Origin of the sequence: Sulfitobacter sp. EhC04 (assembly GCF_001650875.1) — a bacterium.
In the GTDB taxonomy this organism is placed as follows: domain Bacteria; phylum Pseudomonadota; class Alphaproteobacteria; order Rhodobacterales; family Rhodobacteraceae; genus Sulfitobacter.
The window spans coordinates 55,940-167,455 of the sequence record NZ_LXYI01000001.1 but is presented as its reverse complement, the minus strand read 5'-3'; the positions used below and the strand labels follow the sequence as shown (position 1 = coordinate 167,455).

At 61.9% G+C, this 111,516-nt stretch carries 115 protein-coding genes (2 of these 115 only partly in view); 53 read left to right on the top strand and 62 right to left on the bottom strand.

Going from position 1 to position 111,516, the window contains the following annotated elements; genetic code table 11:
* The 3 genes in view from A8B82_RS00845 to A8B82_RS00835 are tightly spaced (at most 1 nt apart) and all read left to right on the top strand, a layout consistent with a single transcriptional unit that may run on beyond the window.
* Positions 1–1,124, top strand: the 3' portion of a protein-coding gene (locus A8B82_RS00845; RefSeq protein WP_067287305.1) for a di-heme oxidoreductase family protein. It extends 421 nt beyond the left edge of the window; 1,124 of the gene's 1,545 nt are visible here — the last part of the coding sequence; its start codon lies off the left edge, out of view; the stop codon is at positions 1,122–1,124.
* Positions 1,121–2,137, top strand: a complete 1,017-nt coding sequence (locus A8B82_RS00840; protein WP_067287070.1) for an imelysin family protein — start codon at positions 1,121–1,123, stop codon at positions 2,135–2,137. Before A8B82_RS00845 ends, A8B82_RS00840 begins: the two co-directional genes overlap by 4 nt.
* 1 nt (position 2,138) lies before the next feature.
* The gene (locus A8B82_RS00835) at positions 2,139–3,221 is read left to right on the top strand and encodes a DUF1513 domain-containing protein (RefSeq protein ID WP_067287067.1); all 1,083 of its coding nucleotides are present in this window, start codon (positions 2,139–2,141) and stop codon (positions 3,219–3,221) included.
* Positions 3,222–3,397: 176 nt separating this feature from the next.
* Here A8B82_RS00835 and A8B82_RS00830 read toward each other — a convergent pair whose 3' ends face one another.
* From A8B82_RS00830 to A8B82_RS00820, 3 genes are all read right to left on the bottom strand, one after another.
* A complete protein-coding gene (locus A8B82_RS00830) occupies positions 3,398–4,066 on the bottom strand; it encodes a Hint domain-containing protein (protein WP_161489404.1) in 669 nt (222 codons plus the stop codon).
* A gap of 210 nt (positions 4,067–4,276) precedes the next feature.
* Complete coding sequence (locus tag A8B82_RS00825) at positions 4,277–4,924, bottom strand: sulfotransferase family 2 domain-containing protein (protein WP_067287065.1); 648 nt, start codon at positions 4,922–4,924, stop codon at positions 4,277–4,279.
* Complete coding sequence (locus A8B82_RS00820; protein WP_201120706.1) at positions 4,921–5,862, bottom strand: DMT family transporter; 942 nt, start codon at positions 5,860–5,862, stop codon at positions 4,921–4,923. Before A8B82_RS00820 ends, A8B82_RS00825 begins: the two co-directional genes overlap by 4 nt.
* Before the next feature lie 88 nt (positions 5,863–5,950).
* On the opposite strand from A8B82_RS00820, the gene A8B82_RS00815 reads away from it, so the two are divergent.
* Both A8B82_RS00815 and A8B82_RS00810 read left to right on the top strand, forming a co-directional pair.
* Positions 5,951–7,579, top strand: a complete 1,629-nt coding sequence (locus tag A8B82_RS00815) for an AMP-binding protein (RefSeq protein WP_067287064.1) — start codon at positions 5,951–5,953, stop codon at positions 7,577–7,579.
* 137 nt (positions 7,580–7,716) lie between these two features.
* Positions 7,717–8,730 carry a hypothetical protein gene (locus tag A8B82_RS00810; RefSeq protein WP_067287061.1) on the top strand — a complete coding sequence of 338 codons (1,014 nt, stop codon included), beginning with the start codon at positions 7,717–7,719 and terminating at the stop codon, positions 8,728–8,730.
* 159 nt (positions 8,731–8,889) lie between these two features.
* On the opposite strand, the gene A8B82_RS00805 is transcribed toward A8B82_RS00810, so the two are convergent.
* The 5 genes from A8B82_RS00805 to A8B82_RS00785 form a co-directional block, all read right to left on the bottom strand.
* A complete protein-coding gene (locus A8B82_RS00805; RefSeq protein WP_082899070.1) occupies positions 8,890–10,239 on the bottom strand; it encodes an SPOR domain-containing protein in 1,350 nt (449 codons plus the stop codon).
* A gap of 123 nt (positions 10,240–10,362) precedes the next feature.
* Positions 10,363–10,998, bottom strand: coding sequence for a uracil phosphoribosyltransferase (gene upp, locus A8B82_RS00800; protein WP_067287293.1), 636 nt, complete (start codon positions 10,996–10,998; stop codon positions 10,363–10,365).
* Between the two features lie 86 nt (positions 10,999–11,084).
* Positions 11,085–12,326 carry a phosphopentomutase gene (locus A8B82_RS00795; RefSeq protein WP_067287058.1) on the bottom strand — a complete coding sequence of 414 codons (1,242 nt, stop codon included), beginning with the start codon at positions 12,324–12,326 and terminating at the stop codon, positions 11,085–11,087.
* A complete protein-coding gene (locus A8B82_RS00790; protein ID WP_067287055.1) occupies positions 12,326–13,630 on the bottom strand; it encodes a thymidine phosphorylase in 1,305 nt (434 codons plus the stop codon). The genes A8B82_RS00795 and A8B82_RS00790 overlap by 1 nt, the downstream gene beginning before the upstream one ends.
* Complete coding sequence (locus A8B82_RS00785; protein WP_067287052.1) at positions 13,627–14,028, bottom strand: cytidine deaminase; 402 nt, start codon at positions 14,026–14,028, stop codon at positions 13,627–13,629. Before A8B82_RS00785 ends, A8B82_RS00790 begins: the two co-directional genes overlap by 4 nt.
* 212 nt (positions 14,029–14,240) lie before the next feature.
* Here A8B82_RS00785 and A8B82_RS00780 point away from each other — a divergent pair, with 212 nt between their 5' ends.
* Positions 14,241–16,514, top strand: coding sequence for an NADP-dependent malic enzyme (locus A8B82_RS00780; RefSeq protein WP_067287049.1), 2,274 nt, complete (start codon positions 14,241–14,243; stop codon positions 16,512–16,514).
* 123 nt (positions 16,515–16,637) lie between these two features.
* On the opposite strand, the gene A8B82_RS23390 is transcribed toward A8B82_RS00780, so the two are convergent.
* Positions 16,638–16,748 carry a malic enzyme gene (locus A8B82_RS23390; protein WP_082899069.1) on the bottom strand — a complete coding sequence of 37 codons (111 nt, stop codon included), beginning with the start codon at positions 16,746–16,748 and terminating at the stop codon, positions 16,638–16,640.
* Between the two features lie 131 nt (positions 16,749–16,879).
* Positions 16,880–17,677 (bottom strand): MipA/OmpV family protein, encoded by a 798-nt coding sequence (locus tag A8B82_RS00770; protein WP_067287044.1) that lies wholly within the window; start codon positions 17,675–17,677, stop codon positions 16,880–16,882.
* Positions 17,678–17,867: 190 nt separating this feature from the next.
* On the opposite strand from A8B82_RS00770, the gene A8B82_RS00765 reads away from it, so the two are divergent.
* Both A8B82_RS00765 and A8B82_RS00760 read left to right on the top strand, forming a co-directional pair.
* The gene (locus A8B82_RS00765) at positions 17,868–19,760 is read left to right on the top strand and encodes a propionyl-CoA synthetase (protein ID WP_067287042.1); all 1,893 of its coding nucleotides are present in this window, start codon (positions 17,868–17,870) and stop codon (positions 19,758–19,760) included.
* A 20-nt stretch (positions 19,761–19,780) separates the two neighbouring features.
* Entirely contained in the window at positions 19,781–21,019 is a 1,239-nt protein-coding gene (locus A8B82_RS00760; RefSeq protein ID WP_067287039.1) for an adenylate/guanylate cyclase domain-containing protein, read from the top strand.
* Positions 21,020–21,155: 136 nt separating this feature from the next.
* On the opposite strand, the gene A8B82_RS00755 is transcribed toward A8B82_RS00760, so the two are convergent.
* Positions 21,156–21,353: a CsbD family protein gene (locus tag A8B82_RS00755; RefSeq protein ID WP_067287037.1), complete on the bottom strand. Its 198-nt coding sequence runs from the start codon at positions 21,351–21,353 to the stop codon at positions 21,156–21,158.
* Between the two features lie 190 nt (positions 21,354–21,543).
* A complete protein-coding gene (locus tag A8B82_RS00750; RefSeq protein ID WP_201120704.1) occupies positions 21,544–22,305 on the bottom strand; it encodes an NAD kinase in 762 nt (253 codons plus the stop codon).
* Between the two features lie 190 nt (positions 22,306–22,495).
* On the opposite strand from A8B82_RS00750, the gene glyA reads away from it, so the two are divergent.
* Both glyA and A8B82_RS00740 read left to right on the top strand, forming a co-directional pair.
* Positions 22,496–23,773 (top strand): serine hydroxymethyltransferase, encoded by a 1,278-nt coding sequence (glyA, locus tag A8B82_RS00745; protein WP_067287035.1) that lies wholly within the window; start codon positions 22,496–22,498, stop codon positions 23,771–23,773.
* A gap of 285 nt (positions 23,774–24,058) precedes the next feature.
* Positions 24,059–24,454 (top strand): (R)-mandelonitrile lyase, encoded by a 396-nt coding sequence (locus tag A8B82_RS00740; RefSeq protein ID WP_067287032.1) that lies wholly within the window; start codon positions 24,059–24,061, stop codon positions 24,452–24,454.
* Here A8B82_RS00740 and A8B82_RS00735 read toward each other — a convergent pair.
* A complete protein-coding gene (locus tag A8B82_RS00735) occupies positions 24,451–24,801 on the bottom strand; it encodes a VOC family protein (RefSeq protein WP_067287030.1) in 351 nt (116 codons plus the stop codon). The genes A8B82_RS00740 and A8B82_RS00735 overlap by 4 nt on opposite strands.
* Before the next feature lie 15 nt (positions 24,802–24,816).
* Positions 24,817–25,191 (bottom strand): hypothetical protein, encoded by a 375-nt coding sequence (locus A8B82_RS00730; protein WP_067287028.1) that lies wholly within the window; start codon positions 25,189–25,191, stop codon positions 24,817–24,819.
* A gap of 55 nt (positions 25,192–25,246) precedes the next feature.
* Here A8B82_RS00730 and A8B82_RS00725 point away from each other — a divergent pair, with 55 nt between their 5' ends.
* The 3 genes from A8B82_RS00725 to carB all read left to right on the top strand — a co-directional run bounded on the left by A8B82_RS00725 (position 25,247) and on the right by carB (position 30,968).
* On the top strand, positions 25,247–26,029 hold the full coding sequence (locus A8B82_RS00725; protein ID WP_067287025.1) for an alpha/beta fold hydrolase: 783 nt from the start codon (positions 25,247–25,249) through the stop codon (positions 26,027–26,029).
* 60 nt (positions 26,030–26,089) lie between these two features.
* On the top strand, positions 26,090–27,301 hold the full coding sequence (locus A8B82_RS00720) for an SAM-dependent methyltransferase (protein WP_067287023.1): 1,212 nt from the start codon (positions 26,090–26,092) through the stop codon (positions 27,299–27,301).
* 184 nt (positions 27,302–27,485) lie between these two features.
* Positions 27,486–30,968 (top strand): carbamoyl-phosphate synthase large subunit, encoded by a 3,483-nt coding sequence (gene carB, locus A8B82_RS00715; protein WP_067287021.1) that lies wholly within the window; start codon positions 27,486–27,488, stop codon positions 30,966–30,968.
* Between the two features lie 6 nt (positions 30,969–30,974).
* Here the strand turns inward: carB and A8B82_RS23800 are convergent, their stop codons facing one another.
* Positions 30,975–31,805: a hypothetical protein gene (locus A8B82_RS23800; protein WP_138069632.1), complete on the bottom strand. Its 831-nt coding sequence runs from the start codon at positions 31,803–31,805 to the stop codon at positions 30,975–30,977.
* Between the two features lie 125 nt (positions 31,806–31,930).
* On the opposite strand from A8B82_RS23800, the gene A8B82_RS00705 reads away from it, so the two are divergent.
* Both A8B82_RS00705 and A8B82_RS00700 read left to right on the top strand, forming a co-directional pair.
* The gene (locus A8B82_RS00705) at positions 31,931–32,212 is read left to right on the top strand and encodes a hypothetical protein (RefSeq protein ID WP_067287014.1); all 282 of its coding nucleotides are present in this window, start codon (positions 31,931–31,933) and stop codon (positions 32,210–32,212) included.
* Between the two features lie 84 nt (positions 32,213–32,296).
* A complete protein-coding gene (locus A8B82_RS00700) occupies positions 32,297–33,421 on the top strand; it encodes a beta-ketoacyl-ACP synthase III (protein ID WP_067287013.1) in 1,125 nt (374 codons plus the stop codon).
* A 19-nt stretch (positions 33,422–33,440) separates the two neighbouring features.
* Here the strand turns inward: A8B82_RS00700 and arsH are convergent, their stop codons facing one another.
* Positions 33,441–34,148 carry an arsenical resistance protein ArsH gene (gene arsH / locus A8B82_RS00695; RefSeq protein WP_443069325.1) on the bottom strand — a complete coding sequence of 236 codons (708 nt, stop codon included), beginning with the start codon at positions 34,146–34,148 and terminating at the stop codon, positions 33,441–33,443.
* A gap of 1 nt (position 34,149) precedes the next feature.
* Positions 34,150–34,608 carry a hypothetical protein gene (locus tag A8B82_RS00690; RefSeq protein WP_067287007.1) on the bottom strand — a complete coding sequence of 153 codons (459 nt, stop codon included), beginning with the start codon at positions 34,606–34,608 and terminating at the stop codon, positions 34,150–34,152.
* 258 nt (positions 34,609–34,866) lie between these two features.
* Between A8B82_RS00690 and A8B82_RS00685 the strand changes: the two genes are divergently transcribed.
* Positions 34,867–35,448 (top strand): thymidine kinase, encoded by a 582-nt coding sequence (locus A8B82_RS00685; RefSeq protein WP_067287004.1) that lies wholly within the window; start codon positions 34,867–34,869, stop codon positions 35,446–35,448.
* Between the two features lie 412 nt (positions 35,449–35,860).
* Here the strand turns inward: A8B82_RS00685 and A8B82_RS00680 are convergent, their stop codons facing one another.
* From A8B82_RS00680 to A8B82_RS00665, 4 genes are all read right to left on the bottom strand, one after another.
* A complete protein-coding gene (locus A8B82_RS00680) occupies positions 35,861–36,199 on the bottom strand; it encodes a tRNA-binding protein (protein WP_067287001.1) in 339 nt (112 codons plus the stop codon).
* Entirely contained in the window at positions 36,192–37,007 is an 816-nt protein-coding gene (gene proC, locus A8B82_RS00675; RefSeq protein WP_067286999.1) for a pyrroline-5-carboxylate reductase, read from the bottom strand. Before proC ends, A8B82_RS00680 begins: the two co-directional genes overlap by 8 nt.
* A gap of 33 nt (positions 37,008–37,040) precedes the next feature.
* Positions 37,041–37,541: a YbjN domain-containing protein gene (locus A8B82_RS00670; protein ID WP_067286996.1), complete on the bottom strand. Its 501-nt coding sequence runs from the start codon at positions 37,539–37,541 to the stop codon at positions 37,041–37,043.
* Positions 37,542–37,881: 340 nt separating this feature from the next.
* Positions 37,882–38,127, bottom strand: a complete 246-nt coding sequence (locus A8B82_RS00665; protein WP_067286993.1) for an accessory factor UbiK family protein — start codon at positions 38,125–38,127, stop codon at positions 37,882–37,884.
* Positions 38,128–38,220: 93 nt separating this feature from the next.
* Here A8B82_RS00665 and lgt point away from each other — a divergent pair, with 93 nt between their 5' ends.
* The 5 genes from lgt to A8B82_RS00645 all read left to right on the top strand — a co-directional run bounded on the left by lgt (position 38,221) and on the right by A8B82_RS00645 (position 42,444).
* Positions 38,221–39,108 carry a prolipoprotein diacylglyceryl transferase gene (gene lgt / locus A8B82_RS00660; RefSeq protein ID WP_067286991.1) on the top strand — a complete coding sequence of 296 codons (888 nt, stop codon included), beginning with the start codon at positions 38,221–38,223 and terminating at the stop codon, positions 39,106–39,108.
* On the top strand, positions 39,105–40,166 hold the full coding sequence (locus A8B82_RS00655) for a class I SAM-dependent methyltransferase (protein WP_067286988.1): 1,062 nt from the start codon (positions 39,105–39,107) through the stop codon (positions 40,164–40,166). The genes lgt and A8B82_RS00655 overlap by 4 nt, the downstream gene beginning before the upstream one ends.
* A complete protein-coding gene (gene pgeF / locus A8B82_RS00650) occupies positions 40,163–40,918 on the top strand; it encodes a peptidoglycan editing factor PgeF (protein WP_067286985.1) in 756 nt (251 codons plus the stop codon). Before A8B82_RS00655 ends, pgeF begins: the two co-directional genes overlap by 4 nt.
* A gap of 146 nt (positions 40,919–41,064) precedes the next feature.
* Positions 41,065–41,349, top strand: coding sequence for a hypothetical protein (locus A8B82_RS23795; RefSeq protein ID WP_138069631.1), 285 nt, complete (start codon positions 41,065–41,067; stop codon positions 41,347–41,349).
* Between the two features lie 306 nt (positions 41,350–41,655).
* The gene (locus tag A8B82_RS00645; protein ID WP_235604588.1) at positions 41,656–42,444 is read left to right on the top strand and encodes a Hint domain-containing protein; all 789 of its coding nucleotides are present in this window, start codon (positions 41,656–41,658) and stop codon (positions 42,442–42,444) included.
* 38 nt (positions 42,445–42,482) lie between these two features.
* Here the strand turns inward: A8B82_RS00645 and A8B82_RS00640 are convergent, their stop codons facing one another.
* Entirely contained in the window at positions 42,483–42,983 is a 501-nt protein-coding gene (locus A8B82_RS00640; protein WP_067286983.1) for an Lrp/AsnC family transcriptional regulator, read from the bottom strand.
* 219 nt (positions 42,984–43,202) lie between these two features.
* On the opposite strand from A8B82_RS00640, the gene trxB reads away from it, so the two are divergent.
* The 3 genes from trxB to A8B82_RS00625 all read left to right on the top strand — a co-directional run bounded on the left by trxB (position 43,203) and on the right by A8B82_RS00625 (position 47,831).
* On the top strand, positions 43,203–44,213 hold the full coding sequence (gene trxB / locus A8B82_RS00635) for a thioredoxin-disulfide reductase (RefSeq protein ID WP_067286981.1): 1,011 nt from the start codon (positions 43,203–43,205) through the stop codon (positions 44,211–44,213).
* A gap of 68 nt (positions 44,214–44,281) precedes the next feature.
* Positions 44,282–45,973, top strand: coding sequence for an adenylate/guanylate cyclase domain-containing protein (locus tag A8B82_RS00630; RefSeq protein WP_067286979.1), 1,692 nt, complete (start codon positions 44,282–44,284; stop codon positions 45,971–45,973).
* Between the two features lie 142 nt (positions 45,974–46,115).
* The gene (locus tag A8B82_RS00625; protein ID WP_067286976.1) at positions 46,116–47,831 is read left to right on the top strand and encodes a bifunctional sulfate adenylyltransferase/adenylylsulfate kinase; all 1,716 of its coding nucleotides are present in this window, start codon (positions 46,116–46,118) and stop codon (positions 47,829–47,831) included.
* 56 nt (positions 47,832–47,887) lie between these two features.
* Here A8B82_RS00625 and A8B82_RS00620 read toward each other — a convergent pair whose 3' ends face one another.
* From A8B82_RS00620 to A8B82_RS00605, 4 genes are all read right to left on the bottom strand, one after another.
* Positions 47,888–48,748 (bottom strand): glycosyltransferase family 10 domain-containing protein, encoded by an 861-nt coding sequence (locus tag A8B82_RS00620; protein WP_067286972.1) that lies wholly within the window; start codon positions 48,746–48,748, stop codon positions 47,888–47,890.
* Entirely contained in the window at positions 48,745–49,635 is an 891-nt protein-coding gene (locus A8B82_RS00615) for a PhzF family phenazine biosynthesis protein (RefSeq protein ID WP_067286966.1), read from the bottom strand. Before A8B82_RS00615 ends, A8B82_RS00620 begins: the two co-directional genes overlap by 4 nt.
* Positions 49,636–49,741: 106 nt before the next feature.
* Positions 49,742–49,960, bottom strand: coding sequence for a DUF1150 family protein (locus A8B82_RS00610; RefSeq protein WP_067286964.1), 219 nt, complete (start codon positions 49,958–49,960; stop codon positions 49,742–49,744).
* Positions 49,961–49,963: 3 nt separating this feature from the next.
* Complete coding sequence (locus A8B82_RS00605; RefSeq protein WP_067286957.1) at positions 49,964–50,377, bottom strand: Hsp20 family protein; 414 nt, start codon at positions 50,375–50,377, stop codon at positions 49,964–49,966.
* A 160-nt stretch (positions 50,378–50,537) separates the two neighbouring features.
* Here A8B82_RS00605 and A8B82_RS00600 point away from each other — a divergent pair, with 160 nt between their 5' ends.
* From A8B82_RS00600 to A8B82_RS00590, 3 genes are all read left to right on the top strand, one after another.
* Positions 50,538–50,762 (top strand): YdcH family protein, encoded by a 225-nt coding sequence (locus tag A8B82_RS00600; protein WP_067286954.1) that lies wholly within the window; start codon positions 50,538–50,540, stop codon positions 50,760–50,762.
* A 79-nt stretch (positions 50,763–50,841) separates the two neighbouring features.
* A complete protein-coding gene (gene purE / locus A8B82_RS00595; protein WP_067286951.1) occupies positions 50,842–51,330 on the top strand; it encodes a 5-(carboxyamino)imidazole ribonucleotide mutase in 489 nt (162 codons plus the stop codon).
* Entirely contained in the window at positions 51,323–52,390 is a 1,068-nt protein-coding gene (locus A8B82_RS00590; protein ID WP_067286949.1) for a 5-(carboxyamino)imidazole ribonucleotide synthase, read from the top strand. The genes purE and A8B82_RS00590 overlap by 8 nt, the downstream gene beginning before the upstream one ends.
* On the opposite strand, the gene A8B82_RS00585 is transcribed toward A8B82_RS00590, so the two are convergent.
* Both A8B82_RS00585 and A8B82_RS00580 read right to left on the bottom strand, forming a co-directional pair.
* Positions 52,380–53,522, bottom strand: a complete 1,143-nt coding sequence (locus tag A8B82_RS00585) for an alpha-D-ribose 1-methylphosphonate 5-triphosphate diphosphatase (protein ID WP_067286946.1) — start codon at positions 53,520–53,522, stop codon at positions 52,380–52,382. The genes A8B82_RS00590 and A8B82_RS00585 overlap by 11 nt on opposite strands.
* A complete protein-coding gene (locus A8B82_RS00580; RefSeq protein WP_067286943.1) occupies positions 53,509–54,285 on the bottom strand; it encodes an alpha/beta fold hydrolase in 777 nt (258 codons plus the stop codon). The genes A8B82_RS00585 and A8B82_RS00580 overlap by 14 nt, the downstream gene beginning before the upstream one ends.
* Before the next feature lie 79 nt (positions 54,286–54,364).
* Between A8B82_RS00580 and A8B82_RS00575 the strand changes: the two genes are divergently transcribed.
* Positions 54,365–54,820 carry an NUDIX domain-containing protein gene (locus A8B82_RS00575; protein ID WP_067286941.1) on the top strand — a complete coding sequence of 152 codons (456 nt, stop codon included), beginning with the start codon at positions 54,365–54,367 and terminating at the stop codon, positions 54,818–54,820.
* Here A8B82_RS00575 and A8B82_RS00570 read toward each other — a convergent pair.
* The 3 genes from A8B82_RS00570 to groES form a co-directional block, all read right to left on the bottom strand.
* A complete protein-coding gene (locus tag A8B82_RS00570) occupies positions 54,786–55,634 on the bottom strand; it encodes a DMT family transporter (RefSeq protein WP_067287286.1) in 849 nt (282 codons plus the stop codon). The genes A8B82_RS00575 and A8B82_RS00570 overlap by 35 nt on opposite strands.
* Before the next feature lie 197 nt (positions 55,635–55,831).
* Entirely contained in the window at positions 55,832–57,481 is a 1,650-nt protein-coding gene (groL, locus tag A8B82_RS00565; protein WP_067286938.1) for a chaperonin GroEL, read from the bottom strand.
* Positions 57,482–57,551: 70 nt separating this feature from the next.
* Positions 57,552–57,839 (bottom strand): co-chaperone GroES, encoded by a 288-nt coding sequence (gene groES, locus A8B82_RS00560; RefSeq protein WP_067286936.1) that lies wholly within the window; start codon positions 57,837–57,839, stop codon positions 57,552–57,554.
* A 239-nt stretch (positions 57,840–58,078) separates the two neighbouring features.
* Between groES and A8B82_RS00555 the strand changes: the two genes are divergently transcribed.
* Positions 58,079–59,068 (top strand): TraB/GumN family protein, encoded by a 990-nt coding sequence (locus tag A8B82_RS00555; protein ID WP_067286934.1) that lies wholly within the window; start codon positions 58,079–58,081, stop codon positions 59,066–59,068.
* Between the two features lie 92 nt (positions 59,069–59,160).
* Here A8B82_RS00555 and A8B82_RS00550 read toward each other — a convergent pair whose 3' ends face one another.
* Complete coding sequence (locus tag A8B82_RS00550) at positions 59,161–59,838, bottom strand: DUF2161 domain-containing phosphodiesterase (protein ID WP_067286933.1); 678 nt, start codon at positions 59,836–59,838, stop codon at positions 59,161–59,163.
* 52 nt (positions 59,839–59,890) lie between these two features.
* On the opposite strand from A8B82_RS00550, the gene A8B82_RS00545 reads away from it, so the two are divergent.
* From A8B82_RS00545 to A8B82_RS00515, 7 genes are all read left to right on the top strand, one after another.
* Positions 59,891–60,244, top strand: coding sequence for an MmcQ/YjbR family DNA-binding protein (locus A8B82_RS00545; RefSeq protein ID WP_067287283.1), 354 nt, complete (start codon positions 59,891–59,893; stop codon positions 60,242–60,244).
* Between the two features lie 89 nt (positions 60,245–60,333).
* Positions 60,334–61,254 (top strand): manganese-dependent inorganic pyrophosphatase, encoded by a 921-nt coding sequence (locus tag A8B82_RS00540; RefSeq protein WP_067286931.1) that lies wholly within the window; start codon positions 60,334–60,336, stop codon positions 61,252–61,254.
* Between the two features lie 95 nt (positions 61,255–61,349).
* Positions 61,350–62,222: a TIGR01459 family HAD-type hydrolase gene (locus A8B82_RS00535; protein WP_067286929.1), complete on the top strand. Its 873-nt coding sequence runs from the start codon at positions 61,350–61,352 to the stop codon at positions 62,220–62,222.
* An 86-nt stretch (positions 62,223–62,308) separates the two neighbouring features.
* Positions 62,309–62,752 (top strand): MaoC family dehydratase, encoded by a 444-nt coding sequence (locus A8B82_RS00530; RefSeq protein WP_067286928.1) that lies wholly within the window; start codon positions 62,309–62,311, stop codon positions 62,750–62,752.
* A gap of 117 nt (positions 62,753–62,869) precedes the next feature.
* Positions 62,870–63,802 carry a bifunctional riboflavin kinase/FAD synthetase gene (locus tag A8B82_RS00525; RefSeq protein WP_067286927.1) on the top strand — a complete coding sequence of 311 codons (933 nt, stop codon included), beginning with the start codon at positions 62,870–62,872 and terminating at the stop codon, positions 63,800–63,802.
* Complete coding sequence (locus A8B82_RS00520) at positions 63,799–64,263, top strand: YcgN family cysteine cluster protein (RefSeq protein ID WP_067286924.1); 465 nt, start codon at positions 63,799–63,801, stop codon at positions 64,261–64,263. The genes A8B82_RS00525 and A8B82_RS00520 overlap by 4 nt, the downstream gene beginning before the upstream one ends.
* A gap of 4 nt (positions 64,264–64,267) precedes the next feature.
* Positions 64,268–65,302: a threonine aldolase family protein gene (locus A8B82_RS00515; protein WP_067286921.1), complete on the top strand. Its 1,035-nt coding sequence runs from the start codon at positions 64,268–64,270 to the stop codon at positions 65,300–65,302.
* Positions 65,303–65,304: 2 nt separating this feature from the next.
* Here A8B82_RS00515 and A8B82_RS00510 read toward each other — a convergent pair whose 3' ends face one another.
* The gene (locus tag A8B82_RS00510) at positions 65,305–66,111 is read right to left on the bottom strand and encodes an alpha/beta fold hydrolase (RefSeq protein ID WP_067286919.1); all 807 of its coding nucleotides are present in this window, start codon (positions 66,109–66,111) and stop codon (positions 65,305–65,307) included.
* On the bottom strand, positions 66,108–66,704 hold the full coding sequence (locus tag A8B82_RS00505) for a 2-hydroxychromene-2-carboxylate isomerase (protein ID WP_067286916.1): 597 nt from the start codon (positions 66,702–66,704) through the stop codon (positions 66,108–66,110). Before A8B82_RS00505 ends, A8B82_RS00510 begins: the two co-directional genes overlap by 4 nt.
* A gap of 106 nt (positions 66,705–66,810) precedes the next feature.
* Here A8B82_RS00505 and A8B82_RS00500 point away from each other — a divergent pair, with 106 nt between their 5' ends.
* Positions 66,811–67,830 (top strand): ribose-phosphate pyrophosphokinase, encoded by a 1,020-nt coding sequence (locus A8B82_RS00500; protein WP_067286914.1) that lies wholly within the window; start codon positions 66,811–66,813, stop codon positions 67,828–67,830.
* Between the two features lie 91 nt (positions 67,831–67,921).
* Here the strand turns inward: A8B82_RS00500 and A8B82_RS00495 are convergent, their stop codons facing one another.
* The 6 genes from A8B82_RS00495 to A8B82_RS00470 form a co-directional block, all read right to left on the bottom strand.
* On the bottom strand, positions 67,922–68,272 hold the full coding sequence (locus A8B82_RS00495; RefSeq protein WP_201120711.1) for an H-type lectin domain-containing protein: 351 nt from the start codon (positions 68,270–68,272) through the stop codon (positions 67,922–67,924).
* Between the two features lie 188 nt (positions 68,273–68,460).
* A complete protein-coding gene (locus tag A8B82_RS00490; protein WP_067286910.1) occupies positions 68,461–68,898 on the bottom strand; it encodes a F0F1 ATP synthase subunit epsilon in 438 nt (145 codons plus the stop codon).
* Positions 68,899–68,911: 13 nt separating this feature from the next.
* Positions 68,912–70,336, bottom strand: coding sequence for a F0F1 ATP synthase subunit beta (gene atpD, locus A8B82_RS00485; RefSeq protein ID WP_067286907.1), 1,425 nt, complete (start codon positions 70,334–70,336; stop codon positions 68,912–68,914).
* A 19-nt stretch (positions 70,337–70,355) separates the two neighbouring features.
* Positions 70,356–71,231, bottom strand: coding sequence for a F0F1 ATP synthase subunit gamma (locus A8B82_RS00480; RefSeq protein ID WP_067286905.1), 876 nt, complete (start codon positions 71,229–71,231; stop codon positions 70,356–70,358).
* Positions 71,232–71,245: 14 nt separating this feature from the next.
* A complete protein-coding gene (gene atpA, locus A8B82_RS00475) occupies positions 71,246–72,784 on the bottom strand; it encodes a F0F1 ATP synthase subunit alpha (protein WP_067286902.1) in 1,539 nt (512 codons plus the stop codon).
* Complete coding sequence (locus A8B82_RS00470; protein ID WP_201120702.1) at positions 72,785–73,345, bottom strand: F0F1 ATP synthase subunit delta; 561 nt, start codon at positions 73,343–73,345, stop codon at positions 72,785–72,787.
* Between the two features lie 436 nt (positions 73,346–73,781).
* Between A8B82_RS00470 and A8B82_RS00465 the strand changes: the two genes are divergently transcribed.
* Both A8B82_RS00465 and A8B82_RS24110 read left to right on the top strand, forming a co-directional pair.
* Positions 73,782–75,443, top strand: a complete 1,662-nt coding sequence (locus A8B82_RS00465; protein WP_067286887.1) for a calcium-binding protein — start codon at positions 73,782–73,784, stop codon at positions 75,441–75,443.
* Positions 75,444–75,617: 174 nt separating this feature from the next.
* Positions 75,618–76,598, top strand: a complete 981-nt coding sequence (locus A8B82_RS24110) for a calcium-binding protein (protein ID WP_161489402.1) — start codon at positions 75,618–75,620, stop codon at positions 76,596–76,598.
* Between the two features lie 28 nt (positions 76,599–76,626).
* On the opposite strand, the gene A8B82_RS00455 is transcribed toward A8B82_RS24110, so the two are convergent.
* Positions 76,627–77,373, bottom strand: a complete 747-nt coding sequence (locus A8B82_RS00455; RefSeq protein WP_067286882.1) for a methyltransferase domain-containing protein — start codon at positions 77,371–77,373, stop codon at positions 76,627–76,629.
* Positions 77,374–77,437: 64 nt separating this feature from the next.
* On the opposite strand from A8B82_RS00455, the gene gloB reads away from it, so the two are divergent.
* The 3 genes from gloB (at position 77,438) to A8B82_RS00440 (ending at position 81,730) form a co-directional block, all read left to right on the top strand.
* Entirely contained in the window at positions 77,438–78,205 is a 768-nt protein-coding gene (gene gloB / locus A8B82_RS00450; RefSeq protein ID WP_067286880.1) for a hydroxyacylglutathione hydrolase, read from the top strand.
* 235 nt (positions 78,206–78,440) lie between these two features.
* Positions 78,441–80,762, top strand: coding sequence for an ATP-dependent Clp protease ATP-binding subunit ClpA (clpA, locus tag A8B82_RS00445; protein ID WP_067286877.1), 2,322 nt, complete (start codon positions 78,441–78,443; stop codon positions 80,760–80,762).
* Entirely contained in the window at positions 80,759–81,730 is a 972-nt protein-coding gene (locus tag A8B82_RS00440; protein WP_067286874.1) for a M23 family metallopeptidase, read from the top strand. Before clpA ends, A8B82_RS00440 begins: the two co-directional genes overlap by 4 nt.
* 94 nt (positions 81,731–81,824) lie before the next feature.
* Here A8B82_RS00440 and A8B82_RS00435 read toward each other — a convergent pair whose 3' ends face one another.
* The 3 genes from A8B82_RS00435 to A8B82_RS00425 all read right to left on the bottom strand — a co-directional run bounded on the left by A8B82_RS00435 (position 81,825) and on the right by A8B82_RS00425 (position 85,502).
* Positions 81,825–83,699, bottom strand: coding sequence for a peptidoglycan -binding protein (locus A8B82_RS00435; protein ID WP_067286872.1), 1,875 nt, complete (start codon positions 83,697–83,699; stop codon positions 81,825–81,827).
* A gap of 2 nt (positions 83,700–83,701) precedes the next feature.
* Positions 83,702–84,898, bottom strand: coding sequence for a biopolymer transporter ExbB (locus A8B82_RS00430; RefSeq protein ID WP_067286869.1), 1,197 nt, complete (start codon positions 84,896–84,898; stop codon positions 83,702–83,704).
* 73 nt (positions 84,899–84,971) lie between these two features.
* On the bottom strand, positions 84,972–85,502 hold the full coding sequence (locus A8B82_RS00425; RefSeq protein WP_067286867.1) for a gamma-glutamylcyclotransferase: 531 nt from the start codon (positions 85,500–85,502) through the stop codon (positions 84,972–84,974).
* Between the two features lie 66 nt (positions 85,503–85,568).
* On the opposite strand from A8B82_RS00425, the gene A8B82_RS00420 reads away from it, so the two are divergent.
* Positions 85,569–86,582 carry a DUF2125 domain-containing protein gene (locus A8B82_RS00420; RefSeq protein WP_067286865.1) on the top strand — a complete coding sequence of 338 codons (1,014 nt, stop codon included), beginning with the start codon at positions 85,569–85,571 and terminating at the stop codon, positions 86,580–86,582.
* Here A8B82_RS00420 and A8B82_RS00415 read toward each other — a convergent pair.
* The 5 genes from A8B82_RS00415 to A8B82_RS00395 all read right to left on the bottom strand — a co-directional run bounded on the left by A8B82_RS00415 (position 86,570) and on the right by A8B82_RS00395 (position 91,337).
* On the bottom strand, positions 86,570–87,361 hold the full coding sequence (locus A8B82_RS00415) for an extensin-like domain-containing protein (RefSeq protein WP_138069630.1): 792 nt from the start codon (positions 87,359–87,361) through the stop codon (positions 86,570–86,572). The genes A8B82_RS00420 and A8B82_RS00415 overlap by 13 nt on opposite strands.
* Positions 87,358–88,278 carry a prephenate/arogenate dehydrogenase family protein gene (locus tag A8B82_RS00410; protein ID WP_067286863.1) on the bottom strand — a complete coding sequence of 307 codons (921 nt, stop codon included), beginning with the start codon at positions 88,276–88,278 and terminating at the stop codon, positions 87,358–87,360. The genes A8B82_RS00415 and A8B82_RS00410 overlap by 4 nt, the downstream gene beginning before the upstream one ends.
* On the bottom strand, positions 88,271–89,362 hold the full coding sequence (hisC, locus tag A8B82_RS00405; protein ID WP_067286860.1) for a histidinol-phosphate transaminase: 1,092 nt from the start codon (positions 89,360–89,362) through the stop codon (positions 88,271–88,273). The genes A8B82_RS00410 and hisC overlap by 8 nt, the downstream gene beginning before the upstream one ends.
* 65 nt (positions 89,363–89,427) lie before the next feature.
* Positions 89,428–90,846, bottom strand: a complete 1,419-nt coding sequence (locus A8B82_RS00400; protein ID WP_067286857.1) for a homospermidine synthase — start codon at positions 90,844–90,846, stop codon at positions 89,428–89,430.
* A 59-nt stretch (positions 90,847–90,905) separates the two neighbouring features.
* On the bottom strand, positions 90,906–91,337 hold the full coding sequence (locus tag A8B82_RS00395) for an acyl-CoA thioesterase (RefSeq protein WP_067286856.1): 432 nt from the start codon (positions 91,335–91,337) through the stop codon (positions 90,906–90,908).
* A gap of 122 nt (positions 91,338–91,459) precedes the next feature.
* On the opposite strand from A8B82_RS00395, the gene A8B82_RS00390 reads away from it, so the two are divergent.
* Entirely contained in the window at positions 91,460–91,792 is a 333-nt protein-coding gene (locus A8B82_RS00390) for a hypothetical protein (protein ID WP_067286853.1), read from the top strand.
* 51 nt (positions 91,793–91,843) lie between these two features.
* Here the strand turns inward: A8B82_RS00390 and rpsD are convergent, their stop codons facing one another.
* The gene (gene rpsD / locus A8B82_RS00385; protein ID WP_067286849.1) at positions 91,844–92,464 is read right to left on the bottom strand and encodes a 30S ribosomal protein S4; all 621 of its coding nucleotides are present in this window, start codon (positions 92,462–92,464) and stop codon (positions 91,844–91,846) included.
* A gap of 202 nt (positions 92,465–92,666) precedes the next feature.
* Complete coding sequence (locus A8B82_RS00380; RefSeq protein WP_067286848.1) at positions 92,667–93,260, bottom strand: DNA-3-methyladenine glycosylase I; 594 nt, start codon at positions 93,258–93,260, stop codon at positions 92,667–92,669.
* 104 nt (positions 93,261–93,364) lie between these two features.
* On the opposite strand from A8B82_RS00380, the gene A8B82_RS00375 reads away from it, so the two are divergent.
* The 5 genes from A8B82_RS00375 (at position 93,365) to yddG (ending at position 98,730) form a co-directional block, all read left to right on the top strand.
* Complete coding sequence (locus tag A8B82_RS00375; RefSeq protein ID WP_235604587.1) at positions 93,365–94,207, top strand: EAL domain-containing protein; 843 nt, start codon at positions 93,365–93,367, stop codon at positions 94,205–94,207.
* A 132-nt stretch (positions 94,208–94,339) separates the two neighbouring features.
* Positions 94,340–95,515, top strand: coding sequence for an acetyl-CoA C-acetyltransferase (locus A8B82_RS00370; RefSeq protein ID WP_067286840.1), 1,176 nt, complete (start codon positions 94,340–94,342; stop codon positions 95,513–95,515).
* A 367-nt stretch (positions 95,516–95,882) separates the two neighbouring features.
* Positions 95,883–96,605 carry an acetoacetyl-CoA reductase gene (phbB, locus tag A8B82_RS00365; RefSeq protein WP_067286838.1) on the top strand — a complete coding sequence of 241 codons (723 nt, stop codon included), beginning with the start codon at positions 95,883–95,885 and terminating at the stop codon, positions 96,603–96,605.
* Between the two features lie 320 nt (positions 96,606–96,925).
* A complete protein-coding gene (locus A8B82_RS00360; RefSeq protein ID WP_067286835.1) occupies positions 96,926–97,867 on the top strand; it encodes a transcriptional regulator GcvA in 942 nt (313 codons plus the stop codon).
* Complete coding sequence (gene yddG, locus A8B82_RS00355) at positions 97,864–98,730, top strand: aromatic amino acid exporter YddG (RefSeq protein WP_067286832.1); 867 nt, start codon at positions 97,864–97,866, stop codon at positions 98,728–98,730. Before A8B82_RS00360 ends, yddG begins: the two co-directional genes overlap by 4 nt.
* A 10-nt stretch (positions 98,731–98,740) precedes the next feature.
* On the opposite strand, the gene A8B82_RS00350 is transcribed toward yddG, so the two are convergent.
* The 3 genes from A8B82_RS00350 to A8B82_RS00340 all read right to left on the bottom strand — a co-directional run bounded on the left by A8B82_RS00350 (position 98,741) and on the right by A8B82_RS00340 (position 99,980).
* Complete coding sequence (locus tag A8B82_RS00350; protein WP_067287278.1) at positions 98,741–98,905, bottom strand: YdcH family protein; 165 nt, start codon at positions 98,903–98,905, stop codon at positions 98,741–98,743.
* A 110-nt stretch (positions 98,906–99,015) separates the two neighbouring features.
* Positions 99,016–99,768 carry a tRNA1(Val) (adenine(37)-N6)-methyltransferase gene (locus A8B82_RS00345; RefSeq protein ID WP_067286818.1) on the bottom strand — a complete coding sequence of 251 codons (753 nt, stop codon included), beginning with the start codon at positions 99,766–99,768 and terminating at the stop codon, positions 99,016–99,018.
* The gene (locus A8B82_RS00340; RefSeq protein ID WP_067287276.1) at positions 99,765–99,980 is read right to left on the bottom strand and encodes a putative signal transducing protein; all 216 of its coding nucleotides are present in this window, start codon (positions 99,978–99,980) and stop codon (positions 99,765–99,767) included. The genes A8B82_RS00345 and A8B82_RS00340 overlap by 4 nt, the downstream gene beginning before the upstream one ends.
* A gap of 55 nt (positions 99,981–100,035) precedes the next feature.
* Here A8B82_RS00340 and A8B82_RS00335 point away from each other — a divergent pair, with 55 nt between their 5' ends.
* Complete coding sequence (locus tag A8B82_RS00335; RefSeq protein WP_067286815.1) at positions 100,036–101,034, top strand: polyprenyl synthetase family protein; 999 nt, start codon at positions 100,036–100,038, stop codon at positions 101,032–101,034.
* Here A8B82_RS00335 and A8B82_RS00330 read toward each other — a convergent pair whose 3' ends face one another.
* The 4 genes from A8B82_RS00330 to soxR all read right to left on the bottom strand — a co-directional run bounded on the left by A8B82_RS00330 (position 101,035) and on the right by soxR (position 106,084).
* Entirely contained in the window at positions 101,035–101,934 is a 900-nt protein-coding gene (locus tag A8B82_RS00330; RefSeq protein ID WP_067286813.1) for a 4-(cytidine 5'-diphospho)-2-C-methyl-D-erythritol kinase, read from the bottom strand.
* Positions 101,935–101,941: 7 nt separating this feature from the next.
* Complete coding sequence (locus A8B82_RS00325) at positions 101,942–103,657, bottom strand: tetratricopeptide repeat protein (RefSeq protein ID WP_067286810.1); 1,716 nt, start codon at positions 103,655–103,657, stop codon at positions 101,942–101,944.
* 157 nt (positions 103,658–103,814) lie between these two features.
* The gene (locus A8B82_RS00320) at positions 103,815–105,464 is read right to left on the bottom strand and encodes an electron transfer flavoprotein-ubiquinone oxidoreductase (RefSeq protein WP_067286808.1); all 1,650 of its coding nucleotides are present in this window, start codon (positions 105,462–105,464) and stop codon (positions 103,815–103,817) included.
* A gap of 164 nt (positions 105,465–105,628) precedes the next feature.
* Positions 105,629–106,084 carry a redox-sensitive transcriptional activator SoxR gene (gene soxR, locus A8B82_RS00315; protein WP_067286806.1) on the bottom strand — a complete coding sequence of 152 codons (456 nt, stop codon included), beginning with the start codon at positions 106,082–106,084 and terminating at the stop codon, positions 105,629–105,631.
* Positions 106,085–106,166: 82 nt separating this feature from the next.
* Here soxR and A8B82_RS00310 point away from each other — a divergent pair, with 82 nt between their 5' ends.
* From A8B82_RS00310 to A8B82_RS00300, 3 genes are all read left to right on the top strand, one after another.
* On the top strand, positions 106,167–106,547 hold the full coding sequence (locus tag A8B82_RS00310) for a VOC family protein (protein ID WP_067286804.1): 381 nt from the start codon (positions 106,167–106,169) through the stop codon (positions 106,545–106,547).
* A 137-nt stretch (positions 106,548–106,684) separates the two neighbouring features.
* Entirely contained in the window at positions 106,685–107,155 is a 471-nt protein-coding gene (greA, locus tag A8B82_RS00305; RefSeq protein WP_067286802.1) for a transcription elongation factor GreA, read from the top strand.
* A 14-nt stretch (positions 107,156–107,169) separates the two neighbouring features.
* Positions 107,170–108,231 (top strand): hypothetical protein, encoded by a 1,062-nt coding sequence (locus A8B82_RS00300; RefSeq protein ID WP_067286799.1) that lies wholly within the window; start codon positions 107,170–107,172, stop codon positions 108,229–108,231.
* Between the two features lie 36 nt (positions 108,232–108,267).
* Here the strand turns inward: A8B82_RS00300 and A8B82_RS00295 are convergent, their stop codons facing one another.
* The 4 genes in view from A8B82_RS00295 to A8B82_RS00280 are tightly spaced (each overlapping or abutting the next) and all read right to left on the bottom strand, a layout consistent with a single transcriptional unit that may run on beyond the window.
* Positions 108,268–110,376, bottom strand: coding sequence for a molybdopterin-binding protein (locus A8B82_RS00295; protein WP_067286797.1), 2,109 nt, complete (start codon positions 110,374–110,376; stop codon positions 108,268–108,270).
* Entirely contained in the window at positions 110,373–110,864 is a 492-nt protein-coding gene (mobB, locus tag A8B82_RS00290) for a molybdopterin-guanine dinucleotide biosynthesis protein B (protein WP_067286794.1), read from the bottom strand. Before mobB ends, A8B82_RS00295 begins: the two co-directional genes overlap by 4 nt.
* The gene (gene mobA / locus A8B82_RS00285; protein ID WP_067286791.1) at positions 110,861–111,463 is read right to left on the bottom strand and encodes a molybdenum cofactor guanylyltransferase MobA; all 603 of its coding nucleotides are present in this window, start codon (positions 111,461–111,463) and stop codon (positions 110,861–110,863) included. Before mobA ends, mobB begins: the two co-directional genes overlap by 4 nt.
* Positions 111,460–111,516: the final stretch of a formate dehydrogenase accessory sulfurtransferase FdhD gene (locus A8B82_RS00280; RefSeq protein WP_443069320.1), read on the bottom strand. The gene runs 828 nt beyond the window's last position; 57 of the gene's 885 nt are visible here — the last part of the coding sequence; its start codon lies beyond the right edge, outside the window; the stop codon is at positions 111,460–111,462. The genes mobA and A8B82_RS00280 overlap by 4 nt, the downstream gene beginning before the upstream one ends.

Here is a 111,516-nt window from a genome sequence, read left to right as displayed (position 1 = left end):
GCGGGCATCCGCCGGAAGCCGACGGCGACAGCAATGCAATCTCCATGTTCTTGCGGGTGTCGATCCCCGGAGATGAGAGCGACGCCATCGACGGGATCGAAGGCTATATCGCCAGCCGCCCCGACCCCACCTATGGCACCCAGTTGCAGGACTTTGCCGTGCAGGGGCATGCGGCTGAATACCGCCTTGATATCACGTACAGGGAAGAGCCGATCACGCTGGCGGACGGGACCAAGGTTTCACTCAGGCATCCCACCTACCGGGCGGCCGATCTGGGCTATGGCCCGCTGCATCCCGACGCCATGCTGAGCCCGCGCGTCGCGCCGCAGATGATCGGCATGGGCCTGCTGGAAGCGATCCCTGCTGCCGATATCCTTGCATTGGCAGACCCGGACGATGCGGACGGGGACGGCATTTCGGGCCGGGCCAATATCGTCTGGTCGGCGGCACAGGACCGGCCCATGCTGGGGCGCTTTGGCCTCAAGGCGGGCAATCCTTCAGTGCTGGAACAATCGGCCTCGGCCTTTGTCGGGGACATCGGCATATCGAATCCATTGTTCACGGCGGGCGCGGGTGAATGCACCGATTTGCAGGCCGATTGCCAGGCCGCAACCCATGGCGACGGCGACGCGCGCGGCACCGAGATCGACGCCGAGGGGCTAGATCTGGTGACCTTCTACAGCCGCAACCTGGGCGTGCCGGAACGCCGCAATCTGGACGATCCGCAGGTGTTGCGAGGCAAGAAGGTGTTCTATGACACCGGCTGCACCGCCTGCCACCAGCCCAAGTTCGTGACCAACCGGCTTGCAGATCAGCCGGAGCAGTCTTTCCAGCTGATCTGGCCCTATTCCGACATGCTGCTGCATGACATGGGCCCCGGTCTGGCGGACAACCGCCCCGAGGCACGCGCCACCGGAACGGAATGGCGGACGCCGCCGCTTTGGGGTATCGGTCTGACGGAACAGGTCAGTGGCCACAGCTATTTCCTGCACGACGGGCGCGCCCGGTCGCTGCTGGAAGCGATCCTGTGGCACGGCGGCGAGGCACAGGCCCAGCGCGACACCGTCATCGACCTTCCGACTGCCGACCGCGACGCGCTGATCACCTATCTGGAGAGCTTATGACCAGACTTTTCCTCAGCCTGCTTGTTGTGCTGATGCCCTTTGCCGCTGTGGCACAGGATGCCACTGCCAAGATCACCGATGTGGTCGAACATCACATCCTGCCGCGGTTTGACGCGCTGTCCGAAAGTGCCGATCACCTGGCGGATATGGCCGGGAACGACTGCGCACCCACGTCGCCCGACCTGCGCGACGCCTATGGCGCGGCATTTGACAGTTGGGTCAGCGCCAGCCACCTGCGCTTTGGCCCGACCGAAGTCGGCGACCGCGCCTTTGCGCTTGCCTTCTGGCCCGACAGCCGGGGCGCAACCCCGCGTGCGCTGGCCGGGCTGATGGCGGAGCAGGATGCGATCATCGACAGTGCCGAAGGCTTTGCTCAGGTCTCCATCGCGGCACGGGGGTTTTACGGGCTGGAATACCTGCTCTATGACCCGGAGCTGACCGAAGCAGCCGATGCCACCTACCTTTGCGGCCTGATCGGCGCGGTCACCGCCGATATCGCCGCAACCGCCGATACCATCCGCGCGGATTGGCACGAGAGCTATGCGCCCGAGATGCTGAACCCCGGACCGGACGGCACCTACCGCAGTGAAGATGAGGTGCTTCAGCAGCTTTTCACCTCGCTGACCACCGGGCTTGAGTTCACCGCAGAGACCCGGCTGGGCCGCCCCCTGGGCACATATGACCGCCCCCGGCCCACGCGGGCAGAGGTCTGGCGCTCCGAGAGGTCGGCGCGGCATGTGGGGCTGAGCCTGACCGCCCTGCGCGATCTGGCCGAGCGGCTGGCCACCGGTCACCCTCGGGTAACCGCCGAGTTGGACAGCGCCTTTGCCAAGGCAGTTGATCACCTCGATAGATTGGACGATCCGGTGTTTGCCGGGGTGGCCCAGCCGCAAAGCCGGTTGAAGGTTGAAGTTGTCCAGCAGGAGGTCGAAGCCATCCGCACCCTTGCCCGCAGCGATCTGGGCCCGACTTTGGGCGTGGCGGCGGGTTTCAATTCGCTGGACGGTGACTGACATGCCCACAGCCCCCCACAGCGGACGCCGCCGGTTTCTGGGCGGGCTGATGGCCGCCGGGGTGCTGCCCTGCCCCAGTTGGGCCGATGCGGGATCGCCCGCCTATCTGGCTGCTGGCGCGCGGGCGGACGGGTCCTATCTGCTGTGCGGTATCGCGGCGGACCTGTCGGTCTTGTTCGAAATTCCCCTGCCCGCGCGCGGCCATGCCGCCGCCGCCCACCCGAGCCGACCGCAGGCCGTGGCCTTTGCCCGCAGGCCCGGCACCTTCGCGGTGGTGATCGACTGTGCCACGGGGCGGCAACAGGCCCGGCTGACCAGCCCAGAGGGCCGGCATTTCTACGGCCACGGGGCCTTTTCCAAGGGTGGGGACTGGCTGTTCACGACAGAGAACGACTTTGAGGCAGGCGAAGGGCGCATCGGCATCTGGGACGTTGCCGCAGGCTACAAACGTCTGGACGAGATCAGCAGCGGCGGGATCGGGCCGCATGACATCAAACGGTTGCCGGGGTCGGACGTCCTCGTCGTTGCAAATGGCGGCATCGACACGCACCCCGACACCGGAAGGACCAAGCTGAACATCCCCACGATGGCCCCGAACCTGAGCTATTTCGACCACGGCAAGATCGTGGAACAGGCGGCCCTGCCCCATGCCATGCACAAGAATTCAATCCGTCATCTTGCGGTCGGCCCGGCGGGCGATGTCACCTTTGGCATGCAATGGCAGGGCGAGGAACCGGTCGCGGCGCTGGTCGGCAGGCACCGGAGGGGCGGGCAGATCGCGCTGTTCGACGCCCCGCCCGAGGCTGTGCGCGAGATGCAGGGCTATGTCGGCAGTATCGCCTGTTCGCCGGACGGGGCCAGGGTTGCCGTCACCTCGCCGCGTGGCAATCGGGTGCAGTTCTATGACACCAGCACCATGGCCCTGTCGCAGGTCATATCCCTGAGCGATGTCTGCGGCGTGGCCCCGGCGGCAGGTGGCTTTACCGTGACCACCGGCACCGGGGAATTGCGCTGCCTGCGCGGGTCGGCGGAGGCAAGGGCGACTGCTGCCTTGATGTGGGACAATCACCTGATCGAGGTCTAGGCGCTGGCCGATCGGGGGGCGTTGGCAAACACAGCGCCATGTCGCAACCGGGGAGGTGCGTGGCCCCCGACACATGCAAAAGGGGCCGCGGCTCTCACCTCGCGGCCCCTGTCCTGACATGGAGATGTCTGTCTTGTCTCTCGGCGGCCCCCTCCAGGTGGGCCGCCCCGGTCAGATCAACAGGATGCGGTTGCCCTGACGGTGCAGCCGCCCGTGGCCAGCATCCGGTCTTCCATGGTCAGGCATCCGGCCAGAAACGCGGCATCGCTCAGCCCCAGAACACCATAGACGGGGTTTGTGCCGTCCAGCAGATTGTCCAGCGCCATCCGGGCCACCGGGCAATGGATCAATGCGCCGCCTTCGGCATAGATCACCTGTTCATCGGCAAAGGCGATCACGATCAGTTCCACCTTTTCCTGCGGTGCCGCACGATGAATGCCGCGCACCCCCACCAGCGCCTGCGCCGGGACAAGGGCGAAGGGGTCACCGTAGATGTCGGCGGCCGCATCGCTTTCCACCAGCACACCCTGATCGGCCAGCAGGGTCAGTTCGGCGCGGTTGTCCAGCGCCCCGGCGGGCACGATCACCGGCCATAACGCAGGGTTCGTGTCGGGCGCGTCGATCCACATCACCATACGGCGCACATCGGTGATCTGCTGCATGCCGTGGTCAAAGGTCAGGACAGAGTCGCCCACCGCCAGCGCCTCGACGGCGCGCCAGCCCAGGTTCGACGCAACCCGCGTGCCTGCCACCAATCCGTTTGTCATTGTCGCCAGACCGCCGTCATAGGCCCCCGTCATCTCGGGTGAGCGGCGGTTCATCTCTTTTGTCTTCCATCCAAACATTTCATCCATCCCCATGGTGAAGCGCCATGGCAGGGCGCCGGTGCAGTTGATGGAACCAATTGGGGTGATTCCCATGACCGGTAGGCGACCGGAAAGCGGCGGAAATCGGGCATTGTCATCTGTTTCGGCGACAATTCCGCTGAATTCGGGGGAATTAGGCGGCACAAACATGGCAATCTTGCCGGTTTGGTTAACGCGAGGCAGCGTAATTCAAAAAAACCGATAGCCGAATCGGGCAATGTCTTCTGCGCAACAGCGCGCGACGATGTCCTGCAAGTCGGGGGTATAACTGCTTTGCCAGGTTTCTGCCCGGTCCGATGTATTGACATGCGGCAGATCCAGCCGAAATCCCAGATGGTCCCACAACGGTGCCGCATCCGCCTCCAGGTGCTCCAGCCGGATGAAGGCACTGCACCGCTCGGCCCCGGTTGCATCGCGCATGTATCGCGCTGCGGACCAGCCCTGTAAGCTGGCTTGCGTGCCCGTATCGGACAGGAAGCCCGCGAAATCGGTCGACTTGGCCAGATGCACGGCGGGGTGTTCGAAGCCTTGACCGCGCAGCCAGCGGTAATAGCTGACCGTGCGGTCCCAGGGGTTGCGCACCAGCGTGAAGGTGAACATGCCCGCGATCTCCTCCGGAGTGACCAGCCCGTCGATATCCGCCAGCGTGCTGTGTTTCCACAACCGGCCCGAGGCCTGCACGCCTTTCAGACGCCGCCGCCGCTTTGCCGCCTTGGGCGTGTCGCCCAGCATGATGTCGTCTTTCATCGCGCGATCCTCAAGCGCCAGCGCCATCGAGGTGCCGCCGGTCTTGGGAATATGGACAAAGATATAGGACCGTCCCCGGCTGATGATCATACGCCCTCACCCGCTGGCGTGCGCGCCGCCGATACCGGATTGTCGGAGCGCAGGGCGATGATGCTGCCCGCGCAGGCAATCAGCGCCATGCCCGCCAGCGCCAGCGGCGGCACGGCCTGATCCCAAAGCACCCAGGCCCAGAAACTGGCAAAGACCAGAAGCGAATATTCAAAGACCGCGACATGGCCCGCTTCGCCGATCAGATAGCCGCGAAAGATCAGCGCGATTCCAATCAGCGACCCGACCGCCTGCACCGCGAACCAGAACAGCATCGCTGCGTCCAGCGGCCCCCAGTTGCGCAGGACAAAGCCCGCGTGTCCGTCGGGTGCGCCGGTGCCTGAGATCAGCACCATGCCGATCAGACCGAATACACCGAGGATTGCAAAGAACCCGGCGGTCAGGGTCAGGGTGCTTTCGCCTTCGCACCATGCGCGGGTGGCCACGGCGCCCACGGCATAGAGCAACCCGGCGAGGACCGGCGCGAATGCCACCCAATCGAGCGCGGAAGGGTCGGGCCGGATCACCAGAAGCGCCCCGGCAAATCCGATCCCGACCGCGCACCAGCGATAGGGGCCGACCCGCTTGCCCTGAAACAGGACCGAGATCAGCACGACAAACAGCGGCGAGGTGAACAACCCGGCCACCACCACCCCGATGGGCAGTACGGACAGGCAGCCAAAGTAGATCAGCATCGCGCCGCCCTGAAACAGGCTGCGCCCGATCACCGCCCAGGGCCGTTTGGGCCGCAGGCTGCCATAACCCAGGGCGAGAATGGCCCCGAGGATGGCAACCGCCATCAGGGAACGGACAAAGTGGAACTGCCAGAGCGAGCCACGCTCGGAGATATAGGGGACGAAATTATCCGTCAGACCCAATGTCGCCATGCCGCCCAACACCGAAACTGCCGCCAAACCCGGCCTGATACTCTGGATGCTCACCCGATACCCCTTTTTTTTCACCTTTCCAAAGTCGCCCCCTCACCGCAATACTCTATCCGCCGGGCAATGCCACGCAGGGAGGATGCAAATGGGTTGGATGCAGGATGAAACGGGGCTGGAAAAATGCCCTGCCAATTACGTGCCGTTGACGCCGCTGTCGCATCTGCAACGCGCGGCGCATGTTTTTGCGGGCCGCACAGCAGTAATCTATGGCGACCACCGGGTGACCTATGCGCAGTATCACGCGCGTTGCACGCGTCTGGCGTCGGCCCTTGCCGCGCAGGGGATTCTCCCCGGCGACGTGGTGGCGACCCTGTTGCCCAATACCCCGGCCCAGGCAGAGGCGCATTTTGGCGTGCCGGCCTGCGGGGCGGTGCTGAACACGATCAACACGCGGCTCGATGTGGGCACGGTAAGCTATATCCTGGAGCATGGCGGCGCAAAGCTGGCGCTGGTGGATACCGAGTTTGTGCCCTTGGTGGAGGCCGCGCGGGAGCGGTTGCCGGACGAAGCTCTGCAAATTGTCGAGGTCACGGACGAGGCCGCAGGCCATCCCGCAACGGGGCGGCATCCAACCTACGAGGATTTCCTGGCCCGGGGTGACACTGATTTTGCCTGGCACATGCCGCAGGATGAATGGGAAAGCCTGGCGCTGAACTATACCTCCGGCACCACGGGGCGGCCCAAGGGGGTCGTCTATCATCACCGGGGGGCCTATCTGATGACCATGGGCACGGTGATTTCCTGGCGCATGGTGCTGCATCCGATCTACATGCAGATCGTGCCCCTGTTTCACTGCAACGGCTGGAACCACACCTGGATGATGCCGCTGATCGGGGGCACGCTGGTCTGTAGTCGCGACATCACGGCCAAGGCCATATACGACGCCATCGCGGACGAGGGCGTGACCCATTTCGGCGGCGCGCCCATCGTTTTGAACATGATGGTCAATGCGACGGCGCAGGACCGCCGCGACTTTGACCACACGGTCGAGGTCTTTACCGCCGGGGCCCCGCCCGCCCCCGCAACGCTGTCAAAGATCGAGAAGCTGGGGTTCAACGTCACCCAAGTCTACGGGCTGACCGAAACCTATGGCCATGTGACCGAATGCCTGTGGCGCGCCGAGGATTGGGAAGACCTGGATCAATCCGCCCGTGCTGCGATCAAGGCCCGGCAGGGGGTCGCCATGCCGATGATGGATCATATTACGGTGACGGACAGCCGGATGGCCGAAATCGCAAAGGATGGCAGCACCCAGGGCGAGATCATGATTCGGGGCAATTCGGTGATGAAAGGATACCTGAAAAACCCGCAGGCCACGCAGGAGGCATTTGCAGGCGGCTATTTTCATTCCGGTGACCTGGCCGTGCAGCACGATGACGGTTACATCCAGATCGCGGACCGCGCCAAGGACATCATCATCTCGGGTGGGGAAAACATCTCAAGCGTCGAGGTCGAAGGCGTGCTGATGGGACACCCGGACGTGAACCTTGCCGCCGTGGTGGCACAGCCGCATGAGAAATGGGGCGAGGTGCCCTGCGCCTTTGTGGAACTGAAACCGGGTGCGGTGGAGGATGCCGAAGCGCTGATCGCCTTTGCCCGCGAGACTCTGGCCGGGTTCAAGACCCCGAAACGGGTCGTGTTTCAGGAACTGCCAAAGACATCGACCGGCAAGATTCAGAAGTATGAACTGCGCAAGGCCGCCGCTGAACTTTGACCCGCTTTCGGCCGGGATGCCGCGGCTGCCTGCGTGACGATCGGGGTGTGCGCCGGAACGGGAATGCCCCTGGCCCATTGCCGCCGCCACCTTCGGTGTTAAACTAGGCAAAAAACAAGAGGCAGACCAGCAACTCCATGACCGCGCTCACCAAATACGCCCGGCTAGAGGCCACAGCCTTGTGGCGCGCCACGCCCGAGGCGCAGCGGCAGGAGGTGATCGTGTCGATAGGTGATGCGACGCTGGTGATCTCCAACCTGAACGACCGGCCCCTGACCCATTGGTCCCTTGCAGCGGTGGAACGGGCCAACCCGAACGAGACACCAGCGATCTATCACCCGGATGGTGACCCCGGCGAGACCGTGGAGATACCGGACAACGAAACCGAGATGATCGAGGCGATCGAGACCCTGCGTCGTGCGATCAGCCGCGCACGCCCCAGGCCGGGACGCCTGCGGCTGGTGGGGATGGTTGCGTCCTTCGTTGTGGTTGCAGCACTTGTCCTGTTCTGGCTGCCCGGTGCCATGCAGGATCACACCCTGCGCGTGGTGCCGGGTGTGAAACGCACGCAGATCGGCCTTGCCCTGCTCAGCCGGATTGAACGCGTGTCAGGGCCTGCCTGCACAGAGACCGCAGGACGCGCAGCGCTTTCGCTTTTGGCCAACCGGCTGTCGGCGGGCAAACTGGCGGTGCTGCCGGATATGACCCGCGCCAGCCTGCACCTGCCCGGTGGTTTGATCCTGCTGGATCGGTCGGTGATAGAGGACTTCGAAGAGCCGGATGTCGCTGCGGGTTTTGTTCTCACGGAAATGGCCCGTCGGACGGACAGCGACCCGCTGCGCGACCTGCTGCGGGACGTGGGCCTGCGCGAGAATTTTCGTCTGCTGACAACCGGCGACGTCGCGCCAGAGGCGCTGGACCGTTATGCCGAACATCTGTTGGCCAATCCCACTGCGCCGGTTGCCCTGACAGCGCAACTGAAGCTCTTTGCCGACGCCAAGGTGCGCAGTACGCCCTATGCCTATGCCCGTGACATCAGCGGGGAAACAACCCTGCCCCTGATCGAGGGCGACCCGATGGCCGGAAAACTGACCGCCCCGCTGATGTCCGACGCCAACTGGCTGCGGTTGCAGAGCATTTGCGGCGGCTGACGCAGGGCCCCTGCTGCCCGTCCTGCCCTGCCTCCAGATCACCGATCCTGATGGCTGAATTCGGATTTCACCCCTGCCCGCCGGACACCCTTTGGGCAAAAGAAATGGCCAGCCGGATATCCTCCGACTGGCCAGGACAAGCTGCTGGGCAGATGCCGCTTATTTGCGCGCAAAGGCGTCGCTGTACCCGGCACCCCGCAGGCGGCGCATGGCGTTCTGGATCGCCCGCGCCGAGTTGAACGGCCCGGCCTGCACTGTCATGTAAGTCTTGCCGTTCTTGCTGTGTTTGCCGATGCGGGCCGCCATGCCCATACGGGCAATGTTCTGGGCAGCCTTCCGGGCGTTCGCTGGATTGCCATAAGTCCCGATCTGCACATACCGCGTGCCGACCAATGCCCGTGACGGTGTCGCGGTGGCCGCCTGCGGCTGCGCCACCTTTGGCGCGGAGCGCGAGGAATAGACCGGCTGGCGCTTTACGGCGTTGCGTCCGCTTGACGCATGATTGCGGATGATCCGCTTGGTCAGCTGGCCGTTACGCTGCACGATGGTCACTTCGCCCAGTTCACGGCGCTGCGTCACGATATCGAGATAGGGATAGACCAGCGGCACGGAGGCTGTCACATCCCGCCCGGTGCTTTGGTTGATCAGGCGGCGCGGGACGGTCTGTGTCCAGATCAACAACATGTCGCTGCGCCCGGCAAGGTTCTGCTCCGCGCGGCGCGGATTCAGGCGATCATCGTCCCAGACAGGCTTGTAGCCCTGCGGCACACGCACGTTGTTGACGGTGTTGATGCGGTTCTGTGCCACATGTTTGGGCACGATACGTGTATGCGCCGTGACGTCGTCAGCCGCTGTTGATGCATAGCCGCGCGTCCCGCCGGCGGCATATCCCGATGCCACGATCGGTTCTGCCTGAGGCCCGCAACGCACCGGCGTGCCGGCTGAGCCGCGCAGGTATTGCTGCGACAGGGGCGATGCCCCCCGGCAGGCCGTGGCGGCCTGCGCGCTGCGCCGCACCTGGGGCGCAGGTGCAGGAACCGGTGCGGCGACAACGACCGGTGCCGGGACGATCCTTGGCTGTGGCTTGGGGGCGGGTGCGGTCTGGCGCACAACAACAGGGGCCGGTTGGCGTTTGGGCTTGGGGGCTATCGCCACCTTGCGTGGCGCAGGAGCCGGGGCCGCCGCTGGCGCATTGTTGAGCGTGATCTGAACAGGCGCCTCTGCCGGTTTCGCCGGAGCTGCCGCCGATGCGACCTGACCTGACAGGCTGGGCTTGAACCCGCAGATCGTCTTGCGGGACCGGGTCACACGCGGAATCCAGGATACGTTGCCGTCAATACCGGCACGAATGAACACGCAGCCCTGACTGTCGACGTATTGCTTGCCCTTGTAGGACGCAGGCGGAAACTCCGCCGGTTGCTGTTCCTGAATCTGGGCGTCGACCTGAAGGGCCGCCATTCCGCCGGAGGCCGCGATAATGGCAATGGCAATCAGTCTTGTAAGCTTCATCTCGTGCCCCCACACAATCCGAATGAAAATTTATCGGTCGAGGATGCCCCAGCCTGTCCGCAGTGTCCAGCGCGCAAGCCACTTTGTCCACCTTTTCCAGGACGGGAATTGACCTACTTCGACCTACTTCGTGCCGAACATCCGGTCTCCGGCATCGCCCAGCCCTGGCACGATGTATCCCACGTCGTTCAGCGCCTCGTCCACGGCTGCCGTGACGATGGGCACATCCGGATGGGCCTGTCGCATCCGCGCGATTCCCTCGGGCGCGGCCAGAAGGCACAGAAAGCGGATGTTGGTGGCACCTGCCTGTTTCAACAGGTCGATCGCCGCAGCCGAGGAATTGCCGGTGGCCAGCATCGGATCAACCGCGATCACCAGACGGTCGTCCAGCCCTTCAGGCACCTTGAAATAATACTGCACGGGTTGCAGGGTTTCCTCGTCCCGGTACAACCCGACAAACCCGACCCGCGCCGAGGGGATCAGCTCAAGCACACCGTCCAGCAGCCCATTGCCCGCCCGCAGGATGGAGATCAGCGCCAGTTTCTTGCCGTCAAGCGTGGGCGCGTCCATCTCTTGCATGGGCGTGTTGATCTTCTTGGTGGTCATCGGCAATCCGCGTGTGACCTCATAGGCCAGCAACTGGCTGATCTCGCGCAAAAGTTGCCGGAACACCGCCGTCGGCGTGTCGCGGTCGCGCATGATGGTCAGCTTGTGCTGAACCAGCGGATGGTTCACCACGGTCAGATGGTCGTCGGTCATTGAGGGCATGGGCAGCGCTTTCCTTTTGCTCCGTTGTCGCGCGAAACCGAAGATTTCGCAAGCAGCGCCCCCTTCTCTTTTTGGCCTTAAATATACCCGGGGGGATCGGCTTTGCCGATGGGGGCAGCGCCCCCGCCGCCCTGTCCGCCCACTTGAACGCCCAGATGGCGCGCCACCAGTGCCGCGACATCCTGAAAACCGATCAGCCCCAGCGGCCCCGTGTTGTCACCTGCCACCAGCACAGGCACGCGCTCGCGGGTGTGGTCGGTGCCGGTCCAGGTCGGGTCATTGCCGTGATCGGCGGTCAGCACCATGATGTCGCCGGGTTGCAGCCGCCCCAGCAACTTGCCGATCTCGGCATCGAACCACTCCAGGTGCCGCGCATATCCCGCAACGTCACGGCGGTGGCCATAAAGACTGTCGAACTCCACGAAGTTGGCGAATGTCAGGCTGCCCTGCTCTGCCTCATCCATCAGGTCGCCCAGGTGGCGCATCAGCTGGGCATCGGTGCCCTTGCGGACCTCGTCGATGCCCTGCATTGAAAAGATGTCGCCAATCTTGCCCACCGCATAGACCTTTTGCCCGGCGTCCTGCACCCAGTTGGTCAGAACCGGTGCAGGCGGCGTGATGGCAAAATCGCGGCGGTTTGCGGTGCGGGTGAAGCCGTCATCCGCTTTGCCGGTAAAGGGCCGGGCGATCACCCTGCCCACCTTCATCCCATGCAGGCGCGGCGCGATGGCCTCGCAAAGTGCCAGCAGGCGGTCGAGCCCGAATGTTTCCTCATGCGCGGCCACCTGGAACACGGAATCGGCCGAGGTATAGCAGATCGGCCAGCCGGTCTCGCAATGCCGCGCGCCCAGGTCCGCGATGATCGTGGTGCCCGAGGCATGGCAGTTGCCGAGAATACCTGTCGTCCCTGCGGTCTCTGCTACGAAAGCAGACAGGTCTGCGGGGAAGGCGGGGCGTTTGTCCGGGAAATAATGCCAGTCCCAGGGCACCGGCAGACCGGCCAACTCCCAATGGCCCGACGGGGTGTCCTTGCCCCGCGAGACCTCTGTCGCCGCGCCCCAGGTGCCACCGCTCACGGTCGGCGGTGCCGGCTCACCCGCAGCCAGCGCCATCGCCTCGGCAAGGCCCAGCGCCATCAGGTTGGGCAGTTTCAGCGGGCCGGTGCGCCCACCCTCCGCTTTACCCCGCGCGCAGGCCCGCATGATATGGCCCAGCGTATTGGCGCCAGTGTCGGGCACATCGCCGTTGAAATAGCTCTCCGCATCCGGCGCGCCGCCGATCCCGACAGAATCCATTACCACCAGAAAGGCGCGCGGCATCAGCCGACCCTTTCGATGATCAGGTCGGGCAGTTTGGGCCGCGAAGGCCCCAGCGTGATCGCGCCGACAACCGCCGCCGCCGCCCGGTCAGCCTGATCAGAGCGGGTTGCATGCACAACGGCAAGGGTCTGACCCTTGCTGATCTTTGTGCCCAGCCGCACCACCTCTGACAGGCCCACGGCGGGGTTGACGTGATCGCTTTCCACCTCGCGGCCGCCGCCAAGGTGCACCACGGCAAGGCCCAGCGCCTCGCCATCAATGGCGCGCACGTAGCCGCCTGAAGGGGCCTTGACCTCGCGGATGACGCTGGCCTCCGGCAGGAAGCGCTGCCAGGTCTCGACAAATCCAACCGGCCCGCCCATTGCGCCGATCATCCTGCCAAAACGTTCGGCGGCACCACCGTTGCGGATCGCCTTGGCAATGGCATCGGCACCGTCCTGCACATCGGCAACCAAGCCGCTGTTGGCCAGCAACACGCCACCCAGCGCTGCCGCCACATCCACGATGGGGCCACGACCCGTGCCGGTCAGCACCCGCATCACCTCTGCCACCTCAAGCGCATTGCCCAGGCTGGGTACCAGCGGCTGGCTCATGTCGCTGATCACAGCCGTGGTCCGGCATTTCGCGGCATTCGCCGTTTTGGTCAGCGCCTCTGCCAATGCCTGCGCTGCGGCAAGGTCCTTCATGAAGGCACCGCTGCCGACCTTGACGTCCAGAACCAGCCCGTCGACCCCGGCGGCCAGTTTCTTGGACAGGATGGAGGCGGTGATCAGGTCCAGCGATTCCACCGTGGCCGAGACATCGCGCACCGCATAAAGACGTTTGTCTGCTGGCGCGATATCCGCTGTCGCCCCGACAATGGCGCAGCCGGCCTGTGCCACGATCTGCCGGAACCGCTGTTCATCCGGCTGGGTGCCGACCCCGGGTATCGCCTCCAGCTTGTCAAGCGTACCGCCGGTATGCCCCAGCCCGCGCCCCGAGATCATCGGCACATAGGCCCCGCAGGCCGCCAGCGCCGGGGCCAGTATCAGCGACACGCAATCCCCCACACCCCCCGTCGAGTGTTTGTCGAGCACCGGTCCACCCAGATCCCAGGACAGCACCCGGCCGGAATCGCGCATCGCAAGGGTCAGCGCCACCCTTCCCACATCCGATAGCCCGTTGAGACAGATCGCCATGGCAAAGGCCCCGGCCTGCGCATCGCTGACCTGCCCATCGGCGAGCCCTTGCGCAAACCATCCCAATTCTTCCCGCGTGGGGGTCTGGCGCTGTCTCAGCTTTGCCAGGATGGCGCGGGCATTCATCCCTGCCCCTCCATATAGGCGGCGGTGAAATTGCCCGGCAGCAGGTCGGCAATCGTGGTGGCCTGTTCGGCACCGGCAAGCGTGGCCATGGTGACGGGCACCGCACCGGCCCCGAATTCCGCCAGTTTCTGACGGCACCCGCCGCAGGGTGTGACCGGCATCGGGCTGTCGGCCACCACATATGCCTCTTTCAGCACGGTCTCTCCGGCGGCAACCATGGCGGCAATCGCCCCTGCCTCGGCGCAGGTGCCTTCGGGATAGGCGACGTTCTCCACGTTGCAGCCGACGTAGATCGCGCCGGATGTGCTGCGCAGGGCCGCCCCGACCTTGAACCCCGAATAAGGCGCATGCGCATTCTCGCGCACCTCGACCGCTGCCTGTCGCAAATCTGAACTCATGATCACCCCCTGTCGCGCACTATATAAAAACCCTCGCAGAAAGTATCAAAGGACAAAACCCCTGATCCCGCCCGTCATCCCGCACAGCCGTTTCGGTGGACAAAACACCCCGTTGCAATGCCCCTTTGCCAAACCAACAGGCATATGACATTCTGGCCCATGCAAACCAGATAGTTTAGCGTTAAACAAAATTCCAGCAGGAGCACCCGCGCATGTCCGACACCTCCAACCAGCGACAAGCCGCGCTTGACTATCATGCCCTTCCAAAGCCCGGAAAGCTTGAGATCAGAGCGACCAAACCGCTGGCAAACGGGCGTGACCTGTCGCGGGCCTATTCGCCCGGCGTGGCAGAGGCATGTCTTGAAATAAAGGCCGATCCCGCCACCGCAGCGCTCTATACCGCGCGCGCCAATCTGGTGGCGGTCGTGACCAACGGGACGGCTGTGCTGGGGTTGGGCAACATCGGTGCGCTGGCGTCAAAGCCGGTGATGGAGGGCAAGGCGGTCCTGTTCAAGAAATTCGCGAATATCGACTGTTTCGACATCGAACTGGATCAGAGCGACCCCGAAAAGCTGGCCGATATCGTCTGCGCGCTGGAGCCTTCCTTTGGCGCGATCAACCTCGAAGACATCAAGGCACCGGATTGCTTTACCGTTGAACGGTTGTGCCGGGAACGGATGAACATCCCGGTTTTCCACGACGACCAGCATGGCACGGCCATCGTCGTCGGCGCGGCGGCCAAGAACGCGCTGCACGTCGCGGGCAAGAAATTCGAAGACATCAAGATCGTGTCAACCGGCGGCGGTGCTGCGGGCATTGCCTGCCTCAACATGCTGCTGAAACTGGGGGTGAAACGCGAAAACGTCTGGCTCTGTGACATTCACGGTCTGGTCCACAAGGGCCGTGAAGTGGACATGAACCCGATCAAGTCCGAATACGCGCAGGATACGGAGCTGCGCACGCTGGATGACGTGATACCGGATGCCGACATGTTCCTGGGGCTGTCCGGCCCCGGCGTGCTGACCCCGGAAATGGTGGCCAAGATGGCCAGCCGTCCGATCATCTTTGCCCTTGCGAACCCGACACCGGAGATTCTGCCCGACGCCGCCCGCGCGGTGGCACCCGATGCAATCATTGCGACCGGGCGCTCTGATTTTCCCAATCAGGTCAACAACGTGTTGTGCTTTCCCTTCATTTTCCGGGGGGCGCTGGATGTCGGGGCAAGCACCATCAACGACGCAATGCAGCTGGCCTGTATCGACGGGATCGCGGCCCTTGCCCGCGCCACCACCAGCGCGGAAGCCGCTGCCGCCTATCAGGGTGAGCAGATGACATTCGGCCCGGAATACCTGATTCCCAAACCCTTTGACCCCCGCCTGATCGGCGTTGTCTCATCCGCCGTGGCGCGCGCCGCGATGGAAACCGGCGTCGCGGCGCGCCCCATCGAGGATCTGGAGGCCTACAAGCGCAAGCTGGACGGGTCGGTGTTCAAATCCGCCCTGTTGATGCGCCCGGTGTTCGAGGCCGCCCGCGTATCGCCCCGCCGTCTCGTCTTTGCCGAGGGCGAGGACGAGCGGGTGTTGCGTGCTGCGCAGGCGATCATCGAAGAGACGGTGGAAACGCCCATCCTGATCGGACGGCCGGATGTGATCGAGAAACGCATCGAACAGGCCGGGCTGAACCTGCGGCTGGGCGATAATGTCGATCTGGTGAACCCTGAAAACGATCCGCGCTATCGCGACTACTGGGAGACCTATCACAACCTGATGGCGCGGCGGGGGGTATCGCCCGACATCGCCCGTGCCGTCATGCGCACCAACACAACCGCCATCGGTGCCGTCATGGTCCATCGCGGCGAAGCCGACAGCCTGATTTGCGGCACCTTTGGCGAGTTCCGCTGGCACCTGAATTACGTCGAACAGGTCCTGGGCCGCGACGGGCTGCGCCCGCATGGGGCGCTCAGCATGATGATCCTTGAAGACGGGCCACTGTTCATCGCAGACACCCATGTCCACCTGCACCCCAACCCCGAACAGATCGTCGAGGTCGCGCGGGGTGCGGCGCGGCATGTGCGCCGCTTCGGGATCGAGCCCAAGATCGCCTTCTGCTCACAATCGCAGTTCGGCAATCAGGGCGAGGGCACAGGCGGGCGGCTGCGTGCTGCCATCGGGATACTGGACGCGGCAGGAGATGATTTCTGCTATGAGGGCGAGATGAACATCGACACGGCGCTGGACCCGGACCTGCGTGCGCGCCTGTTGCCCACCAACCGGATGAAAGGGGCCGCAAACGTCCTGATCTTTGCCCATGCCGATGCCGCTTCGGGCGTGCGCAACATCCTGAAAATGAAGGGCGGCGGGCTGGAGGTCGGGCCGATCCTGATGGGGATGGGCAACCGCGCGCATATCGTATCGCCGTCGATCACCCCGCGCGGATTGCTGAACGTGGGGGCCATCGCGGGCACGCCGGTGACCCATTACGGATAGGCCGCAAGCCCGGCGCGACGCGCCGATTTTTTGGAAAAAATCGGGCCGGAATTTTCCAAAATTCCGCGCCCTTTCATCGCAAGGGGCCGCCCCTATGGCGGCGCGGCCCCGGCGCAGTCTTTGTTACTTGCGCGGCGTTGCCGGTTTGATATCTGCCACGGTCGCGGCGGCCTTTGGTGCCGGTTTGGCAGCTTTGAGGGATTTTTTCTTCTTGTTGGCGATCTTGTCACCCATTGTCGTGAACCTTGTCATGACGCGGGTCCGGCGGGATGCCGACCCTGTTGGCATCTTTGTCAAATGCAAGATGCCGGGCTGTCGCATATTCGACAACCCGGCATAATTGCGACATCAATCTGGAAGGGGGTTCAGAAGCGCCAGTCGAACACGCGGCTGACCCCGAACCGGACGGTCCACTGATCTTCGGACCCTGTTGCCGTGATCGGGCTGTCGGCGGCAGAGTTCTGCAACCGTTCATAGGCCACCGCACCCTCCAGCGCCCAACGGTCGTCCAGCGCATAGATCGCTTCGACGGTGACACCGGCACCCAGCACGCCGCCATCGGCGGCGAAGGGCGCAAAGGCGGATGTTCCCGACTGGGCCGGGGTCACGCCGAAATAGGTCTGGGCGTATTCGGTGTTGCCCATGTTGATGCGCGGGCCGGCCAGGATGGTTAGCCGGTCACTGGGCCGAAAGATCAGATCGCCGCCCAATGCGCCGGTGACACCGTGGTGTCCGCCAAAGCCCTGGCGCACTTCACCAAATACCTGCCAGTTGGTTTCGCGGTAGATCAGTCCCAAACCCAGTTCAACCGCCGCGTCGATGTCGCCCATGCCGGCAAGCTCGGGGTTGTCTGCCACGTCGCGCGAGCCGATGTATTTGAACGCGCCACGCAGGGCAAAGCCGTTGTCCGGGATGGCCCGCACGCCATTGCCCATATCGACCCCGCCCCATTTCAACGCCCCAAAGGTGAAACCGAAGTCGGGCCCGGCGGTAAAATCATCCGCACCGGGATAGGACGGTGCCGCCGAAACCCCGCCGCGCAGGGCAAAGTTGAAGGACCGTTCCTGTGCCGTCGCAGGCAGGGCAATCAGGGTAGAGGCCGCAAGGCCGAAGGCAAGCATCGAGGTGCGCATGAAAATCATCTCCGTCAATAGAAGCAACATTTACTCGTCACAGGACCTAGCACGCGGGCCGGGAAAGAACAGCCGCAATCCGGTCACATAGGTGTAAACTCATGCGCTGCACCGGGACGGATACAGAAAAGTTCTTTGCATTTCTGGCCCATCGGGGCGCAATGCCCTTGTCCGGGTGGCCTGCCCTCGCGTAACCAATTGCAAACGGGAGGAAGAAGTCATGAGCTACCGCGCAGTCTACGAAGGTTGGAAACAGGACCCGGAAGGTTTCTGGCTTGATGCCGCCAAGGGCATCGACTGGGTGGAACCGCCAAAGAAGGTCCTCTTTGACCGGGGCGCGGACATGTTTGAATGGTATGCCGAGGCGCAGGTGAACGGCTGTTACAACGCCGTCGACCGTCATGTGGAAAACGGCCGCGCCGATCAGGTTGCCATCATCCATGACAGCCCGATCACCGGCACGAAACAAAAGATCACCTTCGCCGAATTGCAGACCCGTGTGGCGAAACTGGCCGGTGCGTTGGTGGCGCAAGGCGTGACCAAGGGTGATCGCGTGATCATCTATATGCCGATGGTGCCCGAGGCGCTGGACGCCATGCTGGCCTGTGCGCGCATCGGGGCGGTTCATTCCGTTGTCTTTGGTGGATTTGCCGCAAATGAACTGGCCGTGCGCATCGACGATTGCACGCCCAAGGCGATTCTTGCTGCCTCCTGCGGGTTGGAGCCGGGGCGCGTGGTCGAGTACAAACCATTGCTGGACGGCGCCATCGAGATGGCCCGTCACAAGCCCGAAGTCTGCCTGATTCTGCAACGCGAACAGCACGCCTGCGACCTGACACCGGGTCGCGATCTGGACTGGGCGGAGGTCTGTGGCGCGGCCGCCCCTGCTGACTGTGTGCCGGTGGCGGGCAACCATCCGGCCTATATCCTTTATACCTCCGGCACGACCGGCGCGCCCAAGGGTGTCGTGCGCCACACTGCAGGCCATCTGGTCGCGCTGAACTGGACGATGAAGAACATCTACAACGTCGATCCCGGCGATGTGTTCTGGGCTGCATCGGACGTGGGTTGGGTCGTTGGCCACAGCTATATCTGCTATGGTCCGCTGGTACACGGCAACACAACGGTCGTCTTCGAAGGCAAGCCAATCGGCACCCCCGATGCCGGCACCTTCTGGCGGGTCATCGAAGAGCATAACGTGCGGTCCTTCTTTACCGCCCCCACCGCAATTCGTGCGGTCAAACGTGAGGACCCCAAGGGCGCGTTCATCGAGAAATATGATCTTTCCTGCCTGCGCGCGCTCTACCTTGCGGGCGAGCGTGCCGACCCCGATACGATCATCTGGGCGCAGGAGAAACTGGGCAAGCCAGTCTATGACCATTGGTGGCAAACCGAAACGGGCTATACCATCGCGGGCAATCCCGCCGGGCTGGAAGCGCTGCCGGTCAAGATCGGATCGCCCACAGTGCCGATGCCCGGCTACGATGTGCAGATCCTTGACGATGCGGGCCAGCCGCAAAGGCCCGGCGAGCTGGGGGCCATCGCCATCAAGCTGCCCCTGCCTCCCGGCACCTTGCCAACCCTGTGGAACGCCGAAGATAGGTTCCGCAAAAGCTATCTGACCACCTTTCCGGGATATTATGAAACCGGCGATGCGGGCATGATGGACGAGGACGGATACCTTTATATCATGGCGCGCACCGACGATGTGATCAACGTCGCGGGCCACCGTCTGTCCACCGGCGCCATGGAAGAAGTCCTTGCCGGGCATCCGGATGTGGCCGAGTGCGCCGTGGTCGGCGTCAGCGATGTGCTCAAGGGCCAGGCACCGATTGGCTTTGTCTGTCTTTCCAAGGGCGTGAATCGTCCGCACGCGGAAATCACTGCCGAATGCGTGAAACGCATCCGCGATCAGATCGGCCCGGTCGCGGCCTTCAAACAGGCGCTGGTGGTGGACCGCCTGCCAAAGACCCGGTCCGGCAAGATTCTGCGCGCCACCATGGTCAAGATCGCGGACAATCAGGATTTCAAACCGCCCGCGACCATCGACGACCCCGCCATCCTGGATGAAATCAGGACAGCGCTGCAGACAATAGGCTATGCTAAGGGATAGGTCACCTTCGGAGGATCACCTTGGAAACATCTAGAGCCACCGATTTTGAATTCGCGGCAGCGCTGTCGGATCTGACCAATTGGCTGATCCGGCAGGGTCTGGAAAACACACCCGTCGAGACTTGGCTCGAAGCCTGTTGCGAGAAACTGGTCGCGGCAGGCATCCCCCTGCAACGGGTCAACCTTTCGCTTCGGGCGCATCATCCCGAAATCGGCGCTGTGGCTTTTCGCTGGTTCCGGAGCGGGGCATATGAACGCTTTGACTACCAACGCTCCGCCACAACACCCGACGAATACCTGCAAAGCCCGTTATACTACCTGCTGACCCACGATATTTCCGAGCTGCGGCAGAAACTGACAGACCCTGAACCGGCGATGACCTTTCCGATCTTCGACGAATTGAGGGAGCGCGGCGGGACGGAATATTACGCCGCCAAGCGCTTTTTCCTCAGGGCTGACCATGACTCGCCGGTCAATCCCCGTAACGCGGGTGAAGAGGGCATGACCATTTCCATGACCACCGACGCCCCCGGCGGGTTCACCACTGCGCAGCTGGATGCGGTCCGAAACCTGCTGCCCGCCCTGTGCCTGACGCTGAAAAGCGGTGCCAACCGTCTGATGGCCGAAGATATCACAGCCGCCTACCTTGGACGCGACGCCAGCGCGCGGGTGCTGTCGGGTGCCATCACCCGCGGTTCCTCTGAGACGATATCCGCAGTGATCTGGTATTTCGACCTGCAAGGGTTCACCAAGATGTCCGAAGCCTTGCCCGGCCCCGCCGTCATCGAGTTGCTGAACGCCTGTTTCGGCGAAGCGGTGGACGTGGTCGAACGCAATGGCGGCAATGTGCTCAAATTCATGGGCGACGGCATGCTGGCGATCTTTGATCTGGACCAAGACCCCAATGCCCGTCGGATTGCCGTTGATACGGCAATTGAACTGCGGACAGCTTTCGAGCTGTTGAATCGCACCCGTTCGGAACAGGGGCTGCCGATCGCTGGGTTCACGCTTGCCCTGCATGCAGGTGACGTTCTTTATGGCAATATCGGCGGAAAGACGCGGCTGGATTTCACCGTGATCGGACCGGCGGTGAACACCACGGCACGTATTCTGGGCATGACTGGCCCGCTGGATCAGAGGATCGTCATTTCCTCTGCCGTGGCAAAGCCGCTGCGGGAAACGCGGCCCGAGCTGGTGTCACTGGGTCAATACCGTCTGCGCGGCGTCGCCGAGCGGCAGGAACTGTTCACACTCGATTGAGGGGCGTCTCTGGAGGTGCAGGTCGGGGGCCTTTGCCCCATGGCGATGGCCCCACGAGCGATACAACGTCGAGCGTGCCACGAAATGCAAAGGGCGGCCCATCGGACCGCCCTTTCTCAATCATCTATCAGCCGTTTCAGACGCGCGCGGCAAAATCATCCACCTGACGCTCTGCCTCTTCCTTGGCCACGCCATAGCGTTCCTGAATCTTGCCGACCAGCTTGTCGCGGTCGCCTTCGGCTTCGGTCACCTCATCGTCGGTCAGATCGCCCCATTCGGATTTGATCGAACCGGTCATCTGCTTCCAATTGCCTTTGATTTGGTCCCAATTCATGTCTCGTCTCCTTTAAAAACAGTATTCCGCCGGGGCACATCCTCGTGCCGTGCGGGTTCACTGAAGGAACGCGACGACGCCCTTCTTGGTTCCCGGCTATCGGCGCACTCACTGCCATGGCTTGGCGGAAATGAGCGGAAATTTGCGCCGACGCGATCCGGAGGCGCGCCAGAACAATGGGTGCAGCGTTTCAGGTAAATTGTTCCGAGATCAGGCGTTCTTCCAACCCATGTCCGGGATCGAAAAGAATCGTATGCGTGACGGATGGCTCCGATGCGATCTCGACGGTGACAACATCGCGGTAGGATGTCCCGTCCGCATCGGCCATCACCGGCCGTTTCTCAGGTTCCAGCACGTCAAATCGTACCTTGGCCGCTTTCGGCAACAGGGCACCGCGCCAGCGCCGGGGCCGGAAGGCCGCCATCGCGGTCAATGCCAGAACATCCGACCCGATCGGCAGAATTGGCCCGTGGGCCGAATAGTTGTAGGCGGTGGAACCGGCAGGCGTGGCGACCAAAGCACCGTCACAGACCAGCTCATGCATCCGCAACCGCCCATCCACAGAGATTTGCAGCTTGGCCGCCTGTGGCCCCGCCCGCAGCAAGGACACCTCGTTGATGGCCAGCGCCGTGGCCATGTTTCCGTTGATCTGCGTGGCCTGCATGACAAGCGGGTTGATCACGGCGGTTTCCGCCGCGCGCAGCCGCTCGATCAGGTCGCTTTCACTGTATTCGTTCATCAGGAACCCGATGGTCCCGCGATTCATCCCGTAGACCGGCAGGTCCAGCGCCTGGGTTTCGTGAAGGGTGGCCAGCATGAAACCGTCGCCGCCCAGCGCCACGATGATTTCCGCCTCTTCTGCCGGCACATTGCCATAACGACCCGTCAGGACAGCCTTGGCTGTCTGCGCAACATCGGCGCGGCTGGCCAGAAATGAGATTTTCATGGACATGTCCGAGACATCTCAAAGATCATGGCGAAGGTTTCCGATGCTGCCCGTATTCCCCTGAACCAAGCACATATTCCCAATCGCTGCCAGTGCTGCCGCGCATATTGGCATATGCGTCGTTTTACAGTCTTTAAGCCTAGCGCCCTTTACGCTACGAAATGACGAAATTTTCCGGCCTCAAAGGAGCCCTCGCATGAAAGATTTCTTTACCGCCTCGCTGGCCCAGACGGATCCTGATCTTCTGGCCTCCATCACGGGCGAGCTTGGCCGCCAGCGCAACGAGATCGAATTGATCGCATCGGAGAACATCGTCTCTGCCGCTGTGCTGGAGGCGCAGGGCTCCGTGATGACCAACAAATACGCCGAAGGGTATCCGGGCCGACGCTACTATGGCGGTTGCGAATGGGTCGATGTGGCCGAGAACCTGGCGATCGAACGCGCCTGCAAGCTGTTTGATTGCGGTTTTGCCAACGTCCAGCCGAACTCCGGCTCCCAGGCGAACCAGGGCGTTTTCCAGGCGCTGCTGCAGCCCGGCGATACCATCCTTGGCATGTCGCTGGATGCAGGCGGCCACCTGACCCATGGTGCCAAGCCGAACCAGTCCGGCAAATGGTTCAACGCCATCCAGTACGGCGTGCGCAAGCAGGACAACCTGCTGGACTACGACCAGGTGCAGGAACTCGCGACCGAGCATCAGCCAAAGATGATCATCGCAGGTGGCTCCGCCATTCCGCGCCAGATCGACTTTGCCCGAATGCGCGAGATTGCCGATTCAGTCGGCGCTTACCTGCACGTCGATATGGCCCATTTCGCGGGGCTGGTGGCGGCGGGCGAACACCCATCGCCCTTCCCGCACGCGCATGTGGCCACGACAACCACGCACAAGACCCTGCGCGGTCCGCGCGGTGGCATGATCCTGACCAATGACGAGGCGCTGGCCAAGAAATTCAACTCTGCCATCTTCCCCGGCATCCAGGGCGGGCCGCTGATGCATGTCATCGCCGGCAAGGCCGTGGCCTTTGGCGAGGCGCTGCGCCCCGAGTTCAAGACCTATATCCAGCAGGTCGTCAAGAACGCCCAGGCCCTCAGCGATCAGCTGATCAAGGGCGGGCTGGATACGGTCACCCACGGCACCGACACCCATGTCGTCCTGGTCGATCTGCGCCCCAAGGGCGTAAAGGGAAATGCCACCGAAAAGGCCCTGGGCCGCGCCCATATCACCTGCAACAAGAACGGCGTCCCCTTCGATCCCGAAAAACCGACCGTGACCAGCGGCATCCGCCTGGGCTCTCCCGCCGGAACCACCCGCGGCTTCGGCGAGGCGGAGTTCCGTCAGATCGCGGACTGGATCATCGAGGTTGTTGATGGGCTTGCCGAGAACGGCGAGGAAGGCAACGCCGAGGTCGAAGCCAAGGTCAAGGCCGAGGTCGAAGCGCTGTGCGCGAAATTCCCGATGTATCCCGATCTTTGAAGACCATTGGTGGGACATGCGCCCATCTGAGGCAACATCGGCCTGCGGCACTGCCGCAGGCCGATTTCGTTTTGTGGTGCCGCAGGGTGAGGGCCCTACCCTGCCCGGTGCCCGTCACCCGCAGGCCTTTGCGCCCGCCGCTCAGGTAAGATGAGAGTATCTGAAGCATAAAGAAGCGAAGCGCGTTTCACCGGCTTGCCAAAAATGCCGAAGCGCGATGTATCTTTTGGTCAGACCGCCATATGGTGGCCGTCTCGCCCACCTTTTTGCATGTGGAGACAACAGATGATCATTCACCGCGCGGGGTCGCGCCCTTCGAGCAGCGCCAATCCAGAATATTTCTCCGGTACGGTCAGAATGGACCCGCTGATAAGCGCGCCTGCCCCCGCCCGCCTGAACGGCGTCGCGGTAACCTTCGAACCCGGCGCGCGCACCAATTGGCATACCCATCCCCTGGGCCAGACTTTGATCGTCACCGCCGGCGCGGGCCGCGCACAGAAAGAGGGCGAGGAGATTATGGAACTGCGCCCCGGCGATGTCGTCTGGTTCGCCCCCGGCGAGAAACACTGGCACGGCGCGGCCCCCGATTGCGCGATGACCCATATCGCCCTGCAGGAGGCGCTGGACGGCACCACCGCAGACTGGATGGAACCCGTCACGGACGCGCAATACAATCGCTAGAAATGCGACAGGATGTTGATCTCGCGCCCCATCGGGTCCGCGACAAAGAACCGCCGCACCCCCCAGCTTTCATCCGTGATGGGATAGGTGATTGTCGCGCCCATTGCGCGGGCACGGTCGTGGACCTCGTCCACGTTTTCGACCTCCACCGAAATATCCGGCACCGGTGACCCGGCCCCGCCCTGCGAGGCGACGCTGATTTGAACCGGCCCAAGTTCGCCGGACCCAAGCGTGATGATCCACCCCTGATCCATCAGGATATTCAAGTTCAGCAAGTCGCTGTAGAAGGCCGCCAATCCGGGCACGTCGGCGCTGGCGAAATTGCAGACGATGCGTGTCACTGTCATCGGATGTTCCCTTGTTCAAACATAGCCGCGCCACCACAGCCAAACCAGAAAGGCTGTGATCACGGCCAGCAGATTCAGTGCCACGACAGCGGCAAGGCCGATCAGGCGCCCTTTGCGTCTGTCGGCCACGTCAATCGCCACCAGATGGGCGCTGACATCCGCATAGGCCTGGGCAAATTCGCGCGGGTCCAGCTGCCGCGCCAGTTTCGGATTGCCCGCCATCTTTTGCGCCGCGACCAGGCGCGCACCCTGCGCCCGGACCCGCCGCGGCAGGCGGCGGCCAGCGCGGCGCAGCGCCTGTTCCAGATCGCGCGCGCTGACCCCCAGCTTGGTCCGGAGCAGCCGGAGCACGGTCTGGGATTTTGCGGTGATGTCTTTCTCGGTCAACATGGGGCCCAATCTAAATCGACTGGCGCATCGCACGCAATGGCGCTAACCCTTGGCCATGCTGAACTATGTTGAATATGGCACCGCATCCGGCAACCGGCCTTCGCTGATCATCGCCCACGGCCTTTTCGGATCGGGCCGCAATTGGGGTGTGATCGCCAAACGCCTTGCCGACAGCCGCCATGTCATCACACCCGACATGCGCAACCATGGGTCCAGCCCGCGTGCGCCCACCCAAAGCTATCCCGACATGGCAGGGGATCTGGCCAAGCTGATCGAAACGGTCGGCGGCCCGGTCGACCTGTGCGGCCATTCAATGGGCGGCAAGACCGCGATGGCCCTGGCGCTGATGCGCCCGGAATTGATCCGCAATCTGATCGTCGCCGACATCGCCCCGGTCGCCTATACCCACACGCAGTCAATGTTCATCGACGCCATGCGCCAGGTGGACCTTGCCAATCTGACCCGCCGGTCCGACGCCGAAGCGCAACTGGCCGCCGCAGGAGTTGAGCCCGCTTTGCAAAGCTTTTTCACCCAGTCGCTGGATGTGCCGAACAAGGCCTGGCGTCTGAACCTGGATGTGCTTGAGGCCGAAATGCCCAAGATCATCGGCTGGCCCGAAGACCTTGGCGGCTCTTTCGAGGGGCGCACCCTGTTCCTGTCGGGCGGGGCGTCTGACTACGTCCAGACCCAGCACCGTGACAGGATCAAATCCTGTTTCCCGGCCGCGCGTTTTGCCAAGCTGCCCGGTGCCGGCCACTGGCTGCATGCCGAAAAACCACGCGAATTCGAGGCCGCGCTGCGCGCTTTTCTCGACCTGGATGACGCGCCAACAACTTGACCCTCTTGCCTTTCGCGACAAAAAGTTAACCTTTGATAGCGAAGAGCATGAGGAAAGGTCATGTGGAAGTCCCTCTATGAAAAGATGATCAGCACCATGATGGTGCAGGATCAGCTGAAAACTGAATTTCCCGACGGCACGACAGCCAGCTACGGGCCTGCGCAGGGCGACGTCGCCCAGGTCGCCATCCGGGACCCGCGCGCGCTGCGCCAATTGTGCCTGAACCCCGACCTCGCACTGGGCGAGGGCCTGATGAATGGCACCATTGCCCTGATCGACACAACCTTGGACGATTTCCTGCGCATCATCCTGCAGAACCGCGCTGCGGGGGATCAGCCGGGCTGGATCAAGACGGCGAACAACGCCCGTTTTCACACCCGCCGTTTCATCCAGCGCAACACGCCGGAGCGCGCCCGCGCCAATGTCGCGCATCATTACGACATGTCCGACGACCTTTATCGGCTGTTCCTTGACGAGGACATGCAATATTCCTGCGCCTATTTCACCGATCCCGAGATGTCACTGGAGGATGCGCAGGCCGCCAAGAAGGCGCATATCGCCGCCAAGCTGTGTCTGTCGCCCGGCCAGCATGTGCTGGACATCGGCTGCGGCTGGGGCGGTATGGCGCTGACACTGGCGCGTGATTTCGATGTGCATGTGACGGGCATCACCCTGTCCGAAAACCAGCTTGGCACGGCGCAGGCCCGTGCCCGGGCGGAAGGGCTTCAGGACCGTGTGACCTTCCGGTTGCAGGATTACCGCAATGTGACAGAGACCTTTGACCGGATTGTCAGCGTCGGCATGCTGGAACATGTGGGCGTCCCGAATTACGACACCTACTTTGCAAAGGTCGCAGATTTACTGAAACCGGATGGGGTTGCCCTGATCCACACCATCGGACGCAGTGCGCCGCCGATGCCGCACAGCTCGTGGTTGAACAAATACATCTTTCCGGGCGGCTACGTGCCCTCCTTGTCCGAACTTGCAGGCCCGATGGAACGCAGCGGGTTGTGGCAAACCGACATCGAAGTCTGGCGGCTGCACTATGCCTATACCCTGCGGCATTGGCGCAAGCGGTTCGAAGCCAACATCGACACCATCCGCGACATGTATGACGACCGGTTCATCACCATGTTCCGCTATTATTTCGCGATCTGCATCGCGGCCTTCGAACAGCAGATGCAGGGCGTCTATCAGATACAACTTGCCCACAGGCGCGATGCGGTGCCCCTGACCCGCGACTATCTGTACCGGCCTGCCCCGGCGACGTGAGCGCCGGGCAACTGCAAGGGCCGGGAACGGCAGGTTGCGCGCCCGAATAATGTCCGCCGATGCATTTCGTTTCTTTTTGGCGGAAAATATCCCGCGCACATGGGGGCCGCTCCCCCAATCCGGCCTTGCGCCCGATCACGCCATGCCTATAACGCAGTGAATTTGCATATCAGGGGGCACTGCCATGCCAAAGCGCACCGACATCAAATCAATCATGATCATTGGTGCTGGCCCCATTGTCATCGGACAGGCCTGCGAGTTCGACTATTCCGGTGCGCAGGCCTGCAAGGCGCTCAAGGAGGAAGGCTACCGGGTCATCCTCGTGAACTCCAACCCGGCCACCATCATGACCGATCCGGGCCTCGCCGATGCAACCTACATCGAACCCATCACGCCCGAGATTGTCGCCAAGATCATCGAAAAGGAACGCCCCGACGCGCTGCTGCCCACCATGGGCGGGCAGACCGGGCTGAACACCTCGCTGGCACTCGAAGAGATGGGCGTGCTCAAGAAATATGGCGTCGAGATGATCGGCGCCAAGCGCGAGGCCATCGAGATGGCCGAAGACCGCAAACTGTTCCGCGAGGCGATGGACCGGCTGGGCATCGAAAACCCCCGCGCCACGATCTGCACCGCGCCCAAGGATGCAAAGGGCAAGAAGGATCTTGCCGCAGGGGTCCGGCTTGCGCTCGAAGCGCTTGAAGATATCGGCCTGCCTGCAATTATCCGTCCCGCCTTCACCATGGGTGGCACCGGCGGCGGCGTCGCCTATAACCGCGAGGATTACGAATTCTACTGCCGCTCCGGCATGGACGCCTCTCCCATGGGGCAGATCCTGATCGACGAATCCCTGCTGGGCTGGAAGGAATTCGAGATGGAAGTGGTGCGCGACACCGCCGACAACGCCATCATCGTCTGCTCGATCGAAAACGTGGACCCGATGGGGGTGCACACGGGCGATTCCATCACCGTCGCACCCGCGCTGACGCTGACCGACAAGGAATACCAGATCATGCGCAACCACTCCATCGCGGTGCTGCGCGAGATCGGCGTGGAAACCGGCGGTTCCAACGTGCAATGGGCCGTAAACCCCGCCGACGGGCGCATGGTGGTGATCGAGATGAACCCACGCGTGTCGCGCTCCTCGGCACTGGCCTCCAAGGCGACGGGTTTCCCGATTGCCAAGATCGCCGCCAAACTCGCGGTCGGCTTCACCCTGGACGAGCTGGACAATGACATCACCGGCGTCACCCCGGCATCCTTCGAGCCCACCATCGACTATGTCGTCACAAAGATCCCCAAATTCGCTTTCGAGAAGTTTCCCGGCTCAGAGCCCAACCTGACCACCGCGATGAAATCGGTGGGCGAGGCAATGTCGATTGGCCGCACCATTCACGAAAGCATGCAAAAGGCGCTTGCGTCGATGGAATCGGGTCTGACCGGCTTTGACGAGATCGACATCCCCGGTATCGCCCCCCTCACCCCAGCCCTCTCCCCCTCGGGGGAGAGGGAGCGGCGGTCCCCGGAGAGCGGTTCTACTGATGCCGCACGCTCGGCTGCGAGCGGCGCGGGAGCCCTCTCCCCTCGGGGGAGAGGGTTGGGTGAGGGGGATCTGGCGCCAGACGAGCGTGCCGCGCTGATCAAGGCGATCAGCAAACAGACCCCCGACCGGCTGTGCACCATCGCCCAGGCCATGCGCCACGGCATGTCCAACGTCGATATTCACGGCATCACCATGTTCGACCCCTGGTTTCTCGACCGTATCCGCGAGATCATCGAAGCAGAGGAAGTGGTACGCAGCACCGGCTTGCCCGGCGACGAATACGGGCTGCGCCAGCTCAAGATGATGGGGTTTACCGATGCCCGCCTTGCGCATCTGTCAGGCAAGACCGAGGAAGAGGTGCGCAAGGCACGCCTTGCTGTCGGGGTGAAGGCCGTTTTCAAACGGATCGACACCTGTGCAGCCGAATTCGAGGCGCAGACGCCCTACATGTATTCCACCTATGAAGCCCCGATGATGGGCGACGTGGAATGCGAGGCGCGCCCCAGTGACCGCAAGAAAGTCGTGATCCTCGGCGGTGGCCCCAACCGCATCGGCCAGGGGATCGAATTCGACTATTGCTGCTGTCACGCCTGCTATGCGCTGACGGATGCGGGCTACGAGACCATCATGGTCAACTGCAACCCCGAGACTGTCAGCACCGATTATGACACCTCCGACCGGCTATATTTCGAACCTCTGACATTCGAACATGTGATGGAGATCATGCGGGTCGAGCAGGAAAACGGCACCCTGCATGGCGTCATCGTCCAGTTCGGTGGCCAGACCCCGCTCAAGCTCGCCAATGCGCTGCAAGAGGCCGGTATCCCGATCCTTGGCACCACGCCCGACATGATCGACCTCGCCGAAGACCGCGAGCGGTTCCAGCAGCTGGTGCAGAAGCTGGGCCTGAAACAACCCAGGAACGGCATCGCCCATTCCGATGCCGAGGCGCTGGAAATCGCGGCCGACATCGGCTTCCCCCTGGTGATCCGCCCTTCTTATGTGCTGGGTGGTCGCGCGATGGAGATTGTGCGCGATCAGCAAAGCCTTGAGCGCTATATCCGCGATGCGGTTGTTGTCTCGGGCAAGAGCCCGGTATTGCTGGACAATTACCTGTCCGGCGCGGTCGAACTGGACGTCGACGCGCTCTGTGATGGCACGGATGTGCATGTCGCGGGGATCATGCAGCATATCGAAGAGGCCGGCGTGCATTCCGGCGACAGTGCCTGTTCGCTGCCGCCCTATTCGCTGGATCGCGCCATCATCGAGGAAGTGACCAAGCAGACCCATGCCCTTGCGCTGGCGCTGAATGTGGTTGGCCTGATGAACATCCAGTTCGCAGTCAAGGATGGCGAAGTCTACCTGATCGAGGTCAACCCGCGCGCCTCGCGCACCGTGCCTTTTGTGGCCAAGGCGACTGATTCAGCCATCGCCTCCATCGCCGCGCGGATCATGGCGGGCGAGCCGCTGTCGAACTTTCCCAAACGCCCGCCCTACCCCGAACAGGCCGCCTATGCCGACGTCTTGCCACTGGGCGACCCGATGACGCTGGCCGATCCCGACATGCCATGGTTCTCTGTCAAGGAGGCGGTGCTGCCCTTTGCCCGCTTCCCCGGCGTCGATACGCTGCTGGGTCCCGAAATGCGCTCAACCGGTGAGGTCATGGGCTGGGACCGCGACTTCCCCCGTGCCTTCCTCAAGGCGCAGATGGGGGCCGGGAACGTCATGCCACGCGAAGGCTGCGTCTTTATCTCGATCAAGGACATGGACAAGACGGACGACATGCTCTCCGCCGCGCGGATCCTGCTGGAACAGGGGTTCAGCATCGTCGCCACCCGTGGCACCGCCGCCTGGCTCAAGCAACACGGCCATGCCTGCGAGACCGTCAACAAGGTCTATGAAGGTCGCCCCGATGTGACCGACATGATGAAGGACGAGGCCGTGCATCTGGTGCTGAACACCACCGAAGGCACGCAGGCGGTCGAGGACAGCAAGAGCATCCGCAGCATCGCATTGTTCGACAAGATCCCCTATTTCACCACCGCCGCCGGGGCCTATGCCGCGGCGCTGGCGATCAAGGCGCAGGCGGAGGATGAGATTGGCGTGAAGGCGTTGCAGGGGTAGAAATCGTCAAGTGTCACCGGAAGTTTCTTGCGCCAAACATTCAAGCAATTGATAGCGAAGGGTATTATTAATTTCATCGCCTGCCTTGCTGACTTTACCGCCTGCCTCGCTTCTCATTTTTTCCTGTTTGGTATGTGCGCGCAGACGTTGTTCGGCCCGTGACAATTCGTAGCTTTCCACCCCGTGCGCCGAAGGATCGAGCAGACCTGTCGCCAAACGAATGAAACCGACATGCTTTCGCCGTAGATTGCGTCGGAGATCGGCTTGAACAACAACCATCGCTTCCCAAAGTTCATTTGCATCGGAATCCGTCGGCATGTTGTTGGCCGGAGGGTTCAGCTTTTTCGCCCCACGCGCGGCAATACAGGCAGATTGTTCTGCCGCCGCCAAGAACGCGCCCGAACTCACGTTTGAACCGGAATAATGAATCGCTTCAGAGAGGCCAAGACCCGCAATCAAGCCATTGGTTAACGTGTCCGAATTGACCCCATTGGTGCTTCCTACGCCATATAAAACCGCTGTTAGAATAAGTGCGCCATTTCCATATTTCCCCAGCCTCCGAGAATGATCGGCAGCAACCAGGAATTCATTCGCCACGATATGGTTGAATTCAACCAATGCTCTGTAATGTTCTCTTCTTACGACTGGCCCTGCTTTATCAACCGGAAATGCCGATGAATTGCGGCGGCTCGCTTTCGTTACCGCCGAATTATAGGCTTCATCTGCTGATATGATTGAATATCGTTCATCTAACGGTGAAGTGCCTTCTGCACACCCGCTAATGAGGCCAGACATCACGAATAGGCTCGCAAAAAAGCGGCTCTTTTGTAAAATCATTTCAATAATCTTTCATATTCTGAATATCCTTAGTATCAACTGATTCGTCCAAAACAGCGAGTCTTTCTGGTCATAACCAAATACGGATGGTACTTTCCCATTAAATCAATCGGGAGTTTACGCATATGTTCCGCACCCTAATTCCCGCTGTTTTCCTGCTCACCGCCTGCACCCCCGTCACTGCCCCCAGCGCCCTGCCATTCTTCGGCGATGGCTACCGCTTCGACGGCGATGCCTGCCGCCGCTTGGGCGAGGACGCCTATACCAACCAGTTTCTCGACGATGCCGCCGATCTGGTTGGTTGCCCGGAGGACTTGGAAAACCTTGGCGTCTTTGTCATTGACACCGGCGCGCAGGAAGTCGCGCGGCGCGATGGCTATGTTCTGTATTCCGTGCCCCGGGGGTAAGGGCCGGGTCAGGTGCACCTCAGACACGCCCTTGCCCCCGGCCCCGGACCCCGGCTAGTTTGGCGCAAATCAAGAGGTTACCGAATGTACACACCTGTTATCACCGGCACCGGCATCTTCACGCCGGACCAGATCATCACCAATGCGGAACTGGTGGCCTCGTTCAACGCCTATGTCGATCTGTACAACTCGGAACATGCCGCTGCGATCGAAGCGGGCGAGGTTGAGGCCAAGACGCATTCCTCCGAAGAGTTCATCGTCAAGGCCAGCGGGATCGAGCGGCGCTATGTGATCGACAAGGCGGGCGTTCTGGACCCGCAGGTGATGCACCCGTTGCTGCGCCAACGCAGCGATGACGAACCTTCGCTGATGGCCGAAATGGCGCTGGATGCGGCCAACAAGGCGCTCGCCCAGGCGGGCAAGACTGCGGCGGATGTCGATGCCGTGATCTGCGCCGCATCGAACCTCGAACGCGCCTATCCGGCTGTGGCAATCGAAATTCAGGAGTTGTTGGATATCAACGGCTTTGCATTCGACATGAATGTCGCCTGCTCCTCTGCCACCTTCGGCATTCAGGCGGCGGCGGATATGGTGCGCAGCGGCTCGATCCGCTCTGCCCTGGTGGTCAATCCGGAAATCTGCTCGGCCCATCTGGAATGGCGAGACCGCGATTGCCATTTCATTTTTGGCGATGTGGCCACGGCCACGCTGATCGAGCGGGAGGAAGCCGCGCAAGGACCCTATTTTGAAATCAAATCAACCCGTTGCGCGACGCAGTTCTCAAACAACATCAGGAACAACAACGGCTTTCTGCGCCGGTCCCGGCCTGATGGCGTTGCCGACCGGCGCGACATGCAATTCATGCAGAATGGCCGCAAGGTATTCAAAGAAGTGCTGCCGCTGGTCTCTGATCATGTCGCGGCGCATATGGCGGACAATGGTGTCGTCAGCGATGATCTGAAACGGATCTGGCTGCACCAGGCCAACAAGTCGATGAATGATTTCATCGGGCGCAAGGTACTGGGCCGGGTGCCCGAACCGGGCGAACAGCCCAATATCCTGCAGGATTATGCCAATACGTCCTCTGCCGGGTCGATCATCGCCTTCTCCAAATACTCCGATGATCTGAAAGACGGCGATATGGGGCTGATCTGTTCCTTTGGCGCGGGCTATTCAGTCGGGTCCGTCATCGTGCAAAAGCACGGCTGAGCGCCAAGCCGAAGCCGCGTCAGAGCGATTTCAAAGACACACGTTTGTGGACCTCTTCCGCGCTTTCCACTCGCTCGGAATAGCGATCCACAAGATAATCCGCGCGCCCGCGCACCAGCCAGGTGAACTTGACCAGTTCCTCCATCACATCGACAACGCGGTTGTAGAACGGGCCCGCAGGCAGGTGTCCCGCCTCATCGAACTCCAGCCAGGCCTTGGGAATACTGGACTGGTTGGGAATGGTAACCATCCGCATCCACCGCCCCAAGATACGCATCTGATTGACCGCGTTGAAGGATTGCGATCCGCCACTGACCTGCATCACCGCCAGGGTCTTGCCCTGTGTCGGCCTGATGCCGCCCTTCAGGGACAAGGGCAGCCAGTCGATCTGCGCCTTCATCACCGCCGTCATCGCCCCGTGGCGTTCCGGGCTGGACCAGACCATGCCTTCGGACCAGACCGCCAGATCGCGCAGTTCCTGTACCTTGGGGTGATCGGCCTCCGCCCCATCGGGCAGCGGCAGCCCCGTAGGGTCAAACATCCGCGTCTCGCATCCCAGATGCTCCAGGATACGTGCCGATTCAATGGTGGCCTTGCGCGAATAGCTGACCTCGCGCAGCGACCCATACAGCAGCAATATGCGCGGCTTGTGACCCGGATCACCTTCTGCGCGCAAACGGTCGGTTTCGATCTGAGGCAAGGCATCCGCTTGCAGGGAAGACAAGATATCAGCCACTTTCTTCTTCCAGGTTCAGTTTCATGTCGATCAGCACCTGCTGCAACATCGTCGTCTCGCGCAGCAGCCGCTTTGCTTCGTTTACCGTGATCCGGCCATCTTCCATGGATTGCTGGTATTCGGCCATCAGCATTGCAAAACGCTGGCTCAGCGCGATCACATCGGAATTCACCCCACCAGTGCGCGGCGCATTCGGGCGATCGTCATGAAAGGACAATTCGACGCCGCCCAGCTCTGCCAGGGCAGCCGTTACATGAGGATAGCGCGCAGCCTTCTCAAGCTGCGCCACCGCATCAATGGGCATGAAACGATCGGCATGTTCTGCATTGTCGGAATAATAGCGCCCCAAGGTCGCCTTGGACTTTCCGGTCAATTCGCAGGCTGGCTCAATTCCAACATCCTTCACCAGGGCCTCGGTGTGTTTCTTCAGATAGCTGCCTATTCCGGCCATAACTTCGGTTCTCCGTTGGCTGGCGCATGCCCTTCGGGGGAACACGCCTCGGTTTTTCCCATTAACCGCAGACCCGGCAGATGTCATTCACATTCTATCCGCAGAGTACGCGGAATGACGAGTGACCTGCGGCCCCTGCGCAGCGTTTGTTTGGTTCGGCCATTTCTGAAGAGAGAGGGAGCTTCAGGCCCGCAGGGCAGCAAATGGACGAACCCTTTTGCTTGATCGCCGCGATGATCCTGACGTATGGGATGCGCCATGGCCAAACTTTATTTCCATTATTCAACCATGAACGCGGGGAAATCCACCGTTCTGCTGCAAGCTGCGCATAACTACGTAGAACGGGGGATGCACCCCTATCTGCTGACGGCCCAGCTTGACGACCGCGCGGGCGAGGCACGCATCGCCTCGCGGATCGGGATCGGTCAAAAGGCGGATACTTTCGCACCCAAGGAAAACCTATTTGCCAAGATCGAAACGCGGCTGGCCCAGGGGCCATGTGCCTGTATTTTCGTGGACGAGGCACAGTTCCTGAGCGCCGAACAGGTCTGGCAACTGGCGCGCGTGGTCGATGACCTGAACGTGCCTGTCATGTGCTTTGGCCTGCGGGTAGACTTTCGCGGCGAATTGTTCCCCGGCTCTGCCACCCTGCTGGCCCTCAGCGATGAAATGCGCGAGGTCCGCACCATCTGCCATTGCGGCAAGAAGGCCACCATGGTGGTGAGGATGGACGCAGGCGGCAAACCCCAGCGCGACGGCGCGCAGGTCCAGATCGGGGGTAATGAGACCTATCTGTCCCTCTGCCGACGCCACTGGCGCGAGGCAGTTGGGGATAAATGATCACCAACACCTTTTAAAAAGCCGACTATTTCGGCGGGTTATCCACCGCATTTTTCCTGAAACTTGATTAAAGCTCACTTTCTTTCAAAGTTATCCACATATTCAACATCAACACATGCACATCGCAGAACTGTCGAAATAGCCCCCTTGGCGGCCCGAAATTCCGGTGAAAAACATCCATTCTAGAGCGATGGCGAGGAAATCGGCAACGATTTCCGACTCGGACATCGCGCAATATCAAAGGGATAGAGCACCGCGATTGAGTCAAGCCAACTGGACGGTGCTCTAGTCGCGCTGAGGGTGAAATCCCGCGTCATGGCCCCATCAACTGCACCACAGAGCCGGCCTGGAAAATCCGCACAGCGCAGCTCATGCAAGACATCAGGAAAGCTGCACAGCTCACTGATTCAATTCAGTGCATGCGCCCACCGATGGGAACCTCCTGGTCCGGAGACAGCAGAACAATCGCCCCCTCCGCGTCCGGCACCCCCAACACCAGCACCTCGGACATGAAGGGGCCAATCTGGCGCGGTGGAAAATTCACCACCGCCATCACCTGTCGGCCGATCAGGTCATCGGGCGTATAATGCACCGTGATCTGCGCCGAGGTCTTGCGGGTGCCGATTTCTTCCCCGAAGTCCACCCAAAGCTTGATCGCAGGCTTGCGCGCTTCTGGAAAGGGTTCTGCGCGGATCACCGTCCCGACGCGGATATCCACCTTCATGAAATCATCGAAATCAATCTCAGCCATCTGACAGCTCCCTTGATCTGTCGGCGGCTGCCGCCACCGCACGTTTCAACAGCGCCGGGAACCCAGTTTCGGGGTCCATCAACACCTCAAGCGCAGCCTGGGTCGTGCCATTCGGACTGGTCACATTGATGCGAAGCTGCGTGGGATCCTCTGCCGCCTCCATTGCCAGCGCCCCGGCCCCGGCGACCGTCGCCTTGGCCAGTTGCAAGGCGAGTTCACGCGGCAACCCCTGGGCCACTCCGGCCTCTGCCATCGTCTCCATCATGTGAAAGACATAGGCCGGCCCCGATCCGCTGACACCGGTCACCGCGTCGATCTGCGCCTCTTCGGTCAGGCGCACCACCTCGCCTACTGCGCTGAGCAGCGCTTCTGCCTCGTCCAGGGCCTGTGCGCCGACAGCAGCATTACCAACGATCGCCGTGATCCCCCGCGAAATCGCGGCAGGCGTGTTTGGCATGGCGCGCACGATGGGCGTTTGCGCGCCCAGAACCTTCTCGAAATAGGAAACTGGGATCCCGGCGGCAACGCTGACAAAAACCGTGCTGCCATTGCCCATGGCCTGCAAGGTCGGCAGCGCCTCTGCCATCATCTGCGGTTTGACCGCCACCAGCACAAGCGCCGGTGTTTCGGGAAGGGTTTCGTTCAGATGAACCCCCTGCCCCCGCAACCAGTCAGATGGCACAGGGTCCAGAACCCAGACAGAGGAGGGCGGCAACCCGCGCGCCAGCCAACCAGCCAGCATGGCTGACCCCATCTTGCCGCAGCCCAGCAACACCAGGCCTCCGGCAGCAATCCGACTGTCTTTCATCACAAATCTCCCGCATTTACTCGCGGGAAACTGTTACGCGTGGCCGTAGGCCTCTGCAATGGCGACCTGAAGCGCGTCTTTCGGGGTCCGGTCCCCCCAGATCAGCAGCTGCAACGCCGGGTAATACCGCTCCGCCGACATCACGGCAGCCGTGATCATTGTGTCGATCTGCTCGGCCGAGGCATCCTGCCCGCCTGCCAGCACCAATCCATAGCGATAGACCATCAACTTCTGCTCTGCCCAATAGGTAAAGGCCCCCGCCCAGCATTGGTCATTGATGGAATTGAGCAACTCGTAAACGCCGGGCAAGGCATGCTCCGGCGGGTCCATGTCAAAGGTGCAGATCAGGCGCAGCGTTTCGTCGAACGCGGACCAGGCCAGGGTGATCGAATAGGTCCGCCACTGGCCCTCGACAGCCATGGCGATCTGCTCATCGGAAATCCTGTCGAAATCCCACTCATGATGGGCCGCCAGGTTTTCCACGATATCAATGGGGTGAATGTCTTCTTCAAGGTACTGCTCGGACAGGGCCATTTCGCCACCTCTTTTTTTGGTCCAGAGCCGTGGTGCGCCTGCGCCACCAGCCATGGATGCCTGCACTAATAGGCGGGGAACTCTTCCAAGCCTATACTAGATATGGTGGGCGATAAGCGTGACCCGTGGCAACCTTTTTCTTGGGGATAACTACAAATTACGGGGGATATCTCCAATATCTTGTGGGAAAATCAATCACAGCCGCGAAATATCAGCGATGCTTTTCTTTTTGGCTACAAATATCCATGCGCCCCACCCGACACCGGTCGCGACACCGGTGGTCAGGTGATCACCCGCCCCTTGCAATAAATGGGAATGGCGCGGCAGCGCCGCCTTTTGGTCAGCCCTTCTTGGCGTCCAGCGCGTCCAGCCGCGCCTTGAGCGTCTCATTCTCTTCGCGGGCCTTCTGCGCCATCGCGCGCACCGCGTCGAATTCCTCGCGGGTGACAAAGTCGCGGTCCGCCAGCCAGCGGTCCATCATGCCTTTCAACGCGGTTTCGGCCTCGTTCCGGGCCCCCTGTGCCACGCCCATGGCATTGGTCATCATCTGGCTGACGTCGTCGAAAAACTTGTTGCGGGTCTGCATGTCGGGCCTCCGGGGTTCGCTTTCATCCTATATGGGGCCCACTTGCCGCAGGCGCAAGGTTGACTTCCCCGCCGGGGCGCGCTCAATCAGCGCATGATCGCAATGCTCCCCTTCCCCGATATCTCCCCCGAGGTTTTCTCGATCTCGCTTTTTGGCACAACCTTCGCGCTGCGCTGGTATGCGCTGGCCTATATTGTCGGCATCCTGCTGGGCTGGCGGCTGGTCGTGCGCGCCACCCGGACCCCGCGCCTTTGGAAGAACAACACGCCTGTGATGACCCCCTCCCAGGTCGAGGACCTGCTGTTCTGGGTGATCCTGGGCGTCATCCTGGGCGGGCGGCTGGGCTATGTGCTGTTCTATCAACCGGCGTTCTACCTCTCCAATCCCCTGCGCATCCTGCAACTCTGGGAGGGCGGCATGTCGTTTCACGGCGGGGCATTGGGCGTTATCATTGCCGGGCTGCTTTTTACCCGGCGCCACAAGATCCCCACCATCTCGACCGGCGATCTGGTCTGCCTCGGGCTGGCACCGGGGCTGTTCCTGGGGCGTCTGGCCAATTTCATCAATGCCGAGCTTTGGGGCCGCCCGACCAATCTGCCCTGGGGCGTCGCCTTTCCGACCGATGCGGCGCAATACTGCCCCGACGTGGCGGGGATCTGCGCCCGGCACCCCTCGCAACTTTATGAAGCGCTGCTGGAAGGGTTGATCCTGGGCGGCATTCTGGTCTGGATGGCCTGGCGGCGCGGCGCGTTGCAACGCGAAGGGCTGATCGGCGGCACCTTTCTTGCGGGCTATGGCATTGCCCGCTTTGCGGTCGAATTCGTCCGCCAGCCCGACGCGCAATTCGTCAGTGACGGCAACCCGCTGGGCCTCGCCTGGCACATGGGCGGCTATGGGATGACCATGGGCCAGATCCTCTGCCTGCCGATGATCATGGTTGGGGTCTTCCTGATCCTGCGGGCCCGACGCCGCGCAGCATGAGCCTGCACGACCATATCGTCGCACGCATCCGGGCCGAGGGTCCGATGCGGCTGGACGACTATATGCAGTCCTGCCTGTTGCACCCGCGCTGGGGTTATTACGCGACCCGCGACCCGCTGGGGGCTGCGGGGGATTTCACCACCGCGCCTGAGATCAGCCAGATGTTCGGTGAGGTCATCGGCCTGTCGCTGGCACAGAAATGGCTGGACGACGGCGCGCCTGCCCCCTTTACCCTGGCGGAACTGGGTCCCGGACGCGGCACCCTGATGGCCGATATCCTGCGGGCCTGCGCACAGGTGCCGGGATTTATCGACGCGGCGGAAATTCACCTGATTGAAGCCTCCGACAGCCTGCGGCAGATACAGGCCCAAACCCTGAAGGCCGCTCGGGTCACATGGTCAACCGACATCGGCGATCTGCCGGAACAACCGCTTTATCTGGTGGCAAACGAATTCTTTGACGCGCTGCCGATCCGCCAGTTTGTCCGGGAAGGGACGCGCTGGCGCGAACGGCAGGTCGGCCTGCAGGACGGCACCCTTGCCCTGGGCCTGGGCCCTGCCCAGCCGCAACCTGCGCTGAAGGACAGGATCAAGGATACCCACGACGGCAACGTGGTGGAAATCTGCGGTGCCTTGTCCCCGATCCTGTCGCAGATCGCGACCCGGATCGCAAACCACGGCGGCGCAGCGGTCATCATTGATTATGGCGACTGGCACACGCTGGGCGACACCTGGCAGGCTGTTCAGGATCATGCCCCCGCAGACCCGCTGGCCGACCCAGGTGCCGCCGACCTGACCGCACATGTGGATTTCGAAGCGATCGCCCTTGCCGCAGCCCCTTGTGCCTACAGCCGCGTCACCCCGCAGGGCGTGTTCCTGGAACGGCTGGGCATCACGCAACGGGCGCAGCAACTGGCGCAGGCGCTGACCGGCCCGGCGCTGGACAGCCACATCGCTGCACATCGACGGTTGACGCATCCGCAGGAAATGGGAAACCTCTTCAAGGTGATCGCCCTCTATCCACCAGAGTCGGCACCGCCACCGGGATTGGAACCATGACACTGGAAATTCTCACGTCGGACAGCCTTGCCCCCCTGCGTCACGGGTTCTTTACCCGCGCGGGCGGTGCGTCCTCGGGGGTGTTCGCCGGTCTGAACTGCGGACAGGGCAGTTCCGATCAACGCGAAATCGTGGCGATCAACCGCCGCCGCGTGGCTGACGCCATGGGCGTGCCGCAGGAGCACCTGCTGGGTGTCCATCAGGTTCATTCTGCAACCGCGATCACGGTGGCTGAACCGCAGGCCGACAAGCCGAAAGCGGATGCGCTGGTCACCGCCACCCCCGGTCTGGCCCTGTCGGTGCTGACCGCCGATTGCCAGCCCGTACTGTTCGCCGATGCCGAAGCCGGGGTTATCGGGGCCGCCCATGCCGGATGGCGCGGCGCGCTGGACGGCGTGTTGCACGCCACCGTCGATGCCATGGTGGCGCTGGGGGCCAAGCGACATGCCATCACCGCCGTGATCGGACCCTGCATCAGCCAGCGCGCCTATGAAGTCGGGCCGGAATTCTTCGAGGATTTCATCGCCGAGGATCAGGCCTTTGCCCGCTACTTTGCCAATGGCGATGGCGACCGGATGCTGTTCGATCTGCCGGGATTTGGCCTGAACCGGCTGCGGGCCGCTGGCGTTGGCCATGCGGAATGGACACATCATTGCACCTACAGCGATCCGGCGCGGTTCTACTCCTATCGCAGAACCACCCACGCCAAGGAGGCCGACTACGGCCGACTGATCTCTGCCATCACCCTTTGATTTTGACGCAATTGGGGCAGGTCCGGCCCCCTTCCTGCCCGAAAGGGCCAATCGCGAAGTGGAAACAATCACGCCAAAGTGGCAGGATTGACCACAAAGCCCCCGCAAACCCCAATAAAACAAGGGCACTCAGGAATTGAGGCGCCGTGGCCACAAACAACCGGCCCAATGGTGAAGCTTTTTCGAAACTTTTCTTAAAACGCCAAAAACCCGCCCGATTGGCCGGGCATATTGATCCTCAAGCAAGGGCAACGACCCGAAAAAACCAGACCGAGGATGAGACAATGAAAACCAACACGCGCTTTATCAAGAACGTCGTCGAAACCGCAGCCAAGAATGACACCGTGATGCCCTGGGCACGCGGCGCACGCCGCAAGGCTTTCATTGCCAAGCGCACGGCATCAGACGCATCGGCGCGCAAGACCGCCTGAGCACCGCACCAGCCTCCCCAAAGCTACCAGTTTTGCTGGTACGAGTGCAGGACCCCCCACGCGTTGATTCGCGAGGGGGGTCTTTTTTTGCGCGAAATGTGGCGGACGCCGGCGGAAATGAGGAAACAGAACGGCGATATTCCACCAAATTAGCCTTAAATGGGGCATTAATGTTCGACAAACTTTGACAATCTAGCTCTTTCATGGCGATTTAAGCCTCGTAGAAGACATGAAATGACAAATGTTATTTCCGTTGTTGTCGGTGGGGGCCGACACGGATGTGACCAACCTTGGAAGGGTGATCGCATGAATATTACTGCTGCCTCGGGCGCCCGCCTGACGACCAGACTGAAAGCACCGCGTGGGTTCGACCTGAACGCGCCGGGTCCTGCAAACGGCGGCCTGCGGGCAGCCGTCCCCATGCCGATGCGCAATTTCGAAATAGCGGCGCTGCGGTCGGATGACTCGCTCTACATCGGACAGGACAGGGCCCCGGCCATTCCCTTGTTCGAATCCGCCTTTTCCGCTTTTGCACGCGGCACGCTGATCCAGACCGTCAATGGCGAGGTTGCGGTCGAGGATCTGCAACCCGGTGACATGATCAACACGTCGACCGGGGAACCGGCCAAGCTGATCTGGATCGGTTCCTCCAGTTTCGTGCCTGCCGATGCGGGCCGCCGGATGCCGCTGGTGCGGATCATGGCCGACAGTTTCGGACAGGGGCGCCCCGCCTCCTTCCTGACCGTGGGACCGGGCGCGCGGGTGCTGCACACACCCCACCACCTGAGGTCAGAGGCCGGGGGCACACGGATGCTGACCTCTGTCCGGGAATTCGTGGATGGCGTGAACGTGATCGAGATCGTACCGCCAACGCCTGTGCGGCTGTTCCACATCTGCCTGGACCGGCATGCCGCGATCAATGCGGGCGGGCTAGAGATGGAAACCTTTCACCCCGGCGCCAATGCAACGCGGACGGTAACCCATTCACTTCGCGACCGTTTCCTGGGGATGTTTCCGCGTATCAGTCACATCACCGACTTTGGCCCCCTTGCCCACCCTCGCGCCCCCGAACCGGAAAACGGCCAGGTCGCCTGAGGGCACACGCCGCGACGGCGTCCCCCTGGGCCTGCTCCTCAGGGGGACGTCTTCAGGCGTTCTTCCAATACATCGAAAGGCACGCCGGGCTCATCCTTGGCACCACGGATGACCAGGCTGGTCTTGACGCTGGCCACATTCGGGGTGGTCAGCAGCTTGCCGGTCAGAAAGCTCTGGAAACTGGACAGGTCGGGGGCCACGCATTTGATGATGAAATCGACTTCGCCGTTCAGCATGTGGCATTCACGGACCAGCGGCCAGTCGCGGCATTTCTGCTCGAAGGTGCTCAGGTCCGCCTCGGCCTGGCTCGCCAGCCCGACCATCGCGAAAACCTGAACCTCGAACCCCAGTTCGCGGGCATCGACATCGGCGTGATAGCCGCGGATGTAGCCTTGTTCCTCCAGCGTGCGCACCCGGCGCAGGCAGGGCGGTGCTGAAATGCCGACCCGCTTGGCCAGCTCAACATTGGTCATCCGCCCATCCGCCTGCAATTCGGCCAGAATTTTCCGATCAATCGGATCAAGCCGTGTACCTGCCATGACGCCCCCTGTGGTATTTGCGATTCTTATATCAGCGCGGCAATTCTGCGCAATATTGTTTCGTATTCGCGCAAGAATCTTCCAGAGTCGACACTTAGCGCCAGCATCCTTCGAAGAAAAGCCCTATCGGCCCGGCTTCCGGTCATCCCAACGGGGGTTTAAGCGGGAGCGGAGCTTGTCTATATGACGGGGGCTGCAACAGATGTTCGGGGGTGCCGTATGGCCGAGACACGCAAAACCAAGGTTCTGATCATTGGCTCAGGCCCCGCAGGCTACACCGCCGGTGTCTATGCCAGCCGCGCCATGCTGGAGCCTATTCTGGTGCAGGGCATCGAACCGGGCGGCCAGCTGACCACCACCACCGAGGTCGAGAACTGGCCCGGTGACAGTGAAGTGCAGGGCCCTGACCTGATGATCCGCATGCAGGACCATGCCAAGGCCATGGGCACCGAGATCATCGGCGACATCATCACCGATCTGGACCTTTCCAGCCGTCCCTTCCATGCCAAAGGGGACAGCGGCACCACCTATGTGGCCGATGCGGTGATCCTTGCCACCGGTGCGCGGGCAAAATGGCTCGGCCTGCCGACGGAGGACAAGTTCAAGGGCTTTGGCGTCAGCGCCTGTGCGACCTGTGACGGGTTCTTTTACCGTGGTCAGGAGATCGTCGTCGTCGGCGGCGGCAACACGGCTGTCGAAGAGGCGCTGTTTCTGACCAACTTCGCCTCAAAGGTCACGCTGATCCACCGCCGCGACGAATTGCGCGCCGAGAAGATCCTGATCGACCGGCTGATGAAGAACCCCAAGATCGAACCGCTGTGGTTCCATGAACTGCACGAAGTCTATGGCACCGACAGCCCGCTGGGCGTCGAAGGCATCAAGGTAAAGCATGTCGAGACCGGCGAAATCACGGACATCCCCGCCAAGGGCGTGTTCATCGCCATCGGCCATGCCCCGGCGAACGAACTGGTCAAGGACGTGCTGGAAACCCATATGGGCGGCTATGTCGTGACCAAGCCTGACAGCACCGAAACCTCTATTCCCGGCGTCTTTGCCGCCGGCGACCTGACGGACCACAAGTACCGCCAGGCGGTGACCAGTGCCGGTATGGGCTGCATGGCTGCGTTGGAGGCGGAACGGTTCCTGGCCGAAATGGGCGACGATGTGGAGATTCCGGGCGGCAAGGACACTTCCCTGCCGCTGGGCCACGGCGCGCAGGTGGCTGAATAGGCTGCCATCGCCCGTCTTGACCTGATCCTTGCGCCCCCGCAAACTCGGGCGAACGCAAGGAGCAGGACATGAGCGATCTCTGGCGCGGAACCACTGCCACCCGCCTGCGCATCGCCAGCGGTCTGGTGTTGTTCATCTATGCCCTGCTGCATTTCCTGAACATCGGGCTGGGCCTCATTTCGACCGAGCTGATGCATGCGGCGCAGGATCTGCGTCAGGTTGTCACCCGCAGCCTTGCCGGAACGATCCTGATCTACGGTGCATTTACCATCCATCTGGCCATGGTTCTGGGCAGGCTTGCCCTGCGCGGCACCCTGCGCATGCCGTTCTGGGAGGCTGCGCAGACCGCGCTTGGCCTGATGATCCCGGTGCTGCTGATTGCGCATCTGGTCCACACTCGCACCGCGCACGAGCTTTTCGGTGTGAACGACGAGATGGGGTATATCTCGCTCTTGCTCTACAACACGCTGGATGGCTGGAAACAATGCGCCTTGCTGGTATTGGTCTGGGCGCATGGCTGCACGGGCCTGCATTTCTGGCTGCGCGGAAAGGCATGGTGGCGCAGGTCACTGCCCGCACTTGCCGGCTTTGCCGTGCTTGTCCCTGCCTTTGCGCTGGCCGGGTTCCTGACCGAAGCGCGCCGGGTCGCAGCGGATTTTCGCATCGCGGAAAAGCGTGATGCGATCTATGCCGCCTACAATTTCCCCGATGTCGACACTTTCGCCACGCTCATCGCCTGGACGCGCTATCTTGGTTGGGGGTTGTTTGCCGTGCTGGTGGTCGTCGGCGCAGTCTATGTGACCAAGTCGGTCCTGTCGCGACGGCAATCCGTGCGGGTCAGCTATGTGGACGGGCCGGAGGTCTGGGCCCCCAAAGGCCTGACGCTGCTGGAGGTGTCCCGCCTGCGCGGCGTGCCACATGCGTCGCTTTGTGGCGGGCGGGGGCGCTGCACCACTTGCCGTGTTCGGATAGAGCAAGGTGCAGACCAGTTGCACCCGCCCAGCCCGGCAGAGGCCCGCGCCCTTGCTGCGGTGGGTGCAGAGCCGGGGATGCGGCTGGCCTGCCAGATCGTGCCGGTTGCCCCCACGACCGTGTTCCGCGTCTTTCAGCCCGATGGCCGCCGCAAACACCGCACCCACGCCAGCCAGGGCGAAGAAAAACAGCTGGCGCTGCTGTTTCTTGACATGCGTGGCTTCACGGCCCGCACTACCGGCCAGTTGCCCTATGACGTGGTGTTCCTGTTGAACCGGTTCTTTGACGCGGTTGTCCCCGCGGTCAACCGCGAGGGCGGCACGATAGACAAATACCTTGGTGACGGGTTCCTGGCGATCTTTGAAACGGCAACGCCCGAAAGCTCGGCACAGGCGGCGTTGCGCGCCATCGAAGGCATTGCGCTGGCACTGGATGAGTTCAACGCCCAACTGTCGGACGAAGGACAAGGCCCCGTTGCAATCGGGATCGGCGCACACCTCGGGGACGTGGTTCTGGGCGAGATTGGGGCCATCGGCCAGGCCCCCCGCACGCTGATCGGCGACACCGTGAATACCGCCTCACGGCTGGAGGGGGTCACCAAGGAACATAGCGTACAGGCCATGATCTCTGCCCCGCTGCTGGCAGCGGCGGGCCATACGCCCGCACCGGACCTGATGGTAGAGTTGACGCTGCGCGGCGTCCACGCCCCGCTTGCGTCATGGCCGGTCAAGAATGCCCGTGACCTAACGACGCAACTTGATGCATTGCCCGGTGCCGGGACCGCCTGAAACCGGTCCTGACCGGCCATTTTCCGCAACCCGGACAGGATTTTTTCTCTTTTTCCCCTTGCACCGCTAGACTCTGGCCACTGTGCGGGGGCATAGGGCCTGCAATACTGTCACGACGACATAAGGCAAAAGTGAGTTTGACATGACGATGGTGCAAAATTTATCTCCGATCCCCGAACTGTATGTTTCCTACGATTCCGCCCAGAAGCTGAAACATGAGGCAGGTGAGCTGGTCAGCCACGACCTGACCCCGCGCCAGATCTGTGATCTGGAACTGCTGATGAACGGCGGCTTCAACCCGCTCAAGGGTTTCCTGTCCGAAGCCGATTATGACGGCGTCGTGGACAACATGCGGCTGGCCGACGGCACGCTTTGGCCGATGCCGATCACCCTGGACGTGAACGAGGGTTTTGCCGAGAAACTGGAACTGGGTCAGGACATTGCCCTGCGCGATCAGGAAGGTGTCATCCTTGCCACCATGACCGTGACCGACCGTTGGGAACCCAACAAGGCCCGTGAGGCCGAAAAGGTATTCGGTGCCGACGATGACGCGCATCCGGCGGTCAACTACCTGCACAACAAGGCGGGCAAGATCTATCTTGGCGGTCCGGTCACAGGCATTCAGCAGCCGGTACATTACGACTTCCGCGCACGCCGCGACACACCCAATGAACTGCGCGCCTATTTCCGCAAGATGGGCTGGCGCAAGGTTGTCGCCTTCCAGACCCGCAACCCGCTGCACCGCGCGCACCAGGAACTGACGTTCCGCGCCGCCCGCGAAGCGCAGGCCAACCTTTTGATCCACCCGGTTGTCGGCCTGACCAAGCCCGGCGATGTGGACCACTTCACACGCGTCCGCTGTTATGAGGCGGTGCTGGACAAATACCCGGCGGCCACCACCTCGATGTCACTGCTGAACCTCGCCATGCGCATGGCCGGCCCCCGCGAAGCGGTCTGGCATGGTCTGATCCGCAAGAACCACGGCTGCACCCACTTCATCGTCGGTCGCGACCACGCGGGCCCCGGCAACAACTCCAAGGGCGAAGATTTCTATGGGCCCTACGATGCGCAGGACCTGTTCCGCGAGCATCAGGAGGAAATGGGCATCGAAATGGTCGATTTCAAACACATGGTCTATGTGCAGGAGCGCGCCCAGTACGAACCCAATGACGAGATCGAAGACCGCGACAACGTCACCATCCTGAACATTTCCGGCACCGAACTGCGCCGCCGTCTGCGCGAAGGTCTGGAAATTCCCGAATGGTTCTCCTTTCCCGAAGTGGTCAAGGAATTGCGCCGCACCTCGCCGCCGCGCTCTGACCAGGGCTTTACCGTGTTCTTCACCGGCTTTTCCGGCTCGGGCAAATCCACCATTGCCAATGCTCTGATGGTCAAGCTGATGGAAATGGGCGGCCGCCCGGTGACACTGCTCGACGGCGATATCGTCCGCAAGAACCTCAGCTCCGAACTGGGCTTCTCGAAAGAGCACCGTGACCTGAACATCCGCCGCATCGGCTATGTCGCCTCCGAGATCACCAAGAACGGCGGCATCGCCATCTGTGCGCCGATCGCGCCCTATGCGACCACCCGCCGCGCGGTGCGCGAAGACATCGAAGCCTTCGGTGCCTTTGTCGAGGTCCATGTCGCCACATCCATCGAGGAATGCGAACGCCGCGACCGCAAGGGGCTTTACAAGCTGGCGCGTGAGGGAAAGATCAAGGAATTCACTGGCATTTCAGACCCCTACGACGTGCCGCAGAACCCCGAACTGTCACTGGACACCGAAAGCGTGGACGTCGACAACTGCGCGCATCAGGTGCTGCTGAAACTGGAAAGCATGGGTCTGATCAGCGGCTGATCCGGTCCCTTTGCGACGAACCCGAAGCGCAGCCCCTTGGGGCTGCGTTTTGCGTTTCAGAGGCTGTCGCGGATCGCGCGGGCGGCGCGGCCCTCCAGATCAGCCCAATGGGCAGCCTGCGGTTTCGCGGCCAGCAGAGCCGGGGTCAGCTGTCCATATTGCGCGGAATCGGCGGCCCGGATGGCGGCCCTCATCTCGTCCGCCGTTTCACACAGGATCATGCCACCGGTCTCCATGAAATCGCCGATGTTCGGGCAGCCCCAGTAGATCGGGACGGTTTCACACAGTACCGCATCAACAATCTTTTCGGTGAAGTAATTCCGCTCGCGGATGTTCTCGATCACAACGGAGAAACGATAAGGCGCAAGCCCGTCTGATTTCTCCGCAAAGGGCGCATAACCCCGCCCGAGGATATCCACATCCAGCCGCTCTGCCTTGACCAGATCAACCATATCGTGCCGCAGCAGATGCCCCTGCGTGTCCCGCTTGGCCGAAGCGATGAGGGACATGTGCCGTGTTTTTTCGATCTTCAGTGTTTCATGATCAGGCACCCAGCTGGTGCCGAAGGGCAGCATGATGCCATTCGGGATCGCCGCCAGCAGCACGTCGTCGTGACAAAGCACCCGGTGGAAACGACGGAAACTCCAGCGCAACATCTTCAGGTGGCGCGCGTGGATCACCCGTGGCTCAACCACCATCACCGAAACCTGCGCGCGGGTGCCCCAGCGCGGTTGAATATGCATGGCCGTCTTGGGGTAAACGATCAGGTGATCAGTGGATGTCAGCTCCGCCACCTTGCCCCCGTCCAGCCTGTCAGGCCGTCCCAACGGCCAGTGCAGTTCATCCAGTGGCATCTGCGCCAGCGCGGGTCCCAGGTGCTGACCATAGGGCAGGACAGCGATGGCCGGATCGCTCACGCGTTTGTACCTGTATGGGGCAGAAACACATCGCCCGACATGATCACGCAACCCTGTCCGGACACTTCGACACCGGTGATGGCGTCGCGTGGTCCCAGAACGGTGACCCGCGCCTGACCCGGCCTGCCCATGCCATGACCCTGCTCGGCCACATAGGACGGCCCCGCCAACAGCCCCCGCGCCCAGAGATAGCTCGCCGCCGCACCGGTGGCCGATCCGGTAAACGGGTCCTCCGGCGGGCTGGGCGGTGCCAGCAGAAGCCGCGCATAAGTGTCACCGGCAGAGGTGGCCCCTTCCAGGGTGATCCAGTAAGGCTCCATGATATCAATGCTCTGATGACCCAATGACGCAGCATAGGCCCCAAGCGCTGAAGGATCGAACTGCAGCCGGTCGAGGGCAGCCCGGTCGCGCAGGACCGTGATGCAGAACGGCAACCCGGTTGAAACGATCTGCGGCGGGCTGATGATCTCTTCCGGGGTGATGCCACCGATTGCTGCGACCAGATGCGGAGGGATCTCCGGGCCGAAGGTCGGCGCCACTTGTGTCATGGTAATCAGGTCGCCCACCACCTCGACCGCCACGATGCCCGCCCCGGTTTCCAGCCGCAGCGGCCCGTCGCCGATCATGCCGCGATGGCGCAGCGCCGCAACAGTGGCAATGGTGGGATGCCCCGCAAAAGGAATTTCCCGGCTGGCCAGATAGTATTTGACCCGCAGGTCCGCCACATCGGACGGCCCGGTAAAGGTACATTCCACCAGAGAGGTTTCGCGCACGTAGCCCATGCAGGTTTCATCGCTCAGAACCGCGCCGCCATGCACCACGGCACATCCGTTTCCGCCAAACGGCTGGCTGGTAAAGGCATCGACCCAATCAAATTCAAGGCGCATTGCAAACTTCCCCGGACAACAAAAAAGGCCGCAGTGCGCTGCGGCCTCCTACAAATCCATGATCTGCGTGGCGGGGTAAAGCCCCCGACCGCGCTTAATGCATCCTCTAATGCACCATCACCGGCGCATAGTCATGTTCGCGCGCCAGATGGAACGCCAGCTTGCGGTCGCCGACAAGCGCCAGCTGCTGGCCTTGGGCATCGTGGACCGAATAAAGCTGTTCCAGACCCTCGGCCTGATCACGCACTTCGCGGGGCAGATCGCTGACGGCGATTGTCTTGACGTATACCGTCCGGTCTCCGCCATGGGTGGTCATGTCATGCATATCTTACCCTTTCTTGATCTTTATGGTTTGTACAACTGTTTCAGGTTTGGCGCGGGTCAAGTCCACGTGCAGCAGACCGTTCTCCATCTGGGCCTCGCCAACATCTACCCCGTCGGCCAGCACAAAGCTGCGCTGGAACTGGCGCGCGGCGATGCCACGGTGCAAAAACACCCGGTCTTCACCATCATCGCGCTGACGTCCGCGGATCACCAGCTGGCGGTCCTCGACAGTGATGGAAAGATCATCCTCGGCAAAGCCCGCAACGGCCAGCGTGATGCGATAGCTGTAGTCGGATGTCTGTTCGATATTGAAAGGCGGATAGCCTTCGTTGCCGGATTTCGCAGTGCGTTCCAGCACCCGTTCCAGCTGTTCAAACCCCAACATGTGAGGGTAAGAAGCAAGCGTCAGTTTCGTCATGCGACACGTCCTGTATTAAAGCGACAGTCAGGTATGGGTCCCTTCAGCGGCAACCCATGAAATAAATATGGGGGCATGAACTACCGGGCGCAAGGGCTATGCGTGAACAAGCGCAAGTCCTATATTGGGGTACTCTAACTGTGATGGAATCACCCGACCGATGAATGCGCCGACTGATCTTTCCATGAAAAACGACGATGTCCTGCGGGTGGAACTTGAAGTGTTCCGCCGCGAGCACCGCGATCTGGACGAGGCGATCAGGGCCCTGACGGACCGAAGCACGGCGGACCAGTTGACCCTGCAACGCCTGAAGAAACGCAAACTGCGGCTCAAGGATCTGATCGCCCAGATCGAAGATCGCCTGACCCCCGATATCATCGCCTGAAACATCGCTCGCACGCATTGCCCTGCAGGCGCGGGCAGGTATAGTGCGCGCTCTGAATTCTGGCAAAAGGCTGCTTGGCATGACCCCTCCTCCCGTTGGCATCATCATGGGTTCGCAATCTGACTGGGCCACGATGCGCGAGGCTGCGACGCTGCTGGATGAACTGGCCATTCCTTATGAAACCCGCATCGTGTCGGCGCACCGGACCCCGGACAGACTGTGGGACTATGGCAAGACCGCCGTTGATCGTGGCTTGCAGGTGATCATCGCAGGGGCCGGTGGGGCCGCGCATCTGCCGGGTATGATGGCATCGAAAACCCGCGTGCCGGTGATCGGTGTGCCGGTCCAGACGCGGGCGCTTTCCGGTGTCGATTCGCTTTATTCGATACTGCAGATGCCACGCGGGTTTCCCGTGGCAACCATGGCCATCGGTGCGGCGGGGGCTGCCAATGCGGCCCTGATGGCCGCAGGCATCCTTGCCCTGCAAGACGCAAAGATCGCACAGCGGCTGGACGATTGGCGCGCAGCCCTGAGCGCATCCATTCCGGAGGTGCCGACCGATGACTGATCCCCTCCCGCTTGGCAGCACCATCGGCATTCTCGGTGGCGGGCAACTGGGCCGGATGCTGTCGGTTGCGGCATCCCGGCTGGGGTTCAAGACCCATATTTTCGAGCCGGGGTCAGAGCCGCCCGCAGGCCATGTGGCCCATGCCGTCACCACCGCCCCCTACGAAGACGATACCGCGCTCAAGGCCTTTGCCAGCGCCTGTGACATCGTGACTTTCGAGTTTGAGAATGTCCCGACAAGCGCGCTGGACCTGATCGAGGCTCAGGTGCCGATCCGACCGGGCCGCGAGGCCCTGCGCATCAGCCAGGATCGCCTGACCGAAAAGGAATTTCTGCAAGGTCTGGGGCTGAACGTGGCCCCCTATGCCGATATCACCGATCAGGCCGCCCTTGACGCCGCCGTGGCGGCCATCGGCACGCCGTCGATCCTCAAGACCCGGCGCTTTGGCTATGATGGCAAAGGGCAGGTCCGCCTGCGCAGCGTAGATAACGCCGAAACGGCGCTGACCGACATGAACGGCGCCCCCTGTGTGCTGGAAGGGTTTGTCGATTTCAGCCACGAGGTTTCTGTCATCGCCGCGCGCAGTGCGACAGGCGAAGTGGCCTGCTTTGATCCGGGCGAAAATGTGCATCGCGACGGCATTCTGCACACAACCACCGTGCCGGCCCGCCTGTCGGCCAGCCAGCGCACCGATGCGGTTCTGATGGCAGCCAAGATCCTGAATGCGCTGGATTATGTCGGGATTCTTGGGGTTGAACTGTTTGTCACACCCCAGGGCCTGATCGTGAATGAGATCGCCCCACGGGTGCATAACTCAGGCCATTGGACGCAGCAGGGATGCAGCGTCGACCAGTTCGAACAGCACATCCGCGCCATCGCGGGTTGGCCGCTGGGGGATGGGTCGCGTTACGCCGATGTGGTGATGGAAAACCTGATCGGCAATGACATGGACAGGGTGCCGGAACTGGCCCGCGAAAAGAACACCAGCCTGCATCTTTATGGCAAGGCGGATGTCAAACCGGGCCGCAAGATGGGCCATGTGAACCGGATCACGCGATAAGGCGTTCGGCAATCTCGCCCGACATATAGGACACGCGGCCTGCGACAAATGTTGCGGCCACGCGGCCTGTTCCGGCGTCCAGCACCACCAGATCGGCGCGCTTGCCGGTTTCCAGCACGCCCCGGTCCTCCAACCCCAAAAGCGCCGCAGGCCCGGCCGAGACAAGGTGCCAGATGTCGGCCATGGGGGCGACACCGGCCTCTGCCAGCATCAACGCGGCGCGGCGCGGCGACGGGTAGTGATAATCTGATGCGATGGCATCACAATACCCCATCACGATCAGGTCCAGGGCTGACAGGTTGCCATTATGCGACCCGCCGCGCACCACGTTGGGCGCGCCCATGATCACCGCGTCGCCCGCTGCCCGCGCAGCCTCTGCCGCCTCCAGCGTCTCGGGGAACTCGGCAATGCCCACACCGCGCTTGCGCCACGCGGCCCGTCCCTGAGCCGTCGTGTCGTCATGGCTGCCCATGCGCAGGCCTGCACGGCCCAGAGTTTCACATAAACCGTCGAGAGCAGCGGGCACGTCATCCCTTTGCCCATGTAGCTCCAGCATCATGGCATGGTGTTTCTCGGGGCTTCGCCCGGCCTTGAGCGCCTGCCCCATCAGCCTGCGCGGTTGTTTGCCAGCCTCCAGCCGGTCATGCGGCAGATGATCGTTGAAGACGATGTATTCGACACGCCAATCCGCGATCCTGTCGGGTAATTCCTGATATAGATCAAGCAGATGCGTCTCAAACCTCAACTGCCCTCGCAGGTCGGTGACCAAGGTATCCCGCGCCTCGGCAATGGCGCGAAAGACCTTGTCCGCAAAGGATAATCCGCGCATGCCGCCTTCCCAGCTCACGAACTGGGCCAGAACCGCCGTGGTGATCCCGTTTGCCGCAAGCTCGGCCTCGCAGGCGACCAGCCCCTCGTCCATCTGCTTCATCGCCCCGCGCCGCTGGGCCAGATGACGTTCAAAGCCATCACCATGCGGATCAACAATACCCGGCAATACTTTGAATCCGTGCAAATCCACGGAACGGCCCACAGGTTTATCCACAATCACGCCATCCGCAAAGGACAGCGGCGCGCTGCTCCACCCCTCCCGGCGCAGCACCTGCCCCCCGGTCAGATCAATGTTGGGCATCGCCGCGGCCCATCAGACAACTGCCAGCGGGGCAGCCAAAGGAATCCAGCACCCCGCCGAGCCATGTCATCGACTTGTCAAATGCGCCGGTGTTGAGAAAATTCATGGTTTGGGCGATCACGCGCGGATTGTTCATCATGAAGGTATGCGTCACCGGCAGGACAATCTGATCTGTCATGCCCGCCACTCGGGTCGATGCGACCGACACCTTGCCATCGTCAGGCCCTGGCAAAAGAGAGGAAAAATAGGGGTTCAAGGACTGCGATCCCGCGATAATGCCCACCTGGAAGGTGACCGGAGGAAGGCTGCGCGGCAGAGAGTCGGGCCCGGTGCCCATCTGCGCGCCCGCCGGGCCGTTGATCCAGTCAAAGGCGGTGATGTCGTTCAGTTCATCGACCACTTCGCTGCCCTGGTTGGGCGGGGCCAGCATCACCACCCGTCCGACGCGGTCGGCCCCCGCATCCGCCACCCATTGCCGCAGCAGGATACCCCCCATCGAATGGGTCACGAAATCGACCTTGGGTGTGCCGCAGGCGGCCACTGCATCCGGCAGGGTCTGTTTGACCAATGCCTCCACCGGTGCCTCTGTCGAGGGATAGCCGGGCCTGACCACGCGGTAGCCTTCGCCCTCCAGCGCGGCCTCCATCAAGGCAAAGGAGGTTTCGGTCCTGGCCAGTCCATGCAGCAGGACAACGCAGCGCGACGGCGTTGCTGCAAGGCCAGAGGTGACACCCCCAAAAAGCAAGGACAAGATGACGATCATGCGTATCATGGGCCTGAGATAGACTGATTTGCGCCAATGTGAAATGCTGGCGGCACTGACGTTGCGAAAAGATCGCCATATGCCTTCCGCCTCTCCCCGTCTTGCGACCCGCGCCATTCTGATTCATCAGGACCGGTTGTTACTGGTCAACGCCTATCCTGACGGCGAAAGCCCCCTGATGTGCGCGCCGGGCGGTGGCGTTCATCGGGGCAGTTCGCTGCCGGACAACCTTGCGCGAGAGGTCCAGGAGGAGACCGGCCTGGCCATCGCCGTCGGCGCGCCCTGTCTGGTCAACGAATTCCACGACCCTGACGGCAGTTTCCACCAGGTCGACATCTACTTTCGCTGCATCCTGACAGGCGCAGCCGACATCGACCCAGATTGGCAGGATGTGGAGCGGGTGGTGAACAGGTGGCAATGGGTCAGCCGGGCCGAACTGGCCAACATCCCGCACAAGCCCGACAGCCTGGGCGCGGTCGCCTTTGGCGCACCGGGGGCGATCACCTACGATCCGCTGGAACCGATCCTGCGCTGATCGCCCAGCCGATCCCACCCAACACCAGAACTGTGGAAATCACCAGCATGAGGCCCACAGCCTCGTCCAGAAACACCGCACCTGCGCCGATGGCTATGACCGGGACGCTCAGCTGCACCACTGCGGCGGTGGCAGATGTGAGCCTTGGCAGCACGCTGTACCACAGCGCATAGCCCAGTCCCGATGTCAGCCCACCGCACAGGATGCCAAGGGCGAGGCCCATGGGACTGAAGTACAACCCGGCAGAGACAAGCAGCACCAGCAGGATTGGCAGACAGAGCAGGAAATTGGCAGCTGTCGCCGCAAGGGGGTCGGCGGTGCTGCGACCGATGATTGTATAGGCAGCCCAGCCCAGCCCGGCGAAAACCATCAATGCCGCCCCGACCGCATCGCTATTGCCCCCCGCCCCCGGCCAAAGCGCCAGCAGCAAGCCGGCAAAGGCAATTGCAGCGCCTGTGATCTGCCGCATGTTGGGGGCCGCACCGCTTAACGCGCCATGGGCGAACATGGTGATCTGCACCACACCGAACAGGATCAACGCCCCAAGCCCCGCGTCCAGCGTCAGGTAGGCCAGCGAAAACCCGATCATATAGGCCGCAAGACTGAATGCGCCGGGCAGCCGGTTGCGGCGCAGCAGCGGCAAGCCCCCGCCCCGCAAGGTGATCACCATCCCCAACACCAACGCACCGGCGGCGACCCGGACAATGGCAAAGCCCGAAGGGTCAATATGCTGTCCCTCGATGGCCAATCGGGTCAGGACGGAGTTGGCCGCAAAGGCGATCATGGTGAGGGAGGTGAGAAGGGCAAGGCGCATGACAAAAGCAGTAGCGCCCGATTGCACATTCGCCAAGTCCATCCACACGCCCCAAACACTGCCTGACCATCGACTTTCTCATAGGTCGATGGTGAAAACACTCTGGCACAATGCAGATAAAAAAGGCTCAGGACCGGACATGAAAAAGGGGCGCGCCCTGCGGCACGCCCCCGTTGTCTCTGACAGGTCAGAGCAGCTTACATCATGCCGCCCATGCCGCCCATGCCACCCATGTCGGGCATGCCGCCGCCGCCGTTGCCGTCTTTCGACGGGCGATCGGCAACCATGGCTTCGGTGGTGATCAGCAGACCGGCGATGGATGCCGCGTCCTGCAGTGCTGTGCGCACAACCTTGGCCGGGTCAATCACGCCGAACTTGAACATGTCGCCATATTCTTCGGTCTGTGCGTTGAAGCCGAACTTCAGGTCGTCGCTTTCGCGGATCTTGCCGGCAACAACCGACCCGTCCACACCAGCGTTCTCAGCGATCTGACGCAGCGGTGCTTCCAGTGCCTTGCGCACGATGGAGATACCGACGTTCTGATCGTTGTTCGCGCCTTCCAGCCCGTCAAGCGCCTTGGCACCCTGAACCAGAGCGACACCGCCGCCGACGACGATACCTTCCTGCACAGCCGCACGTGTCGCGTTCAGGGCGTCATCGACGCGGTCCTTACGCTCTTTCACTTCGACTTCGGTCATGCCGCCGACGCGGATGACGGCAACGCCGCCCGCCAGCTTGGCAACACGTTCCTGAAGCTTCTCACGGTCGTAGTCGGATGTGGTCTCTTCGATCTGGTTGCGGATCTGGGCAACGCGTGCCTGGATCTCTGCTTTCTCGCCAGCGCCGTCGACGATTGTTGTTTCGTCCTTGGTGATGGTGACCTTCTTGGCCGAACCCAGCATGTCCATGGTGACGGACTCAAGCTTCATGCCCAGATCCTCGGAGATGACCTGACCGCCAGTCAGGATCGCGAGGTCCTGCAGCATCGCCTTGCGACGATCGCCAAAGCCCGGTGCCTTGACGGCCGCGATCTTCAGACCGCCACGCAGCTTGTTGACCACGAGGGTCGCCAGCGCTTCGCCTTCGACGTCTTCCGAGATAATCAGCAGCGGCTTTTGCGACTGGATCACCTGCTCAAGCAGCGGAACCATCGGCTGCAGCGAAGAAAGTTTCTTCTCGTGCAGCAGGATGATGGCATCTTCCAGTTCGACGGTCATCTTGTCGGAGTTGGTGACGAAATAGGGGCTCAGGTAGCCGCGGTCGAACTGCATGCCTTCGACAACATCGGTTTCTGTTTCCAGACCCTTGTTTTCCTCGACGGTGATGACGCCCTCGTTGCCGACCTTCTGCATTGCATCCGCGATCTGACGACCGATTTCAGCTTCGCCGTTGGCAGAGATAGTGCCGACCTGGGCAACTTCGTCGCTGTCGGTCACGTCGCGGGCCGCCTTGCGGATCGCTTCGACGACTTTCAGCGTGGCCATGTCGATGCCGCGCTTGAGGTCCATCGGGTTCATGCCTGCGGCAACCGATTTCATGCCTTCCTTGACGATGGCCTGCGCCAGCACGGTGGCGGTTGTTGTACCGTCGCCTGCTTCGTCGTTGGTACGCTGGGCCACTTCTTTGACCATTTGCGCGCCCATGTTTTCGAACTTGTCCTCAAGCTCGATCTCTTTCGCCACGGAAACACCGTCCTTGGTGATGCGCGGTGCGCCGAAAGATTTGTCCAGAACCACGTTGCGGCCTTTGGGGCCCAGCGTGACTTTCACCGCGTCGGCAAGGATGTTCACACCCTTGAGCATGCGGTTACGCGCGTCGGTCGCGAATTTGACGTCCTTAGCAGCCATCTTGTTTTCTCCTCTTGAGAATTCTTGTTCAGTTCAGTTCAGCGAATAGGGTTCAGAGTGGCCGGGTGGCTTACTCGATGATCCCCATGATGTCGCTTTCCTTCATCATCAGCATTTCCTGACCGTCGACGGTCACTTCGGTGCCGGACCATTTGCCGAACAGGATCTTGTCGCCTGCCTTGACGGCCGGTGCGATCAGTTCGCCGCTGTCCTTGCGGGCGCCTTCGCCCACGGCAACAACTTCGCCTTCGGAAGGTTTCTCTTTTGCGCTATCGGGGATGATCAGCCCGCCAGCAGTTTTCTCTTCGCTTTCAGTGCGCTTTACCAGCACGCGGTCGTGAAGCGGTTTCAATGCCATCTTTGTAGCTCCTTAACGCTCAAAGTTTCTCCCAATGCCCGTTTATCCGGGCCGTTAGCACTCAACATCGTCGAGTGCTAACGGCGCATAGCTAGGGAGAAGGTGCTTGCCTGTCAACGGGGTATTCCGCAAATAATTCGCGGCCGCCGCAGGAGATCGGGTCATTGTTGCAGTTGGCGCGTGCCGCACGCTATACAAGCCCCCAGTCCCAATTCAGTCCCAGTGCCACGAGGGTTCCCATGTTGCTTGTCCGCCTTTCACTCGCCCTCGTCTTCACGCTCACCGCAGCCAGCACCTGGGCCGCCTGCACCGGCACCGACCTGCGTGGGCAGATGACGGAGGCCCAGCGCGCCGAAATCGCCCGCAACACCGCCGATGTGGCCTTTGCCGAAGGGAATCACTGGATCGCCCGCCGGGGCGACCGGCAGATCGCCCTCATCGGCACAATGCACCTGCCCGACCGGCGGATGGGCGCGCTGGTCCCACGCCTTGCCCCGGTGATAGAGGCCGCAGACCTCCTTCTGGTGGAGGCCACGCTCGAAGACCAGGCCGCGATGAAGAGGGCCCTGGCCGACAGCCCCGAACTGGTGGCGATCCAGGGGCCCTCGCTGATCGAACGTTTGCCGCCCGACACCTGGGAACAACTGGCCGATGCGGTGCGCGCCCGTGGCATTCCGCCCTTCATGGCCGCCAAGATGCAGCCATGGTTCCTGACTTTCACACTCGCTTTGCCGCCCTGCGCCATGCTGGAGATGGCCAAGGGGGCGAAAGGGCTGGACCACCAACTGATGGGCGTAGCCGAAGCTGCCGCCGTGCCCATCGAAGCACTCGAATCCTGGCAGACAATTCTGGACCTCATCTCGCAGGGCAGCATCGAGGAACAACTCGATGCACTGGCCTTGTCGATGCTGCCTGTCGATTTGGTTGAAAACGTGACCGCCACGCTGATCAACCAGTATTTCGAAGAGCAATTGTTTGCGGCGCTGGAAACCTCCCGCGTCCTGTCGCGTGCGGTCGCGCCGATCCCGCCCGAGGAATTCGACCGCCGGTACAACGAATCTATCGACATACTGGTACGGCACAGGAACCTCGCCTGGATGGAGGTGATCGAGGCAGCCGAGGAGCCCCGCATCGTCGTTGCCGCCGGGGCCTTTCATCTGTCCGGCGAATTCGGCCTGCTGAATCTGCTGACGCAGCGCGGCTACAGGCTGGAACGCGAGGCGTTCTAGGGTCAGCCCGCCCCGAACCTGGGAATGGCGGGTGCGCGGGGACCCGTTCTTTCAAAAAGATCGGCCCGGAGTTTTTGAAAACTCCGGCACCGTCAGGCCCCCAGCACCCTTCCGCTGACGCCAACTGCCTCGGCCCCTGCCGGGGTCAGGCCATAGACCCCCTTCTCGACCTTCTCGAACCAGCCATAGTGATTGTCCCGCATCATCGTTGTCGCGCGTGTGACACCGGTTTCACGAGCGACATCTGCGCCGCGGCTGGCCCCCGCTTCGAACAGGTAGACCGCCAGCTTCAGGGTGTCCTGCCGGTATGCCGTGACCAATCCGGCCCGTGTCTGCCCGCCATCGTTGGGATCGCCCTGCCGTCGCGCAAATTCGCGCAGCAGCATCGCCTGCCGCTTGGCCGACTTGCGCGGCGCATAGGGGCCGGGGTCGCAATGTACCTCGACCAGCCCGTCGGACAGCCGCACGGTGATCAGCCCCAGGCCCAGCCGCCGCGCCAGCGTGGTGTTTGCCTTGAGCGCCTTGGCAAAGCGTTTGCCCGGCTGGCGGGCCACGGCAAGATAGATGTCATCGCTGACCTTGAGCCGCTCAAGACACTGATGAAACAGCGCCAGTGAAAACCCCAGCTTCAGTTCGATGATCAGGGGCGGTTCCGCACCGCGCAAGGCCATGACATCTGCCGCGCCGACTTCGGCCTTCACCACATAGCCCTGATCCTCCAGGTAGGCCTTGATCGGGGGATAGAGATCGGTTTCTCGGGCTTGCGTCATGGCGACAGACTGGCCTATTTCGCGCGCCCTTCCAAGCCGCTATGATCGTGCGATGACCCGTGATGAGCTGAATCGATTTTGCGCCGCGATGCCCCATGCGACCCATGTCGTGCAATGGGGCAATGCGGATGTCTACAAGGTGGGTGGCAAGGTGTTCGCCATCATCGGCATGGGCGACAGCGGGGATACCGTGACCTTCAAGACCTCCGAGCTTGCCTTCGAAGTGTTGTCCGACAGTCCGGGGCTGCGCCCTGCCCCCTACATGGCCTCGCGCGGGCTGAAATGGATTCAGCATTACGACCGGCCGGGCCTGTCAGATGACAGCCTGCGCGATCACATTGCAGCTTCATTCGACATGGTCGTGGCAGGGCTCAGCAAGAAGCGGCGCAGCGAAATGGGGCTGTGATGCTGCGTCGCAGCATGACGGGGTGACAAGGCCATGCAGGCCCCCTATAAGGCGCGCGAACCCACCGTTTCAATCGCAGGAAAAATTGCATGACAACGCTCGTTTTCGGTCACAAATCACCCGACACCGACAGCACCGGCTCTCCCATCATCTGGGCGTGGTATCTGAACCATGTCCACGGCGTTGACGCTGCCCCAGCCTTGCTGGGCGAACCCAATACCGAGGCGCTGTTCATGCTGGACCATTGGAAGCTGGACAAACCGCAGATCATCGCAGGCGTCGAGGACGACCAGCCTGTCGTGATCGTCGACACCAACAACCCCGCGGAACTGCCCGACAACATCAACAACGCCGACATCAAGGCAATCATCGACCACCACAAGCTGGTTGGCGGGCTTGAAACCAAGGGGCCGATCCACATCAACATCCAGCCTTTGGCCTGCACTGCAACCATCATGTACAAGGCCATCGGCGACGACATGGCCAAAATGCCAACCGAGATCAAAGGCGCGATGCTGACCTGCATCCTGTCCGACACGCTGGAATTCCGCAGCCCGACCACAACCCCGGAAGACGAGGCAATCGCCAAGGCGCTGGCCAAGGATCTGGGCATCGACATCGCCGACTATGCCGCCAAGATGTTCGCGGCCAAGTCGGATGTGTCGTCCTTTTCCGAAGCAGAATTGCTGCGGATGGACAGCAAGGAATACGAAGTTGGCGGCAAGCAATTCCGCGTCTCTGTTCTCGAAACCACCTCGCCCAAAAGCGTGCTGGACCGCAAGGATGCGCTGATGGCCGCCATGCCGGGTGTCGCAACCGAGGATGGCGCCGATCAGGTGTTGCTGTTCGTTGTGGACATCCTGAACGAAGAAGCGACCATGCTGATCCCCAATGAATTGTCCAAGACCGTCGCCGAGAAAAGCTTTGGGGCTTCCGTCTCCGGCGATACGGTGGTTCTGCCCGGCATCATGAGCCGCAAAAAGCAGATCATCCCGAACCTCAAGGTCTGATTGTAACGGCAGGGGCCAAACCTGGCCCCTGCATCGCCCTGTTTCCCATTCACCGGGAATCCCCTATTGCTGCGGCAATCAGCAAGGAGAATCCCATGAACCGCATCATCACCAGCCTTTCCCAGGTTTCCGCGCAATATGATGCGCTGTTTGTCGATCTCTGGGGCTGCGTGCACAACGGTGTGACAGCCTTTCCCGAAGCTGTGGCAGCGCTGCAGGCCTACCGTGCCTCGGGGGGCAAGGTCATCCTGGTGACCAACTCGCCCCGCCCCCGTGCAGGGGTTGAAAAGCAGATGGTGCATTTCGGCGTGCCGCAGGACGCCTGGGATTCCATCGCCACCTCCGGCGATTCCGCGCGCGCCGCGATGTTTCGCGGAACCGTAGGTCAGAAGGTCTGGTTCATTGGACAGCCCGGAGAAGAGAAGTTCTTTGAACCGCTCAGCATCCAGAAAAATCCGATTGAGGTCACCCAGGTGCCCCTGGACGAGGCCGAAGGGATCGTCTGTACCGGCCCCAAGGACCCTTTTGCCGACCCCGACGTCATGCGCCCGGAATTTGAAGCGGCGATTGCCCGCGGCCTCAAGCTGCTCTGCGCCAATCCCGACATCGTCGTGGATCGGGGCGAGGAACGCGAATGGTGCGCCGGGGCGCTGGCGCAGCTTTACACCGAAATGGGGGGCGAGAGCCTCTATTTCGGCAAGCCGCATCCGCCGATCTATGACCTGGCACGCCGCCGTCTGACGGCGCTTGGCACCGAGGTCCCCGATGACCGGATTCTTGCCATCGGCGACGGTATCCTGACCGACATCAAGGGAGCACAGGGTGAGAATATTGATTCGCTCTTTATCACCGGCGGGCTGGCGGCGGGCGAAACCAAGACCGACAGGCAACCGAATGCAGAGGCGCTAAAGGCCTTTCTGGCAAAGGAAGTGTACGATCCCACCTTTGCAATTGGCTTTCTGAGGTAGAAAAAGGCTTGCGTTTCTGCGCCTGCGAAGTAATTAAGTTGCCAGAAGACAGGCCAGGACGGCATTTTATTACTTAGGGGTACGGTATGTTGGACAACTTTCCGCGCGGCACAATTGTCATCGAGGACATTGAGATCGGCATGTTCCGCTATATCCGCAAGGAAGTGACCGACGCGGATATCGAGATGTTTGCGACCATATCGACCGACCGCAACCCGGTGCATCTGGATGACGATTACGCGCAGGATACCATCTTTCAGGGCCGCATCGCCCACGGGATGCTGACGGCGGGGCTGATCTCAGCCGTGATCGGGGAACAATTGCCGGGGCATGGCACCGTCTATCTTGGCCAGTCGCTGAAGTTCCTGCGCCCCGTGCGCCCCGGCGACGAGGTTTATGCCGAGGTAAAGGTGACCGATATCGACATCGCAAAACGGATCGTCCGGATGGATTGCCATTGTTCGGTCGAGGGCAAGAAGGTGCTGGTTGGCGAAGCAACCGTTCTGGCCCCCTCGCGCAAGTTCGACTGAGGCACCGGCATCCCGGCCCGATGGTTTTGAAATCCCGACTTTTTGGAAGCCATGCTTTTTGAAAGATTGAATTCTGCGTGTCTTGCCCTCCCCCCAAGGGGCGGCTAGGCAAGAGCCATGCAGATTTTGCGCGATTATCAGTTCGTTGAAGCCGCCGACAGGGGCGCAACCGCCGCCATCGGGAACTTTGACGGCGTGCATCTTGGCCATCTTTCCGTGATCGAACTGGCGCGTGCGGCTTCCCCGAATGCGCCTTTGGGGATTGTCACATTTGAACCGCACCCGAGAGAGTTCTTTGCCCCCGATGCTCCGCCCTTTCGCCTGATGGGCCGCGCTGCCCGCGCCCACAGGCTGGAAAAGCTGGGCGTCAAAAAGCTGTACGAACTGACCTTCAACAAGAACCTTGCCGCGCTCAGCCCCGAAGCCTTTGCCGCTGATGTGCTGCGCGACGGGCTGGGGCTGAACCATGTGGTGGTCGGTGCTGATTTCTGCTTTGGGAAAAAACGTGCAGGCACTGCGCAGGACCTGGAACGGTTCGGGCGGGAAATGGGGTTTGGCGTGACCATCGCCCCGCTTATGGAGAACGACAGCCAAACCGTGTCTTCGACCGCGATCCGGCAGGCGCTGACCGACGGCGAACCGCGTGTGGCCGCCGCGATGCTGGGCCATTGGCACCGTATCGAGGGCCCGGTGATCGGCGGCGAACAGCGTGGCCGTGAATTGGGATACCCGACCGCGAACATGTCGATTGACGGCCTGCACCCGCCTGCCTTCGGGGTCTATGCTGTTCTGGTCGATGTGCTGGAAGGCTCCCACGCCGGATCATATCACGGTGTGGCAAGCCTTGGTGTCCGGCCCATGTTCGGGCAGAACAAGGCAAATCTTGAGACCTTTCTCTTTGATTTCAAAGGCGATCTCTATGACACGCCGCTGTCGATTGCGCTGGTCGAGCACCTGCGCGGGGAAGAGAAGTTCGACAGCCTTGATTCTCTGATCACCCAGATGGATGTTGACAGCGCCGAGGCCCGGCGCATCCTGGCGGCACTATGAGCGATCCCATCCCCCGCAACGGCCTGCGCCCCCGGTTCTGGGAAAAGACGCCACTGACAAAAATGACCCCCCGCGAATGGGAGGCCCTGTGTGACGGCTGCGGCAAATGCTGCCTGAACAAGCTGGAGGACGAGGACACAGAGGAAGTCGCCCTGACCCGTGTTGCCTGCCGCCTGCTGGATGACGGCACCTGCCGCTGCGCGCATTACGAGAACAGGCACGAATTTGTCCCCGATTGCATCGTGTTGCGCCCCGACAACCTGGACACCCACGCCTACTGGATGCCGCAGACCTGCGCCTACCGGCTGCTGTGGCAGGGCGAACCCCTGCCCGACTGGCACCCGCTGATCACCGGCACCGCACAATCCGTGCATGATGCGGGCGTGTCGGTTCAGGGCCGCACCGTTTCGGAATTTGATGTCCCCTTCGAAGAATGGGAAGACTACATCATAGAGGAGTAGCGCCGTGTTTTTCAGCTCTGACAATGCAGGTCCCGTGCACCCAAAGATCATGGAGCGGATCGTGGCGGACAACGCCGGTTTCCAGATGCCCTATGGCAAGGACACCATCATGGACGAGGTCCGCGACCGGCTGCGCGACATCTTCGAAGCGCCGGAGGCAGCGGTCTATCTGGTGGCCACCGGCACGGCAGCCAATGTGCTGGCGCTGGCATGTTATGCGCAACCCTGGCAAACGATCTTCTGCTCCAGCGTGTCGCACATCCATCAGGACGAATGTAACGCGCCCGAGTTCTATACCGGGTCGGCCAAGCTGACCTTGGTGGATACAGACAGCAAGATGGCACCTGATGACCTGAAGGCTGCGATCTCCGGTCAAACACCCGGCAATGTTCATGGTGCCCAGCCGGGGCCGGTCTCCATCACGCAGGTCACTGAACGTGGGTCGGTCTATAGCCTTGCCGAGTTGCAGGCGCTGACGGCGGTGGCCAAGGCGCATGATCTGCCGGTGCATCTGGATGGCGCGCGTTTCGCCAATGCGTTGGTTTCGCTCAATTGTTCCCCGGCGGAAATGACCTGGAAGTCCGGTGTCGATGTGGTCAGCTTCGGCGGCACCAAAAACGGCTGCATGGGGGTGGAAGCGGTGGTCCTCTTTGACCCGGAAAAAGCATGGGAATTTGAACTGCGCCGCAAACGGGGGGCGCATCTGTTTTCCAAGCATCGCTATCTGTCCTCACAGATGGCGGGCTACCTCGCGGATGACCTGTGGCTGCAAACCGCCCGACAGGCCAATGACAACGCGGCCTATCTGGCCGATGGCCTGCGTAAGGCGGGTGCGACCTTTCTGCACGAACCACAGGCCAACATGATCTTTGCCAGCTGGCCACGGGCAGTGCATCGCAAGCTGCATGACGCAGGCGCGCGCTATTACCTCTGGGGTGGCAACCTTGAGGGTGCCGGTGACGAGATGGTCGGCGCGCGTCTGGTCTGCGACTGGTCCCTGCCCCGTGATCAGATTGATGCCTTCCTCAGCCATTTTTAGGCTCAGACCGTATCGAGAAATTGCTTCCAGATCATCGCCGTCTCTTTGGGGTGGCTGATTGGGGCCATGTGGCCCGCGCCCGGCACAACAGCCTGCCGCGCGTTGCGCATCCGGGCAGCCAAACCGTCATTGGTCGCAATGACTGCGGGATGAGCCTGTTCACCGCGTAGGATGAGGGTGGGCGTGGGCGTTGCATCCAGGCCGCCTGGCTGCAACAGCCCGCGATCGTCATCGTAAAGAACATTGCGGCTGCCCGGTACAACATGAATACCGCGTGTCATTGCCGCGCGAGTCCGTTCCGGCAGGCTGTCCCAAGCTGGCGCCTCATCGCTCCACATCCTGTTGAAGACGCGCGCGCCGGCCTGCGCGTCACCGCTGCTCATCGCCTGGGTGAAAGGCAGGGAGTGCTTTTCATAGGCCGCAGCCGTCTCAGGTGCATCCTTCCGTGCGATGGCGAAAAAGACCGGTTCGATCACCGTCATACTGCGCACCTTTTCGGGGTAGGACACCGCGATGCGCAGCGCGGTCATGGCACCGAAGGAATGGCCGATCACATCCATCGGCGTGTCATCCATTGCAGCGACAGAGGATGCCACCGCAGTATCGCTCAGGTGGCTGACACCATCCCAATCATCACTCTTGCCATGGCTGGGCATGTCCGGCGCGACAAAAGCGACCTGTCCCGCCAAAGCCTTCGCCATCCCGGCCCATGCGCCGCCAAATGCCAGCGTACAGTGCAGGGCGAGCACCCGGCGCGCGCCCTGCCCCACAGTATGCACATGGGCGTGGAAACCGGGCTGTGGCGTCACAGTTCGCCTGCCAGATGCAAGTCAATGTCGGCAATCCGGTCCTGGCCCCAGAACCGTTGATCCCCCACGATATAGAACGGCGCACCAAAGACGCCGCGCTCCACCGCCTCCTCCAGGTTGCGGGCATAGGTTTCCGCCCCTTCCAGCAGGCCACTGTCCGCCAGTTTGGGGTCGAACCCTGCCTCGGTCAGGCAGGCGCGGATCACGTCATCCTCCGCGACGTTCTTTTCATCAGCCCAGACCGACCGGGTGATCACCTGTGCCAGCTGGCCCAGATCGCCGCCTCCGGCATTCTGCGCCGCGATAAACGCATAGGCCGCAGGCGCACCATTTGTCGGCCAATGTGCGGGTTGCAAATTAAAAGGCATTCCCAGCTTCTTTGCCTGCCGCTGCAGTTCTTGTGCCCGGTATTCGGTCCGGCTGATGTGTCGGTCCTTGAGTGGTGTACCCCCGGTCCGGGCAAAGGCACTTATGACGTCGAAGGGCTTGTAGTTGATCGTAGCACCATGTTTCTGCGCCACCTCTTCCAGCCGGGTTCCGGCAAGGTAGCAATAGGGGGACAGTGTCGCGAAAAAATAGTCGATCTGGGACATTTGGCGTTCCTTGAGGGGCTGATAGCTTGGTGGCACCGTAGCTGCGTGCTAAGCGAGGTTCAACGACACGAATCTGTCATATTCCCGCTGCCACGGAGACCCTCCCATGCCCCGCACTTCCGAGCCCAAGCTTATTTCCGGCAATGCCAACATGCCGCTTGCCAAGGCAATTGCACGGCGGATGTCGCTGCACCGGGGTGTCAACGTGGGGCTTGTCGATGCGCGGGTGGAACGGTTCAACGATGGCGAAATTTTCGTGGAAGTGTTCGAGAACGTGCGCGGCGAGGATATGTTCATCATCCAGCCCACTTCGAACCCCGCCAATGACAATCTGATGGAACTGCTGATCATGGCCGATGCCCTGCGCCGATCCTCGGCCGCGCGGGTCACCGCGGTGCTGCCCTATTTCGGTTATGCCCGGCAGGATCGACGGACCAAGGCCCGCACGCCCATCACCGCCAAGATGGTGGCAAATATGCTGGTCGGCACCGGGATTGAAAGGGTACTGACCATGGACCTGCACGCCGCGCAGATCCAGGGTTTCTTTGATATTCCAGTGGACAACCTCTATGCCTCTCCGGTCTTTGCGCTGGATATCGCGAATGCGTTCAAGGACCGTATGGAGGAGCTAATGATCGTCAGCCCAGATGTCGGCGGCGTGGCGCGGGCGCGCGAATTGGCCAAACGCCTGAACGCCCCTCTGGCCATCGTGGACAAGCGCCGCGAGAAAGCCGGGGAAGTCGCCGAGATGACCGTGATCGGCAATGTGACCGACAAGATATGCCTGATTGTCGATGACATCTGCGACACCGCCGGGACGCTTTGCAAGGCCGCCGAGGTGCTGCTGGAGAACGGGGCGAAGGAGGTCCATTCCTACATCAGCCACGGCGTCATGTCCGGCCCCGCGGTGGATCGCGTGACCAAATCGGTGATGAAGTCACTGGTCATCACGGACAGCATTCAGCCCACCGAAGAAATCAAGAAGGCCGCGAATATCCGTATTGTTCCAACGGCCCCGATCTTTGCCCAGGCGATCCTGAACATCTGGAACGGGACTTCGGTATCATCGCTGTTTGAGGCCGACACGCTGGGCCCGATCTATGACGGGATGTACGCGGCGGAGTAAGACACCGCTGCGCGAAGGCTCTGCAACACACACTGAACTGCCTGTTCAGGGGCGCGAACGCCAAAGCGCTGAACAGGTTGCGACCGGACGGTTATTCGACGTCCCAGTCCCCTTCGTCGCTCAGATGGCCGATGGCGATCCAGGAAATGCGCATCCGCGCGACCCGCGTGTCGCCCCATGTCCTGAAAACCATGTCAAAACCGGATTTTGTGACGGCTTCAGCGCTGATGTCCGCCCGCATGACTGTTGTTGCGTCCAGATCCCACAACGACGGCGAAAGCTGGACCGTGGGCGGTTCCAGATAGGTTTCGGAAAATCGAATGTGCCGCCTGCGCTCGCGCTGGCCGCGACCTGTCCACATCGCACCGCCGTCTTCGTAATCCGAAAACAGGACAACATCGCCACTGTCCACACCAGTCGTATGACTTCTCAATCTCTTCATGGGCATGTTATGACCTGAAAACCGTGCCGATCAAAGGTGGTTTATTTGCTTCCTGCGCTGTGGCACCCGATTGTTATCATTTCGCTTTCTGATTTATGTGGGCCTCTGCGTTGCCCTATCGGGACAGCCACCGTCCCAAACAAAAAAGCCCCGCAAATGCAGGGCTTTTTCGTGAATTTTCGATGGTGTCAGAGGTTTGGCTGCTTTGAAGACAGGCCAATCTCGTCCCCGACCGCGACCATATCCGCCAGCAGCTTCGCTGCGTCGTCTACCGGTCCCGGCTCGTTCTCGAAGGCTTCCTTTGCCTTGGAGTAGGTGTGCTTGGCCTCTTCGATCATCTCGTCGAGGTGTTCCTGCGTCATGTCACCCTTGGGCACAGCGCGTTCGGCCAGAACCGAAACACCACGGCTGCTGATCTCGGCGAAGCCGCCGGTCACAACATATTCCGCCATGCCTTCCGGCCCTTCGACCGACAACACGCCGGGACGCAGGGTGGTGATGGTGGGGGCATGCCCCTCCATCGCTGTCATGTCGCCATCGGCGCCGGGAATCTGCACGGAGGTGACCTGCAAGGAGGCCAGCCGCCGCTCGGGCGACACCAGATCGAATTGCATTGTGTCTGCCATCAGTCAGGCTCCCTCAGGCTGCTTCAGCCGCCAGTTTTTCGGCTTTCGCCTTCACTTCTTCGATGCCGCCAACCATGTAGAACGCGCCTTCTGGCAGGTGGTCGTATTCACCGGCCACAACCGCCTTGAAGGACGCAATGGTGTCTTCCAGCGGCACCTGCACACCGTCGGACCCGGTAAAGACCTTGGCCACGTCGAACGGCTGGCTCAGGAAACGCTCAAGTTTGCGCGCGCGGGTAACGGTCATCTTGTCGTCTTCGGACAGTTCGTCCATGCCGAGGATCGCGATGATGTCCTGAAGCGACTTGTAGCGCTGCAGGATCTGCTGCACGTCGGTCGCAACCTTGTAGTGTTCCTGACCGATGATCTGCGGGTCCAGCAGGCGCGATGTGGAACCCAGCGGGTCCACGGCCGGATAGATGCCCTTTTCAGAGATCGCACGGTCCAGAACGGTTGTCGCGTCAAGGTGCGCAAAGGATGTCGCAGGCGCGGGGTCGGTCAAGTCGTCCGCAGGCACGTACACGGCCTGAACCGAGGTGATCGAACCGTTCTTGGTCGAAGAAATACGTTCCTGCATCTGGCCCATGTCGGTGGCCAGCGTTGGCTGGTAGCCCACAGCCGAAGGAATACGGCCGAGCAGAGCCGAAACCTCGGAACCCGCCTGCGTGAAGCGGAAGATGTTGTCGACGAAGAACAGAACGTCAGAACCGGATTCATCGCGGAACTGCTCGGCCAGGGTCAGGCCGGACAGGGCAACACGCATACGCGCACCGGGAGGCTCGTTCATCTGGCCGTAGACCAGTGCGATTTTGGATTCCTGCAGGTTGTCAGGAACGATAACGCCGGATTCGATCATCTCGTGGTAAAGGTCGTTGCCCTCACGGGTACGTTCGCCCACGCCCGCGAAAACGGACAGGCCCGAGTGCACCTTGGCGATGTTGTTGATCAGTTCCATGATCAGAACCGTCTTGCCCACGCCGGCACCGCCGAAGAGACCAATTTTACCACCCTTGGTGTAGGGGGCCAGCAGGTCGATCACCTTGATCCCTGTGGTCAGGATTTCGGTTTCGGTGGACTGCGCGTCGAAAGACGGTGCTTCGCCATGGATGGCGCGGGTTTCGTCGGTTTCGACCGGGCCCTTTTCGTCAACCGGCGCGCCGGTCACGTTCAGGATGCGGCCCAGCGTCGCCTTGCCGACGGGCACCTGAATGGGTGCGCCGGTATCAGTGACCTTGCCGCCGCGCACCAGACCTTCGGTGGCGTCCATCGCGATGGTCCGCACGGTGTTTTCGCCCAGGTGCTGCGCCACTTCCAGAACCAGCGCCTTGCCCTGGTTTTCGGTGTGAAGGGCGTTCAGAATCTCGGGCAGGTTGTCTTCGAACTGCACGTCAACGACGGCGCCGATGACCTGAGTAATTTTGCCGACTGCTTTTGCCATGTCGTTTCTCCGGTTTTGCTTACAGCGCTTCCGCGCCGGAAATGATTTCGATCAGCTCGTTCGTGATGACGGCCTGACGCGAACGGTTGTATTCGATTGTCAGTCCTTCGATCATCTCGCCCGCGTTGCGTGTGGCGTTGTCCATGGCGGACATGCGCGCGCCCTGTTCAGATGCTGCGTTCTCCAGCAGACCCGAAAAGATCGCCGTGGCGACGCCGCGCGGCAGAAGATCGGCCAGAATGGCCTCTTCGCTCGGCTCATAGTCGAACAGGGTGTCGGCGCTGTCGGCCTCGTCCTTTTCGAATGTTGCCGGGATGATCTGCTTGGCCTGCGGAACCTGGCTGACCACGTTCACGAATTCCGAATAGAACAACGTGGCGATATCGAATTCGCCCGCGTCGAACCGGTTCAGAACGTCCTTGGCGATGCCTTGTGCATCCGCGTAGCTCAGGCGTTTCACATCTGTCAGATCGACATGGCCGACCAAGTGGTTGCCATAGTCGCGGCGGAACTGATCACGGCCCTTTTTGCCGACAGTGAGGATTTTCACCTCTTTGCCAGCGCCAAGCAGTTTCTGCGCGTGTACCTTGGCCTTCTTCACGATGTTCGTGTTGAAACCACCGCACAGCCCGCGCTCTGACGTCATGACGATCAGCAGGTTCACCTTGTCCGATCCCGTGCCTGTCAGCAGCTTGGGGGCGCTGTCGCTGTCGCCGACCGAAGCCGCCAGCCCCGCCATCACGGCATTGAACCGCTCGGCATAGGGGCGTGACATTTCGGCAGCCTCCTGCGCGCGGCGAAGCTTCGCCGCGGCAACCATTTGCATGGCCTTGGTGATCTTGCGGGTCGATTTGACCGACGAGATCCTGTTTTTAAGGTCCTTGAGATTTGCCATTGGCTTATCTCTCCTTAAGCGAAGTCTGCGGCGTAAGCGTCGAGCGCAGCTTTGATCTTGTCTTCCAGCTCGTCTTTCACCTTGCGGTCATTGTTGGTGATGTCCTTGAGCAGGTCAGCGTTCTTGGAACGCAGGTGCGACAGAAGCCCCTGTTCCCAGCGACCCACTTCGGACACTTCCAGCTTATCAAGATAGCCATGCGTACCGGCATAGATGACGCAGACGATTTCAGCGTTCGACAGGGGCGAATACTGTGGCTGCTTCATCAGTTCGGTCAGACGTGCACCACGGTTCAGCAGGCGCTGGGTGGCGGCATCAAGGTCCGAGCCGAACTGCGCAAAGGCGGCCATTTCGCGGTACTGAGCCAGCGACAGCTTCACAGGGCCAGCAACCGAGGACATCGCCTTGGTCTGGGCCGAGGAACCAACCCGAGACACCGACAGACCGGTGTTCACGGCGGGGCGGATGCCCTGGTAGAACAGTTCGGTTTCCAGGAAGATCTGGCCGTCGGTGATCGAGATCACGTTGGTCGGAATAAAGGCCGACACGTCGCCGCCCTGGGTCTCAATGATCGGCAGCGCGGTCAGCGACCCGTTACCGGCGTCATCACCCAGTTTCGCAGAACGCTCCAGCAGGCGGGAGTGGAGGTAGAAAACATCGCCCGGATAGGCTTCACGGCCCGGCGGGCGGCGCAGCAGCAGGGACATCTGGCGATAGGACACGGCCTGCTTGGACAGGTCATCATAGACGATCAGCGCGTGACGGCCGTTGTCGCGGAAGAATTCCGCCATTGCAGTCGCGGCATAGGGCGCGAGGAACTGCATCGGCGCGGGCTCTGACGCGGTTGCGGCGACAACGATGGAATAGGCCATCGCGCCGGTGTCTTCGAGCTTTTTGACCAGCTGGGCCACGGTGGACCGCTTTTGGCCAATCGCGACGTAGACGCAGTACATCTTCTTGCCTTCGTCGCCCTCTGCGGCGTCGTTGACCTGCTGCTGGTTCAGCATCGCGTCAAGCGCAACAGCGGTCTTGCCGGTCTGACGGTCACCGATGATCAATTCACGCTGGCCACGGCCAATCGGGATCATCGAGTCGACGGCCTTGAGGCCGGTTGCCATCGGTTCATGCACCGATTTACGCGGGATGATGCCCGGCGCCTTCACATCGGCAACGCCGCGCTGCTTGGCGTTGATCGGACCCTTGCCGTCAATCGGGTTGCCCAGACCGTCCACGACCCGGCCCAGCAGTTCGTTGCCAACCGGCACGTCCACGATGGAGTTGGTCCGCTTGACGGTGTCGCCTTCCTTGATGTCCCGGTCGGAACCGAAGATCACGACGCCGACGTTGTCGGATTCAAGGTTCAGGGCCATACCCTGAATGCCACCGGGGAATTCGACCATCTCACCGGCCTGACAATTGTCCAGCCCATAGACGCGCGCGATGCCGTCACCGACGGACAGCACCCGACCGACTTCGGCAACTTCGGCTTCCTGGCCGAAATTCTTGATCTGGTCCTTCAGGATTGCAGAAATCTCTGCGGCTTGGATACCCATTTATCCGACCTCTTTCATTACGTTCTGGAGGGAATTGAGCTTAGAGCGGATCGACGTGTCGATCATCTTGGAGCCCACTTTGACGATAAGACCGCCGATGAGGCTTTCATCAACGGTCGTTTGAAGTGTTACTGACTTGCCCGTGTTCGCGGTCAGCGACTTGGCAAGTTTGTCAGATTGCGTCTTTGTCAGCGCTTTGGCGGATGTCACCTCGACCGTGACTTCACCCTTGTCCTCGGCGATCTTGGCGCGCAGGGTCTTGACCAATTGGGGCAGGACGAACAGACGCCGCTTGGTCGCCATCAGCGACAGCGTATTGGCCATGATCGGAGACAGTTTCATCTTCTTGGCAATTGCGGAAATCGCAGTGCCCTGCTGGTCACGGGTATAGACCGGCGAATGGATCAGGTTGCGGAAATCTTCGCTGTCATTCAGCGCGTCGCTCAACGCGTCCAGGTCGGCTTCGATGCCTTTGACCTTTTTGCCATCCTTGGCCAGATCATAGACCGCCGAGGCGTAGCGCTGTGCGATACCGGTGGAAATCGAAGCTGTTTCGGACACGTCCATCCTCTCAAAAATCTGTCCGGATATGCGAAAGAAGTCGCGTCACCGGTTCGTTGGCGCGGCTTGAATAGGCTCAAGACGTCTAAATCAGGTGCCATGTAGCAGAGCACCTCCCTGCCCGCAACACAGTATAGTGCGGCTTTATGACCTGCATATCCCTTTATTTAGGACACGGATAGCACTCTGCGTTTTTTTGCGGGTCGCGCCCTGGTCGTTTGTTCAAATCATCGGCGGGGCGGCGAATCTCCTCGCGGTCTCCGGGGTGCGGCCAGGCGTTGCGGCCCCATGATGCGCCGGGTTCGCGTTAGTCCGCAGTGATCAGCAGTAATTGTTTCATCGGGGGCGACGACTAGCCCGGTTTTTGGCCAGGCATTTGACAGAGGGTCGCTTATCGGTTGCCATGCTCTCGCCTGTTTTGTTTTAGGGGATTCCCATGCTTGGTCTCACGCTTCTGCCGCTGCTCGGTGTTGGCCTTTTGCTGATGGCTTTGAACAATGACGACGACGACACCGTGGACACGCCCGATCCGGTGGAACCGCCCGAAACGCCAGGTGAACCCACTGAGGGCAGTATCTTCAACGGGACTGCTGACGATGACCAGATTGAGGTCCACGTTGACAATGCGACCGTAAACGGCGGTGCAGGCGACGATGAACTGATCACGAACAGCCGGTACGATGGGAACGTCCTGAATGGCGACGCGGGGAATGACACCATCGCAAGTTTCGGTTCATCCACGGCCAACGGTGGTATCGGAGACGACAGGCTGTCCGGCAGCGGCACCCTCAATGGCGGAGCCGGGGACGACGAACTGATCTACTATTCGGGTGCCCATGCGGACGGGGGCGAAGGCAACGATTTTATCCGAGCAGCTTCCGGTCTTTCCGGTAGCGGGCCGGTCACGGTGAACGGCGGCGATGGTGACGACACCATTGGGATCGACGTCACGGAGTATACCGATCCGGAGGAAGGCGCCCTGCGCAGTTTCAGCGGCGGCGCGGGCAGTGATACTTTTGCGCTCAGCTACAATTCGGCTGATACCGATATCGGGCTGATTGCCCGGATCGAGGATTTCGATCCGGCGCAGGACAGGCTGGAACTGGATCTGCTGGGTGGGCAATTGGCGCATTCGTCCTATCTGCAATTGAACGACGTCACCTTTGCCGAGGCCGATGACGGGAGCTATACCGACCTGATCCTTTCCCTCACCGCTGAACGATCCGATGAAGCCAGCGACGTTTCCATAAGGCTGGAAGGTGTCGCAGGTCTGACGATGGACAATCTGACCTTTGTCGATCCGGACGGCGAAGTGCTGAACCCGGGGTTTGACGATGCAACTGGCACCGATGACAGCGGCGTGGATGTCGTGAGCGGCACCTACAACACGCTTGGCGGTGGCAATGACACAGTGACCGAGGATGGCGGCGGGGCGTTTACGCAACTTGGCGATGGCGACGATCTGTACCAGATTGATGGCGCCCAAAACAGCACCGTGAGCGGCGGTGATGGCAATGACACCATCGAAGCCGGTCCGTCCGGTGGCAATGCGCTTTATCTGGGGGGCGCAGGCGATGATATTGTCAGCGTCGATCACGATACCGCAGAGGTGTCGGGTGGAACCGGTAACGACACCGTTTCGATTGGTGGTAACGAGATTTTGGCCGATGGTGGCGCCGGCGACGACGTGTTCATAGCGCAGGAAGGGTCTGGACCGGATGTGGTCTTCCGGGGCGGCACCGGGTCGGACAGTTTTACCATACGCGCGGGCCAGACAGCCATTGATATCCCTGACCTCAGCGATGGGACGTTCGTCGTGAACATCTCCGAGGATGAAGTGTCCAACGGCTTCGCAACGATTGTGAATCCTTCAGCCTGGTCCAGCATTCTGCTGAACATCGATCCGGCGATCGAAGGGGATATCAACGTCGTAACGAACAGTTACGAAAGCCCCTTGGGAGAGCCATTGCAGGACTTTGCGGTCTTCGTGGGTGACACGCAGGTTCTGCAACTGACAACGGCGCCGATCGGATCGAACGAGACGATCTATGCAAACGCGAACTTCGACTTCAACATCGACCGCGCGGGTGCTGCGTAGGGGGTGCAGCCCTGCACTACGGACCCATAATGCGCCGGGTTTGCGATAGTCCATGTTGATTGACGGAGATTGTTTCATGCGTGGCGACGACTTGCCCCGTTTTTAGCCAGACATTTGACAAAGGGGCGGTTATCGGCTGCCATGCTCTCGCCTGTCTTTTTCTGGGGGATTCCCATGCTTGGTCTCACGCTTCTGCCGTTCCTCGGTGTTGGCCTTTTGCTGATGGCTTTGAACAATGACGACGACGACACCGTGGACACGCCCGATCCGGACCCTTCCGACGATGTGGTTAATGGCACGGAGGGTGACGACATTTTGTCGGCAGCTGGCTCGGAAACCGTAAACGCGGGCGGCGGCAACGACAGCCTGACCGCCACCGACACGTCTGATGGGGTCGTTCTGAATGGAGATGACGGGCGCGACGACCTGCGCGCGGGTGGCAACGCGCCAACCTTGAACGGCGGCGAGGGCAACGACAGCCTGTACAATGACGATGCCGTGGACGCGGTGCTGAACGGCGACGGCGGGGATGACTTCTTTGGCCTGCAAACCGACCAGGACCTCGAAGCGAACGGCGGCACCGGTGACGACAGTTTCGAAGTCTTCATCGAAGGCGGTGACCTGCGCCTGAACGGCGGCGACGGCAATGACGATTTCTACGTCGGTGGCGAGGGCGGCACCATTCACGGCAACGCGGGTGACGACGTGATTTACAGCGAATCCGCCGGGGCCGAGGTCTTTGGCGACGCGGGCGCGGACGATATCGGGGTGCGTGTGGTGCTTGATGACGGAGCCGCAGCCGCGGCCAGCACCCTTTCCGGCGGTGACGGGTCCGACAGTTTCACCATCGACCTGTTTGACGCGGCGCAACCTGGCGCAACGGATGCCGCCGACCTGGGCATCGTGGCCCATATCTCCGACTTTGATCCGCAAGAGGACAGTCTGGTCCTTGATCTGCGCGAAACCGGCAGTCAGGTGACCACAATATCGACAGAACCTGCGGAGGATGGCTCCTATCTGGATGTCACTGTCGAGGTGGCCCCCTCTGCCACCGCGTCGGCGCAGACCTTTACCGTTCGCATGACGGGTGTGACCGCGCTGGAGGCCGATCAGATCGTGATCCGCGAACCCGATCCCGATCCGGTGGCGGCATAGGTTTTCCCGGCAAGCTAAGGTCAGTCCCCTAGGTCCGGGCGTTGCCCACGGCTGGTTCGGTAAGCCCATCCAGCACGCTGATGCGCTTGCGGTTCCTTTGCGTCCGGCCTTTGGGCGGATAGACCAGCTTTGTCGCCTCGACCATGAATGCGCCCCCGGCAAGGATCGTTGGCACATGCCGACCGACCCGTTCGAACAGGCCGGAGGATTTCATCCAGATGCGCTGCTGCGAGGGTATCTGGTACAGCGCGCCAACCTGGCGTTCAGGCAGGAACTGATGCTTGCGCAGCTGTATATCGAGCTGCCCCGGCGAATAGGGTCGCCCATAACCGAATGGCGTCCGGTCCCGCCGCGCCCAGAGGCCGGCGCGGTTCGGCACGATGAACAGCGCCTTGCCCCCCGGCCCCAGTACCCGCCAGCATTCCTCCAGCAGGTCCGAGGGCCTCTCCGACGTTTCCAGCCCGTGCAGCAACACCAGTTTGTCCACATGCCCGGTCTCGATCGGCCAGAGCGTCTCTTCGGTCAGGACGGAGGTATTCGGCATCCCCGCAGGCCAGGGCATCACCCCCTGCGGTCCGGGCATCAGGGTCATCACCCGACGCGCATCCTGCAAGTAGGGGCGCAGCAGTGGCGCGGCAAAGCCGAAGCCGACCACGGTCTGGCCCTTGGCCTCGGGCCAGAGCCCCAGCATGCGGTTGCGCAGGGATTTCTGCGCCGCACGCCCCAACGTGCTGCGGTAGTAGAAATTACGCAGGTCCTGAACATCAAGATGCATTGCAGCCCATCGTTGTGAGTGTCACTCTGGTCACGATCTTACCAACAGGAGAGAGGAATACACCATGCCCTTTGATCTGATTACAATTCCCTGCCTGTCCGATAATTACGCATATCTGCTGCACGATGAAGCAACCGGCGAGACGGCCTGCATCGACGTCCCCGAGGCAGGCCCAATCAAGGCAGCGCTTGAAGATCATGGCTGGACCCTGTCGCAGGTGTGGTTGACTCATCATCACTGGGACCACGTGGATGGCCTGGCCGATCTGCTGGCGGATCATCACGCCTCTGTCGTGGGTGCGGCGGCAGACGCCCACCGGATGCCGGAACTCAATGTGCCGGTAAAGGAAGGCGACACCGTCAAGCTGGGCAGCCTCACGGCACAAATCCTGGATGTATCCGGCCACACGGTTGGCCATATCGCGTTTTACGTGCCGGACGCGAATGCCGCCTTTACCGCCGACAGCCTGATGGCGCTTGGCTGCGGCCGGTTGTTCGAAGGAACGCCTGCGCAGATGTGGACATCCATGCAAAAGCTGATGGTCCTGCCCGGCGATACGACCATCTGTTCAGGCCATGAATACACCGCGTCCAACGCAAAATTCGCGCTGACCGTTGATCCCCGGAATGCAGCCCTTATATCAAGAGCCAAAGCCGTTGAGGACGCCCGTGCCAAGGGTCAGCCAACGGTGCCAACGCAACTTTCAACCGAACTCCAGACCAATCCCTTCCTGCGCCCCGCCGACCCCGGCATTCGCGCGACCCTGGGGATGCCAGATGCATCGGACAGCGAGGTCTTTGCCGAAATTCGCAAGCGCAAGGACAATTTCTGACCGGGCCTGCCTGAGCATTGTATCTGCAATGCCTTCGACCAGCCCCGATCTGTCAGTAAACCTGCCGCATCTGACGCCAAAACAACGCTATCACGGTCTTTGTGAAGAGAATTTTCAAGAAAGTGCTTGAAGCCAGGCCATGATCAACCAAACTCTAATACTATGAGGCCATGGTCGGACCGGGGCCCTGTTATTCCACAGCCCCCTACCGACCCCGATCGAAAAGGAGCACCTTGTGCCTTCATTCTCGAATACGCTTGAGCAAGCAATTCACGCCGCGCTGGCCCTGGCCAATGCCCGTCGGCACGAATTTGCAACCCTGGAACACCTTTTGCTGGCCCTGATCGACGAACCCGATGCCGTCCAGGTGATGAAGGCATGTTCGGTCGATGTGTCCGAACTGCGCGACACGCTGGTCGAATTCGTGGACGAGGATCTGAGCAACCTTGTCACCGATGTCGATGGTTCCGAAGCCGTGCCGACCGCCGCCTTCCAGCGCGTGATCCAGCGCGCCGCGATCCATGTCCAGTCCTCCGGCCGGACCGAGGTGACGGGCGCGAACGTGCTGGTCGCCATCTTTGCAGAACGTGAATCCAACGCGGCCTATTTCCTGCAGGAGCAGGACATGACCCGCTATGACGCGGTCAACTACATTGCGCATGGCGTGGCCAAGGACCCGGCCTATGGCGAACAGCGCCCCGTAGCCGGCGCGCCGGAGCATGAGGAAGAACCCCAGGGCGTGACCGAGGGCGACAAGAAGGAATCCGCGCTGGCCAAATACTGCGTGGACCTGAACGCCAAATCCCGCGAAGGCGACATTGACCCGCTGATCGGCCGCGAGGCCGAAGTGGAGCGGTGCATTCAGGTGCTGTGCCGCCGCCGCAAGAACAACCCGCTGCTGGTCGGCGACCCCGGCGTGGGCAAGACCGCCATCGCCGAAGGTCTCGCGCGCAAGATCGTCGCCGGCGAGACACCGGAAGTACTCTCCAAGACCACCATCTATTCGCTCGACATGGGCGCGTTGCTGGCCGGGACCCGGTATCGCGGCGATTTCGAGGAACGGTTAAAAGCCGTGGTTTCGGAACTTGAAGCGCATAAGGACGCCGTCCTTTTCATCGACGAAATTCACACCGTGATCGGTGCGGGCGCAACCTCGGGCGGTGCGATGGATGCCTCCAACCTGCTGAAGCCTGCGCTTCAGGGCGGCAAGCTGCGCACTATGGGCTCCACCACCTACAAGGAGTTCCGCCAGCACTTCGAAAAGGACCGCGCGTTGAGCCGCCGGTTCCAGAAGATCGACGTGAACGAGCCTTCAGTGGATGATGCGGTGAAAATCCTGCGGGGCCTGAAACCCTATTTCGAGGATCACCATTCGGTCAAATACACCTCAGACGCGATCAAGACGAGCGTGGAACTGGCGCATCGCTATATCAACGACCGCAAGCTGCCGGATTCGGCAATTGACGTCATTGACGAGGCCGGTGCCGCCCAGCATCTGGTCGCCGCCTCCAAACGCCGCAAGACCATCGGCACCAAGGAGGTCGAGGCCGTGGTGGCCAAGATCGCGCGCATCCCGCCCAAGAACGTGTCCAAGGACGATGTTGTGGTTCTCAAGGACCTTGAAAAGTCGCTCAAGCGCGTGGTGTTCGGCCAGGACAAGGCGATCGAGGCGCTGTCCTCTGCCATCAAACTGGCCCGCGCGGGCCTGCGCGAACCGGAAAAGCCCATCGGCAACTATCTCTTTGCCGGGCCGACCGGTGTCGGCAAGACCGAAGTGGCCAAGCAACTGGCCGATACGCTGGGCGTGGAACTGCTGCGCTTTGACATGTCGGAATACATGGAGAAACACGCGGTTTCCCGCCTGATCGGTGCACCTCCGGGTTATGTCGGGTTCGACCAGGGCGGCATGCTGACCGACGGCGTCGACCAGCACCCGCACTGCGTGTTGCTGCTGGACGAGATGGAAAAGGCGCACCCGGATGTCTACAACATCCTGTTGCAGGTGATGGACCACGGCAAGCTGACCGACCACAATGGCCGGACGGTGGATTTCCGCAATGTGGTGCTGATCATGACCTCCAACGCAGGTGCCGCTGAACAGGCCAAGGAAGCCATCGGCTTTGGCCGCGACCGCCGCACGGGCGAGGATACGGCCGCGATCGAACGCACGTTCACGCCGGAATTCCGCAACCGTCTGGACGCGGTGATCAGCTTTGCGCCGCTGCCCAAGGAAGTCATCCTGCGCGTGGTCGAAAAGTTCGTGCTGCAACTTGAGGCACAGCTGATGGACCGCAACGTGACCATCGAGCTCAGCAAGAAGGCTGCCGAATGGCTGGCCGACAAGGGCTATGACGACAAGATGGGCGCGCGCCCCCTGGGCCGCGTGATCCAGGAGCACATCAAGAAACCACTGGCCGAGGAATTGCTGTTCGGCAAACTCGCCAAGGGCGGTGTGGTCAAGGTCGGCGTCAAGAAGGGCGAGTTGGATTTGCAGATCCTCAGCCCGGAAAAGCCGCGCCTGTCAGGCAACAAACCCCCGCTTTTGACAGCGGAATGATGCTTCGGGGCCTTCTGGCCCTGACCCTGCCCTTCGCCGGTCCCGCACTGGCGGAGGGCATTCTTTTGCAGCCCCCCGTGGCCTGCGACCTCACCCAGACCTGCTATATCCAGCAATATATGGACCGTGACCCCGGCCCAGGTGTCACGGATTACACCTGTGCGGGCCTGTCCTATGATGGTCACAAGGGCACCGACTTCGCCCTGCCCACCCTCGCGGACATGGCGGCGGGGGTTGATGTCCTTGCTGCTGCGCCCGGCATCGTGACGGGGACCCGCGACGGGATGGACGACCTTGGCTACACCCCGGAACGCCGCGCCGAACTGGCAGAGCGCGAATGCGGCAACGGCGTGGTGATCCAGCATGAGGGGGGCTGGCAGACCCAGTATTGCCACCTCAAGCAGGGCAGTGTTGCCGTCAGCCAGAACCAGACCGTTGAGACTGGCACGGTCCTGGGCCAGATCGGCCAGTCCGGCAACGCGGCCTTTCCCCATGTCCACCTTTCGGTGCGCGATCCGGATGGCACCCCGATTGATCCCTTTGATCCGGACGGCACCCTGTCCTGCGACACCCCCGGCGACAGCACACTGTGGCAGGCACCGCCTGCCTACCGTCCGGGTGGTTTGCTGTCGGTCGGGTTTGCAGATGCGATCCCCGATTACGTGCGGATCAAGGCAGGCACTGCCGCCGTGGAAACACTCCCCTCCGACGAAGCGGCCATGGTGGTATTCGCCTATTTCTTTGGGCCGCGACAGGGCGATATCCTGCGTCTCGCCATTACCGGACCGAAGGGCAAGGTCATCACCCAGAACATCGACCTGACCAAGGATCAGGCGCTGGCCTTTCGCGCCATTGGCAAGAAACGCGCCAGCGGCGCATGGATGCCCGGCACCTATACCGGCACCGCCACCCTGATCCGAAATAAACAGACCCTCGACCAAAAGACCACGCAGATCATTCTGCGCTAAAGCGCGCCTCAACCCGCGCGGCACCCGCCGAAGAGGGCTCAGGCGTGCAACAGCCACCCGGCATGGCGTCGCGGCGTCAGCCGCGTCCGCAGGGTTACTTCTCCGTGAACTTCAACTCGATCCGCCGGTTCTGTGCGCGGGCCTCTTCGCTGTCGCCTGCCGCTACCGGCTGGTATTGACCAAAGCCATTGGCCGCCAGCCGATTTGGAGAAATGCCCAACGCACTGATCATGTATTTCACAACCGACAAGGCGCGCGCCTGTGACAATTCCCAGTTGTCCGCAAATTCGCCAAGGCCCGACAGAGGCACATTGTCAGTATGGCCATCCACGCGGATCACCCAGTCAATCTCGGGCGGGATATCCCCCGCAACCGACCGCAGGATGCGCGCCACCTTGGCAATCTCGCGCTCACCATCCGTAGACAGCACAGCACCACCCGGCGGGAACAGCACTTCGGAGGAAAACACAAACCGGTCGCCTTCGATCCGCACGCCATCCTGCGACCCCAGCACATCCCGCAAACGGCCAAAGAATTCCGAGCGGTATTGTTCAAGATCCTTGGTCTGCGCCTCAAGCCGCGCGCGTTCGGCCGCTTCCAGTTCGGCACGGCGGCGCTGCTCTGCCGCAACGCGGGCCAGGGCGGTGTTCAGCTCTGATCCAAGCGATTGCAGTTCGACCGATTGCGCCGCATCCCGCGCCACCGCGTCATCCAGCAAGGCCTGAAGGTTGCCCAATTGCTGGCGCAGGGCCGCGACCTGCTGGTTCAGCAATTCCGTCTGCCGCTGGGCCGCAGCACTTGTGGCTTCTTCCTCGGCCAGTGCGGACCGTGCCGCCGCCAGCAGGGCCGCGCGTTTCTCCGCCTCGCTTGTCGTATCCTCGGCCAGTGTTTCCGCTGCCAGCTTTGCCGCTACCGCCTGTGCCAGTTGCGCGCGCAGGTCGTCGCGCTGGTCTGTCAGCTCTGCGGTGGTTTCATCAAGGCGCCCACGCAGCGCTTCGATTTCCGCGCGCAGGCGTGCTGCGTCCTCCTGCGCCTCGGCATCGTCTGCAACCGCCTTTTCCGCCTCTTGCAGACGCATCAGTGTTTGCGACAGACGGCTATCCAGATCCTCTTCCGCCGCCCTTGCCGCAGCCAGCAGGGTCAGGGTTTCTTCCGCCTCGCGGCGCTGCTGTTCCAGCGCCAGGGTCATCGCGGTCAGTTCCGCATCCGCATTTTCCAGACGGTTGCGCAGCAGTTCCGCCGCAGCGGCTTCGGCCAGCCGCGCGGCCTCTTCCTCGCTCAGTGCCGCCTCGGCCTCAGCCACCTGTTGCGAAAGGTCAGCCACCTGACCCTCGACATCCGCATTGCGCGCCCGCAGGTCCGCGACCAGCGCATCCAGCGCCTCGCGGCGGGAGGCGGCAAGACGCGCCGCTTCGGCCTGGGCATCCACCTCGTTGCGCGCATTGGCCAGCGCGAGGTTCAGCGCCTCCTGTTCGCTCAGCAATTCCGCCTGACGTTCCTGCAAACTGGCCTGAGACTCCTCCAGCGTCGCCACCTGCCCCAGCGCAGTGTCGCGCGACGCGATCAGGGCAGCGACCTGCGCCTCGAATCCCGTGATCTGGGTCTGCGCCGCATCCAGCGCCGCCGCCTGACTGTCGCGCTCGCTTGTCAGCGATGCGATCAGGGCGGCCTGCTGGTTGACCTGTTCCTGCGCGTCGTTCAGCGTTGCGTTGAGCGCCCCCAGACGCGCCTCAAGCTGCGCATTGGAACGCTCCTCCACCCCCAGCGCACGGGCCAGGGCCGCAACCTCGCCCGACAGCTGGTCAAGCTCGCTTTCCTGGCCGGTGATCCGTTCGGTCAGGACATATTGCACCACCATGAAGATGGTCAGCACGAACATCAGCACCAGCAAAAGACCGGTCATCGCATCGACAAAGCCGGGCCAGATCGACCCCTGGAAGCGTGTTCCTGTCCGCCGGGACAATGCCATGGTCAGCTCTCATCCGGCGTTTCGGGACTGCGCATCCGGCGCGGTACGGAGGCCGGTCGCCCGCCCGATACCGCTTTGGCCAGCAATGAAATGTCGTGGCGCAGTTCAGCCATGGTTTCCTGGCGGCCTGCGGAAATTTCTTCCAGGATACGCAACATCTGCACGTCGATGGACCGCAGGCGCATCCGGCTTTCGGCATCCATCCCGTCGCCACCCGTCTTTTCCAGCGTGGTGATCAGCCGCTCCTGCCCCTCCGCAATACGCTCCAGCGCCGCGCCCGAGGCATCGCCCTGCTGCATCCGGTTGGTCATCCGGTCCACCGCATCGGCCAGCTTGCCCAGTTTTTCATCCACCATGGACCGGCTGATGTCGGACTGGGTGTACATCTGTTGCAGGCTTTCCATCTGCTCGGCCATGTGGTCAACCACGCCCGCCATCATCTGCTGATCGCTGGTGGCATCGTCCCCGGCAGAGAAGCCGACACGGGTGATGGAACTGAGCCAGTCTTCGAGTTCCTGATAGAACCGGTTCTGTCCGTGGCCCGCGAAAAGCTCAAGCAGCCCCACCACCAGCGACCCGGCAAGCCCCAGCAGGGAAGAGCCAAAGGCGACGCCCATGCCGCCCAACTGCGCCTCAAGCCCCGTCATCAGGCGATTAAAGACATTGACGCCCCCTTCACCTTCGCTGGGGGCTAGGCTGCGGATGGTATCGACCACGGCGGGGACCGTGGTGGCAAGACCATAGAAGGTGCCAAGAAGGCCGAGGAAAATCAGCATGTTGACGATATAGCGCGTGATCTCCCGCGCCTCGTCGACACGGGTGGCGACTGAATCGAGGATCGAGCGCGTCGATGTTGCGCTGATCTGCATTCGCGCGCCGCGCGTCCGCAAAAGCTGCGCCAGCGGTGCCAGAAGCTGCGGGGCGACGGTTTCGGGGTCGGGCTTGTCAGAGGCGAAATTCTCGATCCAGCGGACTGAACCGATCAGCTGATAGACCTGATAGAAACAGGCCAGCACGCCAATGAAAAAGACAAAGATGATGAACCCGTTCAAATAGGGGTTCGCCACGAAAATCGGAAAGACAGAAGGCAACGCAAGAAATCCGCCTACAGCGGTCAGGGCCAGCACCACCAGCATCAGGGTTACCTGACGCACCGGCTGGGAGAATTGCGGTGTCTGCGCGCGGTCTGGCTGCGCCATCAGGCTTGGCTCCTGACCCTTTTTCCTGCTCTCACCAGTGTTTATACCGAATTTGCCGCGTTGCGCCATGTAATTATGAGGTCAGGTGCCTCACCCTTTCGTGCAGCCAGTCCAGTTCAGCGTCGTGCAGGCCGATCTCGGCCAGGTGGCTGGCGGTGTTATAGAGGTATTCGGTATTGGGCCCGCGTCCTCCGACCGCATGCGCGATGATCTGCGCCTGTTCTTCCAGCGGCAGACCGCCGCAATATTGGTCGTGGGTTTCGTCGATGACATAGACCACGGCCCGGACCCGCCTGCCATCCGTCAGATCGACATCCAGGTTCTTTTCCAGATAGGCGGAAGAGATCAGCTCCCGCTCGCGCAGATAGGCCAATGTCGCCGCCTCCTGCCCCGCTGCCACGCGCAGGGCAATGCCTGTGCAGGCATGGTCCGGCTGTTCGTCCAATGCCAGCACCAGTCCGGGGGCTTCCTCGCTGCCGCGATGATGGATCGAGCGCATGCAAAAGGACCGCGCGTATCCCGGCAGGGTGCCGACCACGCTTTCCGCAACCTCAAACCCCGGATTCCACAACAGGGACCCGTAACCGAACACCCACATTTCCATCTGGCTGGTCCTTTCGCTTTGCCCCCGGTAAACCGCATCATCGGGTCGAGTTAAAGGGGTCTCTTCATGCGCAGGTTGGTGATATTACTGATATCCGTTGCCCTGCTTTGGTCTGCGTGGTGGGCCGGGGCCAGCTATGCATTGCGGCAAGGGGCCGTTGCATGGCTGCAAGACCGCCGCGCCGCCGGTTGGCAGGCCGAGGCCAAGGTGACGCAAAGCGGCTTTCCCCTGCGCCTGCGCAGCGTGGCGCAGGGGGTGGCGCTGTCCGATCCGGTCAGCGGGAATGCGGTGTCGGCGGACCGGATCACCCTGTCTGCGCCGACCTACTGGCCGGGGTTTGTCACGCTCGACCTGCCGCAAACGCCGATCATAATCACCCTTTCGGGTCAGCCATTCCGCCTGCGGGCGCAAGATTCCGACGCCCGGCTGCGCCTGCGCCCCGGCACCGCCCTGCAACTGGAAAATGCGGCCTTGCACAGCGGTCCGTGGCTGCTTTCCTCCGCGCAGGGCGCGTGGCTCAGCGCGGATAGCCTTGCCCTGACGGCGCAACAGGAGACATCGGCCGAAACGGTCTATGCCTTCGATCTCGGGGCGGCGGCGCTCACACCCGGCGATGCCCTGCGCGGCCTTCTGAACCTGTCCAGCGACTGGCCCGCTGCCTTTGACAGTTTTGCCCTGCATGGCACCATCCGGTTTGACAGGCCGCTGGACCGGGAAGCGCTGACAGGTCTGCCCGCACAGCCCCGTGCGGTGGAACTGGACAGGCTTGATCTGCGGTGGGGCGCGCTGGCGCTGTCAGGCGAAGGGAGTGTTACAATTGACGCGGCTGGCGTGCCGACAGGCAATGTGACCCTGCGCCTTGCCCGTTGGCAAGAAATGATCGACCTCGCGGAAAGATCAGGCCTGTTGCACCCGGACCGGCGTGATCAGGTCCAGCTGGTCATGGGCGGGCTGGCCAATATCGGCGGCAAGGACGGCGATCTTGAAATCACGCTTGCCTTCGCGGACGGGCAAATGGCGCTTGGCCCGATCCAGCTTGGCCCGGCCCCGCGCATCCTGCGACAGGGTCAGCGGCAATAGCTGCCCGAACGATAACGGGCCGTGTCAAAATGAAAATGGTCGCGGTGGAACCGATTGGCATTGGGGCCAAGCACCGTGCCAAACGGTCCGCAGGCGGCCTTGTGCATCTGGCGCAGAGGCCTGGAATAGATGCGCGCGTTCCACCCCTGCAAGACGCTGACCTCGGTGCCGTTGTTCAGAACGAACCCGGAAATGTCGATGGCCCGGCCCTTGCCGTGTTCGGATATCTTTGCGCCCTTCTGGTTGTTGCGCGACCGGCAGGCGTAATGCGCAGCCACCCTGACACTTTTCAGACCGCCGCCCGATCTTGAAAGAGCCGGTTTGGCCGCACGTTCCATCCAGGCTTTCAGCGCATTGGCCGTGGTGCAATCCATCACCGCGCCGGTGCTGAGCTTTACCCCTGAAACCGACCGCACCTTCACCGCATTGTCCACGCCGCAGCCACTCAGCTTGCCCTTGACCCGGCCCAGGGCTTCGCCCTGAATCGCGAGATCACCGCAGACCGCGCCTTTCTTCAGCATCTCACGCTGCGTGCGGGCGGTCTTTTCCACCGTGCGGGATCGGAACAGGGGGCGCAGGGACTTGAAAAGGCCCTTCCTTTCGGGCTGTGCTTCTTGTGCCATGCGCATATCGTCAGGCTGACCAAGCGGGGCAGAGGGCACCGTCTGGACCGGCGCGTTACCTTCTCGCGGGATCGGGCGCAGCGAGGTGTTCGGGCCGTTGGCATGGGCCAGCGTGGCCAGAACCAGCACAACACATGTCGCCCCCACCACCTTCATTTCTTGCCACCTCCCCGGCCGAAATCCGGTGCATCCGTATCCTGACCCGCCTCGATGATCCCTTTTCGGATCGCGCGGGTCCGGGTGAAATAATCGTGCAGATGCGCCCCGTCACCCTGCCGGATCGCCCTTTGCAGGGCAAACAACTCTTCGGTGAAGCGGCCAAGGATCTCCAGCGTCGCATCCTTGTTCGACAGGAAAACGTCGCGCCACATGGTCGGATCAGAGGCGGCAATGCGGGTGAAGTCGCGGAAACCGCCGGCGGAATACTTGATGACTTCACTGTCAGTCACCCGGCGCAGGTCGTCGGCGACCCCCACCATCGTATAGGCGATCAGGTGCGGGGCATGGCTGGTCACCGCCAACACAAGATCATGATGTTCGGCGTCCATTTCATCGACATTGGCACCAAGGCCTTCCCAGAACAGCCGCAGTTTCGCGATGGCAGCGGGGTCCGTGCCCTCCGGCGGGACCAGCAGGCACCAGCGGTTTTCGAAAAGCTCGGCAAAGCCGGAGCGCGGGCCGGAGTGTTCGGTCCCGGCCAGCGGGTGTCCGGGGACGAAATGCACCCCTTTCGGGATATGCGGTCCGACCTGGGCGATCACATCTGCCTTGACCGACCCCACATCGGTGACGGTGGCCCCCGGTTTCAGCACCGGTGCGATTTCCGCGGCCAGTTCGCCCATCACGCCAACAGGCACGCAGAGCACAACCAGATCCGCCCCCTCGACAGCCTCAAGCACAGTGTCGCAGATCCGGTCACAAAGACCGATCTCCCGCGCGGTGTTGCGGGTTTCGGGGGATCGGGCATAGCCAGTGACCTCGCGTGCCAATCCGCCGCGTTTGATCGCCCATGCCATCGAGGAAGCAATCAGGCCGAGGCCAATCAGCGCGACGCGGTCATAGACTTCAGTCATCCGCCTCACCGTTCTTGAACTGACGGACCGCATGTACGACACGACGGCACGAGGGTTCGTCGCCCACCGAGATCCGCAGGCAATTGGGCAGGTTGTAGCTGGCCGAAGGCCGCACCAGCAGGCCCTGCGATGTCAGATGCGCGTTGCAGGCCGCGGCCTCCTCGGGGTCGGCGAAACGGGCCAGTACGAAATTGGTCAGCGACACGTCGGACGGCACGCCGATTTCGGCCAGCGCATCGGCCATCCAGGTCCGCATGCGGGCGTTCTCGGCCCGGCAGTGATCTACGTAAGCCACATCGCGGATCGCCGCCTCCGCCGCTGTCAGCGCGGCCTGAGACAGGTTGAACGGCCCCCGGATGCGGTTGAGCACGTCAATGACGTGGCGCGGGCCATAGCCCCAGCCGACGCGCAGCCCGCCCAATCCGTAAATCTTGGAAAACGTGCGCGTCATGATGACGTTTTCGCGTGCTTCAACCAACGCCGCGCCGCCGTCATAGCCATCGACATATTCCGCGTAGGCCCCGTCAAGCACCAGCAGCGCCTGCGGTGGCAGGGCATCGGCCAGACGCGCGACTTCGCCGGGCGCAATCATGGTGCCGGTCGGGTTGTTGGGGTTCGCGATAAAGACCAACGCGGTCTTGGGCCCGCAAGCGGCCAGGATGTTGTCCACATCCGTGACCCGCTCACGCTCTTTCACCTCGACCGGGGTGGCACCCGCCGCCAGCGCGTTGATCTTGTACATGCCAAACCCGTGTTCGGTGTGGATCACCTCGCGCCCCGGCCCGGCATAGGCCTGGCAGAGGAATGCGATGATCTCGTCCGAGCCGGCCCCGCAGATGATGTTGTCGGCTTCGAGCTTCAGCACTTCTGCGATGGCCTGACGTAGACCTGCGTGGTCCGTCGACGGATAACGATGCAGACTGAAGGCCGCGCGGCGGAAGGCTTCCATCGCGGCCTCGGACGGCCCCAGGGGGTTTTCGTTCGAGCTGAGCTTGACCACGTTCTGGACGCCCGCCACATGGCTGGCCCCGCCCTGGTAGAGCTTGATGTCCATGATGCCGGGCTGCGGCGTTATCTGTGTCATGCGGCGCACTCCATGGTGATGGCCCACCTTCTAGCGGCCCGTGCAGGGCGGCACCACCGGTTTCGTCAACTGGCCAGCACGTTGCGGAAAAGCCAGGGATCGGTTTCGTCGATGTCCTCGGGGAACAATTCCCAGCGGTTCTGCAGCGGCGTCCAGTCGGTATAATGCGCCTCTACCGGGCCGAGGTAGGGCCGTTGAACCTCAAGACAGCGGGCATGGTCCATCTCGTCGGTTTCGACGATCCCGGCGGTTGGGTTCTCCAGCGCCCAGACCATCCCCGCAAGCACGGCAGAGGTCACCTGAAGGCCGGTGGCGTTCTGGTAAGGGGCCAGTTCCACCGCCTCTGCATTGCTCAGGCGGGAGCCATACCAGAGTGCGTTCTTTTCATGGCCGTAGAGCAGCACGCCAAGCTCGTCGATGCCTTCGGAAATCTCGTCGGGCTCCATGATATGGTGTTTCGTCTGCGTCACGCCGGAGCCGAACATCTCGTGCAGGGACAGCACCGCATCGTCGGAAGGGTGATAGGCATAATGACAGGTCGGACGGTAGTCGGGGGCCGCTGCATCGCCGACGGTGTAATAATCCGAGATCGACACCGCTTCGTTATGGGTCACCAGAAAGCCGAACTGCGGACCGGGCGTGGGGCACCAGGTGTGAACACGGGTGATGGCACCCGGACGCTCGAACCAGATTGCCGACTGGCAACCGGTCTCATAGCTGTGGGCGTTCTCCGGCATCCAGGTCTCGTGGGTGCCCCAGCCCAGTTCAGCGGGTTGGAACCCTTCGGAGATGAAACCCTCCACCGACCAGGTGTTGACGAAGGTGCCACGGGGGCGGGGGATGCGGCGGGCCTGGGTGTCGCGTTCTGCGATATGCACGCCCTTGACGCCCAGCGACTGCATCAACCTGGCCCAGCCTTCGCGGGTTTCGGGGGTGGTCACCTGCCTGCCCGTGTCCTGCGCCAGTGTCAGCAACGCCTCTTTGACAAACCAGCTGACCATGCCGGGGTTGGCCCCGCAACAGGACACCGCCGTTGTCCCTCCGGGATTGGCCGCCGCCTCGTCCCGCACCTTTTGGCGCAGGGCATAGTTGGTGCGTTCCGCGTTGTTCTGGGTCTCAAAGTAGAACCCCTCCCAGGGCTCTACCACCGTGTCGATGTAAAGCACGCCAAGGGAACGGCACAGCTTCATGATATCAAGGCTGGAGGTGTCCACACTGAGGTTCACACAGAACCCCTTCCCGTCCTTGAAGAGCCCCCCCAGCAGCTCGCGATAATTGTCGCGCGTGACTTTTTCCGCGATATGGCGGATCTTGCGCTGGCTCAGAAAGGTATGCACGCCGGCGTCGGGTTCGATCACCACAAGCTGATCCGCGTCATAGTCGAAATGACGTTCGATCAGGGGCAATGTGCCTCGCCCGATGGAGCCGAAGCCAATGATCACGATCGGGCCGTCAATGCGGCCATAGGTTGGATATGCGGTCATGCGGCGTACCTCACTTTGTCACGGATTGCCCCCGCTGATGCATGAGGCAAGCGGCAGGGTCAATCCTGAGACGGGGCGTCGCTGACGAGGCAGGCTTCGAGGGCCGCTTTCACATCGGCGGGCCATGGAATCGAGATATGTTTGTCGAGGTCCGAGGCCGCGAGCACCTGCGTGCTGGACCAGCGTTTTTCACCCTTGCAACTGATTTCATGGTACAGCGTGACCGAGGACCGCCCGACCTTTTTCACATGTACTTCAAAGGTAAGCTCTTCGCCAAAGAAGGAGGGACTGGAAAAGTCGGATGACAGATGCACGGTCGGCGTGCCCCAGCGGTCTTCCCAGATGATCTTGTGCCAGGGCCAGCCGAGGTGAAGCCAGAATTCCTCGTTCACACCGTTGAGAATGTTCAGGTAGGACGGGAAATAGGCGGTGCCAGAGATGTCGCAATCGCCAAAATTCAGCATACGGGTGGTCTTGAACGGAACTTCCATGGGCGTCTCCTCCTGCGTTGGGGGCTGTTGGTACACTGGCAAAGGCCGCTTTCCCAGAAACATTTCCCAAATACAAAAGAAGACATGTCTTTTTTTGCAAATGGCGGAGGAGGCGGCCGGGAATGCTGACCTACAGACCAGACAAGTTCGCGCGCGCCTTTCATCTGCAGAACGGTGCAGCGCTCTGGAATTTTCTCAGGCAGCCCGAAAACCGCCTGCGCATGGAAACGGCGACCTATCTCGGCCGTCCGGCCATCGAACCGCTCTCCCCCGCACTTGTGCAAGCCTTCGGCAACCAGGTCAGGGATCATCAGATCAAGCAGATGATCGGCCATATGGTGCGCCAGATCATGGAGGACCGCGGCTATCGCCTTGACCGCAGCGGCGTGCGCATCAGGCGCCGGCACAACATCTTCTTCAGCGGCAGCAGGTATCTCGCACCCGACCCCGAATGAAAAAGGCCGCACCCTGCGGTGCGGCCTTTCCAGACAGGATGGCGAAAAACCTTAGTTCTTCGCGTAGAATTCCACAACCAGGTTCGGTTCCATCATCACCGGATAGGGCACATCGCCCAGCCCCGGTGTGCGCACGAAAGTCGCTGTCATCTTGGAGTGATCGGCTTCGATGTAATCGGGCACGTCACGCTCGGCCAATTGTGTCGCTTCCAGAAGGGCAACCATCTGCTTGGAACGGTCACGCACTTCGACCACGTCACCCTCTTTCACGCGGTAGGAGGGGATGTTCACTTTCTTGCCGTTCACACGGACATGGCCGTGGTTCACGAACTGGCGCGCGGCAAAAACGGTTGCGACGAACTTGGCGCGGTAGACAACCGCGTCCAGGCGACGCTCCAGCAGGCCGATCAGGTTTTCACCGGTGTCGCCCTTGACGCGCTCGGCTTCACCATAAATGCGGCGGAATTGCTTTTCGGTCAGGTCGCCGTAGTAGCCTTTCAGCTTCTGCTTGGCGCGCAGCTGAATGCCGAAATCGGACAGTTTGCCCTTGCGGCGCTGGCCGTGCTGGCCGGGGCCATATTCGCGGCGGTTCACCGGGGATTTCGGACGGCCCCAGATGTTTTCGCCCATACGGCGGTCGAGCTTGTGCTTGGCAGCGGTGCGTTTTGTCACGGCTGTTCTCCTTTATGTGGCCCCGTGGGGCGGTAAAGGGCGTTGTCCTTTGGGTCGAAACCCCGACAGGCATCCCCTTGCGGGGGCCACCAACACCAATGAAGCCGCGCTTATACGGGGGTGCCACGGGGAGTCAATGCAAGAATGCCCGATTTCGGCAGACTGCCCCAAACCGCCACAACTGCGGTTTGAACCAGCGGTATCAACCAGAGGCACCAGAGGCTCCTAAATGCCCCAATTCCGCGCAATCCGCGTGCCGGTGACAGCTTACGATATGATCGTTGACCAACCCGCAGGCCTCCATCCAGGCATAGACGATGGTGGGTCCGCAGAACTTGAAACCCGCCTTCTTCAGGTCCTTCGAAACCTGCTGCGAAAGCGGTGTCTGCGGGGGCACTTCGGCCTGTGTCGCAAAACGGTTTTGCAATGGCACCCCATCTACGTAACGCCACATGAAGGCGTCAAAGCCTTCGCGGGCCTCCACCTCATGCCAGGCGCGGGCATTTGCAATCGCTGCCTCGATCTTGCCCCGGTGCCGGATGATCCCCGCATCGTTCACCAGCCGGGCCACCTCTGCCTCCCCCCAGGTTGCAATCTGGTTGGGATCGAAACCCGCGAAAGCCCGGCGGAAATTGTCCCGCTTCCTGAGGATGGTGATCCAGCTCAGCCCGGCCTGAAAGCCATCCAGGATCAGCTTTTCCCACAATGCCCTGCTGTCATATTCGGGCACACCCCATTCCCTGTCGTGATAGGCGATATATACCGGGTCGGTCCCGGCCCATCCGCAGCGCTGCATGGTCCCTCCTTTGCGCAGGAACAATTCGAAGCGAATTCGTTCCTTAAAGCGCCGTTATCACTTTGGGCGTCATGGTGGCGCAGCACCCTGGGAAAGTACATGCCGTGAACGCCAGACAGAAACAGAAATGGGCCGATGTGCCCTCACATGCCGTCAGCCCGCTGACCCATGCCGTCGCCGCGCGCGACCGCGACACGCTTGCCATGGTGCGTGACGCCATAACGCACAAGGAAACCCTGTTGGCCTATCAGCCTGTCGTGTCCGCGCGCGCGACCGGCACCGTGGCCTTCTACGAGGGGCTGATCCGGGTTCTGGATGCAACCGGTCGCGTGATCCCCGCGCGGGAATTCATGCCGGTGATCGAAGATACTGATCTGGGCCGCGAGATTGACGTCATTGCCCTGCGGATGGGGCTGACCGCCCTGCAACGGCATCCTGGCCTGCGCCTCTCGATCAACATGTCCGCCCGCTCCATCGGCTACAAGGGATGGACCCAATTGCTGCACCGCGCGCTCAACCGCCACCCGACGTTGGGCGAACGGCTGATCCTGGAAATCACCGAAAGCTCGGCCATGACCGTGCCGGAGCTGGTCGTGGATTTGATGGACGAACTGCAACCCCGTGGTATCTGCTTTGCCCTTGATGACTTTGGCGCGGGCCAGACCGCCATTCGCTACTTCAAGGATTTCCTCTTTGACGTGATCAAGATCGACGGCCAGTTCATCCGCGGCATTGCGAAAGATGCAGACAACCGTGCCCTGACCGGTGCCTTGATCTCAATCGCGCGGCATTTTGACATGCTCACCATCGCCGAGAATGTAGAAAGCAAACAGGACGCTACAACCGTCGCGGCACTTGGCGTGGATTGTTTGCAGGGGTATTTCTTCGGCGCGCCCACCACACAGCCCGACTGGCAGACACCTGCGCGGCGGTCGGCGGCCCGGTAAACCGCCTGCGTCACTCAGTTGCCGCGCCCCGGTCCTTGGGATATGACAATCCCAGAGGGCAGAGGAGTCGCGGTATTCACCCCTTCACCGCGGCAAGACTCTTCTGCCGAACATGAAGAGGAACGCTATCTCATGACCAACGTCGTCATTGCATCCGCTGCGCGCACCCCTGTGGGCAGCTTTGGAGGCTCCTTCGCCAATACCCCTGCCCACGATCTGGGTGCCGCCGTCTTGCGCGAACTCGTTGCCCGCGCTGGCGTGGATGCAGCCGATGTGTCCGAAACCATCCTGGGCCAGGTATTGACTGCCGCACAGGGCCAGAACCCTGCCCGTCAGGCCCATATCAATGCGGGCCTGCCGAAGGAAGCCGCTGCTTGGTCAATCAACCAGGTCTGTGGCTCCGGCCTGCGGGCCGTGGCGCTTGGCGCGCAGCACATCCAGCTGGGTGATGCCACCATTGTGGCCACCGGTGGCCAGGAAAACATGACCATGTCGCCCCATGCGCAAAACCTGCGCGCGGGCCAGAAAATGGGCGATCTGCAATTCATCGACACGATGATCCGCGATGGCCTTTGGGATGCCTTCAACGGCTACCACATGGGTCAGACCGCCGAAAACGTCGCCGAGAAATGGCAGATCAGCCGGGACCAGCAGGACGAATTCGCCGTCGCCTCCCAGAACAAGGCCGAAGCCGCGCAGAAGGCCGGCAAGTTTGCCGACGAAATCGTCGCCTTCACCTTGAAGGGCCGGAAGGCCGACACAATCATGGATCAGGATGAATACATCCGCCACGGTGCCACTATGGAAGCCATGCAGAAACTGCGCCCGGCCTTTACCAAGGACGGCTCCGTAACCGCCGCAAACGCAAGCGGTCTGAATGACGGTGCAGCAGGTGCCCTGCTGATGAGCGCGGACGACGCGGAAAGGCGGGGCATCGAACCGCTGGCGCGCATCGCCTCTTACGCGACTGTGGGCCTTGATCCGTCGATCATGGGCATCGGTCCGATCTATGCAAGCCGCAAGGCGCTGGAAAAGGCGGGCTGGAAGGCCGAAGACCTGGATCTGGTCGAAGCCAACGAAGCCTTTGCCGCTCAGGCCTGCGCGGTGAACAAGGACATGGGCTGGGACCCTGCCATCGTGAACGTGAACGGCGGTGCCATTGCCATCGGCCACCCCATCGGGGCCTCCGGTGCGCGCATCCTGAACACCCTGTTGTTCGAGATGAAGCGCCGCGGCGCGAAAAAGGGCCTGGCGACACTGTGCATCGGCGGCGGCATGGGCGTTGCCATGTGCCTCGAACGCCCTTGAATCGACTTTTGGTGCGGCCCTTTCACGGGGCCGCGCCGCTTTTTGCAGATGCCCGCACCCGTCACATCCCCCTGTTTCGAACATTGGTCTGCCGGGGTGGCGGCCCAGACCACTTTTACCAGGAAAATTGAAGCGATATGGACCGCAGGCACCACAAGCTTGCGGACCCGGCAAAGCTGTGCCGGATCTGAAATACCGAGAAATTGGATGGCTGAAATTCTCTCGCCATATGGTAGAGTTGACAAATTGAACGGCCAAGTCCGCTTCGGTGTTGCCAACCCTGAACAAGCCGCATAAACCGGACTTGTACGTAACAAAATTGCGTCTGATAGATGCATTTCGAAATATCATTACTGGAGGAAACAGAATGTCCCGTGTCGCACTTGTAACCGGAGGAAGCCGTGGGATCGGCGCCGCCATCTCGAAAGAACTGAAGGATGCAGGCTATTCCGTTGCCGCCACCTATGCCGGAAATGATGAAGCCGCTGCCGAATTCACCAAGGAAACCGGGATCAAGACCTACAAGTGGAACGTGGCCGACTACGAGTCCTCCAAGAGCGGGATCGCACAGGTCGAATCGGATCTGGGACCGGTCGAAGTGATCGTCGCCAATGCGGGCATCACCCGTGACGCCCCCTTTCACAAGATGACACCGGAACAATGGCATCAGGTGATCGACACCAACCTGACCGGCGTGTTCAACACGATCCACCCGATCTGGCCGGGCATGCGCGAACGCAAGTTCGGGCGCATCGTGGTGATTTCCTCGATCAACGGACAAAAGGGGCAGTTTGCGCAGGTGAACTACGCCGCGACCAAAGCCGGTGACCTGGGCATCGTCAAATCGCTGGCGCAGGAAGGTGCGCGGGCGAACATCACTGCGAATGCGATCTGCCCCGGCTATATCGGCACGGATATGGTGATGGCCGTGCCTGACAAGGTCCGCGAATCGATCATCGCGCAAATTCCCACCGGACGCCTGGGCGAGCCTGAAGAAATCGCCCGCGCCGTCAAATTCCTGGTCGCGGATGATGCGGGTTTCATCAACGGCTCCACCATCTCTGCGAACGGTGCGCAATTCTTCGTCTGATTGCGCGACCTGCGACAACCAAGGGCCGGCTCATGCGAGCCGGCCTTTTTTGTTGGTTCAAGCCGGGAGCGCCCGAACCGCCGCCGTCAGCGGGCGAAACGGGGGAACAACCAGCCCCAAAAGGCGTTAATGGCAGCCCCGCGCTCGCGATGGGCTTTATAGATTGCGTTGCGGGTTGCGGCGTTTGTTGTGGCTTCGATCATCGGCTTATTCCTTTGCGGTCGGTTCAGTGTTCTTGACCTGATGCCAATTTGGGACTTTGAAACGCGACTTACAAACGAGACTTTTCAACCCATCGGTTAAGGTATACTTAACTGAATATGGTAAGCCGCCTGCCCCCTCTGACTGCCTTGCGCGCCTTTGACGCTGCCGCACGCCACATGTCCTTTGCCAGGGCAGCAGCGGAATTGAACGTGACACCCGCCGCGTTGAGTTTTCAGATCAAGTCGCTGGAAGAGCACCTTGGCACCGCGCTGTTCCGACGCATGAACCGCATGGTCGAACTGACCGACGCCGGGCGCGCGCTTGCCCCGGATGCCCGGACCGGGTTTGAAATTCTGACCCGAGGATGGCGTGCAGCCCAGCGTACGCAGGACCGCCAGTCGCTGACAGTGACGGCTGGGCCCGCATTCACCGCCAAATGGCTCGCCCCACGCCTTTTCGATTTTGCGCAGGAACATCCCGAAATCGAACTGCGTTTTTCGGCCTCCCTGCATCTGGTGGACTTTGCCCGCGACGACGTGGACGTGGCGGTGCGCTTTGGCCATGGCCCCTATCCCGACCTTTACGCCCTGCCGCTGGCAGATGAATGGGTGACGCCCGTGATGGTGCCCGAACTGGCGGCCCGCTATCCCGATCCTGTTGACCTGCGGAATGCGGTGCTGATCACCGATGAATCGATGGATTTCCTCGACCCGCCTGCCGACTGGGCCGCATGGTCCGTCGCGATGGGCGTGCCCCCGCTCAAGCCGGCTGGCCCGAGGTTTTCCCAGGCCGATCACGCGGTGGACGCGGCCCTCGCAGGGATGGGCGTTGTGCTGGGGCGTCGCGCCTTGGTGATCAAGGATCTGGCAGAGGGCCGGTTGATCGCACCCTATCAGACCGCCCTGCCGACCGGTGCAGGGTTTAGCTTCATTTGCCCCATGGGGGCAGAGGACCGCCCCCAGATCGCAGCCTTCCGCGACTGGATGCTGCGAGAGATTGACAAGACCGCGCATATCGCCGACGCGATGACCATACTGAAGAGGGCATCGCGAACATGACACGACAGACCGCCACCGCTATCGGCTTTATCGCGGTGCTTCTTTGGGCGTTGCTGGCGCTGTTCACTGTCGGATCGGCACCGACACCGCCACTCCTGCTCAATACACTGTGCTTTGCCATCGGCGGGACGCTGGGGTTGGTCTGGGCCTGCGCGACGGGTGCGCTTGGGTCATTGAAGCGCGTGCCGCTGCGGGTCTATGTCTTTGGCACACTGGGGCTGTTCGGCTATCACGCGCTCTATTTCTCTGCCCTGCGCCTGGCACCTGCGGCCGAGGCGGGGCTGATCGCCTATCTCTGGCCGCTCCTGATCGTGATCTTCTCGGGGCTGTTGCCGGGCGAGCGGCTGCGCGGCGGGCATATGCTGGGCGCGGCATTGGGATTTGCAGGCGCGGCCCTGATCATTGCGGGGGGCGGGCTGGGTTTTTCGGCTGACAACCTGCCGGGTTACATGCTGGCCCTGCTTTGTGCGGTGACCTGGTCCGGCTATTCGGTTTTGTCACGGCTGGTGGGCGATGCGCCGACCGTATCCGTGACTGTCTTTTGCCTGGCGGCGGCGGGCCTGTCGCTGCCCCTGCACCTCATGTTCGAGCAAACGATTCTGCCCGCTACCACGATGGGTTGGGCAGCGATTCTCGGCCTTGGCCTCGGCCCTGTGGGGCTCGCATTCTTTGTGTGGGATATCGGTGTGAAACGCGGCGATATTCAGCTATTGGGAACAAGCTCTTACGCGGCACCCCTGCTGTCCACATTGGTGCTTGTAGTCGCCGGGGTCGCCGCCCCCAGTCTCACATTGCTGTGGGCGGCTTTGCTGATCACTGGCGGCGCAGGTATCGCCGCCTACACCAGCATGAAAAGGCGTTAGGTCCGCGGACCTATGCCGAGAGGCGCGCGATTTCTTCCTTGAGGCGCAATTTTTCTTTTTTCATTGTAGCAACTTCCAGATCATCAATACCAGGGGAGCGTTGGGCCGTCTCCACCGCGTCGCTCATCGCCTGATGTTTCCTTCTCAGAGTCTCCAGATGTGCGTCAAAAGCCATGTAAACCTCCATATGATGAAACAGTCCTTAGAGTGGACCACAGAACGATCTATCTGTCACGCTGTCCTGCAGCATAATCGCTAAAGTAGTAAAAGATTGCTTAACGCGGCCTAAAACGTCAGCGCCGCGCCCGTGCGGAGCACGGCGTCGACCGCCGGAACATAGTCTTTTGCGTCACTTTCATGATGCGCGCCCGCATGCAGTGCGAGTGCTGGATGCAGGCGGAATGCCGCCCGCCCGTTCTTGCGCGCGCGCAGAATGACGCGGTCAGGCGCACGCCCCGATCGGGCGGCAAGCGGCAGCACCTCGACAGAGCCGAGGTCATCCGGCAGAGCGCGGATCAGGTCGGGCAGGCGTTCCACCCGGTGAATGAAATGGGCCTGCCCCTTGGGGGCGAGACGTTTCGCCGCAACCTTGACCCATGTGGCCAGCGGTGTGGTCTCTCCGTGGGCTGACTCTCGCGCCGGATCGTCCGACCGGACAGAGGCCGCGCGATCATAATAGGGCGGGTTGGCCAGCACATGATCGAACTGGCGCGCGCGCAGGGCCTGCGGCAATTTGGCCAGGTCGGCTGTGAACACCTCCAGCGCATCGCCGCCGTTGCGCCGGGCCAGTTCCGCCATCGGTGCATGGGCTTCGACCCCCGCCAGCGTCAGGCCGGAAACCCTTGAATTCAGGCATAATATCGCAGTGCCGACGCCACATCCCAACTCCAGCACGCGCTGGCCCGATGTGGCCTGCACAGAGGCGGCCAGCAGCACCGCATCCACCCCGGCCCGGTAGCCCTGTCGCGGCTGCCACAGGTGCAACCTGCCGCCCAGAAAGGCGTCATGGGTCAACTCGCTGTCTTCGGCCCCGCTCACAGGCCCAGCGGAATCTCGTTATCGCGCATCACCCGGCACGCGGCGTCGTGGTCATCGGGGTGCACCATCAGGCGGCGCGGAAAAATTCCGATGCCACCTTCCAGAACGCTCATATTTACGTCCATCTCGAAGCAGGCTATATCCTCGCCCCTGAGAAGGGCCGTGGCAAAGGCGATGATCGTCATGTCGGTGCTGCGCAAAAGTTCCTTCATCAGATTGATTTGGGCCAAGCGCGCCCGTTTGTCGAGCCTTGGGTGGGGCCATGCCATGAATATCGCGACAAAGGCCAAACCGCATGACAGGCTGGCCGCCTATCTGACCGAGGACATGGCCGCCGTCGGTGCGCTGATCCGCGAGCGGATGGCGTCGAAACATGCGCCGCGCATCCCCGAGGTCACGGCACATCTGGTCGAAGCGGGCGGCAAGCGCCTGCGCCCCATGCTGACCCTCGCGGCGGCCCGCATGTGTGGCTATGACGGCCCTTACCATGTACACCTCGCGGCCACGGTTGAGTTCATCCACACCGCAACCCTGCTGCATGACGATGTGGTAGATGAAAGTGCCCAGCGGCGCGGACGGCCCACGGCCAACCTGTTGTGGGACAATCAGTCATCGGTGCTGGTGGGTGATTACCTGTTCGCGCGGTCCTTCCAGTTGATGACCGAACCGGGGTCATTGCGGGTGATGACGATCCTGTCGAATGCCGCCGCCACGATTGCGGAGGGTGAAGTGCTGCAATTGACCGCCGCGCAGAACCTCGCGACCGACGAAAGTGTTTATCTGCAAGTGGTCCGGGGCAAGACGGCCGCGCTGTTCTCTGCCGCAACGGAAGTCGGCGGCGTGATCGCCGATGCTCCCGAGGATCACGTGCGGGCGCTGTTCGACTATGGCGACGCTTTGGGCGTTGCCTTTCAGATTGTCGATGACCTGCTGGACTATCGCGGTCAGGCAGATGCCACGGGCAAGAACGTGGGCGACGATTTCCGCGAGCGCAAGCTGACCCTGCCGGTGATCAAGGCCGTGGCAAAGGCTGATGCCGAAGAACGCGCCTTTTGGGTGCGGACAATAGAGAAAGGCCGCCAGGAAGACGGCGATCTTGAGACCGCGCTGGACCTTTTGCACCGCCATGACGCTCTGTCAGAGACACAACAGGATGCCATGGTCTGGGCGGAGAAGGCCCAGGCGGCGCTTGCCCCCCTGCCCGACCATCCGGTGAAATCCATGCTCAGCGATCTTGCGGACTACGTGGTCAGCAGGATCAGCTGATCAAAGGGTTTCGACCCTGGGCTGACAAAGGGCCTGCATGTCGCCCAACTGGGTCGCGGTCACCCACCAGTCCGGCTGCAAGTCCGCCAGCCACGCGGCAGCCGATTTGGCTTGTGCAGCATTGTCGAACAGCCCGAAACAGGTGGCCCCCGACCCCGACATCCGCGCCAGCAGGCAGCCCTGAGTGGCCCTGAGGGAGTCCAGCACATCATCAATCACCGGTGCCAGCGACACAGCAGGCGCTTGCAGGTCATTGCGCTGATCCCGCAGCCAGGCGATCAGGTGATTGGTAGTGGTAAAGGCCGGCAACGGTTCCTGCATCGGCGGATTTTTCCTATTCTCCAAGGCCTTGAACACCGCCGGTGTGGACAGGGCCACACGGGGGTTCACCAGAACCGCGTGCAGTACGGGCATGTCCGGAACAGGTGCCAGGTGCTCCCCGACCCCGCGCATCCGGCTGGGGCTGCTTGACAGGCAAACCGGGATGTCAGCGCCCAATGCCAGCAGGTGGTCCGCAAGGTCCGTTGGAACCGCGTCCTCCGCCTGGCTGGCAAGCATGGCCCGCACCGCCGCTGCGGCATCGGCGGACCCGCCTCCGATACCGGAGGAAACCGGCAGGTTCTTTTCCAGTCTGAATGTGCCGGTCGGCGCATCCGGTAGCAGGGCGGCCGCCCGCAGCACCAGATTGTCGCCACGGGCATGCAACCCGCCGCCTTCCGGGCCGGAGATGTTCAGCGAAAGCGGTGCGCCCGTCGTCAGTTCCAGCCTGTCACCAACATCGGCAAAGACCACGAGCGAATCCAGCAGGTGATACCCATCGGCCCGTTGCCCGGTGACATGCAGGGTCAGGTTGATTTTCGCAGGCGCACGTACCTGCACGCGCAGCGGCACTTCAGCCATCGACCGCTCAGATATCGCTGCTGGTTTTCAGCGGCTCGGCGCCTTCTTCATCCAGCACCGCGTCCAGACCGACCTCCAGCTTGCGGCGCATCCTTTCGGGGTCCGCTTCGCCGTCGGTATCTTCCGGGTCGACAAAGGAAATCGCCCTGCGCCATTGGAACTCTGCCTCACGCTTGCGCCCTACGGCCCAATAGACATCGCCAAGGTGATCGTTGATCACCGGATCGACCGCCAACAGTTCCACCGCGCGCTCCATCTGATCAACCGCCTCTTCGTAGCGGCCAAGCCGATAGAGAACCCAGCCCAGCGAATCCACGATGTAACCGGAATCGGGGCTTGCCGCGACAGCGCGCTCGATCATGTCCAGCGCTTCGTCCAGATTGCGCTGCTGTTCGACCAGCGAATACCCGAGGTAGTTGAGCACCTGCGGTTGTTCGGGATTGACGGCCAGCGCGGCACGGAAATCAATTTCCGAGGCCGCCATGTCACCAGAGCGTTCATAGGCAATGCCACGGGAATAATAGAGCACCCAGCGCATGCGGTTGTCTTCCGGCACGCGTTCGATGGCACGGTCATAGGCGGCAATCGCACCGGCCCAGTCTTCGCGCCCGCGCAGCAGGTCACCCAGGGTCGAATGTACCACGGCCAGATCGCCGTGACTGCGCGCCAGTTGGGTCAGAACTTCGATCGCCTGATCTTCCTTGCCGGACCGGCGCAATGCACCTGCGCGACCAAGTTCAGCGGCATGATACGTGGGGCTGTCCGCGGGCACCGCCGCGAATTCGTCAATCGCTAGTTGATACTGGCCCAGGTTCTCCAGCAGTTCGGCGGTCAGCAGCAGCGCATCCATGTGATCGGGCCGCAGGTATCGCGCGACACGCGAATAAAGCAGCACATAATAATCGCCCGTATTCTCGTTTTTCAAGACTGCCGCGAAGGTAAAGAACACCTCCGCCATCCCGGCCAACGGGTCCGGTACATGGGTGAACGGCACCGGATCGCCCGCTTCGAGCGCCGCAATCAGCATGTCGAGTTCGGGGTCGGTCCCGGTGCCAAAACTGGTCCGGATCAGCGTCAGCGCCTCTTGCTGCCGCTCAAGTTGCGCCAGGATTTCAGCATGGGCCATCACACCGCGGCGGGTCTGACCGGCAGAACCGACAAGGCCCTCGCCGAATATCTCTGCGGCACTTTCGTAATCGCCGACGCTCGCCAGGGCGAGGGCCTTGTGATACATCACAAGCCCCTGCATCCCCGGTTCTTCACTGAGCGTATCGAACGCTGTCATGGCCGAGGTCACGTCGCCCACGCCCATATGCGCCCAGGCCTTGACCAGCCCGTCGACCCAGGGGCCGATCCCGGTCGCATCATCGCCCCGTTCCAGCAGGGCTTCATATTCACCCTTCTTGGCCATATCAGCGGTCAGAACAAGCCGGGCGACCTGGCTGCGGTGGTTCTTTTCCTCTAGCGCGCGGGCCAGCGGCAAGGCCCTGTCCACATCGCCCAGAGACAGCAAGGACAGCGTCCCGCTTTCCATCAGCTCGGCATTTGTCGGATCATGGGCCAGCGCCTCGGTATAATACCGCGCGGCCTCCGCGTAATCGCTGCTGACAGCGGCGTGCCGCCCAGCCAGATAGGCACCCGCCACCGATTGCGCCTGTACCGGCGATGTCAGGGCGCTGCTGGCCGCAAGCATGGCAACAGCACTCAGCACTAGTCTTATCATTTTGCAACGGCCTCTAATTCTGTTTTCCCAAAGGCTATCAGGTCCAGCGCCAAGCGCAATGGCACAGCCCCTCCATGACGCACCTGTGAGCAAGGCGTTGCGGACAGGAAAAAGGCGGGGTCGCCCCCGCCTTTTTCCCCATCACATGTCAGCCCAATCACATGTTGGGATAGTTCGGTCCGTCGCCGCCCTGCGGCGTGGTCCAGACGATGTTCTGCGTGGGGTCCTTGATGTCACAGGTCTTGCAGTGCACGCAGTTCTGGAAGTTGATCACGAAACGCGGATCCTTGCCGTCTTCCACCACGAATTCATAGACCCCTGCCGGGCAATACCGCGCCGACGGCCCCGCGTATTCGGGCAGGTTGACCTTGACCGGGACATCCGGGTCTTTCAGAGTCAGATGCGCAGGCTGGCTTTCCTCGTGATTGGTAAAGGAGAATGCCACGTTGGTCAGTCGGTCAAAGCTGAGCTTCCCGTCGGGCTTGGGATAGTCGATGGGCTTGTGCTTGGCCGCCTTTTCCGTCGCTTCCGCGTCAGATTTGCCGTGCTTCAGCGTACCCAGCAGTGAAAAGCCGAACGTGTTGCACCACATGTCGAACCCGCCTACGGCGAGGGATGTGGTCAGGCCATACTTGGACCACAGCGGTTTGACGTTACGCACCTTCTTGAGGTCAGCACCAATGGCACCGCCGCGCACGTCGTCTTCGTAGGCGGTCAGCTCATCACCGGACCGGCCTGCCGAGATTGCCGCATAGGCCGCTTCCGCCGCCGCCTTGCCCGACAGCATGGCGTTGTGGTTGCCCTTGATACGCGGCACGTTGACCATGCCGACCGAACAGCCCAGCAGCGCCACGCCCGGTGCCACCATCTTGGGCATCGACTGATAGCCGCCCTCGGTGATCGCCCGCGCGCCATAGGCCACCCGCTTGCCGCCTTCCAGCAACTCCTTGATCATCGGGTGATGTTTGAAGCGCTGGAATTCCATGTAGGGGAACACATGCGGGTTCTTGTAGCCCAGGTGCACAACAAACCCGACATAGACCTGATTGTTATCAAGGTGATAGATGAAAGACCCGCCGCCCGCATTCTTGCCCAGCGGCCAGCCCATCGTGTGTGTCACAGTGCCTTCGCGGTGCTTGGCCGGGTCGATCTCCCAGATTTCCTTCATGCCAAGGCCGTATTTCTGCGGCTCCTTGCCCTCGTCCAGACCGTATTTGGCGATCACCTGTTTCGACAGGCTGCCGCGCACACCTTCGGACAGGAACACGTATTTGCCGTGCAGTTCCATCCCAGGCTCATAGCTGGAGCCGGGTTTGCCATCCGCACCCAAGCCCATTTCCCCGGCGACGACGCCCTTGATCTCACCATTGTCACCGAACACCAGTTCGGAACAGGCCATGCCCGGAAACACCTCGACGCCCAGTTCCTCGGCCTGTTCTGCCATCCAGCGGCAGACGTTGCCCATGGAAACGATGTAATTGCCGTGGTTGTTCATCAGCGGCGGCATGGGCAGGTTCGGCACCCGCAGCTTGCCCGCCTCGCCCAGCATGTAAAAGTTGTCTTCCTTGACCGGCACGGTGACAGGCGCGCCCTTTTCCTTCCAGTCGGGGATCAGCGCATCTAGCCCGCAAGGGTCCAGCACCGCACCTGACAGGATATGCGCGCCCACTTCGGAGCCTTTTTCGAGCACGACGACATTGCAGTCGGCATCCAGTTGTTTCAGCCGGATCGCAGCGGAAAGACCGGCAGGCCCCGCGCCCACGATCACCACGTCATATTCCATTGCTTCGCGTTCGATCTCGGCCATGCTCGGCGCTCCCTCCAGGCAATTAAAAAGGTTTGAAATTGGCTAAACCACGCCAAGCCCCTTTGCAATCCGGACGTGGGGTGAAATTTCGCGCGGATCATCGCGTCACGCAGGGTCAAACGCCCGATACGCGGCCAGGTTCCGAAGGTTTGACGCCGCACCGTTCAGTCCTCTGGGGTGTCACCCATCAGGAAACGCGGCCCTTGCCCACGATCCCCCGCCTTGTCGGCAGGGTTGTAAAGCGCGCAACTGTCCAGGCTGAGACACCCGCACCCGATGCAACTGTCCAGACGATCACGCAGCCTGGTCAACGTGTCGATCCGCTGGTCCAGCGCGGTCTTGAAACCCGCACTGATCTGGGCCCAATCCGCCTTGTTCGGCGTCCGCCCGCCCGGCAGCCGGTCCAGTTCCGCCTTGATCTGGGGCAAGGTAAATCCGAACTGCTGCGCGATCATCACAAAGCTCAGACGCCGCAGATCCGCCCGTTCGAACCTGCGCTGGCCACCCGCGTTGCGCCAGGGCCGGATCAGCCCCTGCGCCTCGTAATAGCGGATGGCAGAGACCGCCAGCCCGGTCCGGTCCGCCAGCGCCCCAATCGACAACCCGTCATTCACCGCCATCTGAAGTCTCTCCGTAAAATACCTTGACCTAAAGTGAGGTTCAGCAATTACGATGAGAAAATCAACATCAAAGGAGACCAAGATGCCTGCAATCCTCGAACATACGAATTTCACCGTGTCCGACCCTGCCGCCACAGCCGCATGGATGGAAAAGCTGTTTGGCTGGCACATCCGCTGGCAGGGCGACGCCATGGCGGGCGGACATACGGTTCATGTCGGCACAGACGATCAATACCTGGCGCTTTACACCCCCGGAACCCCGGCAAATGAAGCCACATCCAGCTACAATCGCGTCGCTGGGCTGAACCATATCGCGGTTGTTGTCGACGACCTGGACGGCACCGAGGACGCCATCAAGGCGCATGGGTTCAAGACCGGAAACCATGCAAACTATGAACCGGGGCGGCGGTTCTATTTCCACGATGATGACGGCATCGAATACGAGGTCGTCGCCTACGACTGACCACCGCTGCCCGCCGATCCTGCGCTGCCCCCTTGCAATCGGCGGCAACTTTGGGTCACTTGGTGTCCAAGCAAAGCAACCTAGGCCGCTCCCGGTATCAACCGGGGTGCGGCCCTCCTTACGTGGACGGACGGCCCATGGAAAAGATCCCGATGACCCGCGCGGGTCACACCGCACTGGAAACCGAACTCAAGCAGCTGAAAAGCGTTGAGCGCCCCGCCATCATCAAGGCGATTGCAGAGGCACGCGAGCATGGCGACCTGTCGGAAAATGCCGAATATCACTCCGCCAAGGAAAAGCAGTCCTTCATCGAAGGCCGCATCAAGGAGCTTGAGGGCGTGATCTCGCTTGCGGATGTGATCGACCCGGCAAAAATGTCCGGCCCGATCAAGTTCGGCGCAACAGTGACGCTGGTTGACGAAGACACGGACGAGGAAAAGACCTATCAGATCGTGGGTGAGTACGAGGCCAAGATCGAAAACGGTCTGCTCAACATCAAATCGCCCATCGCCCGCGCCCTTATCGGCAAGGAAGAAGGCGATTCGGTCGAAGTGCGCACACCGGGGGGCGAAAAATCCTATGAGGTTCTCAAAATCGTCTATGCCTGACCGGGGGCCGCTGCATGACTGATGCGCCCGAATCTCCTGCTGGCACCGAGACGCCCCAGACCGCCAAACCGGCGAGCGGCGGCGCCCGTGTGACCCCCCTGGGGATCTATGACAAGCCCAAGCCCGATGCGATCACCTCGATCGAGGTGATTGCCATCGCGCTGAGCGCTGTCTGGCTCTTGGGGGCAGGTATCTTCTTTGTCTTTGTCAGTTCTGAACCGGAAACAGAGACGGAATCAGGCGGGCTGCGTTTCCTGGTGACCATGCTGGCGATCTTCATGCCGGTTGCGATGATCTGGGTCTCGGCCACGGCGGCACGCGCCAGCCGCGTGATGCGCGAGGAAAGCCAGCGCCTGCAATCGGCCATCGACGCGATCCGCCAGGCCTATATCAGCCAACAGCAGGGCATGCATATGCGCACCGAACCCTCGGTCGCGCGCAAGCTTGATGAAATCGCCGCCGCAGCCCGCAAGACCGAAACCGCCCTGGCGACCTTCCAGTCCCGCCGCGATGAACGTGCGCGCCTGGCCCCCCTTGCCGCCACGCCGCAGCTTGATGATCAGCCGGTGCTGGCACTGGGCACGCAGGCAAGCGACATGGTGCCGCTTCTGTCGACCGATGATTTCATCCGCGCGCTGAACTTCCCCGAAACCGCCGAAGACGAAACCGGTTTCGCCTCGCTGCGTCGGGCCTTGAAGGACCGATCCGCCAAGCAGTTGATCCAGGCCGCCCAGGACGTGCTGACCCTGCTCAGCCAGGATGGCATCTATATGGACGACCTGCGCCCCGACCGGGCGCGCCCCGAGGTCTGGCGCCAATTCGCACAAGGCGCTCGCGGTCGGCCGATTGCGGCGCTCGGCGGCATCCGCGACCGGTCATCCCTGGCGCTGAGCAATGCACGGATGAAACAGGATCCGATCTTTCGCGACGCCGCCCACCATTTTCTGCGCCGCTTTGACAAGACCTTCGCGGCTTTCGAGCCGCAGGCCTCGGATGGAGAGATCTCCGCCCTTGCCGACACCCGCACTGCGCGCGCCTTCATGCTGCTGGGCCGCTGCGCGGGGACTTTCGACTGATCGTTAAGCAGGTTGTTGGGTGCCTTGGGTCCGGCCCTACATCCCGAAACTGCCGTAGGGGATGAACCGCACCATATCCCCCGGTGACACCACTGCCGCTGGTTCGGGCAGTTCCACCAGCCCTTCCGCCCAGCTCAACCCGCTGATCCGTCCCGATCCTTCTGAGGGGAACACCTCGGCCCGACCGTCCCGCATGCGCGCCCGCAGATATTCGCGGCGACCCGCCTTCTTGCGCTTGGAAAACCCGGCAGGCACGTCAAAGCCCGCAGGCAGAGGCCAGCTTTCCCCGGCCAGGACCGCCAACGCGGGCCGCGCAAAGATCAGCGTGCAGACCAAAGCCGCAACCGGATTGCCCGGCAGACCAAAGACAGGCTTGCCCTGCCACATACCCAACGCCAGAGGGCGGCCCGGTTTGACGGCAATCCGCCACAGCCCCATCGCGCCCGCCTCTTCCAGCAGGGCCGATACGTGATCCTCATCCCCGGCAGAGGCGCCGCCGCTGGTCAGGATCACATCAACCTGCCCCGCCGCATCATCGAGCACCCGGCGCAGCGCCACCCTGTCGTCCCCCACTTGCCCCAGATCGACTGGTTGATGGCCAAGGCGCTGCATCAGGGCCAGCAGCATCGGGCGGTTGGCATCGAATATCTGCCCGTCAGAGGCTGCATTCCCCGCTGTCACCAGTTCATCGCCCGTGGAAAGCACGCCGACCCGCAGCGCAGCGCGCACCGCAACCTGTGCCGTTCCCGTTGCCGCCAGCAGGGCCAGATCGGGGGCAGTGATGCGCCGCCCTGCCGTCAGGACAATATCGCCCGCCTGCACATCCTCCCCCGCCTTGCGCGTGTTGGACCCTGCCTTGACCGGCCCCTGAAAAGTCACCTCTTCGCTGTCAATCACCACGTCCTCTTGCAGGACAACGGTATCGACGCCTTCGGGAAGGGCAGCGCCCGTCAATACGCGGATCGCCTGCCCGGCAGGCACAACGCCGGGGCGGTCCCCCGCTGCGGCACGCCCCTGGGCCAGTTTCATGCGGTGGGTGCCCTCGCCCCGCGCACCGGCAAATCCATAGCCGTCCACTGCTGTGTTGGGCAGCGGCGGGTTTGCCCGCAGGGCCGCAACATCGCCTGCGGCCACGCGGTGCATTGCCTTGTCAAGCTCGACGGTCCGCGCGGGCGTGACCACCTGCATCCGATCCCTCAGGTGCGCCAGAGCCTCCTCCACCGGGGTCCAGTGCACGCCCGGCGGCAGGGCAAAACAATCGTTCCGCAAGGGTGGTGGATCAGCCCGCGCCGCTGCGCGCAGGATGTCCGCCTGCCCCACGCCCAGCGACCAGCCCTCCACCGGGTCGCCTTCATCCAGCAGCGCGCCCAGCGTCTCGGGTGCCAGCCGCGACAGGGCGCGTGCCATGACCCGAACCTGCGCGCGGTCCAGAATCTCGTCCTCCGACCGTGCCGCTGCGACAGTGTCGGAAATGAGCGAGGGGTAAACCTCGACCAGCACCAGCGGCGCATCGCCACGCTGAAACGGGGCCACCCGCAGCGCGTCGCCATAGTGGTCCCGAAGAGATTGCAGGTGTGGTATCCCCAGCAGCGCCTGCGAGCCGACCGATCCGGTTGTATACAGCTTCCAGCCCGGTTGCGACCGGGTCATGTCTGCGTGCTGCTCCACCCCGCGCCGTTCCGGCATACCGTGGCCCTGCCGCTGCGAGCCACGGGCGGGCAGCGTCCCGTCCTCTTGCCCCACCGGACACCCCCAAAACGGCCCCAGGCCCGGAAACCGCGCGTTCAGCGCCCGCGCCACTTCAAACCGGTTGTTGGCATTGTCGGGGCCGTCCTCGATCATCCCGGACAGCAGATGCCAGACGCCCAGCGGATCGTCGGACCCGGTCAGCGCGCGCGCGAACCCCGCCGGATAGGCAAAGGAGAAATCAAACCCAGCGACCACCCGCCGACCCGCCGCCAGTTCCGCGTCGAACAGCGCCCGCAGCGCCGCTATCGCGGCAAAGCGTGTGCGGTGATAATGGCACGCTGGCTCTTCGCCGGGCCGCGCGACGGCGATCCAGATGGAATCGCCCGTGGGTTTTGCTGGTGACGGCTTGGCACGGGCGGACCAGTCGACCACGACAAAGGTATCGAAACCCGTCACAACCCGACCTCGGCCAGGATGAAATCGGCAATGGCGCTTGTGTCGTTCAGGTCAAACACCGGTCGGTCAAGCGCAAGCGGCACATCGCTGGCCACGGCGCGCACGGTCGGGTCCCCCGGCGCGATCAGCGGGTTGCCCGCCTCAGCCCGATGCGCCTCCACCTTGGGGTGGGCGTCACGTTTGTAGCCTTCGATCAGCACCAGATCGACCGGCGACAACCGCGCCAGCAGTTCCTCCAGCGTCGGCTCCGCCTCGTCGCGCAATTCGTGCATCAGCGCAAAGCGATTGCGCGACGCCAGCATCACCTCGGTCGCACCTGCGACGCGGTGGCGATGGCTGTCTTTGCCCTCGTGGTCCACGTCAAAGGAATGGTGAGCGTGTTTGACAGTGGAGACCCGGATGCCCCGCCCCGTGATTTCCGTCACAAGCCGTTCCATCAACCCGGTCTTGCCCGCGTTCTTCCAGCCGACCACCCCGTATAACTTCATAACATTGCCTCGGCCCGCTGCAGGTCTTCGGGTGTGTTGATATTAAAGAACGCCGCCTCATCCGGGAACTGCGCCTCGCGCCCCTCATGACGCCCCGTCCACTGCACGACCTTGCGCACGCCATCTTCAAGTGATGCGCGAAGATCGTCGCGTAACCCCACGGACCACAAGCCAAAAGTCGGATGGCGTGCGCGGCCCCGCTCAAGATCAGGCGTCGCGGCCAGCACCAGCGGCTGCGCCATCCCTTCGCTGGCCAGCAAGAGTTGCGGCACCAGATCGCAGGGAAAGAAAGGCGTATCGGCGGCGGCGGTCACGATCGTATCCGCCCCTTGTTCCGCCGCCCAGTCCAGCCCCGCCAGAACCCCCGCCAGGGGGCCTGCGAAACCCTCAATACTATCGGGCAGAACCGGCAGGCCAAGTGCCGCAAAGCGGGCTGCATCGCCATTGGCATTCAGCGCCAGATCGGCGACCTGCGGCGACAGGCGGTCGATCACCCGGTCCAGCACGCTCTGCCCACCCAACTGTAACAACCCCTTGTCGCCGCCGCCCATGCGCGTCGCCTGCCCGCCTGCCAGGATCACACCGAGAGGTTGCTTCATGTCGAACCTCCGGCCCGTCCCGCCCTGCGCGGTTCCTCCGCGACGGCGGACAC

Bases quoted from the DNA above. Each gene is read 5' to 3' on its own strand.
- A8B82_RS23800 (WP_138069632.1), bottom strand. From the start codon at position 31,805: ATGATTTTACAAAAGAGCCGCTTTTTTGCGAGCCTATTCGTGATGTCT.
- A8B82_RS00480 (WP_067286905.1), bottom strand. From the start codon at position 71,231: ATGGCAAATCTCAAGGACCTTAAAAACAGGATCTCGTCGGTCAAATCG.
- A8B82_RS00810 (WP_067287061.1), top strand. From the start codon at position 7,717: ATGACCGCGCTCACCAAATACGCCCGGCTAGAGGCCACAGCCTTGTGG.
- upp (WP_067287293.1), bottom strand. From the start codon at position 10,998: ATGACCGACGACCATCTGACCGTGGTGAACCATCCGCTGGTTCAGCAC.
- groL (WP_067286938.1), bottom strand. From the start codon at position 57,481: ATGGCTGCTAAGGACGTCAAATTCGCGACCGACGCGCGTAACCGCATG.
- phbB (WP_067286838.1), top strand. From the start codon at position 95,883: ATGTCCCGTGTCGCACTTGTAACCGGAGGAAGCCGTGGGATCGGCGCC.
- A8B82_RS00740 (WP_067287032.1), top strand. From the start codon at position 24,059: ATGATCATTCACCGCGCGGGGTCGCGCCCTTCGAGCAGCGCCAATCCA.
- hisC (WP_067286860.1), bottom strand. From the start codon at position 89,362: ATGACACAGATAACGCCGCAGCCCGGCATCATGGACATCAAGCTCTAC.
- A8B82_RS00770 (WP_067287044.1), bottom strand. From the start codon at position 17,677: ATGTTGCTTCTATTGACGGAGATGATTTTCATGCGCACCTCGATGCTT.
- A8B82_RS00600 (WP_067286954.1), top strand. From the start codon at position 50,538: ATGAATGCGCCGACTGATCTTTCCATGAAAAACGACGATGTCCTGCGG.
- A8B82_RS00370 (WP_067286840.1), top strand. From the start codon at position 94,340: ATGACCAACGTCGTCATTGCATCCGCTGCGCGCACCCCTGTGGGCAGC.
- proC (WP_067286999.1), bottom strand. From the start codon at position 37,007: ATGAAAGACAGTCGGATTGCTGCCGGAGGCCTGGTGTTGCTGGGCTGC.
- A8B82_RS00505 (WP_067286916.1), bottom strand. From the start codon at position 66,704: ATGTCCCAGATCGACTATTTTTTCGCGACACTGTCCCCCTATTGCTAC.
- A8B82_RS00535 (WP_067286929.1), top strand. From the start codon at position 61,350: ATGAACCGCATCATCACCAGCCTTTCCCAGGTTTCCGCGCAATATGAT.
- A8B82_RS00725 (WP_067287025.1), top strand. From the start codon at position 25,247: ATGCTGAACTATGTTGAATATGGCACCGCATCCGGCAACCGGCCTTCG.
- A8B82_RS00840 (WP_067287070.1), top strand. From the start codon at position 1,121: ATGACCAGACTTTTCCTCAGCCTGCTTGTTGTGCTGATGCCCTTTGCC.
- A8B82_RS00765 (WP_067287042.1), top strand. From the start codon at position 17,868: ATGAGCTACCGCGCAGTCTACGAAGGTTGGAAACAGGACCCGGAAGGT.
- A8B82_RS00390 (WP_067286853.1), top strand. From the start codon at position 91,460: ATGCTGACCTACAGACCAGACAAGTTCGCGCGCGCCTTTCATCTGCAG.
- A8B82_RS00780 (WP_067287049.1), top strand. From the start codon at position 14,241: ATGTCCGACACCTCCAACCAGCGACAAGCCGCGCTTGACTATCATGCC.
- A8B82_RS00705 (WP_067287014.1), top strand. From the start codon at position 31,931: ATGTTCCGCACCCTAATTCCCGCTGTTTTCCTGCTCACCGCCTGCACC.
- A8B82_RS00750 (WP_201120704.1), bottom strand. From the start codon at position 22,305: ATGTCCATGAAAATCTCATTTCTGGCCAGCCGCGCCGATGTTGCGCAG.
- A8B82_RS00700 (WP_067287013.1), top strand. From the start codon at position 32,297: ATGTACACACCTGTTATCACCGGCACCGGCATCTTCACGCCGGACCAG.
- A8B82_RS00625 (WP_067286976.1), top strand. From the start codon at position 46,116: ATGACGATGGTGCAAAATTTATCTCCGATCCCCGAACTGTATGTTTCC.
- A8B82_RS00815 (WP_067287064.1), top strand. From the start codon at position 5,951: ATGGGTTGGATGCAGGATGAAACGGGGCTGGAAAAATGCCCTGCCAAT.
- A8B82_RS00325 (WP_067286810.1), bottom strand. From the start codon at position 103,657: ATGATAAGACTAGTGCTGAGTGCTGTTGCCATGCTTGCGGCCAGCAGC.
- A8B82_RS00520 (WP_067286924.1), top strand. From the start codon at position 63,799: ATGAGCGATCCCATCCCCCGCAACGGCCTGCGCCCCCGGTTCTGGGAA.
- A8B82_RS00300 (WP_067286799.1), top strand. From the start codon at position 107,170: ATGACTGATGCGCCCGAATCTCCTGCTGGCACCGAGACGCCCCAGACC.
- purE (WP_067286951.1), top strand. From the start codon at position 50,842: ATGACCCCTCCTCCCGTTGGCATCATCATGGGTTCGCAATCTGACTGG.
- A8B82_RS00785 (WP_067287052.1), bottom strand. From the start codon at position 14,028: ATGAGTTCAGATTTGCGACAGGCAGCGGTCGAGGTGCGCGAGAATGCG.
- A8B82_RS00655 (WP_067286988.1), top strand. From the start codon at position 39,105: ATGAGCCTGCACGACCATATCGTCGCACGCATCCGGGCCGAGGGTCCG.
- groES (WP_067286936.1), bottom strand. From the start codon at position 57,839: ATGGCATTGAAACCGCTTCACGACCGCGTGCTGGTAAAGCGCACTGAA.
- A8B82_RS00495 (WP_201120711.1), bottom strand. From the start codon at position 68,272: ATGAAGAGATTGAGAAGTCATACGACTGGTGTGGACAGTGGCGATGTT.
- glyA (WP_067287035.1), top strand. From the start codon at position 22,496: ATGAAAGATTTCTTTACCGCCTCGCTGGCCCAGACGGATCCTGATCTT.
- lgt (WP_067286991.1), top strand. From the start codon at position 38,221: ATGATCGCAATGCTCCCCTTCCCCGATATCTCCCCCGAGGTTTTCTCG.
- A8B82_RS00360 (WP_067286835.1), top strand. From the start codon at position 96,926: ATGGTAAGCCGCCTGCCCCCTCTGACTGCCTTGCGCGCCTTTGACGCT.
- A8B82_RS00435 (WP_067286872.1), bottom strand. From the start codon at position 83,699: ATGGCATTGTCCCGGCGGACAGGAACACGCTTCCAGGGGTCGATCTGG.
- A8B82_RS00690 (WP_067287007.1), bottom strand. From the start codon at position 34,608: ATGGCCGGAATAGGCAGCTATCTGAAGAAACACACCGAGGCCCTGGTG.
- A8B82_RS00420 (WP_067286865.1), top strand. From the start codon at position 85,569: ATGCGCAGGTTGGTGATATTACTGATATCCGTTGCCCTGCTTTGGTCT.
- A8B82_RS00540 (WP_067286931.1), top strand. From the start codon at position 60,334: ATGACAACGCTCGTTTTCGGTCACAAATCACCCGACACCGACAGCACC.
- A8B82_RS00380 (WP_067286848.1), bottom strand. From the start codon at position 93,260: ATGCAGCGCTGCGGATGGGCCGGGACCGACCCGGTATATATCGCCTAT.
- A8B82_RS00335 (WP_067286815.1), top strand. From the start codon at position 100,036: ATGAATATCGCGACAAAGGCCAAACCGCATGACAGGCTGGCCGCCTAT.
- A8B82_RS00640 (WP_067286983.1), bottom strand. From the start codon at position 42,983: ATGGCAGGTACACGGCTTGATCCGATTGATCGGAAAATTCTGGCCGAA.
- A8B82_RS00570 (WP_067287286.1), bottom strand. From the start codon at position 55,634: ATGCGCCTTGCCCTTCTCACCTCCCTCACCATGATCGCCTTTGCGGCC.
- A8B82_RS00585 (WP_067286946.1), bottom strand. From the start codon at position 53,522: ATGCCCAACATTGATCTGACCGGGGGGCAGGTGCTGCGCCGGGAGGGG.
- mobB (WP_067286794.1), bottom strand. From the start codon at position 110,864: ATGAAGTTATACGGGGTGGTCGGCTGGAAGAACGCGGGCAAGACCGGG.
- A8B82_RS24110 (WP_161489402.1), top strand. From the start codon at position 75,618: ATGCTTGGTCTCACGCTTCTGCCGTTCCTCGGTGTTGGCCTTTTGCTG.
- A8B82_RS00825 (WP_067287065.1), bottom strand. From the start codon at position 4,924: ATGATCATCAGCCGGGGACGGTCCTATATCTTTGTCCATATTCCCAAG.
- A8B82_RS00465 (WP_067286887.1), top strand. From the start codon at position 73,782: ATGCTTGGTCTCACGCTTCTGCCGCTGCTCGGTGTTGGCCTTTTGCTG.
- A8B82_RS00330 (WP_067286813.1), bottom strand. From the start codon at position 101,934: ATGGCTGAAGTGCCGCTGCGCGTGCAGGTACGTGCGCCTGCGAAAATC.
- carB (WP_067287021.1), top strand. From the start codon at position 27,486: ATGCCAAAGCGCACCGACATCAAATCAATCATGATCATTGGTGCTGGC.
- A8B82_RS00670 (WP_067286996.1), bottom strand. From the start codon at position 37,541: ATGGCCCTGTCCGAGCAGTACCTTGAAGAAGACATTCACCCCATTGAT.
- A8B82_RS00735 (WP_067287030.1), bottom strand. From the start codon at position 24,801: ATGACAGTGACACGCATCGTCTGCAATTTCGCCAGCGCCGACGTGCCC.
- A8B82_RS00575 (WP_067286941.1), top strand. From the start codon at position 54,365: ATGCCTTCCGCCTCTCCCCGTCTTGCGACCCGCGCCATTCTGATTCAT.
- A8B82_RS00685 (WP_067287004.1), top strand. From the start codon at position 34,867: ATGGCCAAACTTTATTTCCATTATTCAACCATGAACGCGGGGAAATCC.
- A8B82_RS00340 (WP_067287276.1), bottom strand. From the start codon at position 99,980: ATGAAGGAACTTTTGCGCAGCACCGACATGACGATCATCGCCTTTGCC.
- A8B82_RS00610 (WP_067286964.1), bottom strand. From the start codon at position 49,960: ATGCATGACATGACCACCCATGGCGGAGACCGGACGGTATACGTCAAG.
- A8B82_RS00455 (WP_067286882.1), bottom strand. From the start codon at position 77,373: ATGCATCTTGATGTTCAGGACCTGCGTAATTTCTACTACCGCAGCACG.
- A8B82_RS00415 (WP_138069630.1), bottom strand. From the start codon at position 87,361: ATGAAGGTGGTGGGGGCGACATGTGTTGTGCTGGTTCTGGCCACGCTG.
- A8B82_RS00645 (WP_235604588.1), top strand. From the start codon at position 41,656: ATGAATATTACTGCTGCCTCGGGCGCCCGCCTGACGACCAGACTGAAA.
- atpA (WP_067286902.1), bottom strand. From the start codon at position 72,784: ATGGGTATCCAAGCCGCAGAGATTTCTGCAATCCTGAAGGACCAGATC.
- A8B82_RS00395 (WP_067286856.1), bottom strand. From the start codon at position 91,337: ATGGAAGTTCCGTTCAAGACCACCCGTATGCTGAATTTTGGCGATTGC.
- yddG (WP_067286832.1), top strand. From the start codon at position 97,864: ATGACACGACAGACCGCCACCGCTATCGGCTTTATCGCGGTGCTTCTT.
- A8B82_RS00490 (WP_067286910.1), bottom strand. From the start codon at position 68,898: ATGGCAGACACAATGCAATTCGATCTGGTGTCGCCCGAGCGGCGGCTG.
- A8B82_RS00525 (WP_067286927.1), top strand. From the start codon at position 62,870: ATGCAGATTTTGCGCGATTATCAGTTCGTTGAAGCCGCCGACAGGGGC.
- A8B82_RS00545 (WP_067287283.1), top strand. From the start codon at position 59,891: ATGACCCGTGATGAGCTGAATCGATTTTGCGCCGCGATGCCCCATGCG.
- A8B82_RS00530 (WP_067286928.1), top strand. From the start codon at position 62,309: ATGTTGGACAACTTTCCGCGCGGCACAATTGTCATCGAGGACATTGAG.
- mobA (WP_067286791.1), bottom strand. From the start codon at position 111,463: ATGAAGCAACCTCTCGGTGTGATCCTGGCAGGCGGGCAGGCGACGCGC.
- A8B82_RS00500 (WP_067286914.1), top strand. From the start codon at position 66,811: ATGCCCCGCACTTCCGAGCCCAAGCTTATTTCCGGCAATGCCAACATG.
- A8B82_RS00630 (WP_067286979.1), top strand. From the start codon at position 44,282: ATGAGCGATCTCTGGCGCGGAACCACTGCCACCCGCCTGCGCATCGCC.
- A8B82_RS23390 (WP_082899069.1), bottom strand. From the start codon at position 16,748: ATGGGTGACAAGATCGCCAACAAGAAGAAAAAATCCCTCAAAGCTGCC.
- A8B82_RS00425 (WP_067286867.1), bottom strand. From the start codon at position 85,502: ATGGAAATGTGGGTGTTCGGTTACGGGTCCCTGTTGTGGAATCCGGGG.
- trxB (WP_067286981.1), top strand. From the start codon at position 43,203: ATGGCCGAGACACGCAAAACCAAGGTTCTGATCATTGGCTCAGGCCCC.
- A8B82_RS00835 (WP_067287067.1), top strand. From the start codon at position 2,139: ATGCCCACAGCCCCCCACAGCGGACGCCGCCGGTTTCTGGGCGGGCTG.
- A8B82_RS00665 (WP_067286993.1), bottom strand. From the start codon at position 38,127: ATGCAGACCCGCAACAAGTTTTTCGACGACGTCAGCCAGATGATGACC.
- A8B82_RS00320 (WP_067286808.1), bottom strand. From the start codon at position 105,464: ATGGCCGAGATCGAACGCGAAGCAATGGAATATGACGTGGTGATCGTG.
- A8B82_RS00550 (WP_067286933.1), bottom strand. From the start codon at position 59,838: ATGACGCAAGCCCGAGAAACCGATCTCTATCCCCCGATCAAGGCCTAC.
- soxR (WP_067286806.1), bottom strand. From the start codon at position 106,084: ATGGCGGTGAATGACGGGTTGTCGATTGGGGCGCTGGCGGACCGGACC.
- A8B82_RS00805 (WP_082899070.1), bottom strand. From the start codon at position 10,239: ATGAAGCTTACAAGACTGATTGCCATTGCCATTATCGCGGCCTCCGGC.
- A8B82_RS00310 (WP_067286804.1), top strand. From the start codon at position 106,167: ATGCCTGCAATCCTCGAACATACGAATTTCACCGTGTCCGACCCTGCC.
- A8B82_RS00555 (WP_067286934.1), top strand. From the start codon at position 58,079: ATGTTGCTTGTCCGCCTTTCACTCGCCCTCGTCTTCACGCTCACCGCA.
- A8B82_RS00830 (WP_161489404.1), bottom strand. From the start codon at position 4,066: ATGTTTGGATGGAAGACAAAAGAGATGAACCGCCGCTCACCCGAGATG.
- A8B82_RS00440 (WP_067286874.1), top strand. From the start codon at position 80,759: ATGATGCTTCGGGGCCTTCTGGCCCTGACCCTGCCCTTCGCCGGTCCC.
- atpD (WP_067286907.1), bottom strand. From the start codon at position 70,336: ATGGCAAAAGCAGTCGGCAAAATTACTCAGGTCATCGGCGCCGTCGTT.
- A8B82_RS00680 (WP_067287001.1), bottom strand. From the start codon at position 36,199: ATGGCTGAGATTGATTTCGATGATTTCATGAAGGTGGATATCCGCGTC.
- A8B82_RS00580 (WP_067286943.1), bottom strand. From the start codon at position 54,285: ATGATCGTCATCTTGTCCTTGCTTTTTGGGGGTGTCACCTCTGGCCTT.
- A8B82_RS00400 (WP_067286857.1), bottom strand. From the start codon at position 90,846: ATGACCGCATATCCAACCTATGGCCGCATTGACGGCCCGATCGTGATC.
- pgeF (WP_067286985.1), top strand. From the start codon at position 40,163: ATGACACTGGAAATTCTCACGTCGGACAGCCTTGCCCCCCTGCGTCAC.
- A8B82_RS00605 (WP_067286957.1), bottom strand. From the start codon at position 50,377: ATGACGAAACTGACGCTTGCTTCTTACCCTCACATGTTGGGGTTTGAA.
- A8B82_RS00720 (WP_067287023.1), top strand. From the start codon at position 26,090: ATGTGGAAGTCCCTCTATGAAAAGATGATCAGCACCATGATGGTGCAG.
- gloB (WP_067286880.1), top strand. From the start codon at position 77,438: ATGCCCTTTGATCTGATTACAATTCCCTGCCTGTCCGATAATTACGCA.
- A8B82_RS00755 (WP_067287037.1), bottom strand. From the start codon at position 21,353: ATGAATTGGGACCAAATCAAAGGCAATTGGAAGCAGATGACCGGTTCG.
- A8B82_RS00430 (WP_067286869.1), bottom strand. From the start codon at position 84,898: ATGGCGCAGCCAGACCGCGCGCAGACACCGCAATTCTCCCAGCCGGTG.
- A8B82_RS00410 (WP_067286863.1), bottom strand. From the start codon at position 88,278: ATGACTGAAGTCTATGACCGCGTCGCGCTGATTGGCCTCGGCCTGATT.
- A8B82_RS00590 (WP_067286949.1), top strand. From the start codon at position 51,323: ATGACTGATCCCCTCCCGCTTGGCAGCACCATCGGCATTCTCGGTGGC.
- A8B82_RS00795 (WP_067287058.1), bottom strand. From the start codon at position 12,326: ATGCCGCGCGCCTTTCTGGTGGTAATGGATTCTGTCGGGATCGGCGGC.
- A8B82_RS00615 (WP_067286966.1), bottom strand. From the start codon at position 49,635: ATGCGCCTTGAATTTGATTGGGTCGATGCCTTTACCAGCCAGCCGTTT.
- A8B82_RS00350 (WP_067287278.1), bottom strand. From the start codon at position 98,905: ATGGCTTTTGACGCACATCTGGAGACTCTGAGAAGGAAACATCAGGCG.
- A8B82_RS00790 (WP_067287055.1), bottom strand. From the start codon at position 13,630: ATGAATGCCCGCGCCATCCTGGCAAAGCTGAGACAGCGCCAGACCCCC.
- greA (WP_067286802.1), top strand. From the start codon at position 106,685: ATGGAAAAGATCCCGATGACCCGCGCGGGTCACACCGCACTGGAAACC.
- A8B82_RS00730 (WP_067287028.1), bottom strand. From the start codon at position 25,191: ATGTTGACCGAGAAAGACATCACCGCAAAATCCCAGACCGTGCTCCGG.